This is a genomic window from Streptomyces sp. NPDC006314 (assembly GCF_040613075.1).
Taxonomy (GTDB): Bacteria; Actinomycetota; Actinomycetes; order Streptomycetales; family Streptomycetaceae; genus Streptomyces.
The window spans coordinates 1-114,525 of record NZ_JBEXRL010000015.1 but is presented as its reverse complement, the minus strand read 5'-3'; the positions used below and the strand labels follow the sequence as shown (position 1 = coordinate 114,525).

The window sequence follows — 114,525 nt, the reverse complement described above, 5'->3', positions numbered from 1 at the left end:
GCCCCCTCCGGGCTCTTCGCGGGGCAGGAGGCCCACTCCGAGGCGGACCTCATCCGCCTTCTGCGGGTCGACGAACGGCACCACGGACTGCTGCGGCGCTGGCTGCATGCCCTGGAACGGGCCGGATTCGTCCACGCCGAGCCCGGCACGGACACCTGGCGGGGACGGTCCGCGCCCCACCGCGACGAGATCGACCGCGCCTGGGCCGACCTCGCCGCCCACGCCCCCGCCGACATCTGCCCGCCCCCGCTGCTCGCGTACTTCCGCGCCCACGCCGACGCCCTGCCGGCCCTGCTGCGCGGCGAGGAGGAGGCCGTACGGCTGTTCTTCCCCGGCGGCAGCCAGGAGGTCGCGCGTGCCTGGTACGCCGACAACCTGGCCGCGCGTCGCCTGCTCGCGACGCTCGGAGCCGCCGTCGGCGGCGCGGCGAGCGGGGTGGAGGACCGTCCGCTGCGGGTCCTCGAGGTCGGAGGCGGCATCGGAGCGGCCACCGGGCCCGTCCTCGACGCACTGGGCGACCGGCCGGTGGACTATCTGTTCACCGATGTCTCGGAGTACTTCCTCGCCGACGCACGGCAGCGGTTCGGTGGGCGGCCCGGAATGCGCTTCGGCCTCTTCGACATGAACCGGGACCCGCGGTCGCAGGGGCTGCTGCCCAACTCCTTCGACGTCGTGCTCAGCGCGGGAGCGCTCAACAACGCCCGCGACACCGCGCAGGTCCTCGACCGGCTGCGGACGCTGCTCGCCCCCCGGGGATGGCTCTGCCTGCTCGAGATGACCAGGGAGCACCCGGAGATCACGGCCACCCAGGCGTTCATGATGGAGGAGCCCGAGGATCTGCGGCGCGAGAGGCGGAACCTGTTCGTCCATGAGGAGCAGTGGCGCCGGCTGCTCACCGAGGCGGGCGCCGAGGACGTGCTGAGCCTGCCGGGCCCGGACGACCCCTTCGCCGCGCTCGGGCAGGGAGTGTTCGCCGCGTCCTTCAAACAGGACCGCGCCGAGCTGCACGCCGACGACGTCGGCCGGTGGGTGGCCGCGCGGCTGCCCGCCCACATGGTCCCCGCGCACATCCAGGTGGTGGACGCGCTGCCGCTGACCTCCAACGGCAAGGTCGACCGCAAACGGCTGCTCGGCTGGGTGCCGCGGCGCGGTGAACGCGCCGCCGACCGGACGGCCGAGCCGCCGCGCCCCGGAGTGGAGCGGCGCGTGGCCGAGCTCTGGGCGGAGCTGCTCGGCGGCGAACTCCCCGACCGCGGACAGGGGTTCTTCGACGCGGGCGGCGACTCGTTGCTCGCGGCGCGACTGGTGGGGCGGGTGCGCGAGTGCGTGCCCGAGGCGGCGGCCGTCTCCTTCGACGTCCTGCTGCGCGCGCTGCTGCACACCCCCACGGTCGCCGGCCTGGCCGACCGGCTCACGGCTCCGGCGGACCCCGGCACCGGGACGGATGGCCGGCCGTCCGCGCTCGTCGACCGGCGGTCCGCGCTGGTCGACCTGGGCGGCGGCGGGACCGGTCCGCTGCGGCTGCTGGTGCACGAGGGACTGGGAACCCTGGCGCCGTACCGCCCGCTGATCAAGGAACTCACGGCCGACGGGCCCCTGGTGGGGCTCGCCGTGCCCGACAGCGACGGCTATCTGGAACTCGCCCCGCACCGGCTCGTCGAGGATCTGGCCGCCCGGTACGCACGCGAGGTGCTCGCCGCGGGGCATCGCGAGGTCGAGGTGGTGGGCTACTGCTCCGGAGGGCTGATCGCCGCCGAACTGGCCCGTGCGCTCAGCGAGGGCGGGGCCGCGGTGCGCGGGCTGACCGTGGTGTCCAGCTATCGCATTCCGTACCGGCTGGACGACGAACTCATGGTCGACTACGCCTTCGCCCGTGTCATGGGCGGGGACCTGGAGGCACTCGGCTGGCCCGCCGACGAGGGCGACATGGGGCGGGCGCTCGCCGCGGCGCTGGCCCGCTCCCCCAAGGCGCTCGAACCGGGGGTCTTCGCGCAGCTCGGCGGGGACGAACGGCTGGAGTCCGTCGCCGAACGCTTCCGGCTGCTGGGCCAACGCTCCCGTGACGAGCGACGGGAGGCCCTGCACCGGGCGCTGGCCCGCACCGAGGCCGGCCTGGGCGACGTCGGCCAGGTGGCCGCGCTGCACCGGGTCTTCGAACACACCGTCGAGGCTGTCACGCACTACGACCCGCTGCCCTACGCGGGTGACATCACCTTCCTGCGCCCGCTCGCGCCCACGCACTTCATCCCCGGCTTCCAGGACGACATGACGCGTTTCTGGCGGGATCTCTGCCTGGGCGAACTCACGGTCGTCGACGTGCCGGGCGACCACTTCACCTGCGTCCAGCCACCGCACGTGGCGCGGACCGCCGCGGCGCTCACCCTGCGGTCCGGAGCCGGGCGATGAGCGGCCGGGAGCGCGCTCCGCTGCGCGTCGTGGTGTGCGGCACCCGCTTCGGGCAGGTGTACCTGTCGGCGCTGCGGCGGTGCCCGCAGCGCTACCGCCTGGCCGGCATCGTCGCGCGCGGCGGCGCCCGGTCCGTGGCCCTCGCCGAGGAGTACGGCGTCCCGCTGTACTCCTCCGTCGACCAGCTGCCCGGAGACGTGGACGCCGCCTGCGTGGTGGTCTCCAGTTCGGTCGGTGGCGGCCAGGGAGCCGTACTGGCCCGGCGGTTGATGGAGCGCGGGGTGCACGTCCTGCAGGAACACCCGGTGCACCCGGCCGAGCTGGCGGACTGTCTGCGCACGGCGCGCGGCACCGGGACGCAGTACCTGCTGAACACGTTCTACCCGCACGTCGAGCCCGTACGGCGCTTCGTCGCCGCGGCACGGCGGCTCGTGGAACTGCGGACGCCGGTGTTCGTGGACGCGATGTGCGCCGTCCAGGTCTCCTTCGACCTGCTGGACATCCTCGGCCAGATCTTCGGCGGGGTGCGCCCCTGGTCGCTGACCCCGCCCGCCGCGGCCGACGGCCGCCCGCTCACCTCCCTGGACGCCACCGTCGCCGGGGTCCCGCTGACCCTCCGGGTGGAGAACCGGATGGAGCCCGGTGACGACAGCACCAGCCTCTTCCTGCATCGCGTCACCGTGGGCACGGACGCCGGAAACCTGACGCTGGTCAACACTCACGGCCCGGTGATCTGGAGCCCCGTACCGCGCACCGCGCCGGACGCGGTGGGCAGGTTCCTGCCCGGCCCGGGCACCACTGCCGAGGTGCTCGGGCCCGCCGGGCCGCCCTCCTGGAAGGCGGTGCTGGAGGAGGTGTGGCCGGACGGTGTGCTGCACGCCCTGGACGAGCTGGCGGCGCGGATCGCCGAAGGCGGTGATCCGCTGCGCGGCGCCCAACGGCATCTGACGGTCGCCCACGCGTGGCAGGACCTCACCGGGGCCCTCGGATATCCGCAGGAATCCGCCCCCCGGCCAGGCCCCCCGGTGGCGGCGGCTGATCTGCTCCCCAGCTCGGGGTGACAGGGATTTGCGCCCTCGATACAGTTATCGTACGCGTACAAATAATGCGTACGAGAATCATGGAGGAGCAGTGAACGAGAAAGGTCTGAGACGGGGGCGAGTGCTCCTCGCGGTGGCCTTGGCGCAGTTCACGGTCACGATGGTGATGTCGATCGTGAACGTGGCGCTCCCCGCCATCCGCAGCGGCCTGGGATTCGCCCCGGATCAGCTCTCGTGGGTCATCAACGCGTACTCGCTGGTGTTCGGCGGCCTTCTGCTGCTGGGCGGCCGGGCGGCCGACGTGTACGGACAGCGCCGGCTGCTGGTTCTCGGTGCCGTGGTGTTCGCCGCGGCGTCGCTCGGCGGGACGCTGGCCCAGAACCCCGCCGAGATGATCGTCGCGCGGGTGGTGCAGGGTCTGGGGGCGGCCGCCATGGCGCCCGCCGCCCTCGCGGTGCTCACCACCACCCAGCGGGAAGGCAGGGAACGCACCAGGGCGCTGGGCGTGTACGCCGCGGTGTCGGCCGTCGGCGGGGCGGTGGGCGTGCTCGCCGGCGGGCTGCTCACCGAGTACGGCGGCTGGCGCTGGGTCATGTTCGTCAACGTGCCGCTGGCCCTGTCCGTCGCCTGGCTGGCGATGCGGCACGTGCCCGCGGGGGCCGCCGCGGGGACGCGCCGGCTCGACGCCCTCGGTGCCGTCCTCGGCACCGGAGGAATCGGACTGCTCGTCCTCGGTGTCGTCCGGACCAACGAGAACGCCTGGACCTCGGGCACCACCCTCGGCACCCTCGCGGGGTCGGCGGTGCTGCTCCTCGCCTTCGTCCTGGTGGAGACGCGATCGTCGACGACCGACCCGCTGGTCCGCTTCGGACTCCTGGCCCGACGCGGCATCGGAGGCGCCAATCTCTTCCTGCTGCTGGTGTGCGCGGGGCAGTTCGCGGGCTTCTACTTCGTCTCGCTCTACCTCCAGCAGGTGCTCGAACTGAAGCCGGTCGCCACCGGTGCGGCGTTCCTGCCCTTCTGCGCCGGCATGATCGCCGGAAGCGCGGTCTCGACCCGGCTGCTCGGCACCCTCGGAGCCAAGGCCCTGCTCGTGCCGGGCGGTCTGGTGGCGGCCGCCGGCTTCGGCTGGTTCGGTCTGATCAGCCCGTCGGGCAGCTTCCTGGCCGACATCCTCGGCCCGTCCCTGGTCGCCGGCTTCGGCATCGGCGTGTGCTTCGTGCCGCCGACCAGCACGGCCACCGACGGGCTGCCGCCGCACGAGGCGGGGATGGCCTCCGCGCTGCTCAACAGTGCCCGGCAGATCGGCGGCGCGCTCGGACTGGCCGTGCTCGTGACCGTCCAGGTCCAGCACACCGACGGCGCCCTCCAGGCCGGCGACCCCCCCAAGGAAGCCATGACCGGCGGGTTCGGGGTGGGGCTCGGCCTGGCCGGAGCGATCCTGGCCGTGGCCGCGGTCGTGGCGGCCGTCGTCCTGCCCGCGCGCGCCCGCGAGGCCGCGCCGGCACAGGCGGCCGGCGGCGTCGGCGCCCCCGCGACGGAGGTGCGGCAGTGACCACCGCAGCAGACTCCACCGGGCAGGCGCTCACCAGGCTGCTGCGGCCGCACCGGCTCGGCCTGGCCGCCGTCCTGGTGCTGCAGATCGTCAGCGCCCTCGGGGGCCTCGCCCCGCTGATCGCCGTCGTGGAACTGGGACGTGCGCTGCTGCTGCCCGGCCCGGTGGACGAGGGCCACGTGTGGGCCGTCGTCGCCGTCGGCGCCATCGGACTGCTCGTCCGCGTCCTGTTCGGGGCCCTGTCCTCGGGGATCGGGCACCTCATCGATGGCGAGCTCCAGCTGTCCCTGAGGCGAGTGCTCGCCGAGCACCTCGGCCGGGTGCCCCTCGGCTGGTACGCGCGGCGCAGCTCCGGCGAGGTCGGCCAGGTCGTGCAGAACGACGTGGGCGATCTGCACCCGCTGACCGCCCACACCCCTGGAGAGATCACCTCGGCGGTCGTCGTGCCGCTGGCCTCCCTGGTCTACCTGTTCCTCATCGACTGGCGGCTCACCCTGGTGGCGCTGGTCCCGGTGCTGCTCGGCCTGCTGCTGAACCTCATGCTCATGTCCGACAGCCGGCGCCGTGACCAACTCGCCCTGGACGCGGCCATGGGCCGGATCGCCGGCTCCGCCGTCGAGTTCGTCGAGGGGATCTCCGTGGTGAAGGCCTTCGGCGGCAAGGGCCGCGCGCACCGCGCCTTCATCAAGGCGGCGGACGACTTCGCCGACTACTTCCTGGGCTGGGTGCGTGGGGTGGCGGCCCTCGGTGCCCTGGCCGCCCTGGTGCTGTCCCCGCCGTTCGTCCTGGTCGTCCTCCTCACCGGCGGCACGGCACTGATCACCACCGACACCATGCCCCCCGCCGACCTGCTCCCCTTCCTGCTGCTGGGGCTGGGCCTGACCGCCCCGGTCGCCGCGCTCGGACACGGACTGGACGACGTGCAGGCGGCCCAGCGGGCGGCCGGCCGGATCCAGGCCCTGCTGCGCGTGGCGCCCCTGCCCGAACCGAGCACGCCGGTGGCACCGCGCGGCCACCGGGTGGAGCTGCGCGACGTGGGCTTCTCCTACGAGCCCGGACACGAGGTCCTGCGCGGCATCGACCTCGTCCTCGAACCGGGCACCGTCACCGCCCTGGTGGGTCCCTCCGGCAGCGGCAAGTCCACCCTGGCCCAGCTGCTGCCGCGGTTCTTCGACCCGACGCGCGGAACCGTCCTGCTCGGCGGCGCCGACCTGCGGGACATCGCGCCACAGGACCTGTACCGCCTGGTCTCCTTCGTCCTCCAGGACGTCCGGCTGCTGCGCGCCAGCGTGGCCGACAACATCGCCCTCGCGGTCCCGCACGCCGACCGTGACGACGTCGTGCGCGCGGCCCGGCTCGCCCGCATCCATGACCGGATCCTCCAACTGCCCCGCGGCTACGACTCCGTGATCGGCGAGGACGCGGGGCTCTCCGGGGGAGAGGCCCAGCGGATCTCCATCGCCCGTGCCCTGCTCACCGACGCCCCGGTGCTGGTGCTCGACGAGGCCACCGCGTTCGCCGACCCCCGTACCGAGTACGACGTGCGGCGCGCCCTGGACACGCTCAGGGAGAACCGCACCCAACTGGTCATCGCCCACCGCCTGGAGACCATCGCCGAGGCCGACACCGTCGTCGTACTGGAGGACGGAGCCGTGTCGGAGTGCGGATCGCCCGCCGAACTCCTCGGCCGGGACGGCAAGTTCGCGGCGATGTGGGAGGCCCAGCAGGCCTGGCCCGACAGTGCGCCGCAGGATCGCGGAGCAGCCACGAAAGGAGGCGAGTACCGGTGATCCGTCTGTTGCTGCGCGTCCTCGGTGACGAGCACGCCCGCCCACTGCGTCGCACCCTCTCCCTGATGATCGCCACCGCGGTGGCCGAGGGTCTCTCGTACGCGCTGCTGGTGCCGATGCTCAGGGCCCTCTTCGGCAGCGAGCCGCAGGAGGCCTGGCCCTGGCTGGGCTCCTTCGCGGCGGCCGCGGCCGTCTGCGCCGTACTGCGCTACCGCTCGGACGTGTCCGGCTTCCGCGCCGGAGCCACGCTCTCCCGTGGCCTGCACCACCGGCTCGGTGACCATCTGGCCCGGCTGCCCCTGGGCTGGTTCACCCCGCGCCGCGTGGGCGACGTGACCGTCCTCGCCAGTCGCAGCGTGCTGCAGGTGATGGCGGTCCCGGCCCACCGCCTGCAGCCGCTCATCGGGGCCTGCGTGACACCGCTCACCGTGGTCGCCGTGATGCTCTGCTACGACTGGCGGCTGGGCCTGGCCGCCCTCGTGGCCGTACCGGTCGTCGCCGCCACGCAGATCTGGACCGGCCGGGCCACGGCGGCCCAGGACGCGGAGCGCGCGCGACGAGGCGACGAGGCCGCCGGACGCGTCATCGAGTACATCCGCGCGCAGCCGGTGCTGCGCGTGGGCGGCCGTACCACCGAGAGGTTCCGGCTGCTGGACGACGCGCTCGACGGACAGCGACGTGCGGTACGACGCTCCGCGCTGTCGGCGCTGCCCGGCGTACTGGGACTGTCCTTCACCGTGCAGGCCGTGTTCACCGGGCTGCTGGTGCTGGGCACCTGGCTCGCCCTGGGCGGGCGGATCCAGCCGGCCGAGGTGCTGGCGCTGCTGGTGCTGGCCGCCCGCTGCGTGGACCCACTGCTGTCACTCTCCGACCTGAACGGGCAGATGCGGGCGTCGCGCGGCGAGTTGGAGCGGCTGGACGCCGTACTCAAGGAGCAACCGCTGCCGGAAGCCGAGAAACCCGTCGAGCCGCGCCACAGCGACCTCGCCTTCGACTCGGTCGTCTTCCGCCGAGGAGGCCGCACGGTGCTCGACGGAGTCTCCCTGACCGTGCCCCAGGGGAAGCGCCTCGCGGTCGTCGGCCCCTCGGGCGCGGGCAAGAGCACGTTGCTGCAGCTCATCGCGCGGTTCCACGATGTGGACGCGGGCGCCGTGCGGTTCGGCGGCGTGGACGTACGCGACATCGGCACCGACCACCTGATGAGCCGCGTCTCCGTCGTCTTCCAGGACGTCTACCTGTTCGACGCCACCATCGAGGAGAACGTACGTCTCGGCCGCCCCGGCGCCGGCGACGCCGAGGTCCGTGCCGCCGCGGCGGCCGCCCGCCTCGACGAGGTCGTGGCCCGGCTCCCCGACGGCTGGTCGACCAGGGTGGGCGAGGGCGGCGCGGTGCTCTCCGGCGGCGAGCGCCAACGCGTCTCCATCGCACGGGCGTTGCTGAAGGACGCCCCTGTCGTCCTGCTGGACGAGGCGACCTCCGGACTGGACCCGGAGAACGAGCGCGCCGTCCAGGCCGGCATCGACCGCCTGCTGGCGGGGCGGACGGTGGTCGTGGTCGCCCACCGGATGCGCACCGTCCGGCAGGCGGACAGCATCGCCTTCCTGGACGGCGGACGGATCGTCGAACAGGGAACCCACGACGAGCTGTTGCGCCGGGAAGGCCGCTACGCCCAGTTCTGGCAGGTCTCCCTGGCCCCCGTACCGAGTGAGTGAGGCAGACATGTTCACCGAACCCCCGAGACCGGCCCGGGGCGGGACCGCGCTCCGCCGTCCGGTGCCCCGCATGTGCGCGAGAGCCCGGGTGCTGTGCTTCCCGCACGCCGGCGGCGCCGCGAGCCACTACCGCGCGTGGGCCGCGGACGCCCCCTGGGACGTCGAGTTCGCGGTGATCCAGTACCCGGGCCGCGAGGACCGGTACGAGGAGCCGGCCCCCACCGACATGGCGGCGCTGGCCGGCGCGATCACCGGCGAACTCCTGGCCGACCAGCAGGAGGGGGCACGCCTGCCCGCGGTGCTGTTCGGGCACAGCATGGGTGCCGCCGTGGCGTACGAGGTCGCCCGGGGACTGACCGCCGCGGACCGGGCGCCTGCCGCCCTGGTGGTGTCCGGCCGCCCTGCCCCGAGGCTGTCGCGGCCGGGCACCGTGCATCTCGGCAGCGACGACGACCTGGTCGCCGACCTGCGCCGCCTCGGCGGCACCGGCAACGGCATCCTGGACAACGAGTCCCTGATGTCGGCCGTCCTGCCCACCATCCGCCGCGACTACCAGCTCATCGAGACGTATCGGCCGCTGCCCGGCGTCCCGCTGCGTGCCCCGGTCACCGTCCTGCACGGCGACCGGGACCCCGAGGTCGACGAGTGGGAGGCCACGGCGTGGTGCGAGGCCACCGAGGGCCCCTGCGAACTGCACGTCCTCCCGGGCGACCATTTCTACCTCGAGGCGCACCGCCGGCAGGTGCTCGACCACATCGTGGCGCAGGCCCGGAACGCGGCGGCCGGCACGCCCGCGGGGTGGCCCAGCATGCCGTGACCCGGTTCTTACGGCCGCGGCGCGAGGCGACGAAACCGGCCCCCGGCCGTGGCCCGGCCCAACCGATCCCAGCGAACCCTTGGGGGGACCCCGATGAGCGAAGACCTTGTGAGCCCGCCCGCCGCCGTGACCCGGCGGTATCAGGAGCTCGGATACTGGACGGGCGAGACGCTCGGCGAGTGGCCGTCCGGGATGCCCGACCGCGGTGCCCGGACCGCCCTCATCACTCCGGACCGGCACCTGACCTTCGACGAAGTCGACCGGGCCGCCGACCGGATGGCGGCCGGGCTGCGCGCGCGCGGTGTGCGGGCCGGCGAGCGCGTGGTCGTACAACTGCCCAACACACCCGAGTTCGTGGTGCTCTCGCTGGCGCTGTTCCGCCTGGGCGCCCTGCCGGTGTTCGCGCTCCCGGCGCACCGGGAGGCGGAGATCACCCACCTGGTGGACACCGCGGAGGCGACGGTCTACGTCTGCCCCTCCGAGTCCCTGGGCAGCGAGTACGGACGGCTCGCCAAGGAGGTCGCGGCCCGCTGCGCCACCTTGCGGGAGGTGCTGGTCGCGGGCGGGTCCGGCTCCTTCGGAGCGCTCGAGGAGGTGGACGCGGAGCCGGTCGGACTGCCCGCACCCGATCCGCTCGACGTGGCGCTGTTCCTGCTGTCCGGCGGTACCACGGGCCGGCCGAAACTGATACCGCGCACCCACGCCGACTACACGTACCAGCTGCGGGAGACCGCGCGGCTGTGCGGCTTCGGCCCGGACAGCCGGTATCTGGCGGCGCTTCCCGCGGCGCACAACTTCGCGCTGGCCTGCCCCGGAGTGCTGGGAGTGCTCCGGCTCGGCGGAACGGCCGTACTGGCGCCGGCACCGACACCGGAGGTGTGCTTCCCGCTCGTCGAACAGGCCCGCGCGACGGCCACGTCTCTCGTCCCGCCACTGCTCGCGCTGTGGCTGGAAGCCACGGAGTGGAACGAGTGCGACCTCTCCTCGCTGCGGCTGCTCCAAGTGGGCGGCGCCAAGCTCGACGCCGACACGGCGCAGCAGGTGCCCGCCGCCCTCGGCTGCACGCTGCAGCAGGTCTACGGAATGGCCGAAGGCCTGCTCAACTTCACCCGCCTGGACGACCCCTGGGACGTCGTGTGCCGCACGCAGGGGCGCCCGCTGTCGCCGGCCGACGAGATCCTCGTGCTGCGGCCGGACGGCGGGCCCGCCGCCCCGGGGGAGCCCGGCGAGCTGCTCACCCGCGGCCCCTACACCCTGCGTGGTTACTACCGGGCGCCCGAGCACAACCGGGTCCGTTTCACCGAGGACGGCTACTACCGGACCGGCGACCTGGTGACACGCACGACCGGCGGGAACCTCGAAGTGGTGGGCCGCGTCAACGACGTGATCAACCGGGGCGGTGAAAAGGTACCGGCGCAGGAGCTGGAGGAGCACCTGGTCGCCGACCACCGCATCGCGGCCGCCGCCGTCATCGCGCTGCCCGACGAGCTGATGGGGGAGTGCACGTGCGCGTGCATCGTGCCCGGGGACGTCGGTGACCCGCCCACGCTCCGCGAGGTGCAGGCGGCCCTGAGGGCGCGCGGCATCGCCGCCTACAAGCTGCCCGACCGTCTGGTGGTGCGGGCCGGGCTGCCGCTGACGGCGGTGGGCAAGGTCGACAAGAAGGCACTGCGGGAGCAGGTGCTCGAAGAGGACCCGGCCTGCTGAGAGGCCTGTGCGCACGGCCCGTCGGGAGCCCTCCCCCCTGACGGGCCACACGGCACGGGGATCGGCTCAGACGCGGGCGATCAGCCCGTCGATCACCGCTTCGAGGCCCTGGCGGTGGGTGTCGCGGGCGGTGAGCTCGGCCCACCGGCCGGCGAGGGACGCGAGCCGGGGGTAGGCCTCCGTCGACAGGGCGGCGAACGCCCGGTCCCGGTGCGAGGGCTGGTCGATCTCGGCCTGTCGGCGCGCGCGGGTCACACGGATCATCAACTCGCCCACGGTGTAGTACCAGACGGTGCGGTAGGCGTCGACGGCCTGCTCGGGGGTGAGGCCGCAGCCGACGGCGGCGTCCACCATCGCCTCGACGATCCACAGCGCGGAGGTGGCCATGAGGTCGTCCGAGGCGAGCACCTCGACGATCCAGGGGCAGTCGGCGAGCACGTCGTGCAGCAATTGGCCCGCGGCGATCATTCGCTCGCGCGGATTCTCGGGCAGCTCGGGGCGGTGAATGCTCTGCGCGTGCGCCTCGAGCAGGAGCAGCAGCAGCTCGTCCTTGTCGCGCACATGGTGGTACAGCGCCATCGGGGTGCTGTTGAGCTCTTTCGCCAGGCGTCTCATCGACAGGCTGTCGGCGCCTTCCGCCGCCAACAGGCGCTGTGCGGCCGAGATGATCGCCTCTTGCGACAGCCGGGGCGGACGGCCGGTTCTGCCAGTGCGCTTGGTTGGGGGCTGCATCCGTCCACTTCCTTCACGGCTTGGTGAGCGATCCCGCGGCCGTCCCGAAAGGGGCGCGGCGGGCCCCGGTGATCCGGTCGGGAGAGGCCCGGGCCGCGCAGGTGGTTCGGTGGTCCCACCGGTGATGGGAAGCGGGGCCGGGCCACCGGGAAACAGATCGGTCACCGGATGAGCAGGACCCGCTCCCGGCCGCTCTGGCGTCCGCAACCCGGCGAGTGCTCGAACCCGCCGGGGAGTAGGGAGATTCTCCTCCTCGGGACGCTTGCGCGACACCCTAGCACCAGGCCACTTCGGTGCACTCGAGGGTCCGTCCCTCGAAACGGTGACGGCCGGCGGACGCGCGGCCCCCGGTGCCACCGTCCGTCCGGTGGCACCGGGGCCGGCTTTTCGTTCGCGGCCCGCGGCGCGGACCGACGGGTGCTCAGAGCGCCGAGATCTCGCTCAGCAGGTCGTCCAGGCCCAGCGAGCCCTGCGACAGCGCCGCCATGTGCCAGGCCTTGAGGTCGAATTCCGCGCCGTGCCGGGCGCGGGCCGCCTCCCGGCCCTCGAGCCAGACCCGCTCGCCGAGCTTGTAGCCGATGGCCTGGCCGGCCATGCCCTGATAGCGGATGATCTCGCTCTCGACGTAGTCGGCCGGGCGGCTGCTGTGGCCGGCGAGGAACTCCTGGGCCAGCCCGGGCGTCCAGCGCTCACCCGGGTGGAAGGGGGAGTCCGCCGGAATCTCCAGCCCCAGATGCATCCCGAGGTCGATGATGACGCGGATGGCACGGTGCATCTGTGCGTCCAGATAGCCCAGCCGCCGTTCGGCGGTGGTCAGGAAGCCCAGCTCGTCCATGAGGCGCTCGGCGTACAGCGCCCAGCCCTCGGCGTTGGCGCTGACGATGCCCACGGTGGTCTGGTACCGGGAGAGGCTGTCGGCGACATGTGCCCACTGGGCCAGCTGGAGGTGATGCCCGGGTACTCCCTCGTGGTACCAGGTGGTGACCAGGTCGTAGGCCGGGAAGCGGGTCTCGCCCATCGTCGGCAGCCAGGTCCGGCCGGGCCGGGAGAAGTCCAGCGACGGCTCGGTGTAGTACGGGGCGGCGGCGCTGCCCGGCGGAGCGATGCGCGACTCCACCCGGCGCACCCGCTCGGCCAGCTCGAAGTGGGTGCCGTCCAGGGCGTCGATGGCCTCGTCCATCAGCGACTGGAGCCACTGCCGGGTCTCCTCGGCACCCTCGATGGCCTCGCCGTGCTGGTCGCACCAGGCCAGTGCCTCCCAGGGCGTCCTGGCGCCCGGCAGCACCTTCCGGGCCTCGGTCCGCATCTCGGCGAGCAGACGGTGGAACTCGGCCCACCCGTACGCGTAGGCCTCGTCCAGGTCGAGGTCGGTGCCGTTGTAGTAGCGCGCGAGGCGGCCGTACCGTTCCCGGCCGACGACGTCCGGTGCGCCCTCGACGGCCGGGGCGTAGGTGTCCCGCAACCAGTCCCGCAGCTCCACCAGGGCGCCGGTGGCCACCGAGGCGGCCGCGGTGAGCTCGGCGCGCAGCCGCTCGGGCCCCGGATCGGTGAACTGCGCGAACCAGCTGCGGTCCGTCCCGATCCATTCGGCCAGCTGGCCGATGACGGTGGCGACCTGACGCGGTCCTGCGGGAAGCCTCCGCTGGAGGCCGGCGTCCAGGGAGGCCCGGTAGCCCTCCAGCGCGGCCGGCACGGCGCGCAGCCGCCGGGCGATCGCCGCCCAGTCCTCGTCGGTGTCGGCGGGGGTGATCGTGAAGACATCGCGGACCTGGTGCAGCGGTGAGCCGAGGTTGCTGACCGTACGCAGTCCCTCGCCCGCCTCGTGCACCGCGAGTTCGGCGGTGAGCCGCTCGCGCAGCAGTCGGGCGCAGCGCCGCTCGGCGGCGCTGTCCGCGCCGGGTCCGGCCTCGGCCGCGGTGAGCCGCTTCAGGGTTGTACGGGCGAGCTGGGCCACCGCTTCCTGGCCCGCCGGCGAGAAGTCGGTGAGCCGGCCGGAACTCTCGGCGACGCCGAGATAGGTGCCGGTGATCGGGTCGAGGTCGACGAGGGCGTCGACATGGGCGTCGGCGACCTGGCGGGGCAGCTGACTGCCCACGGGTGTGGTGGAGTTGGGCATGCGGCCATCCTCGTACGAGTGGGTCTGCCATGTCACCGTCAAAAACGTGGGTGCGCCTGTCGCTTTGCGGGTGACAACCGACCCTCCTCCGGCTAGTATTATCGTACGTGTACAACATACGGGTACGGAAACTCAGGGGAGTGGGTGTCTCGGGCAAGGCTGAACCGGGCAAGCACTGCTGAACCTGCCCGCGATGCCGGCCGGCGCTCGAGCGAGAATCCACCATGAGCCGCGACGGCCGGGGTTGTCATCCCCCGTCGGCCCCTGCCGTCGCTTTCCCATTCCGTGGTCACTGCATTCGTATTCTCGAATTGCCGGTGTCGGCGGTCGGTCTGTCCGAATTAGGAGATTGATGAATCCTCCCCGTGGTGGCCGCTGGTAATCGTGAAGATTCCTTGTGGAGTGCGTTGAGCAAGTGTGGATGGCTGGGTATACTCGCTAACTGGTTCGGTCGGTGCGGTAACCGTATCGACGTGGCGATCACTGACTGACTCGGGGGAAGCGATGTCTGGTCGACGTGCAGTGATGATGGATTGCCCGTCTCCTGCGGTTCGGGCGATCGCCCAATTCCGCGGCACGTGCGGCCCGAACGGCACGGTGGCCGCTGTACGTGGGTAAAGCCCACCGTCCTCCGGCGTGAGTCGAATGGGATCGCATTTTTCTGCACAAGTAAAACGCGATCCGCTCTCTGCCGAAAACCGCGTTTTGGTGTGCGCGGCTGGCGGCCCATTTCTTCGGTCCGGAAGTGCGCCCTTCTCGCTGCCATAATTCGTGTTTCCCGTACGGCCTGCCCGATCTGTCATGGATTTTCCCGCCAAGGGCGAGGACTGCGGCTGCCGGCGAGCTGAGTCCTGCTCCGCCGGACGCGGTGTCGCCCTCCACTCGGAGGAAGTGAGATGAAGGCTCATTACCGCACTGCCGTGTTGGAGACCACGCGTGAACCGCTGGACATCGCCGTCGGCCTCGCCGCCTCGGGCCTCTTCGACACGTCCATGGTCCACGAGGCTTCGGACGGATGGTCCGTAGCCGGCGGTGTGGCAGCCGAGGTCGTCGTCGACGCCGAGAGCGTTCGATGTACGAGACTCGGTGTCACCCGCGAGGAACCGTGGTTCGGGGAACCCCTGACCGTGGTGCAGAAATTCCTGGCCGACCTGCCCATCAGCGACTGGACCGCGTACGGCTGGTGCGCTTTCGAACTCTCCCACGCCATCGCCGGAATGCCGGTGCAGGAGGGAACGCTGCTCCACCTCGTGGTCCCGGAGACGGAACTCCGCCTGGCCGGGTCCCGTATCTTCCTGCGCAGCCTCGAAAGCGCCGCGCTCACCGCGGCGGAGGACACGGTGGCCCGCATCGCGGCGGAACCGGCACCGGCCGAGCCACTGCCCGTCCAGGTGGACCTGGAGAGCGGCGCCGACGACTATCGCCGGAGGGTGGCGTCGCTCGTCGAGGAGATACGCGCGGGCAAATTGCAAAAGGCCATCCTTTCCCGTGAGATACCCGTCGAGACCGATATCGACTTCCCGGCCAGTTATCGCAGGGGCCGCCTGAGGAACTCCCCCGCCCGGTCCTTCCTCCTGGACATGGGCGGGCTGCGCTGCTTCGGGTTCAGCCCCGAGACCGTCGTCGAGGTCTCCGCCGACCGCCGGGTGTCCAGTCAGCCGCTTGCCGGCACGCGAGCTCTGACCGGGGATCCCCACCTGGATCACAAGCTCCGTGAGGACCTTCTGTCGGACCCCAAGGAACTGCACGAGCACGCCATCTCGGTGAAGGTCGCGGTCGACGAACTGGTCGGCCCGTGCAAGCCGGATTCGGTCGCCGTCGTGGAATACATGTCGGTCAAGGAGCGTGGCTCGGTCCAGCACCTGGCTTCGAGGGTGGTGGGGCAGATGCCCGAGGGGGCGAGTCCCTGGGAGGCCTTCGCCGCCGTCTTCCCGGCCGTGACGGCGTCCGGCGTACCCAAGCACGCCGCCTATGAGGCCATTCACCGGCATGAGGGGAATCGTCGCGGGCCGTACGCGGGTGCCGTGCTGAAGGTCGCCGAGGACGGCGCCATGGACGCTGCTCTGGTGCTGCGCAGCGTTTACGCGCAGGACGGCCGGACCTGGCTGCGGGCCGGTGCCGGCATCGTCGGGCAGTCCCACGCGGACCGTGAACTCGAGGAGACCCGCGAGAAGCTGCGGTGCGTGGCCACGTCGTTGCTGGCGCGCACCGAGGACGCCGGGACCACGGCATCCGGTGCGGTGACCGTCCGTACCGGCTCGCGCCACTGATTCAGAGCACAGCGTTGTTGGCGATCAACCGTCCATTCCTGGAGGCAGGGGCACCATGCTGACAGCGGGGCAACGTCTGTCTGTTCAACTGCTGGGTCCCGTACGGGCCTGGACGGACGGCAAGGAGGTCGTCCTGGGCCCGCCGAAGCAGCGTGCTGTCCTCGCGCTGCTGGCCAGCCGGGCCGGTGATGTCCTGGGCATCGAGCACATCATCGACGCCGTCTGGGGAAGCGACGTCCCGCAGACCGCCGCCAATGGCGTTCACACCTATGTGGCCGGGCTGCGCCGCGTGCTGGAGCCCGGCCGCAGCAGGCGGGGCACCTGCTCCGTTCTCGCCTCCGCGGCAGGCGGCTACTGCCTGCGCATCAGCCCCGAGGCGGTGGACGTCACACGCTTCGCGGAGTGCCACGCACAGGCCCGCAGGGCCCACGCGGGCAGCGACGCCAAAGCGGCCCTGGAGCTGTACAGGGACGCCCTGGCGCTGTGGCACGGCGAGGCCTTCGCGGGCATCCCCGGACCGTTCGCGGCCATGGAACGGACTCGGCTCCAGGACCTGAGGATGACGGCCATAGAGGAATGGGCGTCGGACATGCTGAGGGCGGGGCGGCACGGCGAGGTGATCGCCGACCTGTCCACCGCGGTGGCCGAGGAGCCCCTGCGGGAGAAGCTGCGCTGGCTGCTGATGCTCGCCCTGTACCGCTGCGGCAGGCAGGCCGACGCGCTCGCCGTGTACACCGAGACCCAGCGCCTGCTCAACCGGGAACTGGGCATCAAACCGGGCGCGGAGCTGGCCAGTCTGCACCAGGACATCTTGGCCGGGCGTGTGGTCACCGTCTGCCGGGACCGGTCCCCGGTGCCGGCGACGACCGGTGACCTCGCGGACAGTGCCTCGCCGGACATTCCGCGCCCCGCCCAGCTGCCTCCGCTGGCCCGGGGATTCGTCGGACGTACGGCGGAACTGGCCGAGCTGGAAAGGGTGCTGGCCGAGGACGGGTTGCGGTCCAGCGCCAGCACGCCCGTGGCCGTGGTGGACGGCCTGGCGGGCGTGGGCAAGACGGCGGTCGCCCTGGAGCTGGCGCACCGGCTCACCGACCGCTTCCCGGACGGCCAGCTGTTCGTCGACCTCGGCGGCACGGGACTGGGGGGCAAACCGCTCACGGCGGCCGAAGCGCTCGCGCAACTGCTGCGCAGCCTCGGTGTCGACGACGTGCGGATGCCGGGCGACCTGGCCGGGCGGGTCAGCCTCTACCGCAGTCTGCTGCACGGGCGGCGGATGCTGGTGGTGCTCGATGACGCGATCAGCGCTGAGCAGGTTCGCCCGCTGATCCCGCGAGGCGCGTCGTCCGTGCTTGCCACCAGCCGGCAGCGGCTCACCGGACTCGCGATCCGTGACGGAGCCCATCTGATCAGGGTCGGGCCGCTGTCCGAGGACGAGTCGGCGGAGCTGCTCACCTACCTGGGCGGGGAACGGCTCCGGGAGGAGAAGGCGGTCGTGATGCGCCTGGTGCGCCTCTGCGAAGGGCTGCCGCTGGCACTGCGCAGCGCGGTCGAAGGGCTGATCGAGGCACACGTCCCGCCGACCACACCGGAGGAGCGCTACGCCGACAAGCGCGGGCTGCTGGACCGTCTCACCGTGGAGGGCGACGCGGCCGCGAACCTGCGCACGGTGTTCGAGGCCTCGTATCAGGCGTTGCCGGCGGAGGCGGCCCGGATGTTCCGCTACCTGGGACTGCACCCCGCCGGCCCGGTCACCGTGCAGCAGGCCGCGACCCTGGTGGGCACGAGTCATGCGACGGCCCGGCGCCTGCTCGATCTGCTCGTCGACGGTCACCTGATGGAAAGAGTCTCCAGGCACTACTACCGATTCCACGGCCTGGTCGGGATCTACGCGGCCGAGTGCGCCGAGCGTGAACCGAAGGCCCGCCGTGACCTGGCGCTGATGCGGCTGCTCGGGCAGGAGTGGGGCTTCGTGCCGCGCCGCACGCCGGCACTGGAGCAGGAACAGGACGCCGCACGTCAGCTCGAGGCGCTCGGCCGACGTCCGAAGGGCGGGGTCGGCGGTTCCCCGCCCCCGGTGTTCAGAAGTCTTCCGCTCATCGATCAGCGGCCTTGCCCGGTCGAACAGGGGTCCCGTTCGGGTGATCCCCGGGTGGTCGGTGCATGACGGCAGTGCCGCTCGCCGGCTCCGGGGTCGGGATCCCGGCCGAACAGCTCGGTGACGCGGTGGCCCTGCCGGCGCGCATCCGGTCGGGCGGTGCGGCCCTGGCCCGACGGTGACGACGGGGCAGGGCCCGGCCCACGGGACCGTCAGCCGTGCGACCGTTCCCGGTGGTCGTAGAAGCCGGGGTACGGCGCCGGGTCGGTCACCCAGCCCGACACCAGCACCAGCCGGGACTCGCGGTCGACGGCGAGGAAGCCGAAGGGGCGGTCGAAGGTGACGCGGACGACCGTGGTCTCGTAGCGGTACCGCGGCGGCCCGCTGCCCACCACCGGCATCACCGCCGTCACCGCCGCGGCGCGGAAGCCGAGCGGACCGAACTGGGCCAGCGCCGACTGGCGGCCCGCCCCGACGGCGAGCGGAAGGGCGCTGATACCCGGGAAGTGGCCGTGCCGCGCATCCGCGGCCGCCGTCAGTCCGAACAGATCCGCCAGGGCGATCAGGTCGTGGTCGGCCCGCACCTCGTACGCCACCGTCCGCACGTCCAGCGTCGTCGGCGCCGGTTCGACGGCCGGCTGCAGCTCCACATGCAGGCCCGGACCGACGTGCCCGTGCGGCAGCAGGCCGCCCCCGGTGAGCGGCAGCGCGCGCTCCACGATCCCCACTCCGGCGGTCAGCACCTGACCCGGTGTCATGCGCTCCTCACCGAGGAACAGATGAACGTCGACGCCGTTGTCGCCGGGCACCGTCAGCGCGGTGACGAAGCCGTCCGGGGTGCCCGTCACGCCCACCCGGTCCGGGCGTACGCTCCGCCGGTGCAGCCCGCGCAGCGTACGGCCCTGCCACGGGCCGCCGTCCGGCCGCAGCGGCAGCTCCCTGAAGGGCTGCCGCCAGGTCGTGCCCAACGCGAGGGCGCCGGCCAGCACCATCCGCGCCTCCCGGTCCAGCGTCACCGGCATGCGCTCGACCAGCCCACCGGTCCGCTCGGCCGCCCAGGCGTCCAGCCGTTCCTGCGCGGTGACGAGGTCGTCCCCGAACACCCCGTGGGTGCCGGCCGGCAGCCCGGCCCGCCACTCCTCGCGCAGGGTCAGCCCGTCGTGCGTCCACAGCCCGAGCGCAGTGTCCAGACCGGACACCGACCGCAGGGCCGTCAGCAACTCCCGTGCGGTCGCGGCCGCCTGCCCGGCGGGCACACCCAGCGCCCGCGCCAGCTCCGCCCGCGCCGGGTCCGCCGCGCCGTCGGCCAGAAAGGCGAGCAGGGGCCAGACGCCGGCCGCCGAGAAGACCGTGCCGCCCTGCGTGCTCGCCGCCCACCGTGCGGTCAGCCCGTTCACCGCCTGGACGACCTCGCCGCCCGCCCGGCTCCCCGTCGCGTACCCCACCCTCATTCCGCCCCCGTTCGCGCCCCGCTTACCATGCGGCCAGTCGTACGTCAGTCCAGTCGGCGGGCCGGCCGCCGGTGCTGCGCTGCCGCCGCCCGACCCAGGAGCACGGTACCGGTGTCCATACCCCCGCCCCCCGGCCCCCGTCCGTCACAAGTGCCGTATCAGCCACCTCAGCCGCATGCGCAGGGGCCGTACGCGCCGCCGCCGTACCCGCAACGGCCGGACGGGGCGTACGGGTTGCCGTACCGGCCGTGGGCGCAGGGCTACAACCCCTACAACCACCCGGCGCCCGTCAACGGCCTCGCCATCGCCTCCCTCGTGCTCGGCGTGCTGTGCTTCCTGCCCGGTGTGGGACTGGTGCTCGGGCTGGCCGCGCTGCGGCAGATCCGCCGGCGCGGTGAGCGCGGCACGGGGCTGGCCGTCGGCGGTGCGGTGCTCTCCGGAATCGGACTGGTGCTGTGGGCGCTGCTGTTCGCCACGGGCGGCGCCTCCGAGTTCTGGCGGGGGTTCAGGGACGGCGCGCGCGACGGCGCGAGTATCTCGCTGGCCGAGGGCGAGTGCTTCGACGCGCCCGGCGGCGCGCTGAGCGGCGAGACCTACGACATCGACAAGGTCCCCTGCGCCGGCGGGCACGACGGCGAGGTGTTCGCGTCCTTCGAGCTGACCGGCGGCGGCTACCCGGGGGACGACACGGTCACCGACACCGCCGACGAGCGCTGCTGGGGCCTCCGGGACGGTTACGCGATGGACGGCTGGGCGGTCCCGGGCGACGTCGACGTGTACTACCTCACGCCGACCGAGGACAGCTGGGCGGCGGGGGACCGCGAGGTCACCTGCGTGTTCGGCAGCACCACCGAGGGCGCCGACCTCACCGGTTCGCTGCGCAACGACGAGACCGTCCTCGACGCCGACCAGGTCGCCTATCTGAAGGCCGCTCACGTCCTCAACACGGCCCTGGACACCGTGCCCGAGGCGGACTACGTGGAGGACGACCTGCCCGGGCACAAGGCGTGGGCGGGTCGCGTGTCGGCCGCGCTGGGCGAGCAGGCCCGGATGCTGCGGGCGCACGACTGGCCCGCCGGGGCCCGGAGGCCGGTCACGGCCCTGGCCGCCCGTCTGGACACGGCGCGCGCGGAGTGGGGGAAGGCCGGGAAGGCCGGGGACGCGGACGCCTTCTACGAGCACTACGACACCGGCCTCGACCTCATCCGGCCGCGCCAGGCGGTCACCGCGCGGAAGGCCCTGGAGCTGGCCACCACCCCGCTCATGGGTGACGACGGTGCCGACAGCAGCATCCAGGTGTGAGCACGCCCTGAGATGAGCAACCCCTATAGGGGGAGAAAGTGCCTGGGTAAAGCCCTTCCGGCCCGCATGTCATCACATCGAGTGATTCCCTGGCCTTTGCTTGCACGGCACAACCCACGGTTGCCACGCTGTTGCTGTCTGTACAATCTGATGGGAGCGGCCAGTGACTTTCGGTGAGCAGCCGGCGTACCTGCGTGTCGCGGGTGATCTCCGCAAGAAGATCGTCGACGGTTCACTGCCGCCCCACACCCGGCTCCCCTCCCAGGCCCGCATCCGCGAGGAGTACGGCGTCTCGGACACGGTCGCCCTGGAGGCCCGCAAGGTGCTGATGGCCGAGGGTCTGGTCGAGGGCCGCTCCGGCTCGGGGACATACGTGCGGGAACGGCCCGTACCCCGGCGGGTGTCCCGCTCCGGGTACCGGCCGGCCGGTGGCGCGACGCCCTTCCGGCAGGAGCAGGCCGACGCGTCGGTGCGTGGCAGCTGGGAGTCGGGCAGCGAGCAGACCGAGGCCGGGGCCGCCATCGCCGAGCGGCTCGCGATCCCCGCCGGTGACCGGGTCATGCGCACCAGGTACCTGTTCCGGGAGGCCGGCGAGCCCATGATGCTCTCCACCTCCTGGGAGCCGCTCGCCGTCACCGGCCGCACCCCGGTGATGCTCCCGGAGGAGGGTCCGCTCGGCGGGATGGGCGTGGTCGAGCGCATGCGCGCCATCGACGTCATCGTGGACAACGTCACCGAGGAGGTCGGTGCCCGCCCCGGCCTCGCCGAGGAACTGCATGTGCTCGGCGGTGTCCCGGGTCATGTCGTCCTGGTCATCCAGCGCACCTATTTCGCCTCCGGCCGCCCGGTGGAGACCGCCGACGTGGTGATCCCGGCGGACCGCTACCGGGCCGCGTACCACCTGCCCGTGAAGTGACGTTCCTGGAGGCTCACGGCGCCGGTGCAGGCGCCGGCCGGGATTCCGTGCGCTCTCCCGAGTGAGGTAGCGCACACCCTCGGCGCCTCGAGCGGGCGGATGCCCCGGCCGTCTGACCACGGCCCGGTCCGGTGGCACGCTGCGATCCGGCCGTCTTCCCAGGTGGTCCCGTCTTCCGCCGACAGACCCCGACTCTGGGCGGCGCTCCGCGCCACGGCGCATTCGGTCCCGTGCGCCCCCGGCGTTCTGGCTGGTTGCGTACCTCTTTGTGAAAAGTCGTATTCGCTGCGTGAAGGTTGGGCGTACGCTCGGGCATATGCGGATTGCGGTTTCCTTAGGCGGGGCACGGCCGGGGCCCGGGACCGGAAGCGGGTGGGGCGGTGCGAGAAGGAGTGACGGGGGCGGTGGGGGCCATGAGTGAGGGCACGGTCTCGCTGCCCTGGATCGTGATACGGCAGGACGACAGCGGCAATCGCTACCGCGTCGGCCGGTACGCCACCCGGGCCGAGGCCCAGAAGATCGCCGACAGTCTCGACGACCGGGGACACAAGCAGCTCTACTGGGTCGAGCGCATCGGCCAGAACGGGGACGGCGGCCACAACTGACCGGCCGCGCCCTCCCGTAGGCTCCGCCCCATGACGCCCGAGACGGATCGGATCGTGGTGGTGGGGGCCGCCCTGCTCGACGGCGGCCGGCTGCTCGCCGCGCGCCGCAGCGCGCCCGCCGAACTCGCCGGACGCTGGGAGTTGCCGGGAGGCAAGGTGGAGGCGGGCGAACGGCCCGAGGACGCCCTGGTGCGCGAGCTGCGTGAGGAGCTCGGCATCGCCGCCGAGCCGGTCGAGCGCGTGCCGGGGGAGTGGCCGCTGCGGGCGCCGTACGTGTTGCAGGTGTGGACCGTCCGTATGCTGCCCGGCTCCCGGGCCCCCGAACCCCTTCAGGATCATGACGAGCTGCGCTGGCTGGCTCCGGCCGAGGTCTGGGACGTGCCGTGGCTGGACCAGGACGTGGCGGCGGTGCGGGAGATCGAAGCCCTGCCCTCTTTCTGACCCGCGCGCCAGGAGTGCGGAGCGCCTCGTACGCCGTTCGTGCCACAGTGCGCCCTCTTGCGCGGTACTGACCGCCCCATATCGGGTATGTGCCCATTAACCCCACGAAACTGGACATGGGTGGGCTTGCTGGCCTGGGAAGTGATCGGCGTGATCGACACCGATGGCGACTGCGCCGAGTGGTCCTTTCCCGCGGAACCGGGCGCCGTACGCACCGCCCGGGCCGCGGTGCGGGGCCAGTTGCACGGTTGGGGCCTCGACTGTCTCGCCGACCTGGCCGCGTTGCTGGTGAGCGAGCTGGTCACCAACTCGATGCGGTACGCCACCGGCCCCATCGGCGTACGGCTCGTGCGCCCCGCCGGGCTCGACGGCACGCTGCTGGTGGAAGTCTCCGACCCGCTCCCGGACCTGCCGCGCGAGCGCGTCGCCCAGCCGGGGGACGAGAGCGGGCGCGGCCTGCAACTGGTCGCCGGCTCCTCGCGCCGCTGGGGCACCCGGCCCGGCGCGAGCGGAAAGACCGTCTGGTTCGAACTGGCGGTGCCCGGGTGAGGCGGAAGATCCCGCGGGGTTGAACAGGGGGCGTACATCCGCCGGTGCGCCGCCGGCCGTGCGCTCCCACCGCGACCGGTCCCGGAGTACGTGATTCGCGGGTGTGTTCCCTGGTTAGAAGAGTGGAAGTGTTGTCACGGACCGGTCCGAAAAACGTCTGGACCGAGCTGTGATCGTGAACACCGTGTCGTGCGGCGCCGTAGTGCTGGATACTGCGGGCAGCCGCCCCCGGTGACCGGTGCCGGACGCGGTGAGCTGGAGGGGACGGTTCGCGTGAGCGGGATACCAGCGAAGGCCACGGAGTCCGAGGACCCGTCGGACGGCGCGAGGAAGGAGGCCGCGGATGCCGCCGCGGCACCCGGCGACGCCATGTGGCAGAGCAGTCCGCCCGGTTCGATCTACGACTACATCAAGGTCGCGTCCTTCTCCATCAGTGCCGGCGGGCTGGTCGAACAGTGGAGCCTGCGCGCCGAGCAGATCTTCGGCATCCCCGCCGAACGCGTCATCGGTATGGACCCCATAGAGGCCTTCATCGACCCCGACCTGCGCGAACGCGGCCAGCGCAAGATGGCCGAGATCCTCGACGGACGCGAATGGACCGGGGTGGTCCCCTTCCGGGTGCCGGACAGGCCGGACGGCGCGCGCGGCGAGGAGGGCCTGGCCGAGGTCTACGTCATGCCCACCCGGACCGCCGAGGGGGAAAGGGCGGCCGTGTGCATCGTCGTGGACGTCCGCACCCTGCGCAGCATCGAGACCGACCTCGCCGCCTCGCAGGCCATATTCGGCCAATCACCGTTCGGATTCCTTCTGATCGACATCGACCTGAGGGTCCGTCGGGCCAACGAGCGGTTCGCCTCCATCTTCGGCGGAACCCCGGACGACCACCGGGGCAAGGGGGTTCACGACTATCTGCCGCGCGGCGAGGCCGAGCGGGTTTCGGCCACCCTCCGGCGGGTGCTGGAGACCGGCGATTCCATCACCGACATGCACGTCACCGGTTTCGTCCCGGGCTCCGAGGAACGCCGGCACTGGTCCGTCAACCTCTACCGCGTGCAGAGCGGCAGCGGCCGGCCCATCGGGATCGCCTGGCTCGGCACCGACATCACCGCCCGCCGCGCCGCCGCCCGCGAGGCCGCCGCCGCCCGCCGCAACCTCGCCCTGCTCAACGAGGCCGGCGCCCGCATAGGAAACTCCCTCGACCTGGAGACCACGGCCCGCGAACTCCTCGACGTGGTCGTCCCCGGCTTCTGCGACCTCGCCACCGTCGACCTCTACCAGGGCCTGCTGGCCGGCGACGAGGCTCCGCCCGGGCTCGCCGACGGCAGCGCGGAGCTGCGCCGCGTCGCCTTCGCCAGCGCCGTCTCCGACGCCCCCTTCACCGGCTCCGCCGAGCCCGTCGCCCTCGGCGCGATCCACCACTTTCCCTTCAACTCGCCCAGCGCCGACGCCCTGCGCACCGGCCGCCCGCAGGCCGTGCCCGGGGAGGAGGGCGGCCTCGTGCAGTCCACGCTGGCCGTGCCGATGGTCGCCCACGACACGGTCGTGGGCCTCGCCCAGTTCGCGCGGACCAAGGGCAGCGAGCCGTTCGGCGACCGCGACCGGGATCTGGCGGTGGAGCTGGCCGCGCGCGCCGCGGTCTGCATCGACAACGCGCGCCTGTACCGCCGCGAGCACGAGCGCGCGTTGATCCTGCAACGGTCCCTGCTTCCGCCCGGCGACCCGGAGGCCTCCGGGCTGGACATCGCCTGCCGCTATCTGCCCGGCAACGCGGCGACGGAGGTCGGGGGCGACTGGTTCGACGTCATCGAACTGCCCGGTCACCGCACGGCGCTGGTGGTCGGCGATGTGATGGGCCGGGGGCTGCGGGCGGCCGTGGCCATGGGTGAACTCCGTACAGCCGTCCGCACCTTGGCCCTGCTGGACCTCGAACCCGCCGAAGTCCTCTCGGCGTTGGACGAGATCGCGCGGGGACTCGGTACCCCGGGCGGCGTCCAGCAGGCCACCCGCACGGCCCGGCAGCCCCGCGACGCCGACCTCTCCGAGGTGTACCTCGCGACCTGCGTGTACGCCGTCTACGACTCCGTGACCAGGCGCTGTACCTTCGCCAACGCCGGCCATCTGCCCCCGGTCCTGGTGGAGCCCGGCGAGGCGGCCCTGATGCTGGACGTGCCGCCCGGCATGCCGCTCGGCGTGGGCGGCGAGCCCTTCGAGGAGGTGGAGCTCGAACTTCCCGAGGGCGCGCTCCTCGCGCTCTACACGGATGGACTGGTCGAGTCCCGCGACCACCCCCTGGACGAGGGCCTCCAGGCCTTCGTGGGCGCGCTCACGGATCCCTCCCGCCCGTTGGAGGACGTCTGCGACCACGTCCTCAACACCCTCGACACCCACCACGGCGAGGACGACATCGCTCTGCTGATGGCCCGGGTGCAGGGACTGCCCGCCGAGTCCGTCGGCGACTGGACGCTGCCGCGCGAGCCGCGCAGTGTGGGCCGGGCCCGGGAGTACGCCCGCGCGCAGCTGCTCAGCTGGGATCTTGAGCCGCTGGTCGACACCACGGAGCTCCTGGTGAGCGAACTGGTGACGAACGCGCTGCGGTACGGCGAGGGGGAGATCCGGCTCCGGCTGCTGCTGGACCGGACGCTGGTGTGCGAGGTGTGGGACGCCGGGCTGGTACAGCCTCGGCGGCGGCGGGCCCGCGACACGGACGAGGGGGGCCGGGGGCTGCAGCTGGTCGGGTTGCTGAGCGCGGCGTGGGGATCGCGGCGGACGCCTCGGGGCAAGACGGTGTGGTTCGAGCTTCCGCTGCCCGGCGGGGAAAACGGGCTCACCGACCCGGCAGAGGCGCTGCTCAGCCTCTTCTGACCAGCCCCACCGCCCCCACCCAGAGGCTTCCCGGGTGGCTATGGAGCCGCCGCGAAGCGATGTCTGCCCCGGCTCTGCGGTCCGCCGAAGCTTGCCGGGGGGCCGCCCGCCGGGTCCTCGGCCAGGAGGATCCCGCCGAGGACGGCACCGATCAGGCCCGTCGAGTCGCCGTCGGGGCCGGCGTACGGGTTGCCGTGCGCCCGCACGTCCCGTTCGGCCAGTTCGCGGGCCCGGCGGCCCTCGGTGTCGGCCCCCTCGGCATCCTCCGCGGCGAGCGACCGCACCGCCTCCGCCAGCCGGGCCCGCGCCTCCGCGCCCACCGCGCCCCGGTGCACCGCCACGAACTCCTCCGCCCCGGTGACGGAACCCCGTGCCACGAGCAGCGCGGCGGTGTCCAGCACCCCCGACCGCCCCACCCCCAGCCGCGCAACGGCCCGCGTGATCCGGCGCAACGCGTCCAGCGGGTCATACGGCCCCCCGGTCAACTCCGCGCGGACGGCGGCCAACACGCCGTCCGCATGAGCGAGCCGGGCACGCGACTCGCCGATGGCCGGGAAGGGCCCCGCCTCGCTCTCCCGCGTCACTTTGCGCGCCGCCCCGTTCTCCGGCGCCGCCTTGCCACCCCGCGCTGCCTCCCCTCCCCCCGCCATCTCACCCTCCCGTTCCCGCGCCGTCTCTCCCTCCGGTGCCATCTCGTCCTCCCGAGCCATCTCCTCCTCCCGAGTCACCCCGCCCTTCCACGCCACCTCGTCCTTCCACGTCGCCCCGTCCTCCCGCGCCGCCTCTTCCCTCCGCGGCGTCTCCTCCCTCAGCGCCACCTCCCCCTTCCGCACCACCGTGAGCTTCGCCTCGCCGTCGGTGAGCGTGGGTGGGACGAGGTCGGTTGCCTGCCGTAGCAGGGCCGCCAGCCGTTCCACTGCGCCCACGAGGGCACCGGCCTGGGCGATGGCGCCCTCGGCGGCGCGCAGGTGTCCCGCCGCACGCGCTGCGTCGGCGGAATCGTCGGCTTGGCGGGCCCGGTTGAGGTGGGCCGTGGCGAACAGCAGCCGGTCCTTAGCCTGTTCGATGTACCCGGTGACGGACGCGGCGGCCAGGGGTGGATACCGCTCGTGCAGTGCCGTGAGCGTGCCCTGGGCCTTTGCCGTCCGTGCCGTCAGCTCCCGGAACCGCTCCTCGGCGACCTCCAGCGCACCGCCCACCCCCGTTTCCAGCCCCCGCAGCCGGTCCAGGGCCGGCGCCTCGGTGTCCAGCCGGCGCCCGGCCTCCGCGCACCGCCCGACCACCCCCACCAGCGCCTGCCGTCGCGCATCCGCTTCCGCCGGCATCCCCTCCTCGTACCGCCGCCAGATCGCGAACGCGGCCGAAAGCTCGGTCTCGGCGGCCCGCAGGGCGTGCGTGAACCGTTCGGCCTCCGCCTCGCCGAACCGCTCCCGTACGAAGGACAGTTCCTCCCGGCTGGTGCGCACGCAGTCGTCGGCCAGCACCAGCGCCGCGCGGGCCTGACGTTCGGAGTCGGCCGGTGCGGGCGTGGGCGGGTGTGCGGAGACGATCCCCGGCGTTGTCCGGGAGCGCGCACGCCGGGTGCGGCGCAGGTAGCCGTATCCGGCCAGTACGACGGCCGCGCCGCCGGCCATCAGCGGCAGTACGAGATCCGCGGTGGACGTCTCGTCCTGCTGCGGCGCGGCGGCGCCGGCGACCGGCCCGGAGGCCATGGGAACCGGATCGCGGCCGGTGACCGTCATCACCGGCAACACCAGCCCGGCCCCCACCACGGCACTCAGCACGGCATGCGCCACCCGCATCCGTATCTGCGCCTTGGCGCGCCGGGGGCGGCCCCGGATCAGGGAGGACGTCACATTTTGGAGCGTATGGGCAGGTAGGCGGCTTCGCGAGCGGGATGGATGCGGGTGGGGGACGAGACGTACAGGGGGACGGGATGGACAACGGAGAGACGACCCGGCCGGAGGCGGGGGAACCCGAGGTAACGGCCAGGCCGGGGGTGGGGGAGCCCGATGGCACGGCCAGGCCGGGCGTGGGGGAGCCCGATGGCACGACCGGGCCGGATGCACAGAACGCCGACGACTCGACGCGGTCCAGGGCGCAGTCGGCCGACGCCCCGACCCGGCCCGAGGCACATCCGGCCGCCGCTGCCGCCCAGGCAAGCCCGCAGCCGGCCGCTCGTAGGCGGCGGCGTGTTCTGCGCTATGCCCTCACCGCACTCGCCCTGCTTCTCCTCCCCCTCCTCACCGCCGAGACCGCCCTGCGCCTCAACTACACCGGTGATCCGGCCCCCGGCACCCGCACGCGCCACCGGGACGCCCTCTGGCTGGGCCATGCCTGGGTGGACGGGCGTAAGAGCGGCAAGGACGTCGAGGCGCTCGCCGGGCGGCTGCGCGGCAGCGGGATCCGTGATCTGTACGTCCACTCCGGGCCGCTGGAGCACGACGGCACCCTGCCCGACTCGGCGTATCCGAGGGCCCGTTGGCTCGTCGCGGCCGTCCACCGGGAGCTGCCCGGCGTCCGTGTCCAGGCCTGGCTCGGCGACAGACTGGCCAGTGAGGGCCCCCGAGGTCTGCGCCTGGACCGCCCCGCGACCCGCGCGGCCGTCCTCGCCTCCACCCGCCGCGTCCTCGCCGCCGGCTTCGAGGGCGCCCACTTCGACCTGGAACCCCTCCACTCCGGCGACCGCGACTACCTGACGCTCCTGGACGGCCTGCGGGATCTCACCCGTGCCCGGCACGCCCTGCTCTCCGTGGCCGCCCATCAGATCGACCCGCTGCCCGCGCTCCACTCCCTCGCCGGCGCGGTCACCGGGCACCCGAAGTGGTGGTCGCAGGCGTACTTCGGGCAGGTGGCCCGCCGGGTCGACCAGATCGCCGTGATGTCGTACGACACCGCGCAGCCGTTGCCCAGCCTGTACGGCGGTTATGTGGCCCAGCAGACGAGCCTCGCCCTGGAGGTCATCCCGGAGACGACCGACCTCCTGATGGGGCTGCCCTTCTACCACACGGACAAGCCGGGCCACTGGGCGCACGCCGAGACCGTCCCGGCCGCCGTCCGCGGCGTCCGCCTGGGCCTGTCCCGCACCGATGCCGACCGCGCCCGTTTCGGCGTCGCCCTGTATGTCGATTTCGCGGCGACGGAGGCGGACTGGCGGGCGTACCGGGAAGACTGGGTCGCATGACCGCGGCCCGGCACCCCGGCCGCGGTGCTACGAAGACCGCCTCCTGATCTTCGAGCCCAGCCACACCAGCGGGTCGTACTTGCGGTCGACGGCCCGTTCCTTCAGGGGGATCAGGGCGTTGTCCGTGATCTTGATGCCCTCGGGGCAGACCTCCGTGCAGCACTTGGTGATGTTGCAGTAGCCGAGACCGTGTTCGTCCTGGGCCGCGCGTCCCCGGTCCAGGCCCGTCTCGGCGGCCGCGTCCAGCGGGTGCATGTCCAGTTCCGCGACGCGCATCAAAAAGCGCGGGCCGGCGAACACCGTCTTGTTCTCCTCGTGGTCGCGGACCACATGGCAGGTGGCCTGGCACAGGAAGCACTCGATGCACTTGCGGAACTCCTGCGAGCGGTTCACGTCCTCCTGCATCATCCGGTACTCGCCGGGGCCGAGTCCGGCCGGCGGCACGAACGCGGGGACCTCCCTGGCCTTCCGGTAGTTGAAGCCGACGTCGGTCACCAGGTCCCGGATCACCGGGAACGCGCGCAGGGGTGTGACGGTGACGGTCTCCTCGCGGTCGAACACCGACATACGGGTCATGCACATCAGCCGGGGACGGCCGTTGATCTCCGCGGAGCACGAACCGCACTTGCCCGCCTTGCAGTTCCAGCGCACGGCGAGGTCGGGCGCCTGGGTGGCCTGGAGGCGGTGGATGATGTCGAGCACCACCTCGCCGTCGTTGACCTCGACCTTGAAATCCTCCAGGCCGCCGCCCTGCACATCGCCCCGCCACACCTTGAAGCGGGCCTCGTAGCTGCTCATTCGTACAGCTCCTCTTCGGCGAGGTACTTGACCAGCTCCTCCTTCTCGAAGAGGGCGAGCAGGTCGGGGCGGATGGGGTCGGTGGTCTCGCGGGTCAGGCGGATCTGGCCGCGGGCGGGGTCGGTCGCCGCGAGGCCGCCGGTGGCGTCGGCGAGGGTGCACATGAGGTTCACGTTGCGCCAGGCGCGGTCCATCGCCGGGTGGTCCTCGCGGGTGTGCCCGCCGCGCGACTCGGTGCGCTCCAGCGCGGCCCGCGCCACGCACTCGCTGACCAGCAGCATGTTCCTGAGGTCCAGAGCCAGGTGCCAGCCGGGGTTGAACTGGCGGTGGCCCTCCACCCCGGCCCGGCGCGCCCGTACCCGCAGCTCGGCCAGCTTGCGCAGGGCCTGCTCCATCTCGCCCTCGCGGCGGATGATCCCGACCAGGTCGTTCATGGTCTGCTGGAGTTCCTGGTGGAGGGTGTACGGGTTCTCCGGCGGGACGGCCTCGCCCTCCGTCTCCGCGGAGAAGGGCCGGAGGGCTTCCGCAGCGGCCGTGTCGACCTGCGCGTCGTCCACCGGCGGGCGCTGGTAGGCCAGCCCCTGCGCGTACTCGGCCGCGTACCGGCCCGCCCGGCGCCCGAACACCAGCAGATCGGACAGCGAGTTGCCGCCGAGCCGGTTGGAACCGTGCATGCCGCCGGCCACCTCACCGGCCGCGAACAGCCCCGGCACGCCGCGCGCGGCCGCCGTGTCGGACTCGACGGCGATGCCGCCCATCACGTAATGGCAGGTCGGGCCGACCTCCATCGCCTCCGCCGTGATGTCGACGTCGGCCAGCTCCTTGAACTGGTGGTACATGGAGGGCAGCCGGCGCCGGATGACCTCCGCCGGCATACGCGTCGAGACGTCCAGGAAGACCCCGCCGTGTGGGGAGCCGCGGCCCGCCTTCACCTCGGCGTTGATCGCGCGGGCCACCTCGTCGCGGGGGAGCAGCTCCGGGGGGCGGCGGTTGTTGTCGGGGTCCTCGTACCACCGGTCGGCCTCCTCCTCCGACTCGGCGTACTTCTCCTTGAACACGTCCGGGATGTAGTCGAACATGAACCGCTTGCCCTCGGAGTTCCGGAGGACCCCGCCGTCCCCGCGCACCGACTCGGTGACGAGGATGCCCTTCACCGACGGCGGCCAGACCATGCCCGTCGGGTGGAACTGCACGAACTCCATGTTCAGCAGCGGCGCCCCGGCCAGCAGCGCGAGGGCGTGGCCGTCGCCGGTGTACTCCCACGAGTTCGAGGTGACCTTGAAGGACTTGCCGATACCGCCGGTCGCGACGACCACGGCCGGGGCCTCCAAGACGAAGAAACGGCCGGTCTCGCGCTCGTACGCGAAGACTCCCGAGACCCTGCCCGCGGCGGAGCCGCTGTCGGACGCCGTGTCCTTGAGGATCCGGGTGACCGTGCACTCCTGGAAGACCTTCAGCCGCGACTCGTAGTCCCCGGTCTCCTTGAAGTCCTCCTGTTGCAGCGCGACGATCTTCTGCTGGAGGGTGCGGATCAGCTCCAGGCCCGTACGGTCGCCGACGTGCGCGAGGCGCGGGTACTCGTGGCCGCCGAAGTTGCGCTGGGAGATCCTGCCGTCCTTCGTACGGTCGAACAGCGCGCCCCACGTCTCCAGCTCCCACACCCGGTCGGGGGCCTCCTGGGCGTGCAGCTCGGCCATCCGCCACTGGTTGAGGAACTTGCCGCCGCGCATGGTGTCGCGGAAGTGGACCTGCCAGGTGTCGTGTTCGTTGGCGTTGGCCATGGCCGCCGCGATACCGCCCTCGGCCATCACCGTGTGCGCCTTGCCGAACAAGGACTTGCAGATCACCGCCGTACGGGCGCCCCGTTCGCGCGCCTCGATCGCGGCCCGCAGCCCGGCGCCGCCCGCGCCGACCACGACGACGTCCCACTCCTGCCGGTCCACCACGGGCATCAGTCAGTCCCTCACTGGAATCTCTAGAAGAAGCGCGGATCGTCGAGGACCCCGGACGCGACCAGATAGACGTAGAAGTCGGCGAGCGCCACGCTCACCAGCGACGTCCAGGCCAGCAGCATGTGCCGGGCGTTGAGCTTCCCGATGAACTGCCACGTCCGGTAGCGCACGGGGTGCTGGGAGAAGTGCTTGAGCTTCCCGCCGACGATGTGCCGGCAGGAGTGGCAGGAGAGTGTGTACGCCCAGATCAGCACGATGTTGGCCAGGAAGACCAGGGTGCCGAGGCCCATGTGGCCCCAGCGGTAGTGCGTGTCCCGGAAGGCCAGCACGGTGTCGTAGGTCAGCACGCCCGCGACCAGCAGGGCGGCGTAGAAGAAGTACCGGTGGACGTTCTGCAGGATCAGCGGGAAGCGGGTCTCGCCGGTGTACTTCTTGTGCGGCTCGGCCACCGCGCAGGCGGGTGGGGACGCCCAGAAGCTGCGGTAGTACGCCTTGCGGTAGTAGTAGCAGGTCAGCCGGAAGCCGAGCGGGAAGATCAGGATGATGATCGCCGGTGAGACGCCCCACCAGCTCCCGAAGAGGTCGGCGTTCGGCCCGGCGTGCATGGTCCGGCAGTTCTCGGCCAGGCAGGGTGAGTAGAACGGCGAGACGTATGGCGCCGCGTAGTAGTCCGCGTTCGCGAAGGCCCGCCAGGTCGAGTAGACGACGAAGGCGAACAGACCGGCCGCGGTGACGGCGGGCGCCAGCCACCAGCGGTCGGTCCGCAGATGCGGCGCGGCGATCGCGGCGCGCGTACCGGTGCGTACGCCGCCGCTGCTCTGTTGGGGTTCCGTACCAGTAGCCAAGGGAGCACTCCGGTCGGTTTCGGGGATGTCAGGGGGCGCGGCGGTCGCGGGCGCCCAGGCCCTCGTCGTCCGAGTCCGTCCACAGGCTGAGGTCGTAGGGCGTGTCGGAGATGGTGACGAGGTCGGGTCGGCGGGACGCGTCGGGGGTGGCCGCCGCCTCCCGCAGCAGGGCCACGCTCTCGCGCAGATGGTCGGCGTCCAACCGGACCCGCCGCATCTCCAGGCCGCCGCTGCCGAGCTGGTGCTCCAGGCGTCCCAACGACCGGTACAGATCGTCGAGGGAGCGCTGGACCGAGGTGATGTCGTCGTGCACGGTCATGACTTGCCCCTCACTTCCATGGGTCCGGCGGGACCTGGGCGGCAACGTTCATGCGCCTTGGAGTGTTGCGCGCCACACACGCCGATGTGAAGGCATGTGCAGCGATTGGCGGAGGCGCATCGGTGCATCTCCGGGTGTGTTGCGCCGCACGAGTGGGGTTACCGCCCGTCGTCGCCGTGTCGCCCGCTGTGGCCGGATCCTTTCCTCTTCAGTGGCCGCATAGATCTGATCAGCTCCATATACCGCCAAAAGTGATCAGCTCCATATCCCGACAAAAGTGAGCATAAGGCCCGCGGCTTCCCGGAGGTAGCAGAGATGTCCTACGACGGCGTCGGCCCGCGCGCGGTCAAGCGTTCGGTCGCCTTCCTCACCGCGGGAGCGCTCGCGGTGCCCCTCCTCACCGGGTGCGGCTCCGACGAGAAGACCGCCGGCCCGCTCGCGCCGCAGGACATCGCCCTCGCCGCCCGCGACCAGATCGCCGACGGCGGCACCCTGAAATGGGCCGTGGACGCCGTGCCGGAGACGCTCAACACCTTCCAGGCCGACGCCGACACCGGCACCACCCGGGTCGCCCAGGCCGTGCTGCCGTCGATGTTCCGGCTCGACGCGAACGGCCGCCCGGTGGCGAATCCCGCCTATCTGGAGTCGGCCGAGGTCATCGAGACCGAACCGCGCCAGGTCGTGCTGTACAAGCTGAACCAGCAGGCCGTCTGGAGCAACGGCCGGGAGATCGGCGCCGCCGACTTCGCCGCCCAGTGGCGTGCCCTGTCCGGCAAGGACAGCGCCTACTGGACCGCCCGCAACGCCGGCTACGAACGCATCGCCAAGATCGAGCGCGGTGCCAGCGACCTCCAGGTCCGGGTCACCTTCTCCCGCCCCTACGCCGACTGGAGGTCGCTGTTCTCGCCGCTGTACCCGAAGGAGGTCATGGGCACCCCGGACGCCTTCAACGACGGCGCCCGCCGCAAGCTGCAGGTCACCGCCGGCCCCTTCAAGCTGGAGAAGGTCGACACCGCCGCGAAGGACGTGGTCCTCACCCGCAACGCGCGCTGGTGGGGCAAGCCCGCGAAACTCAGTGAGATCGTGCTGCACGCCGTATCCCGTGACAAGCGTGCCGCCGCGCTCGCCGACGGCAGTGTGGACCTCGCCGACATCGACACCGCCGACGCCCAGCGGATCGCCCTCGCCACCCGCCAGAAGGGCACCGGGACCCCGCTGCAGGGCGGCGGGAAGACCTCCGTGAAGAAGCTGCGCTCCTGGGCGCTCGCGCACGGCTTCTCCTCCGACGAGGTGAAGGCCGGCAGGAAGAAGCTGCGCAAGGCCGTCTCCGAGTACCTGGAGCAGCAGGAGGCCCTGCGCGCCTTCGACGTCCGCAGGTCCCTGGAGCCCGCCTACACCCAGCTCGCACTCAACGGATCCGGCGGCCCGCTCGCCGATGAACGGGTCCGGCGGGCCGTCGCCCGGGCGCTGGACCGCGAGGAACTGGCCAAGCTGGTCCTCACCCCCCTGGGCCTGCCCGCCGTCCCGGTCGGCAGCCATCTCGCCCTGTCCGGGCAGGCCGCCTACGCCGACAACAGCGGCGCCATCGGCGGCCAGGACACCAAGGAGGCGCAGGCGCTGCTCGCCGACGCCGGCTGGGTGCCCGGCGGCCCTGTCAAGGAGAAGAAGGGGGAGAAGGCGGCCGGCCCCGGGAGCAAGAAGAACGAGAAGGGGGAGAAGTCCGACGGCGGCGGGGACGGCGAGTACGTCGTCGGCGAGGACGACAAGAGCCGGGAGGACAGGGGGAAGCGCCACGAGTCCGCCGAGGGCCGGCGCGAGCACGGCGAGGAGGGCGGCCAGCACCTCGCGCAGGAGGGCAAGCACGGCAGCGCGCCCGGTGCGTACGCGCCCAAGGGAACGGCCGCTCCGGCCGCCGGGGCGGCCGGAGCGCTCGCCAAGGACGGCAAGCCGCTCGCCCTCCGCTTCGTGCTGCCCTCCGGGCCCGGCTCCGAGACCCTGAACACGGTCGCCAAGAGGATCACGGCGATGCTGGAGCGGGTCGGCATCCGGACGACGATCACCAAGGTCTCGGACCAGAGCTACTTCAAGGACCACATCGCCTCCGGCGACTACGACCTCGCCCTGTACTCCTGGCCGTCCTCCGCCTTCCCCGCGACCGACGCACGGCCCATCTACGCCAAGCCGGTGCCGGCGGCCGACGGGTCGGTGAACGTCGAGCAGAACTACACGCGGGTCGGCACCGACCAGGTCGACCAGCTCTTCGACCAGGCGGAGGCGACGCTGGACGAGGACGAGGCGCGTTCGCTGATCCGCAAGGCCGACGCCCGGATCTGGGCGTCGGCGGGCTCCATTCCGCTCTACCAGCGGCCACAGCTGGTGGGCGCGCGGAAGGATCTGGTCAACGCGGGGGCGTTCGGATTCCAGACGCCGATCTACGAGGACATGGGCTTTCTGAAGAAGGGAGCGAAGGTTTCGGCCAGCCCGAAGAAGGGTTGAGCGGCCTGGCCCGATGCGGGTCGCGGGGTGCTCGGCGAGCGGTTCCCCGCGCCCCTTGGGTCGGCCCGGCGAGCCCCAGCCACAGAGGACCCGTACCATGGGGTGAGGCCGTGGCGTGTTCAAGCCCGGCAGGCCCGCGTCACACGGACGTACACAGAGGGCCTTCTCACCACTCTGGGAGTTCGCCGCATTATGGCCACGCGCCACGACATCCGCAACGTCGCCATCGTCGCCCACGTCGACCACGGCAAGACCACCATCGTCGACGGCATGCTGAAGCAGGCCGGCGCGTTCGCCGCCCACCAGCTCGAAGGCGTCGACGACCGCATGATGGACTCGAACGACCTGGAGCGTGAGAAGGGCATCACGATCCTCGCCAAGAACACGGCGGTCAAGTACCACCCGAAGGACGGCGGGGACCCGATCACGATCAACATCATCGACACCCCCGGCCACGCCGACTTCGGTGGCGAGGTCGAGCGCGGTCTGTCGATGGTCGACGGCGTCGTGCTGCTGGTGGACGCCTCCGAGGGTCCGCTGCCGCAGACCCGGTTCGTGCTGCGCAAGGCGCTGCAGGCCCGGCTCCCCGTCATCCTGTGCATCAACAAGACGGACCGCCCGGACGCCCGGATCGACGAGGTCGTCAACGAGACCTACGACCTCTTCCTCGACCTGGACGCGGACGAGGAGCAGATCGAGTTCCCGATCGTCTACGCCTGTGGCCGTGACGGCATCGCCTCGCTGACCAAGCCGGACAACGGCACGGTCCCGGCCGACAGCGACAGCCTGGAGCCGTTCTTCTCCACGATCCTGGAGCACATCCCGGCCCCGACGTACGACGAGGACGCCCCGCTCCAGGCCCACGTCACCAACCTCGACGCCGACAACTTCCTCGGCCGTATCGCGCTGCTCCGCGTCGAGCAGGGCGAGCTGCGCAAGGGCCAGACGGTCGCCTGGATCAAGCGTGACGGCTCGATCAGCAACGTCCGCATCTCCGAGCTGATGATGACCGAGGCGCTCACCCGCAAGCCCGCCGAGAAGGCCGGCCCGGGTGACATCTGCGCCGTCGCCGGTATCCCGGACATCATGATCGGCGAGACCCTCGCCGACACCGAGAACCCGGTCCCGCTGCCGCTGATCACGGTCGACGAGCCCGCGATCTCGATGACGATCGGTACGAACACCTCGCCGCTGGTCGGCCGCGGCGGCACCGGCAAGGGCGCCGACGCCAAGGCTGCCGTGAAGGACCGCAAGGTCACCGCCCGCCAGGTCAAGGACCGGTTGGACCGCGAGCTGATCGGTAACGTCTCCCTGCGGGTCCTCGACACCGAGCGCCCGGACGCCTGGGAGGTCCAGGGCCGTGGCGAGCTGGCGCTGGCCATCCTGGTCGAGCAGATGCGCCGCGAGGGCTACGAGCTGACCGTCGGCAAGCCGCAGGTCGTCACCAAGGACGTCGACGGCAAGGTCTACGAGCCGGTCGAGCGCATGACGATCGACGTGCCCGAGGAGCACATGGGCGCCGTCACCCAGCTCATGGGCGTCCGCAAGGGCCGCATGGACAACATGTCGAACCACGGCTCCGGCTGGGTCCGCATGGAGTTCGTCGTGCCCTCGCGCGGCCTCATCGGCTTCCGTACCGAGTTCCTGACCCAGACCCGGGGCACGGGTATCGGCCACTCCATCCACGAGGGCTTCGAGCCCTGGTTCGGCAACCTCACGACCCGCAACAACGGCTCCCTGGTAGCCGACCGCTCCGGCGCCGTCACCGCCTTCGCGATGACGAACCTGCAGGAGCGCGGCGTGCTGTTCGTGGAGCCGGGCACCGAGGTGTACGAGGGCATGATCGTCGGCGAGAACTCCCGCTCCGACGACATGGACGTCAACATCACCAAGGAGAAGAAGCTCACGAACATGCGGTCGTCGTCGGCCGACTCGTTCGAGGCGATCGTGCCGCCGCGCAAGTTGTCGCTGGAGCAGTCGCTGGAGTTCTGCCGCGACGACGAGTGCGTCGAGGTGACCCCGGAGGCCGTTCGCATCCGCAAGGTCGTGCTCGACCAGCGTGAGCGGGCCCGCGCCGCGAGCCGCGCCAAGCACAGCTGATCCAAGGACACTTGAGCCCGGGTCCCCCCAGGATGGGGGGACCCGGGCTTTTTGCAACCCGTTTTCCGGCGGCCGGTGATCGAAGACCCGGGGCCCGACGTCCGGAATGCGGAGATCCCCGACCGATAGCCATGTAACACGTCCGTTTCGCGGCCTTCTCCCGCCGAACAGTTTGTCCAGTTTTTGGAAGTTCTCCGCGGCAGCTGTGACTGAATTGAGATTTAAAGACGGTGGTCGCCACCTGGCTCATGGCAGATAGTTAGCCGCGTAGCGCTCGGGTCAATGGGTCTCGCGCTGTGGGGACAGCGCCGACTCACGAGCACCAGGGGGTGTCTGACCCTCCGTCAGGGGTGTCGGAGGGAAGACGGTAACCCTCTCCTGTTGGTGAACACGTGAAGTCATGAGGAGGAACCCCCATGCGCGGTGTCACAAACACCAAGTGGGTCAGTTCGTCGCTTCCAGCGGTGTGATTCGGCTGTAGAACTACGCGCGTCCGACTGCGGGTTTCGCGCGTTCTCGGAGTACCCGGACACCTCTCACACTCATATCTGTGAAACGGACGAACCGTGACAAGTCCTATCGACATTGAGGGCGGCGGGACTTCGGTCGTCGTCGACGGCGAACCAGGGCCGGAGGCGAAGAACGAAGCCGTCAAGCTCGAAGGCCGGTCTCCCGGCCAGCTGATGTGGATGCGCTTCAAGCGCGACCGCACCGGCGTGATCTCGGCCTACGTCGTGGGCTTCTTCTTCCTGCTCGGCCTGCTCGCCCCGGTGATCTCCAAGCTGTACGGCAAGGACCCGTACACGGTGTACGCGGACGAGCGCCCGGAACTCTTCGACAGTGCCGGCGTGCCCGTGCAGCCCAACGGCGGCATCAGCGGCGAGTTCTGGTTCGGTCTCGAACCCGGCAACGGCTACGACGTCTTCACCAAGCTGGTCTACGGCATCCGCACCTCGCTGATGATCTCGGTCGCCGTCACTCTCGCGGTCGTCGTGACCGGCATCCTGCTCGGCGTCACCGCCGGCTACATCGGCGGCAAGACCGACTACTTCATCGGCCGGGTCATCGACTTCCTGCTCGCCTTCCCGGCGCAGCTGTTCTTCATCGCGAGCATGCCGGTCGTGGTCTCCCTGTTCGTCAGCCCGCGCGACGAGACGCCCACCTACGTCCGGGTGGTGGCGCTGATCCTCGTGCAGTGGTTCCTGGGCTGGATGGGACTCGGCCGCATCCTGCGCGGCACCGCGCTCGCCCTGCGCGAGCGGGAGTTCATCGAGGCGGCCAAGGTCAGCGGGGCCTCGCCGTGGCGGATCATCCGCAAGGAGCTCCTGCCGAACATCGTCACCCCGCTGCTGGTGCAGTCGACGTACCTGCTGCCCGGCTTCGTGACGGCCGAGGCCGGTCTGTCCTACCTGGGCGTGGGCATCGTCGAACCGACGCCTGACTGGGGGCAGATGTTCTCCAAGGCGTCCACCGAACTGGTGATGCAGAACGACATCACCTACATGTTCTTCCCCGGCATCTCGATGATCATTTTCGTCGTCGCGTTCAACCTGCTCGGGGACTCGGTCAGAGACGCATTCGATCCCAAGACCGCGCGCTGACCTCAGCACCTCAACCACACGGAACGTCAGTTCCGCGGTACCTCACTGCACTTCCAGCAGTTCTTTTCGCACTGGTGACACACAGAACGCACTGGTGACACACAGATGGGTGGGAATCTTCGTGATGAGTAGGGGCGGACGCCACGCCTACGGCGCACTCTCCGTGCTCGCGGCCGGAGCTCTTGTGCTCACCGGTTGCAGCAAGGGCGGCAGCGACAGTGACGAAGGCAGCAAGAAGCAGCAGGACAACGCCAAGCGCCAGCAGGCGTCCATTAAGTTCGGGGACGCGGACGCCTCCACGGGTCCGGCCGCGGCCGTGCCCGGCGCCAAGCCCGGCGGCACGATGGAGGTGCTGCAGCGCGACACCTACGCCCACCTCGACCCGGGTCAGATCTACGTCTCCGACGAGGGCTCCCTCGCGTCGCTGCTCCACCGCGGCCTGACGGGTTACAAGGCCACGAGCAACGACGGCAGCAAGCACGAGGTGGTCGGCGACCTCGCCACCGATTCCGGCACCACCACCGACGGCGGCAAGACCTGGAAGTTCACGCTCAAGGACGGCATCAAGTTCCAGGACGGTTCCCCGATCACGTCCAAGGACGTCCGGCACAGCGTCGAGCGGCTCTTCGCGCCGTTCATCAACCAGGGCCCCACCTACCTCCAGCAGTGGCTGGCCGACAAGCCGGGCACCGAGTACCGCAAACTCCTCAAGGACGGTCCGTACAAGGGCAAGCACCTGCCCGGCTCCGTGCTGGAGACGCCGGACGAGAAGACCGTCGTCTTCCACTTCAAGACCCCGCACCCCGACCTGCCCTACGCGCTGGCGATGGCGGGCTACGCGGTGGTCTCGCAGAAGGGCGACACCAAGGAGAGGTACGACAAGGCGCCGGTGGTGACCGGTCCGTACAAGATCCAGTCGTTCAAGTCCGGCAAGTCGATGGTGCTGGTCAAGAACACCAACTGGGACCCGAAGACGGACCCGATCCGCCACCAGTACGTGGACCGGTTCAACATCACGTTCAACCAGCAGTACGAGACCTCCACCAAGGCCCTGCTCGCCGACACCGGCGCGGACCAGACCGGCGTCAGCTTCAACAACCAGGTCGACGCGGGCAACCTGTCCCAGGTGCTGCGCGACCCGAAGATGAAGACGCGCACGGTCTCCGGCTACCAGCCGTACGTGGGCCAGATGAACATCAACATGAGCCACCCGGCGATGAAGGACAAGACGGTCCGCGAGGCCATCGCCTACGCTCTGCCGATCACCCCGTTCGTGCGGGCCTACGGCGGCAACGACGCCATGGAGGTCGCGGGCGGCCTGATCTCCCCCACCGTCTCCGGCTACGACGCCGCGTTCGACCCGTGGGGCAAGAAGAAGAAGCCCGCCGGTGACCCGGCCAAGGCCAAGGAGCTGCTGAAGAAGGCCGGCAAGCTCAACATGAAGCTGACCTTCGGCTACATCAACACCCCCGAGGGCCAGCAGTACTCCACCGCCATGGCGGCGGGTCTGAAGAAGGCCGGCTTCAACGTCCAGCGCCAGGAGATCCCGGCCGAGACCTACTACGACCAGGTCTCCAAGCTGGACAACAACTACGACATCTTCCACACCGCGTGGGGTGCCGACTGGCCGTCCGCCTCGACCGTGATCCCGCCGCTGTACGACGGCCGTGTGATCGCCGACGGCGCGCAGAACTACTCGCAGGTCAACGACCCGAAGATCAACAGCGAGATCGACCGGATCAACAAGATCACCGACCCGGTCAAGTCGGCGGCCGAGTGGGAGAAGCTGGACCAGTACATCGTGAAGGACAGCCTCAACGTCGTCCCGACCGCGTACTACAAGCAGACCCAGATCGCCGGCTCCAAGGTCGGCGGCCTCGTCTACGACGACGTGCTCGGCGGCATCGACCCGCGTCGCCTCTACCTCAAGTAACCGTTCCCTCCGGTACCCGGCGCGCCCGTACCAAGGGTGCGCCGGGTACCGCCCGGACCGCCGACGTCTGAGAGCTGCCCTGTCATGCTGCGCTTCCTCGTCCGCCGGATCATCGGTGCCGCCGTCATTCTGTTCCTGCTGAGCATCGTCGCGTTCTTGCTGTTCTTCGGGGTCCCCCGGGACCCGGCGCTGCTGATGTGCGGCAAGACCTGCAACCCGGACAGCATCGCGAACATCCACCATGTGCTCGGCCTGGACAAATCGATCCCCGAGCAGTACTGGATCTTCCTGCACAACCTCGTCCTGGGCAGCGACCAGTTCGCCCAGGGCCCGTGCCCGGCCCCCTGCTTCGGCTACTCGTACCACACCAACGAGCAGGTCTGGGGCACGCTGCTGGACCGCCTGCCCACCACCGTCTCGCTCACGCTGGGCGCGGCCGTGGTCTTCCTGCTCGTCGGCCTCGGTACCGGCCTGCTCGCCGCCTGGCGGCGCGGCACGATGATCGACAAAACGGCCACCGCGGGGGCCATGGTCCTCAGTTCCCTGCAGATCTACTTCCTCGGTCCGCTGGCCCTGGCCGTCCTCGTCTACCAGACGCACTGGTTCGACAAGCCCTCCTACACCGAGTTCACCCAGGACCCCGTCACCTGGTTCTCGGGACTGATCATCCCCTGGGTGGTCCTCTCCACGATCTTCGCGGCGCAGTACACCCGTATGTCACGGTCCTCGATGATCGAACAGCTGCAGGAGGAACACGTCCGCACCGCTCGCGCCAAGGGCATGTCCCGGCGCTACGTCTTCTTCCGCTACGCCTGGCGCGGTTCGCTGATCCCGATCGTCACCATCTTCGGTATCGACCTCGGATCCCTGCTCGGCGGCGCCATCATCACCGAGACCACCTTCGGCTTGCCGGGGATCGGCCAACTGGCCGTCCAGTCCGTCTTCTTCAGCGACCTGCCGCTGCTGCTCGGCGTGATGCTGTTCGCCGCCACCATGATCCTGCTCTTCAACATCGTCGTCGACGCCGCGTACGCCTTCATCGACCCGCGCGTGCGGCTGTCCTAGGAGCACTGTCGTGACCACTCTGACCAAGGAAGCCGGCGCTCCGGTCCCGCCCGGCACCGGGCCCCTGCTCTCGGTGCGGGACCTGCACGTGAGCTTCAAGACCGAGGACGGCGTCGTACGGGCCGTGGACGGGCTCTCCTTCGACCTGGAGCGCGGCAGGACGCTCGGCATCGTGGGGGAGTCCGGCTCGGGCAAGTCGGTGACGAACCTGACCATCCTCGGCCTGCACAACCCGATGTTCACCACGGTCGAGGGCGAGATCCTGCTGGACGGGCAGGAGCTGACGACGGCCCGCGAGTCGGAGCTGGAGAAGCTGCGCGGCAACAAGGTCGCCATGATCTTCCAGGATCCGCTCACCGCGCTCTCCCCGTACTACACCGTGGGCCGGCAGATCGCCGAGCCGTACATGAAGCACACCGGCGCCTCCAAGAAGGAGGCCTGGGAGCGCGCCGTGGCGATGCTCGGCAAGGTCGGTATCCCGAACCCCAGGGAGCGGGCGAAGGACTACCCGCACCAGTTCTCCGGCGGTATGCGCCAGCGCGCGATGATCGCCATGGCGCTGGTCTGCGACCCCGACCTGCTGATCGCCGACGAGCCGACGACGGCTCTGGACGTGACGGTCCAGGCGCAGATCCTGGACCTGCTCAAGGACCTGCAGCAGGAGTTCGGTTCGGGCATCGTCTTCATCACCCACGACCTGGGGGTGATCGCCGACATGGCCGACGACATCATGGTGATGTACGCGGGCGGCGCGGTGGAGCGGGGCACCACCGACGAGGTGCTGCGCTCGCCCCAGCACCCCTATACCTGGGGCCTGCTGAACTCGATGCCGCGTCTCGACTCCGATCTCGGCGCCCAGCTGTCCCCGATCCCCGGCACCCCGCCCTCGCTTCTGAACCCCCCGTCCGGTTGCCGCTTCCACCCCCGCTGCACCTTCCAGGACCGGGTGCAGGGCACGGGCCGCTGTGTCGCCGAGCGCCCGCTGCTGGGCCCGGACCGGGCGTCGGCCTGCCACCTCACCGCCGACCAGAAGCGGACCATCTTCATCGAGGAGATCAAGCCCCGACTGGGCTAGGTCGTCATAGGAGGACACCGTCATGAAAGAGGACCTGGTCCTCCCGGCCCCGAGCGAGAAGAGCGCCGGCGCGGACGGGGGGCCGCTGCTGGAGGTCTCGGGGCTGACCAAGCACTTCCCGGTGAAGGGCGGCTTCCCGATCCGCCGTACGATCGGCGCGGTGCAGGCAGTGGACGGCATCGACCTGACCGTGCACGCCGGCGAGAGCTTCGGTCTGGTCGGTGAGTCGGGCTGCGGCAAGTCGACCACGGGCCGGCTGATCACGCGGCTGATGGAGCCGACCAGCGGCAAGATCACCTACCGGGGCCGGGACATCAGCCATGCCTCGCGCAGGGAGCTGGCGCCGATCCGCTCCGAGATCCAGATGATCTTCCAGGACCCGTACTCGTCGCTGAACCCGCGGCAGACGGTCGGCAAGATCATCTCCGGTCCGATGGAGATCAACGGCATCAACCCGCAGGGCGGCCGGGAAGGGCGCGTCCGCGAACTCCTCGAGATCGTCGGCCTCAACCCCGAGCACTACAACCGCTTCCCGCACGAGTTCTCCGGCGGCCAGCGCCAGCGCATCGGCGTCGCCCGCGCGCTCGCCCTGGAGCCGAAGCTGATCGTGGCCGACGAGCCGGTCTCGGCCCTGGACGTCTCCATCCAGGCCCAGGTCGTGAACCTGCTCCAGAAGGTGCAGAACGAGCTCGGCATCGCCTTCCTCTTCATCGCCCACGACCTGGCGGTGGTGCGGCACTTCTCGCAGCGCGTCGCCGTCATGTACCTCGGCAAGATCATCGAGGTGGGTGACCGCGACTCCATCTACGCTCGCCCACGCCACCCCTACACCCACGCCCTGCTGTCCGCGGTCCCCGAGGTCAGCCTGGAGACGGGTGGCGCGCCCGCCCGCGAGCGCATCCGCCTGGCCGGCGACGTGCCCTCCCCCATCAACCCACCGTCCGGCTGCCGCTTCCGCACCCGCTGCTGGAAGGCGCAGGACAAGTGTGCGACGGAGGCGCCGCCGCTGATCCAGCTCTCCGGGAACCGGGACGGCCATCTGACGGCCTGCCACTTCCCGGAGGAGCCGACCATCGAGGCCCGGGGCGAGGACATCGTGCTGGACCCGGCGCTGGCGGCGCTGGAGGAGGACGCGACGGAGTAGGGGGTCTTCAGGCCCGCCGGGCCACGGTGATGATCTCCGGGCCGGCGGGGGTGAGCGGCCCCCGCCCCCAGTCCCCGTACTGCTCGACGACGGCCAGGCCGGCCTCCGTGAGGAAACCTTCCAGCGTCTCGGCGTCGAGGAAGCGCAGGACGCTGTGACTGACCCGTGGGGCCGTCCAGCCGTCGCCCTCGAAGTTCTCCGTGAAGCGGACGAGACCCCGGTCCAGGCCGTCGCCCCGCACCTCGTGCCACACCCGCACCGCGGTGCCGTCGGGGCCGGTGACCTCGTACACCCGCTCCGGCGTCCACCGCTCCCATGCACGGGCGCCCGGGTTCCGGGTCTCGAACACGAACCGCCCCGCGTCCCCGAGGGCCGCGCGGACCGCCCGCAGACAGACGCGGATCTCCTCGTCGCGGACGAGCGCCTGGAAGGCGTGCCCGGTCATCACGACGAGGTCGAACTCGCGGTCCCAGTGCCGCACCCGCGCGTCCCCGAGCACCCACTCGACGTCCGGACGGTCCCGCCGCGCCTGTACGAGCATGGCGGCGGCCGGGTCGAGCCCCATCAGCCGGCCCCGGTGCCCCTCGGCCCGGGCCCGTCGCAGCAGCCGCCCGGTGCCGCAGCCGACGTCCAGCACCGAGCGGGCCCCTCTCACCAGACCGAGGTAGAAGTCGTCACCCGGTCCCCAGGGGTTGAGGGTCTCGTACAACGAGGCGAGCGTGAGATCGGCGAACGAGTGATCTACCACCGCGGCAGTCTGTCACACGTTGCTGAACGGTACGTCAGTTTCCGGCTGGTTCATGAGGGATTCTCAACTCTCAACTCCCGCCTGGTTCCGGTGCCCTTGCGCAGAGCGAGCGGAGTGCCCGGACACGGCGAAGGCCCGCGTCCGGGGAGACGCGGGCCTTCTGTCCCCTGGACCGGACGTTCATGGGCTCGGGTCAATGGGCCGAGAAGTCCGTTCCGCAAGGGGGCGGCTGACGGAAAGGGGTGTGTCAGACCGCCGCCTCGGGGTCCTTGGAGAGACGGGGGGCCGGAACGGTGTCCGCCGTCTCAGGGTAGTGGCACGCCGTCAGGTGGCCGGGCTTGTTGCCCTCCACCTGGACCAGCGGCGGCGCCTCCGTCGCGCACTTCTCCGTCGCCTTCCAGCAGCGGGTGCGGAAGCGGCAGCCGGAGGGCGGGTTGATGGGGGAGGGCACATCGCCGGTCAGGCGGATGCGCTCACGCGGCTCCTCGTCCACCGTGGCCTCGGGCACGGCGGACAGCAGGGCCCGCGTGTACGGGTGGCGCGGGTTGCCGTACAGATCCTCGCGGTCGGCGATCTCGACGATCTTACCGAGGTACATGACCGCCACGCGCTGTGAGAAGTGCCGCACGATCGCGAGGTCGTGGGCGATGAACACGAACGCGATGCCGAGTTCCCGCTGCACCTTCTGGAGCAGGTTCACGACCTGGGCCTGGATGGAGACGTCCAGGGCCGAGACCGGCTCGTCGGCCACGATCAGCTTCGGCTCCAGGGCGAGCGCGCGGGCGACGCCGATGCGCTGACGCTGGCCGCCGGAGAACTCGTGCGGGAAGCGGTTGTAGTGCTCGGGGTTGAGGCCGACGATCTCGAGGAGTTCGCGGACGCGGTTCTCGCGGCCCCCGGCCGGGTGGATGCCGTTGATCTCCATCGGACCGGAGATGATCTTGCCGACCGTCTGCCGCGGGTTCAGCGAGGCGTACGGGTCCTGGAAGATCATCTGGATCTCGGAGCGGATCGGCGCCAGCTGCCTGCGGCCCGCGTGCGTGATGTCCTGACCGCGGTAGAGGATCTTGCCGCTGGTCGGCTCCATCAGGCGCGTGATCAGCCGGCCCGTGGTCGACTTGCCGCAGCCCGACTCGCCGACCAGGCCCAGGCTCTCGCCCTCGGACACCTGGAAGTCGAGGCCGTCGACGGCCTGCACCGCGCCGACGGTACGGCGGATCGGGAAACCGCCCTTGATCGGGAAGTGCTTGGTCAGCCCGGAGACGTCCAGGAGGGGGTTCGTGTTGCTCATGATCGTGAAGTCCCGTCTCGTGTCCGTCAGTTGTGCCGGGTTCCGGCGAAGTCGGCGAAGAGTTCCCGCTTCTGCTCCGAGGTCAGGTGGCAGGCGGAGCCGCGGCCGTCGATCACGTCCAGCAGCGGGCGCTCGCTGGAGCACAGCCCGCCCGCGACCTTCTCGGTGAAGAAACACCGCGGGTGGAAGCGGCAGCCGGTCGGCGGGTTGAGCAGCGAGGGCGGCGAACCGGGGATCGGCGTCAGCGGCACGTCCACCGGCCCGGTCAGGCTCGGCATCGAGTTGAGCAGGCCCACGGTGTAGGGGTGCTGCGGGTCGCGCAGCACCTCCTCCTTCGTGCCGCGCTCCACGCACCGGCCGCCGTACATCACCAGCACGTCGTCCGCGATGTCGGCGATGACGCCGAGGTCGTGGGTGATGAAGATGATGGCGGTGCCGAACTCCTGCTGGAGGTCCTTGAGCAGGTCCATGATCTGCGCCTGGACGGTCACGTCGAGGGCCGTCGTCGGCTCGTCCGCGACCAGCAGCTCGGGGTCACAGACCAGCGCCATCGCGATCATCGCGCGCTGGCGCATACCGCCGGAGAACTGGTGCGGGTAGTCGTCGACCCGCATGTCCGGCTGCGGGATGCCGACCCGGCGCAGCATCTCGACGGCGCGCTTGCGTGCCTCGGACCTGGAGCAGCCCGTGTGCTTGCGGTAGGTCTCGCCGATCTGCGTGCCGATGGTGTGGTACGGCGACAGCGAGGCCAGCGCGTCCTGGAAGATCATGGACATCTTGTTGCCCCGCAGCCGCTCCAGCTCCCTTTCGGAAGCCGTGAGCAGCTCCTGGCCGTCGAGGAGGATCTCGCCCTCGATAGCGGTGCGGTCGCGGTCGTGCAGGCCCAGGATCGTCAGGTTCGTGACCGACTTGCCGGAACCCGACTCGCCCACGATGCCGAGCGTCTGGCCCTTGGCCAGATCGAAGCTGAGCCCGTCGACGGCCTTGACGATGCCGTCCTCGGTGGAGAAGTGGACCTTGAGGTCCTTGATGGAGAGGAACGGCTGCTGATCGGTGCTCGTCACGGGGACGCTCCTGGGGGTGATGCGAGAGGTCGGGGGTGGGGCGGAGGTCAGGCGAGCCGGATCCGCGGGTCGATGAGGGCGTAGACGGCGTCGACGACGATGTTGAAGAACACGATGGCGCCGGCGGACAGCATGGTCACGCCGAGCAGCATGGGCAGGTCGCTCTTGTCCACGGAGTCCACCGCGAGCCGGCCCACACCCTGAAGGCTGAAGGTGTACTCGGTGATCATCGCGCCGCCGATGAGGGTGGCGAGGTCGATGCCGAAGATGGTGACGATCGGACCCATCGCGCCGCGCCAGGCGAACCGGAAGAAGACGTTGCGGCCGGACAGGCCCTTGGCCCGGGCCGTGCGGACGTAGTCCTCGCTGAGCGTCTCGACCAGCTGGGAGCGGGTCATACGGGTGTAGTTGGCGGTCCAGATCAGGGCCAGCACCAGCCAGGGCAGGAGCAGACCGGAGGCCCAGGCGCCCGGATTCTCGGTGAGCGGCGTGTACGACGGGTTGTCGAGGACGTCGAGCTTCGCGACGAGGAAGTACATCGCGATGTAACCGATGAAGTAGATCTGCAGCGAGGAGGCGACCAGCGAGGTCGAGCTGGCCACCTTGTCCTGCCACTTGCCCTGCTTGACAGCGGCGATCATGCCGGCGCCGACACCGAAGATCAGGAAGACGACGGCCGAACCGAGGGCCAGCGAGAGCGTGAGCGGCAGCCGGTCCAGGATGGTGCCGAGCACGGGCTCGCGGTTGGCGAAGGAGTAGCCGAGGCACGGCGCGTTGCAGTGCCCGAAACTCCCGTAGTCCCGCCCGACGAAGATGCCCTTGAGCCAGTACCAGTACTGGACGGGGATCGGGTGGTCGATGCCCAGGTTGTGCCGCACCTGCTCCAGCATGGGCTTGGTGCAGTTCTTGCCGCAGGACATCATGGCGGGGTCACGCGGCACGGCGTAGAAGAGCCAGAAGGTGACGGCGCTGATGATCAACAGGATGACCAGCGCGCCGATGACTCGGCGGACAAGGAAGCGGAACATGGGGCGTGACTTTCCGGACGGGGCGCCGTCGCCGGGGTGAGGGGGGCGGAGGGGGCGGTCAGGTCGTGACCGCCCCCGAGGGGTCGAGCGTGCTTACTTCTTCGCGTACAGCTTGCAGAGCGCGATGCAGGTGTTGGCGCTGTCGTAGACCACGTGGCCGACCTTGGAGCCGTACATCCAGTTGCGGATGGGGTGGTAGTCCGGGACACAGGCCGCCAGCTCCATGATCTGGCGGTCGATGTCGCCCCAGGCCTTGTTGGCCTTGTCCGGGTCCCCGATCTTGGAGGCCGCGGCGATCGCCTTGTCGACGCTGGTGTTCTTCAGCTGCGCCCAGTTGGTGCCGCCGTCCACGACCTGGCTGCCCTCCCAGCACGGGAAGAACACCGAGTAACCGGCCGGCCAGTCCGGGCTCCAGCCCGCGGCGAACATGTCGTAGCCGTTGTCGAGCTTGCTGATCTGGCTGTAGAAGGTCGACTTGTCGACCTGCTTGTTGACAACTTCGAAGCCGGCGGCCTCCAGCGCGTTCTTGATCGCGACGGCCTGCTTCACGGAGTTGTCCGACTGCTGGTAGGCGATGACCAGCTTCTGGCCGACCTTGCCGGCCTCCTTCAGCAGGGCCTTGGCCTTGACGGGGTCGCCGCCGCCCTTCTGGAGCTTCCCGTACAGGTCGAACTTGTGGTAACCGGGGGTCACCGGGCTGAAGATCGTGGTGGCGATCTCGCTGGTGGCCGCGCCGCCGCGGATGGTCTGCAGCTGCTGCACCGGCCAGGCGTAGTTGATGGCCTGGCGGACCTTCGGGTCGGTGATCCGCCGGGTGTTGATCGGCCAGTAGTAGGTGGCCGTGTCGACCTCGGTGAGGATGCGCTGCTTGTACTTCGCGTTGGTGAGGACCTGGGCGACGCGCTCGGGAGCGACCTCGTTGAAGATCGACACCGTGTACCGGTCGTTGTCCCTGTCCGCGATGTAGCGGTCGGTGGACGCCAGGCTCTGGAAGCCGAACTGGAAGACGAACTTGTCCGGGTAGGCGTTGCGGATCGAGTCCGTCTTCGGGTCCCAGTGCTCGTTGCGCACGTAGGTCAGCGACTTGCCCGGCTGACGGCTGTCGATCTTGTACGGACCGCTGGAGAACGGACGCTTGTCGTACTTCTCCTTGGTGTCGTGCTTCTTGGACACCAGGGCGTAGCCGCGCATGGCGAGGGTGAAGTTGAAGTCACCGCGCGGCTCGTTGAGGTGGAAGGTGACGGTCTTGCCCGAGATCTCGATGGAGTCGAGGTGCTTGCCGCCGTAGGGGCCCTTGTAGCCCTTGCCGCCCTCCAGCCAGTTCTGGATGTAGCGCGGGCCCTCGGTGATGAAGGAGGCGAAGAGACGCTCGTAGGTGTGGCGGACGTCGTCCATGGTGATCTCGGACCCGTCCTCCCACTTGAGGCCGTCCTTCAGGGTGAAGGACCAGGTCTTGCCGCCGTCCTTCATGGTGCCGGCGTCCGTGGCGAGGTCGCCGACGAGGATGGCGCCGCCCTTGTCGTCGATCTTGTAGCCGGTCAGACCGCGCAGGATCGGGACGGTGATGGCCGCCTCGGTCGAGTTGTAGATCTGCGCCGGGTCCAGGTGGTCCATGTCGAACGAGTCGAGCGACCAGATCGTCCCGCCCTTGACGGCACCGGTGACCTCGGGTGCCGGCCCGGTCGAGTCGGCCTTGGTGCCGACGTCGATCTTGACGGTCTTGCTGCCGCTGACCGTGGGGACCTTGCCCGACGAGCCCTTGCCGTCGCCGTTGCTGCAGGCACTCAGCACAGAGGTCGAGGCCGCCGCCACACCGGTGGCGATCAGGAAGTTTCTACGGGAAAAAGACATGCTGAGCCTGCCTCTTGAATCGATCGGAACAGACGGGACCAGCCGGTCGTCGTCGAACCGGGCCGGGGTGGGACGTGGATTACCGCTTTGACTTCGGGTCGAGCGCGTCGCGCACCGAGTCACCGAGGAGGTTGAAGGCGAGGACGAAGATCACCATGGCCAGGCCCGGGAAGAGCATGAAGGTGATGTCCTCGGTGTAGAACTGCGCGCCGCGCTGGATCATGACGCCCCAGTCCGGGGTCGGGTCGAGCATGCCGACACCGAGGAAGGCCAGACCCGCCTCCGCGGTCACGTACGCGGGGAGCATCAGCGTGGACTGGATCAGGATCGGCGTCCACAGGTTGGGCAGCAGTTCCTTGAACACGATGCGCATGGGTGACGCGCCCGTGACCTTGGCCGCCTCGACGAACTCCCGCTCACGCAGACCGAGTACCTGGCCGCGCAGCAGACGCGCGATGGGCGCCCAGCCGAAGAACGCCAGCACGATGATCAGGGAGACGGCGCGCAGGCCTGTCGGGATGTTCTCGTCGGCGGCGACGAAGAGACCGAAGACGACCGGCAGGAAGGCGATGATGAAGAGGGTGGACGGGAACGACAGCATGGTGTCGATGACCCGGCCGACGAAGTAGTCGACCCTGCCGCCCAGGTAGCCCGCCGTCACACCGACCAGGACGCCGAGGATCATCGTGAGCAGGGTGGCGGCGAAGGCGAGGCCCAGCGAGTTGCGGATGGCGTACAGCAGGAACGTGAAGACGTCCCGGCCCAGCTGCGGCTCGATACCGAACCAGAACTCCGAGCTCATGCCGCCGTTGGGGCCCGCGGGGTAGGAGAACGCGTTGAGCAGGCCCGGGTCCTGGCTCGCGTAGGTGGTGTACGGGTCCTTGCCGTACAGCTTCGCTATCAGTGGTGCCGCGATCGCGATCACGAAGAAGAAGATCACGACATAGGCGGATATGACGCCCGTCTTGTCGCGCTTGAAGCGCTTCCAGGCGAGCCGTCCCGGAGAGCGGCCTTCACTGCCCTTCGGGCCGTCCGAAGCGGTCGACTTCTCGACGGTCTCGTCGGTCACCTCAAGCGGGGCAGCCGCAGATGGAGTTGGGGGGGTCATGGTGCTCCTGGCCCAAGGGAGGGTCTGATGACTCCGCAGGGCGCTCCCCTACGGGCTACGCCGGACTTTTTCAACGTAATTCGTTCAAGGTCAATAAATTCTCGATCGGCTTGGGTTTCTCTTTACGTTCTTTGCCGCGACTTGACCAATCCGTAGCTACGCGGGTAGCGCGCTGTAATCAATCCGTGCTTCACATCGGACTAACTGGACCAATCGGGCAAGGAGTTCGATATGCGGACGGTCGTGTGTCGAAATGCGTACATCGGAACGCCTCATTCCAACGTTTCGGTATCGCTGCGCGGCGATCTGTTGCACTCGCTGCACAAGATCATCGAGGCGTCGGGCGGACGGTGACTGCATTCGGATGACGTGTCCCTCTAAAGGCCCCTCAATCGGGCAGCGGGTATGCGCTATGCGCGGTATGGGTCGATATTGATCGGTAGTGATCAATGCTCATGGAGGAGGCACGCCATGCGTGGAGTCACGCACGCCCGATGGGCCGCCGGTGCGGTGGCGGTGGCGCTCGCGGCCACGGGCTGCGGAGGCGGCGGCTCGAGCAGCGGCGGCGGCAACGGCGGCGCGGTGCTCAGCTCCTCCTGGGGTGACCCGCAGAACCCGCTGGAGCCGGCCAACACCAACGAGGTGCAGGGCGGCAAGGTCCTGGACATGATCTTCCGGGGGCTGAAGAAGTACGACCCGAAGAGCGGCAAGGCCCAGAACTGGCTCGCCCGGTCCATCGACACCGAGGACTCGCGGACCTTCACCATCAAGCTCAAGGACGGCTGGACCTTCTCCAACGGCGAGAAGGTGACCGCCCGGTCCTTCGTGGACGCCTGGAACTACGGGGCGAGCCTGAGGAACAACCAGAAGAACGCCCTCTTCTTCGGCTACATCGACGGGTACGACAAGGTCCACCCCGCCGACGGCAGGCAGAGCGCCGACACACTGTCCGGGCTGAAGGTCGTGGACGACCTCACCTTCACCGTCAGGCTCAACCAGAAGTTCTCCAGCTTCCCCGACACCCTCGGCTACGCGGCCTTCGCGCCGCTGCCCCGCGCGTTCTTCACCGACCACGCGGCCTGGCTGAAGAAGCCGGTCGGCAACGGCCCCTACACCATCGAGTCCTATACGAAGGGCTCGCAGATGTCCCTGAGGAAGTGGGACGGCTACCCTGGCGAGGACAAGGCGCGGAACGGCGGCGTGACCCTGAAGGTCTACACCGACAACAACACCGCCTACACCGACCTGATGGCCGGCAACCTCGACCTCGTCGACGACGTCCCCGCCGCACAGCTGAAGAACGTCAGGAACGACCTCGGCGACCGCTACCTCAACACCCCCGCCGGCATCACCCAGACCCTCGCCTTCCCCTACTACGACAAGGCGTGGAGCAAGCCGGGCGCGGAGAAGGTCCGCACCGGCCTGTCCATGGCGATCAACCGCAAGCAGATCACCGACACGCTCTTCGACAAGACCCGCACCCCGGCCACCGACTGGACCTCGCCCGTGCTCGGCACGGCCGGCGGCTTCAAGGACGGCCTGTGCGGCAAGGCCTGCGACTACGACCCGAGCCAGGCCAAGAAGCTGGTCAAGGAAGGCGGCGGGATCCCCGGCGGCCAGGTCAGGATCACGTACAACGCGGACACGGGCTCGCACAGGGAGTGGGTGGACGCCGTGTGCCACTCCATCAACAACGCCCTCGGCAACGGCAAGGCCTGCGTCGGCAACCCGGTCGGCACCTTCGCGGACTTCCGCAACCAGATCGGACAGCACAAGATGAGCGGCCCGTTCCGGGCGGGCTGGCAGATGGACTACCCGCTCATCCAGAACTTCCTCCAGCCGCTCTACTACACCGACGCCTCCTCCAATGACGGCAAGTGGTCGAACAAGGACTTCGACAAGCTCGTCGACCAGGCCAACGCGGAGACCGACACGGCCAAGGTGGTCTCCACCTTCCAGAAGGCCGAGGAGGTGGTCCGCGACAACATGACGGCCATCCCGCTCTGGTACCAGAACGGCAGCGCGGGATACTCCGAGCGGCTGTCCGACGTGGCGCTCAACCCCTTCAGCGTCCCCGTCTACAACGAGATCAAGGTCAGCTGAGCCGCCATGGGACGCTATGTCGTCCGGCGACTGCTCCAGATGATCCCGGTGTTCGCCGGGGCGACCCTGCTGATCTTCCTCATGGTGAACGTGATGGGCGACCCCGTCGCGGGCCTGTGCGGCGAGCGCGCGTGCGACCCGGCGACGGCCGCTCAGCTGAAGAAGGACTTCGGCCTCGACAAGCCGCTGTGGCAGCAATACCTGACCTATATGGGGAACGTCTTCACCGGCGACTTCGGTACGGCGTTCAACGGCCAGCCGGTCACCGAGCTGATGTCGACGGCGTTCCCCGTCACCATCCGGCTGACCATCGTGGCCGTCCTCTTCGAGATCGTCATCGGCATCATGCTCGGAGTCGTCACGGGCCTGCGCCGCGGCCGGCCCGTCGACACCGCCGTCCTGTTGCTGACGCTGGTCGTGATCTCCCTCCCCACCTTCGTCACCGGTCTGCTGCTCCAGCTGCTGCTCGGCGTCGCGTGGGCCTGGGTCAGGCCCTCCGTCTCCCCGGACGCGGCCTTCGGCGAGCTGATCGTGCCCGGCCTGGTCCTCGCCTCCGTCTCGCTCGCCTACGTCACCCGGCTGACCCGTACCTCCATCGCGGAGAACAAGCGGTCCGACTACGTCCGCACGGCGATCGCCAAGGGCCTGCCCCGGCGCCGGGTCATCACCCGGCACCTGCTGCGCAACTCCCTGATCCCCGTGGTCACCTTCATCGGCACCGACATCGGCGCGCTGATGGGCGGCGCGATCGTCACCGAGCGGATCTTCAACATCCACGGCGTCGGCTACCAGCTCTACCAGGGCATCCTTCGGCAGAACACCCAGACGGTCGTGGGCTTCGTGACCGTGCTCGTGCTGGTCTTCCTGGTCGCCAACCTGCTCGTGGACCTGCTCTACGCCGTACTCGACCCGAGGATCCGCTATGCCTGAACAGCCGTACGAGCCCGAGCGCGCGATCGCCGGCACGGGCATGGGCGGCGCGATGGACCTGGGCGCGAGCGAGGCCGTCACCCTGGAGAAGACCCCTGGCGGTCCGCAGGGCACGGGTCCCGCCGGCAAGCCCCGCTCCCTGTGGTCCGACGCCTGGCGGGACCTGCGCCGCAATCCGGTCTTCCTCGTCTCCGCCCTGGTCATCCTCTTCCTGGTCTTCGTCTCCCTGTGGCCCTCGGCGCTCGCCTCCGGCAGTCCCCTGGAGTGCGACCTGTCCAAGGCCCAGGACGGCCCGGGACCGGGCGCTCCCTTCGGCTACGACGGCCAGGGCTGCAACGTCTACACGCGCACCGTCTACGGCGCCCGTACCTCCGTCATGGTCGGCGTGCTGGCCACGCTCGGCGTCGCGGTCTTCGGGTCGGTCCTCGGCGGACTCGCGGGCTACTTCGGCGGGACAGGGGACTCGGTCCTCTCCCGCGTCACCGACATCTTCTTCGCCATCCCTGTCGTCCTCGGCGGTCTCGTCCTGCTCTCCGTGGTGACCAGCAACACGGTCTGGCCGGTCATCGGGTTCATGGTGCTGCTCGGCTGGCCGCAGATCTCCCGCATCGCACGCGGCTCGGTCATCACCGCCAAGCACAACGACTACGTCCAGGCGGCCCGCGCCCTCGGCGCCTCCGACTCCCGCATCCTGCTCAGGCACATCGCCCCGAACGCCGTGGCGCCCGTGATCGTCGTCGCGACCATCGCACTCGGCACCTACATCGCCCTGGAGGCGACCCTGTCCTACCTCGGCGTCGGCCTCAAACCGCCCAGCGTCTCCTGGGGTATCGACATCTCCGCCGCATCCCCCTACATCCGCAACGCCCCGCACGCCCTGCTGTGGCCCTCGGGGGCGCTGGCGATCACGGTGCTGGCCTTCATCATGCTCGGCGACGCGGTGCGCGACGCCCTCGACCCGAAGCTGAGGTGACGGTGCCGTGCTGCTCGAAGTGCGTGATCTGCACGTGGAGTTCCACACCCGGGACGGGGTCGCCCGAGCCGTCAACGGGGTGAGCTACGCGGTCGACGCGGGGGAGACGCTGGCGGTGCTCGGCGAGTCCGGATCGGGAAAGTCGGTGACCGCCCAGACGGTGATGGGGATTCTGGACATGCCGCCCGGGCGGATCACCGGGGGGCAGATCCTCTTCCAGGGGCAGGACCTGCTCACGCTGAAGGAGGAGGGGCGGCGGAAGATCCGGGGCGCCGGGATGGCGATGATCTTCCAGGACGCGCTGTCGGCCCTCAACCCCGTGCTCTGCGTGGGGGATCAGCTCGGCGAGATGTTCGTCGTGCACCGGGGCATGTCGAGGAAGGACGCGCGGGCCAGGGCGGTGGAGCTGATGGACCGGGTGCGCATCCCGGCGGCCGCGCAGCGGGTGCGGGACTATCCGCACCAGTTCTCCGGCGGTATGCGCCAGCGCATCATGATCGCCATGGCGCTGGCGCTGGAGCCGGCGCTCATCATCGCCGACGAGCCCACCACCGCCCTGGACGTCACCGTGCAGGCCCAGGTCATGGACCTGCTCGCGGAGTTGCAGCGCGAGTACCGCATGGGGCTGATCCTGATCACCCATGACCTGGGTGTCGTCGCGGACGTCGCCGACCGGATCGCGGTGATGTACGGGGGGAGGATCGTCGAGTCCGCGCCCGTGCACGACATCTACAAGGCGCCGGCCCACCCCTACACCCGCGGTCTGCTGGACTCCATCCCGCGTCTGGACCAGAAGGGGCAGGAGCTGTACGCCATCAAGGGCCTCCCGCCGAACCTGACGCACCTCCCGCCGGGCTGCTCCTTCCACCCGCGCTGCCCGATGGCCCGGGACGTCTGCCGCACCGACGAACCTCCGCTGTACGAGGTGCCCGGGGAGCGGGGCAGCGCCTGCCACTTCTGGAGGGAGTGCCTGCATGGCCACGACCACTGAGCCGATCCTGGAGGTCAGCGGCCTCGTCAAGCACTACCCGCTGACGCGGGGCATCCTGTTCAAGAGACAGGTCGGCGCGGTGAAGGCGGTCGACGGTGTCGACTTCACGCTCGGCAAGGGCGAAACCCTGGGGATCGTCGGCGAGTCGGGCTGCGGCAAGTCGACGGTCGCCAAGTTGCTCTGCAACCTGGAGCGGCCGACCGCGGGGTCCATCAGGTTCAAGGGCGAGGACATCACCAAGCTGTCCGGCAGGGCCCTGAAGGCCGTCCGCCGGAACATCCAGATGGTCTTCCAGGACCCGTACACCTCTCTCAACCCGCGCATGACCGTGGGTGACATCGTGGGGGAGCCGTACGACATCCACCCCGACGTCGCGCCCAAGGGCGACCGGCGCCGCAGGGTGCGGGAGCTGCTGGACGTGGTCGGCCTCGACCCGGACTACATCAACCGCTATCCGCACCAGTTCTCCGGCGGCCAGCGCCAGCGCATCGGCATCGCACGCGGGTTGGCGCTGCGCCCGGAGATCATCGTCGCCGACGAGCCGGTGTCCGCCCTGGACGTCTCGGTCCAGGCCCAGGTGATCAATCTCCTGGACCGGCTCCAGGCGGAGTTCGACCTCTCCTACGTCTTCATCGCGCACGACCTGTCGATCGTCCGGCACATCTCGGACCGGGTGGGGGTGATGTACCTGGGCCGGATCGTGGAGATCGGGCGGGACGCCGAGATCTACGACCACCCCACGCACCCCTACACCCAGGCGCTGCTGTCGGCCGTCCCGGTCCCCGACCCGGCGGCCCGCGAACACCGCGAGCGGATCATCCTCACCGGCGACGTGCCGTCCCCGGCGGACATCCCCTCCGGCTGCCGCTTCCGCACCCGCTGCTGGAAGGCCCGGGAGCGCTGCGCCCTGGAGGTCCCGGCCCTGGCGGTCCCCGCCGGCTTCCGCCTCACGTCCGGGCCGGCGGCCCACGACTCGGCGTGCCACTTCGCGGAGGAGACCATGCCGGCCGGGCGCTCCGCGCCGGGGGCGGTGCCACCCAAGGAGCCGGAGGAGTCCCGAGGGAACGGCAACGGGCCGGGGTGACATGGCGCACCCCGGCCCGTTCACGGCACCCGCACGGCCGTACGCTGTTCAGCCTCCCGCGTCCGTATATCGGTACCGCTTCCGTGAAGTTGCCTGCGTGTTAACGCAGTTCACTCGGATTTGCCCCGTTGTGCCAGCGAACGCTTGAGGAAGTCCACCTGGAGCAGCAGCAGGTTCTCGGCGACCGTCTCCTGCGGGGTCATGTGGGTCACCCCGGACAGCGGCAGGACCTCGTGCGGGCGGCCCGCGGCCAGCAGGGCGGAGGACAACCGCAGGGAGTGGGCGACGACCACGTTGTCGTCCGCCAGGCCATGGATGATCATCATCGGGCGGTGCGGCTCGGCCGGATCGACCAGACCCTCGTCGTCGATCAGCGAGTTGCGGCGGTAGACCTCCGGCTGCTCGTCCGGATGGCCCAGGTAGCGCTCCTCATAGTGGGTGTCGTACAGCCGCAGGTCGGTGACGGGCGCACCGACCACCGCCGCGTGGAAGACGTCCGGGCGGCGCAGCGCCGCCAGCGCCGCCAGATAACCGCCGAAGGACCAGCCCCGGATGGCCACCCGGTCCAGATCCAGCGGGAACCGGTCGGCAAGGGCGTGCAGCGCGTCGACCTGGTCCTGGAGGCTGATGGCCGCCACGTCGTCCCGGATCGCCTTCTCCCAGGCCGGCGAGCGGCCCGGAGTGCCCCGGCCGTCGGCGACGATCACCGCGAACCCCTGGTCCGCGAACCACTGCGAGGTCAGATGGGCGTTGTGCGCGGCGACGACCCGCTGGCCGTGCGGACCGCCGTAGGGGTCCATGAGAACCGGCAGGGGAGTGTCACCGTGGTAGTCCCGTGGCATAAGCACGGCGCACGGGATTCGGCGTGCGCCCCCCTCGACGAGGGTCACCCGAGGGGACATACCGGGATCTTCGGCGAACGACCGGACAGTGGTCGTCGGTTTTCCGTCACGCAGCACCTGGACACGGGAGCCCGGCCTGTCCAGGGCCGCGGACACGAGCACGGTCACGCCCCCGGCCCGTACCGCCGAGTGCACGCCGGGCTCCCGCGACACCCGCTCCACGCCCAGCTCGTTCACGCGGTACACATGGACTTCGCCGATCTCCGGCGTCTCCGCCTCCGCGCCCGCCGAGGCGGAAACCAGTACGTCGTCCGCACCCACGTCCAGGACCGCACGGATGTGCAATTGAGCCCTGGTCAAGGGTCGCTCCCCGACCGCCAGGACTCGCGCCCCGCCCTCGTCCGCGATCCGGACAAGCTGACCGGAAGGGCTCCAGCATGGCACCCCAGGGAAAAGTTCAAGCCATGTTGGATCTTCATCGGCGTGCACCATCCGCGTCGCCCCCGTATCCGGGTCCACCGCCAGGAACAGCTGGCTGCGCTGGTCCCGCGCCTGCACCAGCAGCAGCGGTGCACCCGCCTCTGACCAGTGCGCATGGGCCAGATACGGATAGCGGGCCCGGTCCCACGCGACCTCCGTGCGCTCCCCGCCGAGGCCGAGCACGAACAGCCGTACGTCCGCGTTCGGCGTGCCCGCCGCGGGGTACGCGACGTTGTTCGGCTCACTCCCGGGGTTGGCCGGATCCGCGATCCACCACCGCCGCACCGGCGTGTCGTCCACGCGCGCCACGAGCAGCCGGCCGGAGTCCGGAGCCCACCAGAACCCCCGCGAACGCCCCATCTCCTCGGCCGCGATGAACTCCGCCAGACCGTAGGTCACGTTCTCGGACTCCGGTTCCGCGAGCGCCCGGTCGTCCCCACCCTCGGCGCCCACCACCCGCAGCCCGCCCCGCGCGACATACGCGACGTGCCGGCCGTCGGGGGCGGGGCGCGGGTCGAGCACCGGTCCCGGGACGCGGAGTTCGCGCGCCGTACCGGCCCGCAGCTCGGCCGTGAAAAGCCGCCCCGACAAGGCGAAAGACGCCAACTCCACGGAGGCGTCGGTGGCGTAGCCGACGATGCCGGCACCGCCCTCCCGGCTGCGCTCCCGGCGCGCCCGCTCCTGCGCCGAGAGCTGCTCGGTGGCGCCTTCGAGGAGGGCGCCCGGGTCGGCCGCCAGGCGCTCCCCACCGTCCGGTAGGTCCAGTACCCACAGGGAGTTGGCGCGGTCCGTGCCGGAGCCCGAGCGCAGGAACGCGACACGCGAACCGTCGGGTGCCACGGTGAACGCGCGCGGCGCGCCGAGCGTGAACCGCTGGGTCCGGGCGTGCCGACGGGGGAAGGAGTCAGCCTCAGTCGTCATACCCCGACCATATTGGCCATGCGCCCCCTTGTGCGGCCGTGCGCCGAGCGATGCGCGAGTACACATAGTTATGATCACTACCGCTGTGTGGGTAAGAACCTGCTGGCGTCTGCATGGAGTTGCTCTACACCGCCCCGCGTCCCTGGGATCTTTGGAGGTGAGCCGCCGTGGCACTCTCGATTTCGGCGGTGGTGCTGCTGGCGATCATCGTCTTCCTGCTGGTCAAGAAATCAGGACTGAAGGGCGGACATGCGGTCGTCTGCATCCTGCTCGGCTTCTATCTCGCCTCCTCGACCGTCGCGCCGACGATCAACGAGTTGACGACCAACGTCGCGAGCATGATCGGCAGCATCAAGTTCTGAGGGCGGCTGAGGCGACGGCGTCCGGACGGCCGGCGACTCGACTGGTCGCCGGCCGTCCTGTTCCGCCGCTTGCGGCTGCCTGACTCCGTAACCTGTGCCGTCCTGGACGAGCGAGGCTGGGGGGGCGGAGGGTGGACGAAGTGCCGCCCGAGGAGATCGTCCGCGACCTCCGGTCCGCCCTGAACGAGTTCACGGCCATCGTCCGCTCCCTGAAGCGGCGACGTGGACGTACCGGAGGTCGAGGTCGAGTAGGAGCCGCTGGGTCAGCCCCTGGCCGAGTACGGCACGAAGTCGGCCCACGCGGCAGGGGTGAAGGCCAGCCGGGGCCCTTCGACGTTCTTCGAGTCGCGGACGTGGATGGTGCCGGGCTCGGTGGCGACCTCGACGCAGGAATCGCCCTCGCTGCTGCTGCTGTAGCTGCTCTTGAACCACGCCAGGTCGGAGGAGTCCCAGGACGAGGTCTTGCGGCTCATGTCTCCCCCAGCAGTTGCTCGATGAATGAGGCCGACTCACGCGGTGTGAGGGCCTGCGCCCGGATGATGCCATACCGGAGTTCCAGGATACGGAGCTGCCTGGGCTCGGAAACCGGTCGACCGTTGGCGACCGCCGGAGAGCGCCCCACCATCGAACCGTCCTCGAACTTCAGCACCTCGATGCCGCCCGCCAGGCCGGCGTGCTCCTCGCGATCCATCGGCATCACTTGCAGCTCGACGTTGCGCAGCTGTCCGACTTCCAACAGGTGTTCCAGTTGTTGACGCAGCCTTGTCTTCCCGCCCAACGGACGCCGAAGTGTCCACTCCTCCAGGACGAAGCTGAGCTCGGGGGCAGGGTCCCGTTCAAAGACGGCCTTGCGGGCCACACGCGCGGAGATGAACCGCTCCACCTCATCCGCTGAGAAGGCGGGGCGCCTCATGAGGAGCAGTCCGCGTGCGTAATCAGGCGTCTGCAACAGCCCGTGGATGTTCAAGGGATCGTAGAGCTGAAGCTCCACCGCCCGAGCCTCCATCTGCGCCAGATCCCGCACCTTCTTCGGGTACCGGACCTTCTTCACGTCCTCCTTCATCGCCGCGATCAGACCCCCGGCGCCCAGCACCTCGTCCGCCGTGTCCAGGTACTCGGGCCGGGGGATGCGCTTCCCGCTCTCGATCTTGTAGACGAGGTCCTCGCCGTACCCGACCGCCACCGCGAACTCGCCGGCCCGCATCCCCGCCGCCTCCCGGCGGAGCCTCAACTGCCGTCCCACCGTGGCCACCACGGCGAGCGCCCAGTCGTCGTCCGGGTCCACCTCCCAGCCCGGCTCGTCCGTCTGCTCCGTCCCGGTCCCGACCCGCACCGCCTCACCGTTCACCGACATGCGTGCCCCTCCGTTGCGCTGCTCCGTACCGTCACGTCGTGCGTGCGGGAGTCGTGCCGACAGTCCGGACAGCACCGGACAAGCATTGGACGATCACCGTACGCAACCTCGTGATCACTCTTCACGGTACGTCCGGTCGGCCACGCTGAGTGACGTGAATCAGGAATTCGCCGAGACCAGGACCCAACCCCCCGGCACGGTCCGCAACTTCAGCATGCTGCTGTCGTCCACCCCGCGCGGTGCCCGCCTCGCCCGTCTGCTCGCGGTGAACGCGCTGCGGAACTGGGGACTCCCCGACGAGAAGGCGAGTCACGTCGTCGCCGAACTGGCGGCCAACGCCGCCACCCACGGCCGCGTCCCCGGACGCAGCTTCCGCCTGACGCTCTATGCGGTCGGCGGCACCCTCCGCATCGAGGTCACCGACACACGCGGTGACCGGCGGCCCGTGCTCCGGGAGCCCGGAGCCGGCGCCGAGTCGGGCCGGGGGCTGCTCCTCGTGGACGCGCTCGCGGACCGCTGGGGAACCAGCGAAGGGCGCTTCCCACGCAAGACCGTCTGGGCGGAGATCGGCCTCATGCCACCGGAACCCGATCCCGCGCGCTCCGGTGCGGTCGGCGACTGAAAGAGAAAGAACTCCGGGAGAAAGAACCCCCGCCAAGCCCCACCCCTCCCGCCCGTGGTCGCAGTCACTCGGGCGGGTGAATGTCCCCGGACCGGCTGGATTTCGCGGCCGCTGAGGCCCGACGCTCAGCGCAACGCACCACCACAACCGCAGACATGAGACGGCCCCCGCCGGGACGGCAATCCCAGTGCGAGGGCCTGACCACCGAGGAAGTAGAGGCCTTCCCGATGGGTACCCAAAACCCTAGCGTGCCCCCGCACGCCCAGGCCCGCGTTGCGGGCAACAAGCACCCGAACCAGCGGCCCGGCGAGGCCCACCGCACCGGCGGGCTCCTGCACGACAACACCCGCCACACCACCCGCTTCACGGTGGTCGGCAACCACCTGGCCCAGCACACGGAGCTGTCGCTCCTCGCCATCGGGCTCGGCGTGCACCTCCAGTCGCTGCCGAAGGGCGCCCCGGCCGACATCAAGACCCTCGCCGCCCGGTTCCCCGAGGGAGCCATCCGGATCGCAGCCGCCCTGCGCGAGCTGGAGGCCCACGGCTACCTGCGCCGCGAACGCCACCGCACGCCCACCGGCCGCATCGTCACCCGCACGATCTCCTGCAACCAGCCGGCCGCGGCCCTTCGCCACACCGAGGTCCCCGGCCGCCCGCGGACCCGGGCGGCGGAGGCGCCGCAGAGGCAGAAGACGTGTGAGGAGGGCACGCCGTGCAGGACGCGCGAGAAGCCGGCCCCCCGTAAACCGCTCCCCGCCGTGCCGAGCCCCGCGTGCGCCGCCCCAGCGCTACTGGAGGCCGCCGCCGGCCTGCTCGCAGACCTCCACCGCCACGACCCCCGGCTGCTCCTCTCCGCCCGCGACACGGCCTACCTGGCCCCTGGTGTCGCCGCCTGGCTGGAGCGGGACGTCGCCCCCGCCGCCGTACGCCGCGCCCTGACCGCCGACCTGCCGCCCGAGGGCGTTCGCCGCCCCGCGGCGCTCCTGGCGCACCGGCTGGCCGCCCAACTGCCGCCTCCGCCGCCGTTCCGGGCGTCGGCCGCCCCGCAGCCGCCCCGGTCCCCGATGCGGAACTGCGACGGCTGCGACCGCGCCATCCGCTCACCCGACCCCGCGGCCCGCTGCCGCGACTGCCGAACCGAACTAGAGGAGGCCGCCTAGCATGAACGTGACGATCCTTGCCCCTGGGCACAGACGACGAGGAGCGAGCGCCATGACCATCGCACCCGACGACGCGCAGCAGGGCGCCTCCCACGTCTACCGGGCCATGCGCGACTTCGTGCAGTCCATGGACGACGCACTGCCTGGCAAGTGCGAGATCACCAGTTCGAGGCCTTCATGGGAATTTGTCGTACGCCCGGCGCGTGGTCAGGGCGGGCGGAATACTCACGCCCTTGCGGTCTCCGCGAGGGGTGACCGACCGGGTTCGGCGAACCGCCCGGCCGCCTCATAGGCTGACCCCATGACGGAACTGCCAGCCCGGCGTCTGCTGCTGGTGCACGCGCACCCGGACGACGAGTCGATCAACAACGGCGCGACCATGGCCAGGTACGCCGCCGAGGGTGTCCATGTGACCCTGGTCACCTGCACCCTGGGGGAGCGGGGCGAGGTCATCCCGCCGGAGCTGCGGCATCTGACGGGCCCGGCGCTGGGCGCACACCGGCGCGGTGAGCTGGCCGCCGCCGTGCGCGTGCTGGGCGTGAGCGACGCCCGGCTGCTCGGCGGGGCGGGCCGGTACGGCGACTCCGGAATGATGGGCATCCCCGACAACGACGACCCCGGCTGCTTCTGGCAGGCCGACGTGGACGAGGCCGCCGGCCACCTCGCCGAGGTGATCCTGGAGGTCCGTCCCCAGGTCCTCGTCACCTACGACGACAACGGCGGCTACGGCCACCCGGACCACATCCAGGCCCATCGCGTCGCCATGCGCGCCGTCGACCTCGCGGCCGAGCGGGGCCACCGGATCGCCAAGGTCTACTGGAACCGCGTCCCGCGCTCCGCCGCCGAGGCCGCCTTCGCCCGTCTTCAGGACGAGCTGCCCGTACTGCCGTTCCAGAAGAGTGCGGCCGTGGACGACGTACCGGGCGTCGTGGACGACGAGCGGATCACCGCCACGATCGACGGCGGCGCGCACGCCGCCGCCAAGGCCGCCGCGATGCGCGCCCACGCCACCCAGATCGAGGTCGCCGAGCCGTACTTCGCGCTCTCCAACGAACTCGCCCAGCCGCTGTTCACCACCGAGTACTACGAGTTGGTGCGCGGGCCGGGACAGCCCGGGGAGACCGACCTGTTCGCCGGCCTCGGCGCCGGGGAGGCGTCATGAGCAACGGCGGACAGGGTCCGCTGCTCGCGCAGCCGCTGCAGCGCCCCTCGGCCGGACGGGTGGCCGCTTATGCGGGCCTCTTCCTGCTCGGCGCGGTCGCAGCACTCGCCGGGGCCCTCGTACAGGCCGCCTGGTTCCCCGGCGGGCTGCTGCTCGCCCTCGCGGGTGCGGCCGGGCTGTTCCTCGGCGGGGCGTACGCCACCGGCGGCCGGGGCGGGGCGGTGGCGCCGGCGGCCGGCTGGATCGTCGCCGTCATCCTGCTCACCACCTCACGTCCCGAAGGCGACTTCCTCTTCGGTGCCGGAGGGGGCTCCTATCTCTTCCTGCTCGGTGGCATGGCCCTCGCTGTGATCTGCGCCACCCTTGGCGCCGGGCGGCAACCCCGCGGCGGCTCCGCCCGACTTGGCAAGTGACGTACTACTTCGCCGTGTGGCGCACGTGCGAGTCCGGTGTGGGTTTCCTCAGCGGTCGCTGGGATAAGCGCCAGAAGTGGCCAGTATGGTGGTGCGCGCCGCCGAGCCTCCCCCAAGCGCTCGACTTCGCTCGTGCAGGGGGGAACCCCACTCGCAGTGAGGTCGTGACGGGCGGCGGAGCCAACTGGGAGAACCTGCCTTGAGTCGTGAAACTGACACTCCGTCCTCCGGGCCCAACGGGCGCGGCGGAGCCGCATACCCCTCCGGCACGCCGCCGTACGGGACCCCCATGGCTTCCGACGACGGTACCGGCGCGGGCCGTTCGGGCACGCAGCCGGAGGAGAAGAAGACCGAGACCACGCTGACGACCCGGATCCGGATCAACATCCCCGGATCGCGGCCCATCCCGCCGGTCGTCGTGCGCAAGCCCGTCGGGGACGCCGACGGCGCCGGGGACGAGGCGCCCCCCGCCGACCCGCGGCCCGCGCCCGACCGGGCGGCCACCGGTGCCGCCGAGACCCCCGCCGACGCCGCGGCCCAGGCCGACGAGAAGACCAGCGACTGGTTCGCGCCCCGCAAGTCCGGCGCCGGCAAGGGCGGTCCGGGCGGCGGCGGCACGAACGGGGCGGGAATCCCCGGCGCTTCCGCCTCCGGGGCGCCGGGCGCCCGCACAGGTGGACCGGGAGCGTCCCACGCGGCCGGTACCACCAGTGCACGCTCCGGCGCCGGCCGTCCCGGCGGTGTGGTCGGCTCCATGAGCGCGCCGGGCGCCTCCCGGGCCGGCGCCACGAACGGCAAGGGCCTGCCGGGCGCCACCGGCGGCCCTGTCGCCCCGGGCCACGGTGGCGGTACCGGCTCCTTCGACGTGACCGAGGCACTGGCCGCCGGCCCCCGCGGCGGCTCCCGCCCCGGCGCGAGCGGCGGCGGCGAGCCGCGACGCGACGATCTGCCGTACTTCGCCGAGAACGGCGGCGGCCAGGACGGCCTCGGCGGCGCGGGCGCCGGCGGTGCGAACGGGCGCGGTGGACCCGGCGGTCCCAGCGGTTTCAACGGGCCCGGCGGCCACGGCGGCCCCGGCGGCCCGCAGGGCCCGGCCGGCCCCACCAGCGGCCCGGTCACCGGCGACGGCACCCTCGTCCCGCCGGCCGGCGGGCTCGGTCCGGACGCCGGCGAACCCTTCGACGGCCCCGGCGGTCCGGCCGGCTCGCTCGGCACAAGCGGCTATGGCGTCCCCGGCGGCCGGAGCGCCCCGCCCGCCCGCAGCGCCCTCGCCGACCTCGACGGTCCCGCCGGCCCCGGGGGACCCCGGGGACCCGGCGCGCCGGGGGCCAACCCCGGTGGCGGTCCCGCAGGGCGCGGTCCCGGGGGCGGACTCAGCGACGACACCGCGATCCTCACCCCGCAGAAGCCGGCCCCCGAACCGGGCACGCCCGGCTACCGCTCCCCGGCCGCCGACAACGTCTCCGGACACACGGTCACCAGCGGCATCCCGGTCGTCCCCGGTGCCGGCACCCCCCCGTTCGGCTCCGCCACGCGCCCCGACGGCCCGGTCCCGCACACGGCACCCAAGCCCGAGCCGGCCGCCGCGCCCAAGGCGGCGGCCAAGCCGAAGAAGAAGGGCCGCAGCAAGCTGGTGCTGCTCGCCGTCGGCGTGGTCGTCGTCGCGGGCGGTGCCTACGGCGCCGGACTGCTGATGAACCGCACCGATGTGCCCAACGGCACCACGGTGCTCGGTGTCGACATCGGCGGCGGCACCCGCGACGACGCCGTCAAGAAGCTCGACGACGCGTTCGGCGGCCGGGTGAACAAGCCGCTGAGGCTGGCCGTGGGCGGCAAGACCGTCACCCTCACGCCGAAGAACGCGGGGCTGCAGTTCGACTTCCAGGCCACGGCGAGCCAGGCCGCGAAGAGCGACTACAACCCGGTCCACGTCGTCGGTTCCCTCTTCGGGCAGAAGCGCGTGGTCGAGCCGGTCATGCCGGTGGACGAGGAGAAGCTGCAGGCCGCCCTCCAGCAGGCCGGCGGCGGCTCCGGCTCGGTCACGGACGGCACCATCAGGTTCGAGGCGGGCAAGGCCGTGCCCGTCTACGGCAAGGCGGGCAAGGCCATCGACGCGGGCCGGTCGACCCAGGCGGTCGAACAGGCTTACCGCACACTGGTGGAGACGGACGCGGCGACGCCGGTCACCGTCCCGACGACCACCAAGCAGCCGACGGTCTCGAACGCCGAGGTCGACCGGGAGATGAAGGCCTTCGCCGAGCCGGCCATGTCGGACAAGGTGACGGTACAGACCGACCCGGCGCACTCCATCCCGATGAGCCCGCAGAAGTCGCTGTGGAAGTTCCTCAGGGTGAAGGCGACGGCCGACGGCAAACTGACCGACTCCCCGGACCTGAACGCCCTGGAGCAGCTCTACGGCCAGGCCTTCGACGGTGTGCTGATCACCCGCGCCAACGGCAAGAAGACGCCCGTCACGCCCCAGGACGTCTATGTCGCCCTGCGCCAGGCGTTGATGAGCAAGACCAACCGGGTCGCGGTCATCGACACGAACCCGTCCTAGCGGCGAGCGTCGCGAAAGGGGCGTCCGGCACCTGCCCGGGCGCCCCTTCCGGGCATGTCACCCGATCCGCATGACATCTGTCATCCGGCAGTCAGGACCGCCGACACTGCCGGGTCCGGGGCCCTTCCGGCCAGCATGGACGCCATGACAACGACAGCGGTGCCGGCCACCACCACCCCGGTGGCCGGGTTCGACCAGGTGACCAAGACATACGGCGGCACCCGGGCCGTCGACGGGCTCTCGCTCCGGCTGCACCCCGGCGAGACCGTCGCCCTCCTCGGCCCGAACGGGGCCGGCAAGTCCACCACCCTCGACCTGCTCCTCGGGCTCAAGCAGCCCGACAGCGGCACCGTGAGCGTGTTCGGCACCAGCCCGCGCGAGGCGATCGTCGCCGGCCGGGTCGGGGCCATGCTGCAGAGCGGCGGCCTGATGGACGAGGTCACCGTCGCCGAACTGGTGAAGCTGGCCTGCTCGCTGCACCCGAGGCCGTACCAGGCCACCGACGTGCTGGCCCGCGCGGGCATCACGCAGATCGCCGACCGCAAGGTCAACAAGCTCTCCGGCGGTCAGGCCCAGCGCGTCCGCTTCGCCCTCGCCACCGCCGGCGACAGCGACCTGATCATCCTGGACGAGCCCACCACCGGCATGGACGTCTCCGCCCGCCAGGCCTTCTGGGCCACCATGCGCGAGCAGGCCGACCAGGGCCGTACGGTCCTCTTCGCCACCCACTACCTCGAAGAGGCCGACGCCATCGCCGACCGGGTCCTGGTGCTCCACCGCGGGCGGCTGCTCGCCGACGGCACGGCCGCCGAGATCAAGGCCAGGGCGGGGGCGCGCAGGGTCTCCTTCGACCTGGAGGGCGTCATCGACGAGGCCGCCCTGCGCGCGCTGCCCCACCTCACGTCGATCGACGTGTCGGGCCAGACCGTCCGCATCCAGTCCGCCGACGCCGACGCGACCGTCCACGCCCTGTACGGCCTCGGCGTCCACCCACGCAACCTCGAAGTCGCCGGCCTCGGCCTGGAGCAGGCCTTCGTCGCACTCACGGAGGCCGAGGAGGCCAAGCAGTCATGAACTCACTGATCAGGCTCGAACTCGCGCGCGCCCTGCGCAACAAGAAGTTCCTGTTCTTCTCGGTGCTCTACCCCTCGATCATCTACCTGATCTTCGCCAGCAGCGCCGGCACGCACGAGAGGGTCGACGGCAGCGGCCAGACCGTCGCCACCTATCTGATGGTCTCCATGGCCTCCTTCGGCGCCCTGACCGCGGTGCTGATGGGCAACAGCGAGCGCATCGCCAAGGAGCGGGAGAGCGGTTGGGTACGGCAGCTGCGGCTGACCCCGCTGCCCGGGCGCGGCTACGTCCTCGCCAAGACCGCCGGCGCCGCCGTGGTGAGCCTGCCGTCCATCGTCGTCGTGTTCCTCGTCGCCGCCGCCGTGAAGCACGTACGCCTCGACGCCTGGCAGTGGCTCGCCCTCACCGGTGTCATCTGGGCCGGCAGCCTCGTCTTCGCCGCGCTCGGCGTCGCCATCGGGTACGTCGCCTCCGGGGACGCGGTCCGCCCGATCACGATGATCGTCTACTTCGGCCTGTCGATCCTCGGCGGTCTGTGGATGCCGTCCACGACCTTCCCGCAGATCCTGCAGGACATCGCCGAGTGGCTGCCCACCCACGCGTACGCTGCCCTGGGACGGGCGATCGAGCAGAACCAGGCCCCGCACGCGACGGACATCGCCGTCCTCGCCGTCTACTTCGTCGTCTTCGCGGGTGGCGCGGCCTGGCTGTACCGGAAGGACACGCTGAAGGCGTGAGCGCGATGACGGAAGACCGGCAAGCGGGAACCACGAAGCACGCCCCCGTGGGCTGGCCGCCCCGCAACCGGCGCGAGCTGCTGGTCAAGACGTTGTGGATCGGGGTGTGGCTGGTCTTCCTCAGCTCACCGGTCGACGATCTGCTCCACGGCGACCACACCACCGGCGCCACCGTGGCCGGCTCACTCGGCCTCACCGCGTTCGTGGGGGTCTACCTGACGCTGGTCTTCCGCAACATCGGCCGCCCGTTCTCGCCAGTCGTCGTGCTCACTCTGGGCGGGATCCTCGGCGTCCTCGCCCTCGTGCTGGCGGTCACCCTCGGCAGCGCCTGGCTGGGCCTCTTCGTCTACCTGTCGGTCGCCTGGGGGGCCACCCTGCCGCTGTGGGCGGCCTACTGGGCCATCCCGGCCTCCGCGGTGGTGATGTACCTGATCGGCCTGCGCTCCGACGAGGAGGAGGCGCAAGGCCTGTTCCTGCTGGTTCTGCTCATCGGGTTCGCGATGACCGGCGTCAGCCAACTCGTCCGTACCACCGTCGAGCTGCGCAAGGCCCGGGCCACCGTCGCCCAGCTCGCCGCCAACGAGGAACGCCTGCGCCTCGCCCGCGACCTGCACGACCTGCTCGGCCACTCCCTCTCCCTGATCACGCTGAAGAGCGAGCTGGCCGGCCGTATGCTGCCCGACCACCCCGACAAGGCGGCCCAGCAGGTCGCCGACATCGAACGGGTCAGCCGGCAGGCGCTGGTGGACGTCCGGGAGGCCGTCACCGGCTACCGGCGCCCCCGGCTCGCCGCCGAACTCGCCGGCAGCCAGGTCGCCCTGACCGCCGCCGGTGTCGTCGGCGAGGCGCCCGCCGAACCCGACCTCACCGGTGTCCCCGAGGAGGCCGAGTCCGCGCTCGCCTGGGCGCTGCGCGAGGCGGTCACCAACGTGGTCCGGCACAGCGGCGCCGACCGCTGCCTCGTCCAGCTCACGCACCGCCAGACCCTGGACGGGCCGGTCCTCGAACTCGCCGTCGAGGACAACGGCTCCGGCGGCTCCGGGAAGGGCCCCGGCAACGGCCTGACCGGCCTGACGGAGCGTCTGGAGAAGGCCGGCGGAACCCTGGAGGCGGGCCGGGTCAAGCACGGGTTCCGGCTGGTCGCCCGCGTGCCCACGGCCCCTCGGGGGACATAGGATCCGGGGCATGACGAGCACGATCAAGGTCCTGCTGGCCGAGGACCAGTCGATGGTCCGCGAGGCGCTGGCCGCGCTGCTGGGCCTGGAGGACGACATCGAGGTCGTCGCCCAGGTGGCGCGCGGGGACGAAGTGCTGGCGGCCGTCGGCGCGCACGGCGTGGACGTGGCACTGCTCGACATCGAGATGCCGGGGTGCACCGGCATCGAGGCGGCCGCCCAGGTGCACCGGGAGCACCCGCGGGTCAAGCTCGTCGTCCTCACCACCTTCGGCCGGCCCGGCTATCTGCGCAGCGCCATGGAGGCGGGCGCCGACGCCTTCCTCGTCAAGGACGCCCCGGCCGCCCAACTCGCCGCGGCCATCCGCAAGGTGCTGGCCGGCGAGCACGTCATCGACCCGACGCTCGCGGCCGCCGCGCTCGCCGAGGGCGCCAACCCGCTGACCGAGCGCGAACGCGAGGTGCTCCGCGCGGCGGCCGACGGCGCCACCAACGCCGAACTGGCCACAGCGCTCCACCTCTCCCAGGGCACGGTCCGCAACTACCTCTCCACGGCCATCCAGAAGCTGGCGGTACGCAACCGGGCGGAGGCGGTGCGGACGGCCAGGGAGAAGGGGTGGCTGTGAAGGCTCAGTTGAGCATCGACCGCGCGGTATGGGCCTGTTGACGTACCTTGCGGGCGGCCGGTTCGTCGACGACCTCGATCAGGTCGGCGTAGGCGTCCAGTTCCTCGGCGCCCGCGACGAACTCACCCCGTTGCACGAGGAGTTGCCCGTGCTCATACCGCAGCCGGGCCGGATGCGAGGGAACCAGCAGCGCCAACTCCACGGCACGTAGGGCGATATCGGACCTCTCGGGCCGGGCGGCGGCCCACGCGCGGATGTTGTTCAGGATGCGCTGTACGACCTCCAGCGGTGGCGCGGGTTCCAGCATCGAGGCATCCAGCGGGGCCCCCGTGGCGCCCACCACGAGCAACTCGGCGTCGGGGCCGGTCAGCACGCGTCCTCCGTCGAACGCATCGGCCAGCACCTGCTCCTCCGGCCCGCCGAACCCGACCACGAAGTGCCCCGGCAGCGCGACCCCGTACACCGGAGCCCCCGCCCTGCGCGCGACCTCCAGCCACACCACCGACAGCAGGATCGGCAGCCCGCGCCGCCGCCGCAGCACCTCGTGCAGCAGCGAGGACTCCAGCCGCTGGTAGTCGGCCGGGGTCCCGTGGAACTCGTACCGCGCGCCGAGCAGCCGCCGTACGGCGTCGGCCCAGGCCTGCGGCCCGCCGGGGCGGTACGGCAGCTCGCCCGCCAGCCGGTCCAGCTCGAGCTGGGCGGCGTCGATGCCGGCCTCGTCCAGCGAGCCGTCCGCCAGCGCGCCGATCAGCAGGCACAGCGCCGACAGGTCCGGCCGCTCGGAGCGGGCTTCCTCGGCGAACCGCTGCCGCAGCTCGGCGGACCGCTCCGGTGGGGGCGGGTACGGGGGCGGCAGATACGGGTGACCCATGACTGGCTCTTGCCCTTCCACAACGCTTCCTACGACCGTCCGGCGCCGGACCACCCCGGCACCCGCTGCCGCCCCCCGGCCGCCCCCCGGTCCGCACCGGCCACCCCCGCCGCCAGGCCCTGCCCACCGGCCTCGGCGACCGCCCCGCCCCGGCGGCCGGACGCCCGCCGCTTGGTCCCGGCTGCCTGAGGCACGCGCCGCCCCGCCCGGTCACCGGGTGCGCCGGCCGCCCCGGGACGGCCGTGGGACGCGTCCGCCGCGCGCTCCCGCTCACCGGATGCGTCCGCCGTCTGTTCCTGCTCGCCGGGTTCCGATGACGGCGGGCGGTCGGCCGGATCGTTCGGTGCCCGGTAATGGTGGTACGCGTGGTGCGGAGTGAAGCCCAGGGCGGCGTAGAGCGCCCGTGCGCCCTCGTTGTCCGTCTCGACCTGCAGCCAGGCCGCCGACGCGCCCTCGTCCAGCGCGCGCCGGGCCAGCGCGGCCATCACCTCGGTGGCGAGCCCCCGCCGCCGCCGGTCGGGGGCCACCTCGACCGCCGCGAAGCCGGCCCACCGCCCGTCCACGACACACCGCCCGATCGCCACCGGAGGCTCACCCTCTTCCCCCGGGCTCCCGGCTTCGCCCGAGCGGGGGGTACCACCGCCGGGCACGGACGCGAACCACACCGACGGACCGCCGCCGAGCACCCGCAGGGCCACCTCGCTCATCCCCTTGCGCTGGTACCGCGCGAGCCACGCCTCGTCCGCCTCCCGGGACAGGACCACATCCGCGCCCTCCGCCCGGTCCGCGACCGGCGCCAGGGCACCGATCCACACCTCGGCGCTCACCTCCCGCACCCAGCCGCGCCGCTCCAGCTCCGCGCACAACAGCTCCTGCGTGCCCTCGGCTCCGGTGGCGGTCTGCACGTAGGCGGGCAGGCCACGCTCGCCGTACCAGCGTCGTACGGCCTCCAGGGCCGCGTCGAGCGGAAGGCCGGGATCACCGAGCGGCAGCACGCTGTTGGCCCGCCGTGTGAAGCCCGCCCGCCGCCCGGCCACCCCGGCGGGACGCTCTCCCAGCGCCGAAGGGCCGGGGGGATCCCCGTCGCGCGGGCCCACCTCGACCGCCGCCCGCAGCTCCCACTCCCCGAGGCGCTCGCTCTCCACGGGCCGCCACGCGCGCGAGGCGATACGGGCGAGTTCCGGGTAGCTCGCAGCGGGGCCCCTCCGGCGGGCCGGAGCGGCTGGCACGACCTTCCCCGCGACCAGCGACGATTCGCGGAACCGGACACTGCGGCCGTCCCGTCGTGTGATCATGAGCACGCCATCATCCCATGATGTGAGAACACCCACCGTGTCGGTGAACTTCTCCTGCGTCTCTCCGGGGTCGCTCAAGCACCGTACCGACACTCGTTTTCCCACGTCAGCAGGGGTGATACGGACTTCCAGAAGTCCTGCAGCCGAGATTTCCACTGGTCAGTTCGCCCCTCCTGTTCGGATCACGCTCCGGAACGGAGATACTAGGGGCGGGCATCGACGACGCCGCGCTCCCGCGCGCCAGGCGGCGGAGCCTGAGGAGGCCCGCCAGCGCCCTATCGAGGAGGAACGACAGCGTGACCTACGTCATCGCGCAGCCTTGTGTCGACGTCAAGGACAAGGCGTGCATCGAGGAGTGCCCGGTCGACTGCATCTACGAGGGCCAGCGGTCCTTGTACATCCACCCGGACGAATGCGTCGACTGTGGTGCCTGTGAGCCGGTCTGCCCGGTCGAGGCGATCTTCTACGAGGACGACGTCCCGGAGGAGTGGAAGGACTACTACAAGGCGAACGTCGAGTTCTTCGACGAGCTGGGCTCTCCCGGCGGTGCCAGCAAGCTGGGGCTGATCGAGCGCGACCACCCCTTCGTCGCCGCGCTGCCGCCGCAGGGCGAGTGACCGTTTAAGCGCCAAGCGGCCCGCACACCGCGCCGCCTCGGTCCCGTACGGCCCGATCGCCCAGATCACCGCCGTACGGGACCGAGGCGTTTGCCGTACCAGACGAAAGTGAGCCACTGATCGTGTCCGCAGTCTCCGACCGCCTGCCCACCTTTCCCTGGGACAAGCTGGACCCGTACAAGAAGACGGCCGCGGCCCACCCCGACGGCATCGTCGACCTCTCCGTCGGCACCCCGGTCGACCCGGTTCCCGAGCTGATCCAGAAGGCCCTGACGGAGGCGGCCGACTCTCCAGGCTACCCGACCGTGTGGGGCACGCCGGCCCTGCGCGACGCGATCACCGGCTGGCTGGAGCGCCGTCTGGGCGCCCGCCACCTCACCCACCGCCATGTCCTGCCGGTCGTCGGCTCCAAGGAGCTGGTGGCCTGGCTGCCGACCCAGCTGGGCCTCGGCCCCGGCGACAAGGTGGCCTACCCGCGCCTCGCCTACCCGACCTACGAGGTCGGCGCCCGCCTCGCCCGCGCCGCCTACGAGGTCTACGACGACCCGCGCGACCTGGACCCGGCCGGTCTGCGGCTCCTCTGGCTGAACTCCCCGTCCAACCCCACCGGCAAGGTCCTGCCGAAGGAGGACCTGACCGCCATCGTCGCCTGGGCCCGCGAGCACGGCGTCCTGCTGGTCTCCGACGAGTGCTACCTCGAGCTGGGCTGGGAGGCCGACCCGGTCTCGGTCCTGCACCCGGACGTCAACAACGGCTCCTACGACGGCATCGTCGCCGTCCACTCCCTCTCCAAGCGCTCGAACCTGGCGGGCTACCGCGCGGCCTTCATCGCCGGTGACCCGGCCGTCCTGGGCCCCCTCCTGGAGATCCGCAAGCACGGCGGCATGATGACCTCCGCGCCGACCCAGGCGGCCGTCGTGGCGGCCCTCGGAGACGACGAACACGTCCGCGTCCAGCGCGAACGCTACGCGGCCCGCCGCGAGGTCCTGCGGGCGGCTCTGCTCGGCCACGGCTTCCGCATCGAACACAGCGAGGCCAGCCTCTACCTCTGGGCCACCCGGGACGAGTCCTGCTGGGACACGGTCGCCCACCTGGCCGACCGGGGCGTTCTGGTGGCCCCCGGAGACTTCTACGGCGAGGCGGGAAAGAACTTCGTCCGAGTGGCCCTCACGGCCACGGACGAGCGGATCCGCGCGGCGGTGTCCCGGCTGGCGGCGTGAACCGTTCCCGCCGGCAGGCCCGAAGGTGAACGGGGCCCGGGGAACTCCCCGGGCCCCGTTCACCGTGCGGTCGACGGCAGCCGATCTCAGCCGCCCAGCGGCAGACCCTGCGTCGGCAGGGAGGAGGTGGGCAGCCCACCCTTCTTGGCGGTGGACGCGGTGTCCCCCAGCACACCCCCCGCGGCCCCGGTCGCGTCCCCCGCGACCTTGTGCGCCGCGGGCGCCGTCTTCTTCAGGGCACCGCGGCCGGTCTTGCCCGCGGCCGGCACCGTCTGCCTGACCGCCTTGCCGCCCGCGTCACCCGCGACGGAGGTGGCGTCGCGCGCGGCATCCTCGACGGTGTCGCCGACGTGTCCTCCGTCCAGGGCGGTCAGACCGCCCAGGTTGGGGGTGGCCGGCAGATTCGTGGCCGCACCGGCGGAGCCGGCCGCACCGACCCCGGCAGCCGCTCCCGCTGCGACGAGCAGCGCGGCACGGGCGATCCGGCGGGTCAGAGGGAGGGACATGATGCTCCATTCGACGGGAGAGAACGGTGTGTGTCCGGGCTCGTGTCCGGGCTCGGACGCCGTGACTACCGCGCGAAGACCCCAAAGGTTGCGGACGCCCCAGGTAAAGAATGGATAACGCATCGCATTATCGGGTGTGGATAAAAATGGGCAAAGGACGTCTGTCCGTAATCCCGCAGAATCCTTACGCCCTTGGTTTTCCAAGGATTTCCGGATCCGGTGCGAGACTCGCTCGGACGCCGGGCGAGCCCCGCCGCACAACCCGCCGGAGTGAGGCCCCGTACTACTGTCCGGTCACGATCCGGACGGCCCCCACCGAGTTCTCCGGACCGCCGGCCCCGTCCGAACCCGCCGCCGTCCGCCACCGGCCGCCGCTGCTCCCCGCGGTCCACTCCCGCCCCGCGTACGCCACCCGCTCGATGTGCAGCGCCGAGGAGTTGGCGACCGCCCACTGCGCCAGCTGCCAGCCCCGCTCCCGCTCCGTGCGCCCGGACGCGCCCGGCTGTCCGCCCTCGGACACCGGCACGGTCACGGTCCGCCCGTGCGCGGTCGCGGTCACACTCGGCGAGGGAGACGGCGACGGCACGGGAGTGCCGCCCACCACCGCACCGGTCTCCTGCAGCGCGTCCCGCCCGAAGTCCCGTACCAGCGCCGTCCGTACCGCGTCCGGACCGGTCGCCGAGGCCGTGCGCTCGGGGCGCCCGTCGCAGGTCAGCGTGGCCGCCGCGTGCCCGGTCAGCGCCGCGGCCAGCAGCGCGGCGTCCGGTTCGTGCTTGGCGTACGCCTCCGGGTAGCCACTGCGCTGCACCCGTTGCGCGGCCACCGTGAGCGGCAGCTCGGTGTAGCCGGAAACCTTGGCCAGGTGTGCGTAGAAGATGCCCGCCGCGTACGCCGGGTCCATGACCTGACGCTCGGTGCCCCAGCCCTGCGAGGGCCGCTGCTGGAACAGGCCCAGCGAGTCCCGGTCGCCGTGCTCGATGTTGCGCAGCCCCGACTCCTGCAGGGCGGTGGCGAGCGCGATCGTCACCGCCCGCCGGGGCATCCCGCGCCCGGTGCCGACAGCGGCGATCGTCGCCGCGTTCACCGCCTGCTCCGGCGTGAACTCGTACGACGCCCCGTCGCCCGAGGCCGAGACCACCGTGCAGCCGCGCGCTCCGCCGCCTCCGGTGACGTACTGCACCACGAGGTACGCGGCGACGCCGCACAGGACCAGCAGGGCCGCGGCGAAACGGAAGAGACGGCCGCGACGCTTGGGACGGGTGGGGGACGGCTCTGACACGCGTACAAGGTACTGGAGCCCTTCGGCACCTTCATGGGGGGTTCGGACAGCGTCGCGACCCGCCCGGGCGGGGCGCGCCAGGGGGTGCCTCGGGCCGGCGGGAGGCGACGGTGCGCTGCGGGGTGGGTGCAGCGGCAACGACGGGGCCCCTCCCGCTCGAGCGAAGCCGAGAGCTTGGGGGAGGGCGACGACAGGGCGGCGGACGCGCGTGCCGGGTCCCGCGTCGCTGGCCCGATCCGGAAGCCACCCCCTAGGGTCGTGGCCATGGCCCACACCTCGCTTGACCTCACACTCGACGCCGCCGCGCTCACCGCTCAGCTCGTGGACCTCCCCTCCGAGAGCGGCACCGAGAAGCCGCTCGCGGACGCGATCGAGACCGCCCTGCGTGCCCTGCCGCACCTGAGGGTCGACCGCTACGGCAACAACGTGGTCGCCCGGACCGACCTGGGCCGCGCCGAGCGCGTGATCCTGGCCGGCCACATCGACACCGTCCCGATCGCGGACAACGTGCCCTCGCGTCTCGACGAGGACGGTGTGCTGTGGGGCTGCGGCACCTGCGACATGAAGGCCGGCGTGGCGGTACAGCTGCGCATCGCGGCCACGGTGCCGGCGCCCAACCGCGACCTGACCTTCGTCTTCTACGACAACGAGGAGGTCGCCGCCGACCTCAACGGCCTCAAGCACGTGTCCGAAGCCCACCCGGAGTGGCTGGCGGGCGACTTCGCGGTCCTGCTGGAGCCCTCGAACGGTGAGGTCGAGGGCGGCTGCCAGGGCACCCTGCGCGTGCTGCTGAAGACCACGGGGGAGCGGGCCCACTCGGCGCGCGGCTGGATGGGCTCCAACGCCATCCACGCGGCGGCCCCCATCCTCGCCCGGCTGGCGTCCTACGAACCCCGCTACCCGGTGATCGACGGCCTGGAGTACCGCGAGGGCCTCAACGCGGTGGGCATCAGCGGCGGAGTCGCGGGCAACGTCATCCCCGACGAGTGCGTGGTCACGGTCAACTTCCGCTACGCCCCCGACCGCACGGAGGAGGAGGCGATCGCACACGTCCGCGAGGTGTTCGCGGACTGCGGTGTCGAGGAGTTCGTGGTCGACGACCACAGCGGCGGCGCGCTGCCCGGCCTCTCCCACCCGGCCGCGGCGGCCTTCATCGAGGCGGTGGGCGGCACCCCGCAGCCCAAGTACGGCTGGACGGACGTGTCCCGCTTCTCCGCGCTCGGCATTCCCGCGGTCAACTACGGCCCCGGCAACCCGCACTTGGCGCACAAGCGGGACGAGCGCGTGCAGACCGCGAAGATCCTGGCGGGCGAGGAGCGCCTGCGGAACTGGCTCACCGCGTAGGCCGTGCCGGGCTCCGCTGCACGCCCGACATGCTCAGGTCCCCCCTCCGTGACCCGTGTGGATCTAGTCTGAGACCGAACTACCGGCAAGCGGAGGGAGCGCACATGGCTACCGGAAACCCCGAGGGGAAGAAGCAGCCGCCGGACGAGCAGCGGCTCGGGCCGGTCCTCCGACGGCGGGGACAGGTGACGGCCAGCACGACCGACCAGCGGCTGCTGGACGAGCGCGCCCCCTCGGACTGGGTCCACACCGACCCCTGGCGGGTGCTGCGGATCCAGTCGGAGTTCATCGAGGGCTTCGGCACGCTCGCCGAACTCCCGCCCGCCATCAGCGTCTTCGGCTCGGCGCGGACACTGGTGGACTCGCCGGAGTACGACGCGGGCGTGCGGCTCGGCCGGGGACTGGTGGAGGCCGGCTTCGCGGTGATCACGGGCGGCGGCCCGGGCGCGATGGAGGCGGCCAACAAGGGCGCTTGCGAGGCGGGCGGCATCTCGGTGGGGCTCGGCATCGAACTCCCCTTCGAGCAGGGGCTCAACCCCTACGTCGACATCGGGCTGAACTTCCGATACTTCTTCGTCCGCAAGATGATGTTCGTGAAGTACGCGCAGGGGTTCGTGGTCCTGCCCGGCGGCCTCGGCACCCTGGACGAACTCTTCGAGGCCCTCACCCTGGTCCAGACCCAGAAGGTCACCCGCTTCCCGATCGTCCTCTTCGGCACCGAGTACTGGGACGGTCTGCTGTCCTGGCTGAGGAACACGCTGGTCGCCCAGGGCAAGGCCGCGGAGAAGGACCTCCTGCTGTTCCACGTGACGGACGACGTGGAGGAAGCGGTGGCCCTGGTCTCGAAGGAGGCCGGCCGCTAGCGGGCCGCTGGCGGGCCGCCGGCACGGGGCCTCGGCCGGCAACGACCGGCCTCGGACACCGCAGCCCGGCCCAGGCCCGGGGGCCGTCCAGCGGTCCCCGGCACCACGGCCCAGCCCCCGGGGGCTCCGCCCCCGGGCCCCTGGCCTGTGCCCCACCCACCACCCGTGTCAGGCGAGACCCCGGCGAGCCACCGCGGGAACGCGGTGCCCGGCGATGGACGCCACCATGTCCAGCACCTGTCGGGTCTCGGCGACCTCGTGGACCCGGTACACCTGCGCCCCGAGCCACGCCGACACCGCAGTCGTCGCCAACGTACCGATCAACCGCTCCTTCACCGGCCGGTCCAAGGACTCGCCGACGAAGTCCTTGTTGGACAAGGACACCAGCACCGGCCACCCCGTGGCGACCATCTCGTCCAGCCGCCGCGTCGCCTCCAGGCTGTGCCGCGTGTTCTTCCCGAAGTCGTGCCCGGGGTCGATGAGCACCGACTCCCTCGGCACCCCCAGCGCCACCGCCCGCTCGGCGAGCCCCACGGTCACCTTCAGGATGTCGGCCATGACGTCGTCGTAGGTCACCCGGTGGGGCCGTGTCCGCGGCCGCACACCTCCCGCGTGCGTGCACACCAGGCCCACCCCGTACCGCGCCGCGACCTCCGCCAGCCCCGGGTCGACCCCGCCCCACGCGTCGTTCAGCAGATCCGCACCCGCCTCGCACACCGCCTCGCCGACCTCGGCCCGCCAGGTGTCCACGCTGATGATCACATCGGGGAACCGGCGCCGTACCTCCGCGACGAAGCCGACCGTCCGCCGCGCCTCCTCCTGCGCCGTGACTTCTTCGCCGGGCCCGGCCTTCACCCCGCCGATGTCGATGATCGCGGCGCCCTCGGCCACCGCCCGCTCCACGCGCGCGAGGGCCGGCTCGTCGCGGAAGGTGGCCCCCTGGTCGTAGAAGGAGTCCGGGGTCCGGTTCACGATCGCCATGATCACCGGCTCGTGGGACCCGAATTCCCGCCTGCCCAGCCTGAGCATCCGCTGTGACCTCTCCTAGTACGTCCCGCAGTACGGCCGCCTGTGACCCTAACCGTCAGGCTCGCATGGCACGATCGGACCCTGACAGTTTCAGCGTCCGGCACAGCGTCCGGAACAGAGCGTGGGGACCCCTGGCGATGGTGATGTTCTTGTTCCTGGTCGTCGCGCTGGCCGTCGTGGTCGCCGCGGTGACACTCGCCGTGGTGGGCGGCGGCGAGAGCGGCCCGCTGCCCGAGGCGGCACCGGAGCGGCTGCGGGATCCGCTGCCCGTGGACCGCCCGGTGGACCGCGCGGACGTGGAGAGCCTGCGCTTCCCGGTCGCCCCGCGGGGCTACCGCATGGCCGACGTCGACGACGCGCTCGGCCGTCTCGCCGCCGAGCTCGCCGAGCGGGACGCCCGGATCGCCGACCTGGAGTCCGCGCTGGCCGGAGCCCGGGCCGCGGCGCACGCCCGCCTGGACAAGCCCGAGCAGGAGGAGCAGCGATGACCGCCGGAACCGCCCTCGCCGGGCCCGACGGCGGTCTGCGCTGCCCCTGGGCCCTGTCCACCGACGACTACGTGTCGTACCACGACGAGGAATGGGGCCGCCCGGTCCACGGCGACGACGCCCTCTTCGAACGGATCAGCCTGGAGGCCTTCCAGTCGGGCCTGTCCTGGATCACGATCCTGCGCCGCCGCCCGGGTTTCCGCGCGGCCTTCGCCGGCTTCCGCATAGAGAAGGTCGCCGTCTTCACCGACGAGGACCGCGAGCGCCTGCTGGCCGACGCCGGCATCATCCGCAACCGCGCCAAGATCGACGCGACGCTTGCCAACGCGCGCGTGCTCGCCGACTGGCCGGAGGGCGAGCTGGACGAACTGATCTGGTCCCACGCCCCCGACCCGAGCGGCCGCCCCGCCCCGAAGACCCTCGCCGACGTCCCCCCGGTCACACCGGAGTCGACGGCCCTGTCGAAGGCCCTGAAGAAGCGCGGCCTGAGATTCGTCGGCCCGACGACGGCGTACGCGCTCATGCAGGCGTGCGGATTGGTGAACGATCACCTGGAAGCCTGCGTGGCCCGTAAGCCCGGCCCGCCCGGCGTCTGAGGAGGAGACCGTCGCGCCGATGGGGGTCTGGCGCGCGGCCCTCAGGGACGCGCGCCCTCACCGGCCCGCGGACGAACGGCTCACCGGCCCAGGTACTTCGGCTTCTCCTTGTTCACAAACGCCTGGACGGCGATGGCATGGTCCTCGGACCGCCCCGCCCGCGTCTGCAGCTCGTCCTCCTTCTCCAGGGTCTCGGCGAGGGAGTGCGTGAGGCCGAAGGCCACCGCCTCCTTGAGTGCCGCGTACGCCACCGTCGGCCCCTCGGCCAGCGCCCGCGCCACCTTCTCGGCCTCGCCGCGCAGCGCACCCGCGGGTACGACCCGGTTGGCGATGCCCAGCTCCAGCGCGTCCTGGGCGCTGATGCTGCGCGGGAAGAACAGCAGGTCGGCGGCGCGGCCGGGGCCGACCACGCGGGGGAGCGTCCAGGAGATGCCGGAGTCGGCGGTCAGCGCCACCCCGGCGAAGGAGGTGTTGAAGCCCGCCGTGTCGGCCACGATCCGGTAGTCCGCGGCGAGAGCGAAGCCGAAGCCGGCCCCGGCCGCGACACCGTTCACCGCGGCGACCACCGGCTTGGGCGCCTCGGCGAGGGCCCGCACGATCGGGTTGTAGTGCTCCCTGACCGTGCTCATCGTGTGCCCGGACCCGGTCTCCCGGTCGCTGGCCAGCAGCCCGATGTGTTCTTTGAGGTCCTGGCCCACGCAGAACGCCCGCTCCCCGGCGGCGGTCAGCAGGATCGCCCGTACGGCCGTGTCCCCGGCCGCGGATTCCGCCGCCTCCCGGAGGGCGACCTTGGTCGCGATGTCCAGCGCGTTCATCGCCTCGGGGCGGTTCAGCGTGATCGTCACGAGTCCGTCGCTCACCTCGTAGAGCACGGTGTCGGCCATGGGGTTCCCCTCCGCTGTCGCCACTGGTGACGTACCGCTCAGTACGTCCCTGTCAGGGGACAGCATGGCGGAGATCGGCGTCCAGGGGCCCGAGCCGACGTGTGACCTGCGTCAAAGAAAACCGGAGCGGAGCAGGTCGGCGGATGTCCGCGCGGCGGCGAAGTATCGCAGCCACATCGCCGAATTGGGTGGTTTTGCTCGCGCGCGTTGCCCAAGCGATGCCGACCGATGTTGGTCATCGGGTCCTGCGATGCGGGATAATGGCCTGGAAGCAATGTGTTCGATGCCGGTGACGCGCGTCCGTTTCGATGGCGTGGGCCCTCCCTGGGCCGTCGGCAGACGATGAGCTGGTTTCAGGAAGGGGAACGAGCATGGCGGCCATGAAGCCGCGGACGGGCGATGGCCCGCTCGAGGTGACCAAGGAGGGGCGGGGCATCGTCATGCGCGTTCCGCTCGAAGGCGGCGGTCGACTCGTCGTCGAGCTGACCCCTGACGAGGCCGAGGCGCTTGGCGACGCCCTCAAGAAGGTCGTCGTCTGACGTCCCAGCGATCCTGTCCTTGCGGCTGCCCCGGCATCGTACGCGGTGTCGGGGCAGCCGCGTTCGAGGGGCGTGCCGCAGCCGCGGTCACCGCTTGACGGCGCACAGCAGCCCGTCACCCACCGGCAGCAGCGACGGCACAAGCTCCTGGCTCTCGCGCACCGTGCGCAGCAGCTCCCGCAGCCGCAGCACCTCCGTGGGCTGCGGACCCGAGTCGACGGTACGGCCGTTGGCGAAGACCCCCTCGAAGACCACCAGGCCGCCCGGACGCAGCAGGCGCAACGATTCAGCGAGATAGTCCAGGTACTCCAGCCGGTCCCCGTCGCAGAAGACCAGGTCATAGCCCGCGTCCGCGAGCCGGGGCAGCACCTCCAGGGCGCTGCCCGGGATGAAGCGGGCCCGGTTGCTGGCGAAACCGCAGGCGCGGAAGGCCTGCCGGGCGGACTGCTGGTGCTCCGGCTCCGAATCGACGGTGGTGAGCACCCCGTCCGGACGCATGCCGTGCAGCAGATGGATCCCGGACACTCCGCAGCCGGTGCCGATCTCCGCGACCGCCTTCGCGTCCACGGAGGCGGCGAGCAGTCGCAGCGCGGCGCCCGTGCCGGGCGACACCGAGCGCAGCCCTGCCTCGCGGGCCCGGTCGCGGGCCCAGCGCAGCGCTTCGTCCTCGGCGACAAAGGCGTCGGCGAACGCCCAGCTCGTCTGCCGGTTGCCGGTAATGACCCTCTCCCGTCCCCATGGTTGCCTGGGCGTGACTGTATCCGTTGGCGTCGGGAACCCGCAGATGAGGCCGGGCGTTTAAAGGGGGTGAGCCGGTGGCCCGGGACGCGACGGGGGGTAAGAGGTGGATCAGGACGCCGAGCAACTGCTGACGCAGCCGTATGAGCCGTATCAGCGCGTATCAAATTCTCGTAAAACCGCTTATCCGGAGCTAACGGGCGAGGTGGCTATGGTAGGGGCTCCACTGGACACCACCAGAGCCGACAGGGGAGGTGCGGCTGCGCCCGGGGACCGGGGCGGAGTGCTGCGGCGCTTCCTCGGGTCGACGGGCAGGCCGAAATCCGTGACCGACACCGCTGCTGACCGCCACGCCGCCGGTTTCGCCGCAGGCGACGCCCAGACCGCGACCTTCTCGACCGACGCGGACGGGCAGGCGTGGACTCCGCCCACGTGGGACGAGATCGTCAGCACGCACAGTGCCCGGGTCTACCGCCTGGCCTACCGCCTGACGGGCAACCAGCACGACGCCGAGGACCTCACCCAGGAGGTCTTCGTCCGCGTCTTCCGCTCCCTGTCGACGTACTCGCCGGGCACCTTCGAGGGCTGGCTCCACCGCATCACCACGAACCTCTTTCTGGACATGGTCCGGCGCAAGCAGCGCATCCGCTTCGACGCCCTCGGCGAGGACGCGGCCGAGCGCCTGCCCAGCCGTGAACCCACCCCGCAGCAGCTTTTCAACGACGCCCACTTCGACGCGGACGTCCAGCAGGCCCTCGACACGCTCGCGCCGGAGTTCCGCGCGGCCGTCGTCCTGTGCGACATCGAGGGGCTGTCGTACGAGGAGATCGCCGCGACGCTCGGCGTGAAGCTCGGCACGGTCCGCTCCCGCATCCACCGCGGCCGCTCCCAGCTCCGCAAGGCCCTCGCGCACCGTTCCCCGGAGGCCCGCGCGGCCGAGCGGCGCTCCTTCATGGCCCGTGTCCCCGCTCTGGGAGGAGGGGGCGCGACCGCGTGAGTGGATCACGAGCGAAACCTGTCGAGGAGGCACACCTCGCAGAGCAGCACCTGGGAGACCGGCTCTCCGCCCTGGTGGACGGAGAACTCGGTCATGAGACGCGTGAGCGCGTCCTCGCGCACCTGGCCACCTGCGCCCGGTGCAAGGCGGAGGCGGACGCTCAGCGCGCGCTGAAGAACGTCTTCGCCGAGGCGGCCCCGCCCCCGCCCTCGGAGAGCTTCCTGGCCCGCCTCCAGGGCCTTCCCGGGGGAGGTGACCCGGACGGTGGCGGAGCGCCGCCGCCCGGGGGCGGACTCCTCGGACGGCACCCCGACGTCCGGACCACCGGCGTCTTCGGCGTGAGGCGCGGCGAGCGCTTCGCGTTCGGGTACGTCCCCGCTCACCCGCACCACACCGCCCCCGTCCCCGGGGAGCGCGGCTTCCGCATTCATCCCGTCGGCCGCCCGGACGACGGGCGCTCCGCCTCACGCGGGCTGCGGTTCGCGTTCGCCGCCGCCGGCGCGGTCTCGCTGGCGGCGGTCGCCCTGGGCGGCGTGACCACCGCCGTCCCCGGCGACCTGACCGGGGAGGCCCGCGGCTCCGGCACCGGCAGCAATGTGATCCCGGCGCGCTCGGCGGGCACGGGTGGTGGTGACGTCGCGGCCATGCCCGACACCCAGCGCCGCCGCGCGGTGGGGCCCTTGCTCGCCCCGGCCCCGGGCGGCGCGCTGCTCGGCCAGATGCCGGTGGTGCCGACCTCCCTGTCCGCACCGCTGCCGCCCGGAGCGCCGTCCCCCGCCGCCGGGCAGACCCGGAACGACGGCCCCGTGCGGGGTCTGACCGCGCCGGTGATGGCCGGTGCGGCCGCCGTGTCCCCGCTCATACGTCCGCTGGACGAGAAGGTGGCCCTCCCGCTCACCGACTGGTCCACGCCTTCTGGAGCCGCCGGTACCGGTCTGCTGTCGGCTCCCGTCCCCGACACCACCCCCGCTCCCTCGGTGTCCTCCGCCACCCCCCACCAGGTCCCCTGACCGGCCACTTCGCCACGGCCCGCGAACCTGGTTGAATCCGGTGAGGGCCGTGCCCGCGGCGATGACCGGGGGTGTGGTCGACGTTCTGCGGCCGCCGCCCGAGCGCGCGGCCGCGGCCAGCCGTGGGGAGAGCATGAACGAGGGGAACCGTGTCCCGCCGGAGGTAGGTCCGGAGGGAGCGGCGAGGGTGGCACGGGCCGGCGCGTCTGAGGGTGCCGCCGTGCCGGAAGGCGTCCAGGCCGAGGAGGCCCCAGCCGACTTCCGGTCGGCCCGTCCGGTGACCGCACCGGCGCCCGTGGAACACGGCGACAGCGGCGAGGCCCAGGCCGCCGGGGACTTCGAGCTGGCCAAGCCGGTGCCGCTCCCAGCGGGCGGCACCACACTCACCACTGAGGCCGCCACGATGACAGAGACAGGGGCGGAGGCTGTGGCGGGAGCAGGAGCAGGAGCAGGAGCAGGAGCGGGCACAGGCCCAGGGGCCGAGGCGGTGGCCGGAGCCGGGGAAACCGCGTGGGCGGCTACCGCGGAGCGGCCGAAGCCGTTGCACGACCCCGATCCCTACAGCACCCCGCCGTACGGCGAGCCCGGCCCGTGGGCGCCGGCACCGCCCGTACAGCACCCGGCGGCCACACCGGCGCAGGGCACGGCCGTACCCCTCCTCGGGGCTCCCGCCGCCGTGCCCGGCGTTCCTGAACCGGTGCACGGCACGGCGGTGCCCCCGCCCGGCGCGACCGCTCCCGCACCCCTGCCCGGGGCTACCGGGCCGGTGCCTGGGCCTTCCCCTGACGCTCCCACGCCCGCACCCGGTTCACCCACATCCGCTCACGGGTCTCCCGCTTCCGCTCCCGGGGTTCCCGCCCCCGCACCCCTGCCCGGGGCCTCCGCACCCCTGCACGGGGCTCCCGTACCCCTGCACGGGGCCCCCACGCCGGTGCCTGGGCCTTCCGCGCCCGCTCCCCGGTCTTCCGCGCCCGCCCCCGGTGTTCCCGCGCCCGCCTCCGACCCCGGGGCTGCCGTGCCGGTGCCGGTGCAGTCGGCTGGGGAACAGGCCGGTGTCGAGCCCTGGCGGCGCTATGACCCCTGGGGCGCCGGTTCGCCCAAGGAGCAGGCGCTCGGTCGGGAGCCGCTGCAGCAGACCGGCGCCGCCGTGCTGACGGACGGGCAGCGCGGCAGGCGGGCGAAGCGGCTGGCCTTGGTGTGGACCCTGCTGGTCGCCGTCGTCTCCGCGGGCATCGGCGGAGCGGTGGGCGCGTATGTGGAGCGTGGGGGCCTGGGCGGCGACGTGCACCTGCCGCAGGCCGGGAGCGTGCCGGCCGGCCGCGCGCCGGACAGCGTGGCCGGGATAGCCGCCCGCGCGCTCCCCAGTGTCGTCACGCTGCACGTCACCGGGGCCGACAAGGCGGGCACCGGCACCGGCTTCGTGCTCGACGGCCAGGGGCACATCCTCACCAACAACCACGTCGTCGAACCCGCCGGGTCAGACGGCCGGATATCGGTGACGTTCAGCAGCGGCGACACCGTCAAGGCGGAGGTCGTCGGCCGGGACAGCGGTTACGACCTCGCCGTCGTCCAGGTGCACGGGGTGCACGGGCTCACCCCGCTGCCGCTCGGCAACTCCGACGACGTCAAGGTCGGCGACCCCGTCGTGGCCATCGGAGCACCCTTCGATCTGGCCAACACCGTCACCTCCGGCATCATCAGCGCCAAGGAACGGCCCATCACGGCCGGCGGCGGGAAGGGCGACGGCAGCGACGTCAGCTATGTCGACGCGCTCCAGACCGACGCGCCCATCAACCCGGGCAACTCCGGCGGGCCTCTGCTCGACTCCCGGGCCGAGGTCATCGGCATCAACTCCGCGATCCGTTCCGCCGGCAACGGCTCCGCGTCGGAGGGCGGTCAGGCCGGCTCCATCGGCCTCGGCTTCGCCATCCCCGTCAACCAGGCCAAGCGCGTCGCCGAGGAACTGATCAACGACGGACATGCCACCCACCCCGTGATCGGCGTCACTCTCGACATGGGCTACACCGGCGACGGTGCCCGGATCGACGGCAAGAGCGCGGGCGGCGGCCCCGCCGTCATCAAGGGCGGCCCAGGAGAGCGGGCCGGCCTCAACGCCGGCGACGTCATCACCAAGGTCGACTCGGAGCCCGTCCACACCGGCGAGGAGCTGATCGTCAAGATCCGCGCCCACCGGCCCGGTGACCGGCTGCGCCTGACGGTCGAACGCGGCGGCGGCGAGCGGGAGGTATCGCTCGTGCTGGGCGCGTCGGAGCGGAACTGACGGAAGTCTCACCTCGGGACGGTACCGGTCGGACAGGAACGCCGGGTACCGTTGAGCGACCGAGGACATCGCAAGGAGCGTCAGGTGTTCAATGACATAGGACCACTGGAGCTGGTGACCATCATCGTGCTCGCCGTGCTCGTCTTCGGTCCGGACAAGCTCCCCAAGGTCATCCAGGACGTGACGCGCACGATCCGGAAGATCCGCGAGTTCTCGGAGAGTGCCAAGCAGGACATCCGCAGCGAACTGGGTCCCGAATTCAAGGACTTCGAGTTCGAGGACCTCAACCCCAAGTCGTTCATCCGCAAGCAGCTGGACAACGAGGACCTGGGGCTGAAGGAGATCCGCAACGGCTTCGACCTGAAGAAGGAGATGGCCGAGGTCACGGACGCCGTCCACGGCCGTGACAGCGAGGCGTCGGGCTCCTCGTCCTCCTCCGGCGGGCGTGTCGACATGACCAAGAAGCCCGAGGAGCCCGGCAAGGACGACCGGCCGGCCTTCGACGCGGACGCCACCTAGGGCCTGTCTTTCCACGCGACACGCGGGCGCGGGCGTACACCCGTGCCCGTGGCGCGTTTCCTAGCGTGTACCTGGCGTACACGGCTCGAACAGGCCGTTCGCATGACCGCGTACCCAGCGCCTGCCCTGCCGCTCTCACCGGTGTGGATATGCTGCCGAGTTGTTGTGCGGACCGGACGAGTACGCCCGAAGGGGGGCGGGCCGCCCCGGTCCGACGAGAGCGAGGAGGCGTCCGGGCAGATGGAGACGACGAGTCGGGTGGGCGCGCAGGCGCCGGCAGCGGAGGGCGGGCAGCAGCTCCCCTCCGCCCGGCGTACGGTCGACGGTTACCTGCAGGCGCCCTTCCCGTGGTACGGCCTCGACGAGGCGTTCACCGGGCCGCGCTGGCTGATGCAGGTCGGCACGGCGGCCGACGGTGCCGTCGAGCACGGTTCGATCGGGCACGGGGACGAGCCCTCCGTACGCAACGAGGCCGGCTCCGCCGGTGAGGCGCGGGAGAAGTTCGCGGTCGTGGTCACCGTCGCCGCGCAGCCGTCCCGCAGGAGCGCGGACGGTACGGGGCTGCTGGAGGCGACGTCGGTCTCCTCGGCGGCGTGGCTGGCCGGTGTGGGGCTGCTGTCCTTCACCTGGCCCGGGCAGATGGACCACAGCCTGCGGGACGACTGGCTGGATCAGCAGACGGAGACGGCCTGGGCTCTGGCCGACGACCTCGAGGGGCCGGAGTGGTCCAGGCTCTCCCTTCCGGTGGACGGGGTGGCGGCCTCCTTCCATTACCGGGAGTCCGAGTTCGGCTGGGTGCTGGCCGGTACGACCGAGGCGGGGGTCCATCTGGGGGCGTACGGGCGGGGGATGAGCGCGTACGGGCTGGGGTTCGCGGTGATCAAGGACATCGCCGCCTACGCCTGACGTGTCAGGCCCGGGTGCGATGCCTCCCGGGCCCTGCCGGCCGTCCGCTCAATGAGTCAGGCTGGCATAGATCGTCACGACGGCCCCGACCTGGGCCAGGAGCCAGGTGATCTGACCGGACAAGCCGCGCAGCTGGTAGACGGACAGCAGCAGGGCGACACGGCTGGGCCAGTACTGCCGTTCCTCCCGGAACGTCGCCATGTCCATCCAGATGCTGGTGAGCGTCAGGACGACGAGAAGGAGTGCGGCGTACAGGAGGAGCTGGCGAGGATCTGTGTCCATGATGTGGATGAGCGCAGCGGCCAGCACCGCGGGAAAGCCGTAGGCGGCGGTGAGGAGCCAGGCCCGCGCCTGGCTCCGGCGTCCGGGCAGCAGACGCCACAGCGTCCCGAGCGTGAAGCCGGCGACCGCCCATGTCATCTGATAGAGAATCAGGTCCGCGACGAACTCCGGAAGGCCGATGGCGGAGCCCAGGATTTGCTCTCGCCCGTAGGGATCGTGTGCCTGGTAGTAGAGAAGTAGCGCGGTGGCCGGCGTTCCGAACCAGAACGCCAGCCGCGCCGCGCGGACCGCATTTGACCACCAACGTCCTTCCGGTCCCCAGGCCAGGGCGATGTCCAGCACCGAAATGTGCTCCGGCGGATCGGTTCCTTCGCATGCGGTGACCAGCCACTGGCGCAGCTGGCGCAGCTTTTCTTCCAACTGCTCACAGGTCACCCCGTCGGCATGGCCCTTGTCCAACAAGTGCATCTGGTGGTTCGCGTTGCGGTATTCGTGGGCTTTCTTCAGCAATGCGCTTTGGTGTCGCTCGGTGCCGAGCCTCACAGCGCAGAAGCGCTCTCCCAGCCGACTCAACACGGACCACCGGCGCCCCAGGGCAAGAACGACGTACATGGCGAGGATGTCGAGCCCCAGCCAGACGCCGTACAGGGCGCTGGCACCCGCGAATTTCGCTCCCCGGATTCCGACGAAGAAGGCGAACAAGGAGACGGTCAGCAGGATATCCGGCTTGCTCGGCCCCAGAGAGAAGCGCTCGTATCTGCGGCGGCCATGTGCGCGGGGTGGCCTGTTGCGAAAGCGCAGCAGGGCCAGCAGAGCGACTCCCGTCAGTACCCAACTGTAGGCGAAAAGCCATCTCAGGTCGGTGTAGAAGAAGTACTCCAGAAGACTGCTCAGGGATACGTTGTAAGCGGAAGGGTCATGTTGCTCAACGAGCCAGTTGACGCGCACCCACCGTCGTTTGTTCACCCACCAGGCACATGCGAGCAATGCCGCGGCGACGGCTGCCAACAGGCATCCGACGATTGCCACGCACTGAGCCGGGACCCTGTTCCACTGCCTGGTCCAGCGCTCGCGGAGCAATCCTCCTTCGCGCGCGAAGCGCCAGGCCCAGGCGACCATTGCGGCCAACCACAACCACACGGTCACCAGGCCCAGCAGGGCAAGCCCGGTGCGGCCGAAGGCGGTCGTCGTCTTCGGCCCCAGGTGCTCCGGGAGTCCGAAGACATCGTGGGCCAGGATCACCAGCAGGCCGATGCCCGCGACCGCACACGTGTTGGTCACGACGGCGAGTGCCTGACGGCGTTGGATGCCTTGGGACCGGACCGGCTCGTCCGGGACGGCGCCCGGTGCGGCCGGTGACGCGCCGAGGACCCAGGGGCGAGCGGCGAGGACCAGACCCAGGCCCGCAGGGATGCAGAGAAGGGCGTACGACCGGGGGGAAACACGGCCCTCCGGGACGAACAGGAGCAGTGCCAGGGCAACCCCCACGCTGAGCCCGGCCCACTCCAGCGCCGTGCGCGTGAGGCTCACATCACGCCTGGCGTCGGTGTCCGGGACATCCACCGTCGATCGCTGGGCCGCCTCCCCATCCGGTGGTTGCCTTGCCGCCTCGCGCGCAGCAGCTGCGTCGGCGCGCCTGGTGCGGAGTGCTGCCACAGCGATCAGGATCGAGGCGCACACCCACCATGAGGCAATGCCTGCGGTGGTCCAGATCGACCGATTCAGCTTCACCGGCAGCCAGCGCTGCCAGGGCGGATCGACCTCGATCTGCACCTCTTCGGGCAACTTGTTCGTCCACACCAGGTGGTTCTCGTTGGAAGATGACGCCCGCTCCGCCAGGTCGTTGAAATTGAGGCCGCCCAGATCGGCCTCGATCTGCTTCCACCGGATGGTCTGAAGCGTCGGCGGCCACAGATAGATCATCCATGTCCTCCCGGTGGGAATGATCTCCCAAGGGCCCACGAGGATGGGGTTCTCCGTGGTGATCCAACCCCATGCGACGTAGTGCACCTCGACTGAGGAGTCGGTGGCGGTGACCACGGGGTCATGGGGACGCCACTCGTTCCGTGTGGCGGGAGCCTCGTCCCCGAGCAGTAGGCATCGCATCGCCCGCCTGTACTGCGGAGACTCCTCACTGAATGTCAGGTGCTTGGCGAGTGGCCACTTCCTCGGCACCTGCACCGTCATATCGGACGTGATCCAGGGAACAGAGCGCTTGTGCTGCTGCAACCGCAATGTGGCATTGACGGTGCTGCCCTTGAGGCTGTCCGAGGAACACTCAGTACTGGTATCCCGCTGCCGCGCCTGCGCCTTGTCGCACCCCCCGACGCACGCCACCAGCACCAGGAGTGACAGCAGCCACCGCCACCCGGTCATCGCCATAGGGCCGCCACCTCTCCATGTCCCTGGCGAATCTAGGCAAAGCGTTGTACATGTCATGCGCAGACACACGGCGGATCGCTGAGACACACCTGCTTGGGCGTGCCACCGGCATTTGCAGGGTCGGGTTCGGTGGCCGACAATGGAAGTCGGTGACCGTCAGTCGATTGACGGAGGACCCATGACCGACACCAAGGTGGGTGTCCCGAGAAATCCGCTTCCCCCATTCGAGGAGGCCGAGGAACTGGGGCCCCGGGACGCCGAGTTCGTCAAGGATCTGGTGGCGGTGCTGGCCAAGCACGGTAATCTGAACCGTTTTGGCCTCTGCCTGCTGCATAACCACTTCCCGCTCCGCGCCGGCGAAGTGCTGGTGGAGACGAATGACCCCGAGGCTCGCACGCTGCACGCGCACGTCGAGAAGGCGGACAGGACGCAGCACGCCAAGGCATCGCAATGGCGGTTCGTGCCGCATTCCGGCGGCGAGCCGGGTGCGGAGCCGACAGCCGGCTCCTGCCAGGAGATCATGCTGTGCACCACGCTCGACCTGTGTCCGGGGCGCGAGCACGAACGGCACGACCGTTGATCCGACCACGCGGAGCAGGCCCCACGGAGCAGACCACACGCGGTAGGGCGTACGACGAAGGGGCGCAGTCCGCGATGGGCGGCGCCCCTTCGTCGGAGCAGCAGCAGTCCTGACGTTCGGACTGGCAGCAGTCCTGAGACTCGGACCCGCAGCAGTCCTAGAACTTGTTCCGCGGGGTGATTCCCAGCGAGAGGCCTGAGAGCCCCCGCTGACGGCCCCCCAGTTTTCCGGCGATCGCCCGCAGCGCGGAGCCCGCCGGGGAGTCAGGGTCGGTCAGGACCACCGGCTTGCCCTCGTCGCCGCCCTCGCGGAGGCGCACGTCGATCGGGATCGAGCCGAGGACGGGGACCGACGTGCCCGTCGTACGCGTCAGGCCGTCGGCGACCAGCTGGCCGCCGCCCGTGCCGAAGACGTCGACCATCTCGCCGCAGTGCGGGCAGGGCAGGCCGGACATGTTCTCGACCACGCCGACGATCTTCTGGTGGGTCTGGACCGCGATGGAGCCCGCGCGCTCGGCCACCTCCGCCGCCGCCTGCTGCGGGGTGGTCACGACCAGGATCTCGGCGTTCGGGATCAGCTGGGCCACCGAGATCGCGATGTCACCGGTGCCGGGCGGGAGGTCCAGGAGCAGGACGTCCAGGTCGCCCCAGTACACGTCCGCGAGGAACTGCTGGAGCGCACGGTGCAGCATCGGGCCGCGCCAGACGACCGGGGCGTTGCCCGGGGTGAACATGCCGATGGAGATGACCTTCACACCGTTCGCGGACGGCGGCATGATCATGTTCTCTACCTGGGTGGGGCGGCCGTCGGCGCCCAGCATGCGCGGCACCGAGTGGCCGTAGATGTCGGCGTCCACGACACCGACCTTCAGGCCGTCGGCGGCCATCGCCGCCGCGAGGTTCACGGTCACCGAGGACTTGCCGACGCCGCCCTTGCCGGAGGCGACCGCGTAGACCCGGGTGAGGTTGCCCGGCTTGGCGAAGGGGACCTCGCGCTCGGCCTGGCCGCCGCGCAGGGCGTTCGCCAGCTCCTTGCGCTGCTCGTCGCTCATCACGTCGAGGGTGACGTCGACGCGGGTGACGCCCTCGACCCGGGAGACCGCCTCCGTGACGCGCTGGGTGATGGTGTCGCGCATGGGGCAGCCGGAGACCGTCAGGTACACGGTGACCGCGACCGCGCCGTCATCCCCGATCTCCACCGATTTGACCATCCCGAGTTCGGTGATGGGTCGGTTGATCTCGGGGTCGTTCACCGTCGCCAGTGCCTCGCGCACCGCGTCTTCCGTAGCCATAAGGACGATGGTACGGCGCGCCGAGGGGCCTCCGGGTAGCCCCTCAGCGGTCGTCTGCGTCACGTCCCGGCGACCGTTCTGCCCGCTCTGCCGGGAATACGACATGCCCGTCGTGGCGCCTTCGCTCCTCCAGCTCCTTGACCAGGTCCTGCAGCTCCGAGCGGATCCAGTCGCGGGTGGCCACCTCGCCCAGGCCCATGCGCAGCGCGGCGACCTCGCGGGTCAGGTACTCGGTGTCGGCGATGGACCGCTCGTTCTGCTTGCGGTCCTGCTCCAGGTTGACCCGGTCGCGGTCGTCCTGCCTGTTCTGCGCGAGCAGGATCAGCGGGGCGGCGTAGGAGGCCTGCAGGGACAGCATCAGGGTGAGGAAGATGAAGGGGTACTGGTCGAAGCGCAGATCACGGGGCGCGGAGACGTTCCACACCACCCAGGCGATGATGACGATCGTCATCCAGACGATGAAGCGTCCCGTGCCCAGGAACCGGGCGATCTTCTCCGACAGCCGGCCGAAGGCCTCCGGGTCCCACTCGGGCACGATCCGGCGCCGGGGCGGGCGCGGCTGGTCCAGGCGTGCGCGGGGCCGGGTGGCGGCCGTGGCGCCCACCAGGGTGCGCTCGCGCGTGCTCTCGCGCTCAGGAGCCATGAGCGGCAGCCTCCTCTCCCTCGTCCTCGTCCTCGTCCAGGTGGAACTCCGTCTCCCGCCAGTCGTCGGGCAGCATGTGGTCCAGTACGTCGTCCACGGTGACCGCGCCGAGCAGTGACCCGGACTCGTCCACCACGGGCGCGGCGACCATGTCGTACGCGGCGAAGAACCCGGCGATGACGTGCAGGCCGGCGTCCGGGGCCAGGGTCTGCAGATCGTCGTCCACCAGCGAGCTGACCAGGGTGTACGGGGGGTCGCGCAGCAGGCGCTGGAAGTGGACCGTGCCCAGGTACTTGCCGGTAGGGGTCTCGTCCGGCGGGCGGCACACGTAGACCTGGGCGGCGAGGGCGGGGGAGAGGTCCGGGTTGCGGACCCGGGCGAGCGCGTCGGCGACCGTGGCGTCCGGGCGCAGCACGATCGGTTCGGTGGTCATCAGACCGCCGGCCGTGTGCTCCTCGTACGACATCAGGCGGCGCATCTCGGCCGCGTCGGCGGGCTGCATCAGGCTCAGCAGCCGCTCCTTGTCCTCCTCGGGCAGCTCCGAGAGCAGGTCGGCCGCGTCGTCCGGGTCCATGGCCTCCAGGACGTCCGCCGCGCGTTCCTCCTTCAGCTTGCCGAGGATCTCGATCTGGTCGTCCTCCGGCAGCTCCTCCAGGACATCGGCGAGCCGGTCGTCGTCCAGGGCGGCGGCGACCTCGGCGCGCCGTTTGGCGGAGAGGTGGTGCAGGACGTTGGCGAGGTCGGCGGGGCGCAGCTGCTCGAAGGTGGCGAGCAGGTTCTCGGCGCCCTGCCCGTGCTCCTCCAGGGAGAACCCGGTGACGGCCGACCATTCGACGGTCAGCGTCTCGCCCTTGGCCCGCCGGAAGGCGCCGCCCTTCCGTCCCTTGCGGACGAAGACGCGGTCGATCTCCCAGTCCCGGCGGGCGGGAAGCTGCTGCACGGACAGGTCGAGGACGGTGACCTCCTCGCCCGTTTCCCCCAGTTTGACCCGGCGGTCCAGCAGTTCTCCGAAGACCAGTCGCTCGGTGGGGCGCTGCTCGAAGCGGCGCACATTGAGCACGCCGGTGGTGATGACCTGGCCGGACTCGATGCCGGTCACCCGGGTCATGGGGAGGAAGATTCGGCGCCGGGTGGACAGTTCGACGACCAGCCCGAGGACGCGCGGGGGCCGTCGCCCGACGCGCAGCATGACGACCAGGTCGCGTACGCGGCCCACCTGGTCGCCGGCCGGATCGAAGACGGGGACCCCGGCGAGGTGCGAGACGAAGATCCGGGGGGCGCCGGCTGCCATGGCTGTGCTTCCTTTGCCTGGGAATCGCTGGGGGACTGCTCTTTCGTGCGTGGGATTTGCTCGGAATTGCCCGCTCGGGTGCGCTTCAGGCTAGCCCGTACCGGTCGGATACGCCCTGGTGGGGGGTCCGGACGGACTGGCTCCGTCGGGTGGGCGGGGCACCGGTACGCTGCGGTACGCCGCTCCGGAACCGTCAGAAAGGCAGCTCCACCTGTGACCGCGATTCCCCAGGGCCGTACTCGCCGGACCGCGCTGGTGACCGCGACCTGCGCACTGGCCGTGACGGGCGCGATGGTGCTGTCGGGGTGCGGCGGGGACGATCCCGACGCGGGGACGAACGGGGTGGGCAAGCTGCCCGCCGACAGGATCCAGGCGAAGACCCGGGCGGCGGCGGACGCGGCACCGGCGGTACGGCTGTCCGGGAGCGTGGTCACCAGCGGCCGTACATACCGGCTGGACATGCGACTGAAGACGGACGGCGGAACCGGGTCGGTGACCTCGCAGGGGGCCAGCTTCAAGCTGCTGCGGGTCGGGAAGCAGCTGTATCTCATGGCCGACGCGGACTTCTGGAACCACGCCGAAGGCGGCGACGGCGCCACGGGCAAGCTGGACGGCAAGTACGTGAAGGTGCCGCAGGGGGACCCCGCGTACAAGAAGTTCAGCGGCTTCACGGACAAGGCCGTTCTCCTCGAGGGTCTGCTGACGTTGCACGGCACGCTGGCGACGGACGGCCACCACGAGCAGTCGGGTACCCGCACGATCCGCATTACCGGCGACAAGGGCTCAGGCGGCACCTTGGACGTCTCCCTTCAGGGCGAGCCCTATCCGCTCCGCCTGGTGCGCGCCGGCGGAGCGGGGACGCTCCGCTTCTCGGACTGGGGGAAGGACTTCTCCGTCACGGAGCCCGCGAAGTCGGAGACGGTGGACTACGGAAAGCAGCTGCCGGCGTCCTAGCCGTGCGGGCGGGATCTCCCCGCCGTAACGGCGCCGAGCCCCGGCCACGGCGCGAACCGGCGGTGGGCGCTTCAGCCCGCCGGGGTCACTTCCTGCGCCGCTTGGCCAGCAGTCTCGGCAAGGCCGCCGGGATTGGCTGACGGGTCGTCGCCGGTGACGGCACCGGACGTTCCGCCAAGCTGCCGGAGGGCAACGGCTCGACGGTACCCGTCGGCACCAGACGGAGCACCCGGCACTCGCGGGCCCAGCGGCCCGGCATCTCCTCGCCGTCGGGGGCGTTCAGGCGCTTGCCCTTCAGCTCGGCGACGGCCGCCTCCCACTCGTCCGAGCCGGGAGCCAGCTCGCACACGGTCGCCGGGAACGTCACCAGCCGGCCGCCCTTGTCCTTGCTGCGGACGGTCACCTCGGCCGACCCGCCGTCCACGAGTGTCGGCAGTGGCTGCTCACCGGGCCCGTCGCCGATCAGGCACACAGCGCCCTCGTGCCACACGTGCCACAGCGCGCGCGCCACGGGGGCGCCGGCGCCCCTGACCCAGATGAGGCCGGACTTCTTGGAGGCCTCCTCGATGAGGGCCCGGTCGAGCAGCTCGCTTGTCATGCGCCCAGCCTATCCAGGCCCGCTCACAGCCAGCCGTTGCGCTTCAGTGTGCGGTGGATGCCCAGACACAGGACGACCGTGACGCCCATGATCACCGGGTAGCCGTACCGCCAGTGCAGCTCGGGCATGTACGTGAAGTTCATGCCGTACACCCCGCACACCATCGTCGGTACGGCGATGATCGCGGCCCAGGCGGTGATCTTGCGCATGTCCTCGTTCTGCGCGACGGACGCCTGCGCGAGGTTGGCCTGGAGGATGGAGTTCAGCAGTTCGTCGAAGCCCAGCACCTGCTCCTGGACCCGGGCCAGGTGGTCGGCGACGTCCCGGAAGTACTTCTGGATGTCCGGGTCGATCAGCCGCATCGGCCGCTCGCTCAGCAACTGCATGGGCCGCAGCAGCGGCGCCACCGCCCGCTTGAACTCCAGTACCTCACGCTTGAGTTGGTAGATCCGGGCCGAGTCCACACCACGCGAGACACCGCCCTTGCGGCCCGGCGAGAAGACCTCGGTCTCCACCTCGTCGATGTCGTCCTGTACGGCGTCGGCGACCGCGATGTAGCCGTCCACCACATGGTCGGCGATGGCGTGCAGCACGGCCGAGGGGCCTTTGGCGAGCAGCTCGGGGTCGTCCTGGAGGCGGTGCCGCAGCGCCCTGAGCGAGCCCTGGCCGCCGTGCCGGACGGTGATGAAGAAGTCCCGGCCGGTGAAGCACATGACCTCGCCGGTCTCGACGACCTCGCTGTTGGCGGTGAGCCGGTCGTGCTCGACGTAGTGGATCGTCTTGAAGACGGTGAACAGCGAGTCGTCGTACCGCTCCAGCTTCGGCCGCTGGTGGGCCTGGACCGCGTCCTCGACGGCCAGTGGGTGCAGCCCGAACTCACTGGCGATACCGGCGAACTCCGACTCGGTCGGCTCGTGCAGGCCGATCCACACGAACCCGCCGTCGCGGCGCACCAGCCGCATCGCCTCCTGCGGGCTCAGTGGCTTGGCGCTCTGCACGCGGGCGCCGTCGCGGTAGACGGCGCAGTCGACGACGGCCGAGGGCGTCGCGGGGTCGCGCGTGGTGTCGTACGACGCGTTCGTGTCCTTGCGCAGCGAGACGCGGGACGACGGACGGACCGCGGCACGCAGGTCGCGGATCATCGACATGGGCAGGCTCCTTCGCGGGCGGGCAGCGAAAGCGCACGGCGGCGGGTGGAACTACCCGGAATGGGGACGTCCTGCGGGGGCCTCGCCCTCCAGGAAGGGAAGGATGTTTGGCACGTCCACAAAGCGGGGAGCACCGCATCGTCGCGGTGGCGACTTCGCTACTGATGCAGAACTGATTCAGATCAGGCAGATCAGGCAAAGCGAGACGAAGTGCTCTTCCGAACGACGAAGCGAACGTGAGGGCGGCAGCCGGCCAGGAACTACATCAGCAGCCGGAAGAGCGAGTGGTACTACCAGGTCGACTTCGATCCATGACAGCCCCACCTCCTCCGGCCGGTCCCTCGTAAGGGAGTCTCGTCGGCGTCGGGACTCGATAGCGACGCTTCTGCGTGCTGCCCCGACCACCGGCTCAGAGTACCAGCCGCCCGTACTGTCAAGGCGCCGCTTTGCCCGCTACTGACGAGTTCTATGCTCACCGCATGGTTGATGTTCTTCCTCTGGTCGAGGCGCGGTTGAACACCGCGCTGGGCGAACCGGACGCGCGCGCCGCGGTCACCTTCCTCGGCACGGACCGCATCGAGGTGCTCCGTTTCCAGGAGGGGGACGTCGTCCGGTACGCCACCCTCGGCATGTCCCAGCACCCCATGGCGGACCCCACCGCGATGCTCGCGGACCCGGTCAAGGGCCCCCGCGCCGAACTGGTCCTGTCCGTCCGCGCGGGCGTCGCCGACACCGACAAGGTGTTCCGCCCGCTCGCCGTCCTCGCCGCGTCGCCGCAGGTGGAGGGAGTCGTGGTGACTCCCGGCGCCTCCCTCGAGGTGGGCGAGCCGCTGTGGCCCGGCGCGCCCTTCACCTCCGTCCTGGTGGGCGAGCCCGGCGGACTGGTCGGGGACCTGGAGCTGGACGCTCCGCTGGACCCCGTACGGTTCCTGCCGTTGTTGCCGATGACATCGAACGAGGCCGCCTGGAAGCGGGTACACGGCGCCCAGGCCCTCCAGGAGCGCTGGCTGGCGAACGGGACGGACCTGAGGGATCCTGCCCGCAGGTCCGTCCCGCTGGACATCGCGCCGGAGTGAGCAAGCTCACCAAACTCCTTTCGGCAAAGGCCAGTTGGCGTAGACGGTGACACTGTCCTCGGTGACGGGCTCCGCCTCCGGCTCCTCCCCGTCGTCGGCGAGGGCCCGGCGTCGGCGAGGGCCCGGCGTCGTACGGCGACCACGACCGCGCCCAGCACCGCGGTGATCGCCGGGGCCACGAACGGGATGGGGCGTCGCTCCCCTCCTCGATCCTCGGGGCGAAGCAGGGGGCGGCCGCGGCCGCGAACCAGCGGACGAAGTGGTGGCGCGCGCTCGCCACCGGGCGCGGCGCGTCCGACACGCCGAGAACCGGCTCGGTGTAGACGGTGTCGTTCACGCCGGTGAAGGCACCGGAAAGGATCGTGCAGGCGATGGCCGCGGCGGGGCCGCCGTGGCCGAGCGCGAGGACGTCCACCGCGAGCGGCACCCAGCGAGCCGCCGAGCACCTTCGGCGAGCCGAAACGGGCCTGCATAAGCGGGGCCACGATCACCGAGACGACCGCGAGCGGCACGCCCCGGGCGAAGAACACCGGGCCCGAGCGGTACGGGGTCATGCGCCGCACGAACGGCGTGAGGCCCGGCACGGTGAAGAACATGTAGTGGTGGAAGAACGCCGAGACCGCCGCCGAGGCCGGGCCGCCGCGGCCGAGAGCTTTGACCGGGTCCAGGGCCGAGGTCTCGCGGGCCGGCTTCGGCTGCCCCTTCGGGAACGCCGCGGTGCACAGGAGTCCGATCGCCATCAGCGTGGCCGTGCCACCACCGCCAGTGGAGGTGGTTGATGGGAGCTGCATCTGGTTTCGCCCGGTCGGGTGTCCCCCCGGACGGGTGATCGTCCTTGACGTGGCGCGGCAGGGGTAGGACCGTGGAGCCCTATGAGGGGCGAACCCAGTTGCCCGAGGTGCGGTGGCCGGGTCAGGGCTCCCGGTCTCTTCGCCGATTCGTGGCAGTGTGATGTGCACGGGACGGTGTATCCGCTGCAGCCTGTGATCCCGCCCAGCGTGGAGGCCCTCAATGTCGTGGTCCATCGCACGCAGGTGCCGGTGTGGATGCCGTGGCCGCTGCCGGTCGGCTGGCTGTTCACGGGCGTGGCCTACGCGGGGGACGACCGCAGTGGTGGCCGCGCGACCGCCGTCGCCTGCTCGGGACCCGGCCCGCTGGGCGGCCCCGGCGAGCTGATCCTGGTCGCCGAGGAGCTGGGGGTCGGACTCGGCGCGCGGTACGCGGGCATCGACGGCCCGGACCCGGGGTCGTACATGAACGTCGAGAAGCCGCCCCAGGCCAAGGTCCTGGCCGCCGGCCGCCCGACCCCGCTCTGGCATGTCTACCGCACCCCCGACGACCGTGCCGTCTTCGCCGGTGAGGCCCTCGGGATGTGGCTGTGGGCGGTGATGTGGCCCGAGCAGGCCGGGCTGCTCATGTACGACGAGCTGGTGCTGACGGATCTGCGGGACGCGGGGGCGGAGTTGGACCTGGTCCCCTGCGGGGCGTTGTCGCCGCGCTTGCTTCGGCCGTAGCGCCCACCGGGTGGGGGTCCGGCTGTCGGCGGCCGCGAGTGCGTTGTGGTCGCGCGCGCCCGCGCCGCGGAGCCGCACACCCGCAGCCCCGCGCCCCTCATGGCGTAGGGGGCGCTTCCCGGGTTCGGGTGTGACAGGAGGATCTGGGAATCCGGCTATCCTTAGCTGTCCCGTTCCGTTTCCTGGCCGTCTGGAGTTCGTGTGCGCATCGATCTGCACTGTCACTCCACGGCCTCCGACGGTACGGACACCCCGGCCGAACTGGTGCGCAATGCCGCCGCGGCCGGACTGGACGTCGTGGCGCTGACCGACCACGACACCACCCGTGGATACGCCGAGGCGATCGCCGCGCTGCCCGAGGGGCTCACCCTGGTCACCGGCGCCGAGCTGTCCTGCCGTGTCGACGGCATCTCCATGCATATGCTGGCCTACCTGTTCGACCCCGGGGAGCCCGCCCTGCTCGCCGAGCGTGAGCTGGCCCGGGACGACCGGGTGCCGCGGGCCCAGGGCATGGTCGCCAAGCTGAACGCGCTGGGCGTGCCGGTCACCTGGGAGCAGGTCGAGCGGATCGCCGCCGGCGGCTCCGTGGGCCGCCCGCATGTCGCCTCGGCGCTGGTCGAGCTGGGCGTCGTACCGACGGTGAGCGACGCGTTCACCGAGGAGTGGCTGGCCGACGGCGGGCGGGCCTTCGTGGAGAAGCACGAGACCGATCCCTTCGAGGCGATCCGGCTGATCAAGGGTGCGGGCGGCGTGTCCGTCTTCGCGCATCCGGCCGCCGCCAAGCGCGGCCGTACGGTCCCCGAGTCCGCGATCGCCGAGATGGCCGCGGCCGGCCTCGACGGCATCGAGGTGGACCACATGGACCACGACCCGGACGCCCGGGCCCGGTTGCGGGGCCTCGCCAACGAACTGGGCCTGCTGGTCACGGGCTCCTCGGACTACCACGGCAGCCGCAAGACCGTGTCGCTGGGCGCGTACACGACCGACCCCGAGGTGTACGGGGAGATCACGCGACGGGCGACCGGCGCCTTCCCCGTTCCGGGTACCGGCGGGATCTGACGGCCGGCGTCCGCCGGCTCGGCGACTCAGCCTCGCCCTTCCCTCCACCCATCCTTTCGCACGTCCGCCGTGCGCCCGCGTCCGCTCCGCCGGACGGGTGCCGCCGGCGGTGGCTCCCTCCTGCAAGGCTCACCATGTTCGACATCGCCGTCTTCGGCTCTCTGTTCCTGACCCTTTTCGTCATCATGGATCCCCCGGGGATCACCCCGATCTTCCTCGCCCTGACCGCCGGACGGCCGGCCAAGGTGCAGAAGCGGATGGCCTTCCAGGCCGTCTGCGTGGCAGGCGGGGTCATCGCCGTCTTCGGGGTCCTGGGCCATCAGATCCTGAACTATCTGCACGTCTCCGTCCCGGCGCTGATGATCGCGGGCGGTCTGCTGCTCCTGCTGATCGCGCTTGACCTGCTCACCGGCAAGACCGACGAGCCGAAGCAGACCAAAGACGTGAACGTGGCCCTCGTACCGCTCGGCATGCCGCTGCTGGCGGGGCCCGGTGCCATCGTGTCCGTGATCCTGGCCGTGCAGAAGGCCGGCAGTGTCGCCACCCAGGTCTCGGTGTGGTCCGCGATCCTCGCGATCCACGTCGTGCTGTGGCTGGTGATGCGCTACTCGCTGCTGATCATCCGGGTCATCAAGGACGGCGGTGTCGTCCTGGTGACACGGCTCGCGGGCATGATGCTCTCCGCGATCGCGGTGCAGCAGATCATCAACGGGGTCACTCAGGTGATCCGGGGGAGCTGAGCCGTCGTCGGCTCGGCTCCCCCGGAAAGCTTGAGTGGCGGTGCCCGCTTACGAGGCCGAGGTGTCGGCCGGGCGGATCCACAGGCGCTGTCCGATGGCGGCGGCCTGCTGAACGATCCGGTTGACGGAGGCGGCGTCCACGACGGTGCTGTCCACGGTGGTGCCGTCGACCTCGTCGAGTCGCATGATTTCGAAGCGCATGGGCTTCTCCCTTCGTCTGGTCATCCTCCTGCGGAGAACTACTTGAGGAGCGCCGGACGGGTATCCGGTGTCGTACGTAGTCAACGTGCTGCTTGTTACAAACATTCCCTACGCTAAATAAATTTTTCGAACGGCTAAATACCGACCGGTAAGCGGCTCCTGGGGGACCGACCGGGACCGGTTGTGTTCGCAGCGTGACCAACGGGACAATGGAGCCGATGAACGACGACCTGGCTGCCGTGGGCGCCCGCATCGACCGCACGAACGAGCTGCTGGAGCGCATGCTCGCCGAGGTGGCGAAGACACCCTCCACCCATGCGATCTTCGTCGACGCGGGCTATCTGTACGCAGCCGCGGGCCGGCTGGTCGCCGGCACCGAGGACCGCCGGGCCTTCGATCTCGACGCCGAAGGCCTGATCGACGCGCTGATCGACCGGGCTCGCACGATCTTCGCGGACAGCCGTCTGCTGCGCGTCTACTGGTACGACGGCGCGCGCCGCCGCATCCACACCGCCGAGCAGCAGACCATCGCGGAACTCCCCGACGTCAAGGTCCGCCTCGGCAACCTCAACGCCAACAACCAGCAGAAAGGCGTCGACTCCCTCATCCGCTCCGATCTGGAGTCCCTCGCCCGTCACCGTGCGATCAGCGACGCGGCCCTGCTCGGCGGCGACGAGGACCTGGTCTCGGCGGTCGAGGCGGCCCAGGGCTACGGCGCCCGCGTCCACCTCTGGGGCATCGAGGCCCCCGAGGGCCGCAACCAGGCCGAGCCGCTGCTCTGGGAGGTCGACAGTCAGCGCACCCTCGACCTGGAGTTCTTCAAGCCGTACGTCACCCGGCGCACGGCCGCCGCCTACGACGCCACCGCCGGCGCCCGCCCCACCCGCGAGGACGTCCGCTTCGTCGGCGCCCAGATCGCCGCGAAGTGGCTGGCCTCCCGGGGACGTGAGGCACTGGTCGAACTGCTCCCCGGTCACCCCTATCTGCCCGGCTCCGTCGACCAGGACCTCCTGGTCGAGGCCGAGGGCCTGCTGCAGTACTCCCTGCGGGGCCAGGCGGACCTGCGCCGCGCCCTCAGGGACGGCTTCTGGGATCACCTGCAGGCGCAGTTCTAGGCGTGCCGAGGGCGGCTCGCGGGGGGACTGCCGGGCGTGACGCGGGTCCGCTCGGCTACGCCCCGGCCGTGCTGTCGTCCCAGAAGCCGGCGATCGCGCGGGCCGTGGCGAGCGGGCGGTCGGTGTTGGGGGAGTGCTCGGCGCCGTCGATGACCGTCCGCCGCGCCTTCAGCCGTAGCGCCATGTCATCGAGCAGGGGCAGCGGCCAGGTGTCGTCCTGGGAGCCCGACAGGACGTGGAAGGGCAGCGGTACGGAGGCCAGTTCGGCGATCCGGTCCGGCTCCGTGCACAACTGGCGTCCCGTGGCGAGGAGCTGGGCGGGCTTGGTGCCCAGCCAGCGGCGCCGCAGATCGTCCCGTTCGTCCAGCCCGCCGTCGAGCGAGGGCGTCTCGGTCTCCTCGGGCGTCTCCATCGCCTGGATCGTGGCCCACACCTGGGCCATGCTCATCACCGCGAGCGCGTCCCGGAGCAGTTTCACCCGCTCCTGCTGGGACGCCGAGATCTGCGCCGGGCCGGAGGCCATCAGGGTGAGCGACAGGAAGGGCGTGTGGTCGATCAGCACCGCCGCGCGCGAGATCTGCCCGCCGAGGGAGTGCCCCAGCAGATGCACCGGGTGCCCGAGCGCCTCCGCCTGCGCCAGCACGTCCCGTGCCAACTCCTCCTGCGCATAAGCGGATTCGTCCCTCTCGGGACCGTCCGACTCGTACTGCCCACGCCCGTCCACGGCCACGGTCCGGTACCCGCGCTCCGCGAGCGGCACGTGCAGCGGATTGAAGTCCTCCTTGCTCCCGGTGAACCCGGGCAGCAGCAGCGCGACTCCCCTCGGCTCGACCCCGACGGCCACGGGAGCGTCGACGACGGCGAACTCACCGCGTGCCGTCCGCAAGGAGTACGCACGGGCGCCGGGGGGCGGGACGAAGGTGGCGGGCCTGCTCATGGGGAGAGGCTATCGGGCGTGGAAGCGAGGCCGAGCAGGGTGAGGGTGCGTACCGGAACGCCGATGGCCCGGCTCCCCTTCCGGGGACCGGGCCAACGGCGGCTGACGGTGCTACCGCTCACGCGGCGCCGGATCAGGCCTCGGAGGCCTCCACGGCCGCCGTCGCCTTACGGGTGCGGCGGCGCGGTGTGACCTCCGGCTCCTCGGTGGCCTGCGCCGGAATCTCCGGAGCGGCCGCGACGGCCTTACGGGTCCGCCGCGCCTTCGGAGCGGCCGGCTCGCCCCCGTCGACCGCGTCCGCCGTGACGGCAGCGGTCTTCCGGGTGCGGCGGGGCTTGGTCTCCGTGCCTTCGACGGTGTCCGCCGCGGCCTCGGCGGCTGCCGTGGTCTTGCGGGTCCGGCGGGGCTTGGCCTCGGCCTCGGGCACGTCGGAGGTGGCCGCGGCAGCGGTCTTCCGGGTGCGGCGGGGCTTGGCTTCCGTGCCTTCGACGGTGTCCGCCGCGGCTTCGGCGGCAGCCGCGGTCTTGCGGGCGCGGCGCGGCTTGGCCTCGGGCTCCGTCTCGGCGGCCACCGCGTTGGCAGCGGCCTTGCGGGTGCGGCGGGGCTTGGTCTCCGTGCCTTCGCCCCCGTCGACCGCGTCCGCCGTGGCGGCAGCGGTCTTCCGGGTGCGGCGGGGCTTGGTCTCCGTGCCTTCGGCCGTGTCCACGGCGGCCTCGGCCGTCGCAGCGGTCTTCCGGGTGCGGCGGGGCTTGGTCTCCGTGCCTTCGACGGTGTCCGCCGCGGCTTCGGCGGCGGCGGCCGTCTTGCGGGTCCGGCGGGGCTTGGCCTCGGCCTCGGGCACCTCGGAGGTGGCCGCGGCAGCGGTCTTCCGGGTGCGGCGGGGCTTGGTCTCCGTACCTTCGGCCGTGTCCACCGTGGCTTCGGCGGCAGCCGCGGTCTTGCGGGCGCGGCGCGGCTTGGTCGCCGGAGCGGCTTCCTCCGTGGCCGTGGCCGTGGCCTCCGCGGCCGGGGTGGGCGCGGCCTCCGTGACCGGTTCCGCTGCCTTACGAGTCCGGCGGCGGGGCTTGGCCTCGCTCGCCTCGGTCGCCTCGGCTGTGTCCAGCGCAGCCTCCGCCGCGGCGGCCGGCTCGGCCGTCTTGCGAGTGCGGCGGCGCGGCGCGGGCTCCGCGGCCGGAGCAGCCGCGGGCGCCGGTTCGGTCGCCGCTTCGGTCACGGGCTCGGTGGCCGGGCTGTCCGTCACCGCGGGCTCCACGACCGTGGCCGTCGCCTGGCGCTCCGCGGACTTGCGGGTGCGGCGGCGGCGCGGCTTCTCCGGAGCGTCGGGCGCGGCAGCGCCCTCCGCCGTGTCCACCGACTCGACGGCGGCCTCGGGAGTCACGGGTGCCGGGGCGGCCGTCACGGCCTCCGCCGGCGCGCCGCCGCGGGTACGGCGACGGCGGCGCGGCGTACGGGTCGCCTGTGCCTCCTCGGTGCCGGACTCGGCGACCGGTGCCGGCGTCGTCGTAGCGGCGGAGGCGTCCAGCGGGGCGCCGCCGCGCGTACGGCGGCGGCTGCGCGGCGTACGGGCCGGACGTTCACGCTCGGCCGTGACGGACTCGGTACGGTCACCGCGGCCGCCCCGGTCACCGCGTCCGCGAGCGCCACGCCCACCGGTCTCGCCCAGGTCCTCCAGTTCCTCCGCGTCCAGACCGGCACGGGTCCGCTCCGCGCGCGGCAGGGTGCCCTTGGTGCCCTCCGGGATGCCGAGGTCCGAGAACAGGTGCGGGGAGCTCGAATACGTCTCCGCCGGGTCGTTGAAGTCCAGCTCCAGCGCCTTGTTGATCAGCTGCCAGCGCGGGATGTCGTCCCAGTCGACGAACGTGATCGCCGTACCCTTGGCGCCCGCGCGGCCCGTACGGCCGACGCGGTGCAGGTACGTCTTCTCGTCCTCGGGGGACTGGTAGTTGATGACGTGGGTCACGCCCTCGACGTCGATGCCGCGCGCGGCGACGTCGGTGCAGACGAGGACGTCGACCTTGCCGTTGCGGAAGGCCCGCAGGGCCTGCTCACGGGCGCCCTGGCCGAGGTCGCCGTGGACCGCGCCGGACGCGAAGCCGCGGTGCTGCAGCTGCTCGGCGATGTCGGCGGCCGTGCGCTTGGTGCGGCAGAAGATCATCGCCAGTCCGCGGCCGTCGGCCTGCAGGATGCGGGCGATCATCTCCGGCTTGTCCATGGAGTGCGCGCGGTAGACGAACTGCTTGATGTTCGCGACCGTCACGCCCTCGTCGTCCGGCGCGGTGGCGCGGATGTGCGTGGGCTGCGACATGTAGCGGCGCGCGAGGCCGATGACCGCGCCGGGCATGGTCGCGGAGAACAGCATGGTCTGGCGCTTGGCCGGAAGAAGCTTGATGATCTTCTCGACGTCGGGCAGGAAGCCCAGGTCGAGCATCTCGTCGGCCTCGTCGAGGACCAGGCTCTTGATGTGGCTCAGGTCCAGCTTCTTCTGGCCCGCGAGGTCGAGCAGCCGGCCCGGGGTGCCGACGATCACGTCGACGCCCTTCTTCAGGGCCTCGACCTGGGGCTCGTAGGCCCGGCCGCCGTAGATCGCCAGCACACGCACGTTGCGCACCTTGCCGGCCGTCAGCAGGTCGTTGGTGACCTGCGTGCACAGCTCGCGCGTGGGGACGACGACGAGCGCCTGCGGGGCGTCGGTGAGGGCTTCGGGAGCGGCGCGTCCGGCCTCGACGTCGGCGGGGACGGTCACGCGCTCGAGGAGGGGAAGACCGAAGCCCAGTGTCTTGCCGGTGCCGGTCTTGGCCTGGCCGATGACGTCCGTGCCGGAAAGGGCGACGGGGAGTGTCATCTCCTGGATGGGGAAGGGGTTGATGATGCCGACGGCTTCCAGGGCCTCGGCTGTCTCGGGAAGGATCCCGAGGTCTCGAAACGTCGTAGTCAGGGCTATGCCTCTTCTGTGTGGCGCGGTGCGAGGCGAGCGCGGGGGTCTTTGACGGACCGTGCCGGGGACGTCGGCTGCCATACGGGCGAACCACTCGGGTCAGCCGTAAAGCACGGGACCTCTGCCGACGCTCTAGCGCTCGTACCGCTGAGGGTGTCCCTCCGGTCGTCGTACGCACTGAGTCGTACGGCCAGGGAGGGCTGTCGGGTCGGAGCCGATCGGGCCACCGACCGGGCATCCTCATGCATGCGCCCTGTCGGACACGTCGAGCATCGTCGACGCACTCAGCAGGCGCATTACCACCATACCCCGGATTCGCGCACATGTGATGGCCGAATCGGTCACGTTGTCGTCGTCACAGTGGTTGACCAGGGGCTTCCGAGGAACGCCGGGCGGGCTATTGTGCGCCTCATGACTAGCTCTGACAAGCCTGAGAACGCGTCCGCCGCCTCCGCCGAACCGACCGGTGTCGCCGCCCAGGGCTGGGCGCAGGCCTCCGCCGACCCGCAGTACCGTGCCGCGGTCGTGGACCTGCTCGGAGCGCTCGCGTACGGGGAGCTGGCGGCGTTCGAGCGGCTGGCGGAGGACGCCAAGCTGGCGCCGACCCTCGCGGACAAGGCGGAGCTGGCGAAGATGGCCTCGGCCGAGTTCCACCACTTCGAGCGGCTGCGGGACCGGCTGACCGAGATCGGCGAGGAGCCGACGGCCGCCATGGACCCGTTCGTCGCCGCGCTGGACGGCTTCCACAAGCAGACGGCGCCTTCGGACTGGCTGGAGGGCCTGGTCAAGGCGTACGTCGGCGACTCGATCGCCAGCGACTTCTACCGGGAGGTCGCGGCACGCCTGGACTCCGACACGCGTGAGCTGGTGCTCGCCGTGCTCGACGACACCGGGCACGCCGGGTTCGCGGTGGAGAAGGTACGGGCCGCGATCGACGCCGACCCGCGTGTGGGCGGCCGGCTGGCACTGTGGGCGCGACGGCTGATGGGTGAGGCGCTGTCGCAGTCGCAGCGGGTCGTCGCCGACCGGGACGCGCTGTCCACGATGCTCGTGGGCGGGGTGGCCGACGGCTTCGATCTCGCGGAGGTCGGGAAGATGTTCTCGCGGATCACGGAGGCGCACACCAAGCGGATGGCTGCGCTGGGCTTGGCCGCGTAGCGCTCTGGGGGGTGGTGGGCGGGGGCCGTTGCGCGGCGGCGGGCGCGTCGGGTTTGCCCGCCCGGTCCCCCGGGCTCCCACGGGGGGCGCTCTTTTCGCGCTTGCCGAGAAGGCGCCGTGCTACGCCGGTGCCGATCGTCGGCGCAGGCGGCGGCCCGTGGGGCGCAGGAGCAGGGAGAGGGACGCCACCGAGACGATCGCGGCGCCGAGGAGGCTCGGCAGGGTGCTGCCGGGGCCCAGCGCGCTGTGGGTGACGAAGTCGCCGAACAGGGCCCCGGCGATGCCCGTGGAGTACACCAGCGGGACGGCCGGCAGCCGGTGCGGCAGACGGTGCGCCGCCGCCCACGCGAGCACTAGACCGAGCACAGCGGAGCCGAGTGCTTCCAGGATCATCGAGAGGTCCCTCCCACGGCCGGTCTGCCTTGACGGTCCTAGCCCGTCCTACCCGTGACCTGCGGATTGCAATCCTCCGCTGTGGAGGAGCTGTGCTCCGTCTGTGTGCACACCGAACGCGGAAGGGCCCGGCGGCACCTGCACATGGCCGCCGGGCCCTTCTCACGACTTCGGCCTACAGCGCGCCGAAACCCACCTTGCGCACGGTCGGCTCGCCGATCTCCACGTACGCCAGACGATCCGTCGGCACCAGGACCTTGCGGCCCTTCTCGTCCTCGAGGCTCAGCAGCTGCGACTTCCCGGCCAGCGCCTCGGCCACCACGCGCTCGACCTCCTCGACGCTCTGACCGCTCTCCAGAACGATCTCGCGGGGCGCGTGCTGCACGCCGATCTTGACCTCCACGGCTATGTCCCTCCGACGGTCAGTGATGTGCGCGATCTCCCGCGCCGTACGCAGCACACATTAGCCCGGTGAGGGGACGTACACGCTCCGGGCCGGAACGCCGTCAGCGAACAGCCTTCGGGAACAAACGGCCGTCAGTGGTGTTCGGTGCCGTGCAACGGGAAACCGGCGATGCCCCGCCAGGCCAGTGAGGTCAGCAGCTGCACCGCCTGGTCGCGCGGGACACTGCGGTCGCTGTGCAGCCAGGAGCGGGCCACCACCTGGGCGAGACCGCCGAGACCGGAGGCGAGCAGCATCGACTCCGCGCGCGAGAGACCCGTGTCCTCCGCGATGACGTCACAGATCGCCTCGGCGCACTCGTTCGTGACCTTGTCGACGCGCTCGCGCACCGCCGGCTCGTTCGTCAGGTCCGACTCGAAGACCAGCCGGAAGGCACCGCCGTCGTCCTCGACGTACGCGAAATAGGCGTCCATGGTCGCGCGCACACGCTGCTTGTTGTCGGTCGTCGAGGCGAGCGCGCCGCGCACGGACTGGATCAGCGACTCGCAGTGCTGGTCCAGCAGGGCGAGGTAGAGATCGAGCTTGCCGGGGAAGTGCTGATAGAGCACCGGCTTGCTCACGCCCGCCCGCTCGGCGATGTCGTCCATCGCGGCCGCGTGATAGCCCTGCGCGACGAAGACCTCCTGGGCGGCGCCCAGGAGCTGGTTCCGTCGGGCACGGCGCGGCAGACGGGTGCCACGCGGGCGGGCCGCCTCAGTTTGCTCGATGGCTGTCACGCCGCCTCCCAAAGTCGTCCACATGCGGTGTCGGCCGCGCGGCCATCGTACTTTTCGGTAATCGTGGTGTGCGCGGCGCGAGCGCAGAATTTCACGGACCGGACGGCCGCGAAAGCCGCAGAGCGGTCCTCGTGCGGCCTGCTGCGGTCGGAGGACTCCTGCGAGGTCAGCGGTAGTCGTCCTCGTCCAGTGAGACGACGCGGGTCTGTTCGACCAGATCGGCCACGTTCGCGCGGTCCGGGTCCACTCCCGTCAGGGGGTCGTCACGGTCCGGCGCGATGTCCGCGTGCTGCTCGGCAGCGTCCACCTCGGGGGCCTCGACATCGATCTCCGGGACCGCGTCGGCCTCCAGGTCCTCGATCGCGTCGGGCTCGGTGGGGTCATAGGCCATCGTGGGCTCCCTTCCTACGAACGTCCCTGGGGCGGCAGGGGCAACAGCGGGTGCCCTGGGTACGAGCCTAGGAGACGGCTGATCCGGACGCCATGCCATTGCACCCGTTCGCTGTCCGGTTCACCAGATGCCCTTGGTTCACACGCTTTCCGGCTCACTTGTCGCGCTCGGTCCCTGCGTTGTCCGGTGCAGCAGCGGTCCACGGCCGCACGCTGTGACGGCGAACACACGAAACCTGACGTGATCACCTCGTAACATTGCCGCATGTCTTCGACCGAGTCGCCGTCCGTGTCGGCCGCCAGTGTGCTTCCCAGAGTGGCGCCCGTCCGGGTCGGCGAAGGCGAGCGGCTGCGGTCCGTGGGCCTGCCCGGAGTCACCCTGTCGATCCGTTCCCGGCGCCCCGCGCGCGAGGGCCTGCCGCCCGCGCTGTACGTCCACGGGCTCGGCGGTTCCTCGCAGAACTGGTCCGCGTTGATGGCCGAGCTGGACGGCGTCGTCGACAGTGAGGCCGTCGACCTGCCGGGCTTCGGCGACTCCCCGCCACCGGACGACGGCGACTACTCCGTCACCGGGCACGCCCGCGCGGTGATCCGCCATCTCGACGCGGCCGGCCGCGGCCCGGTCCACCTCTTCGGCAACTCGCTCGGCGGCGCGGTCACCACGCGCGTGGCGGCCGTACGCCCCGACCTCGTCCGCACGCTCACGCTCGTCTCGCCCGCGCTGCCCGAGCTGCGCATCCAGCGCACCGCGGTGCCGACGGGGCTGCTCGGCGTGCCCGGTGTCGCCGCCCTGTTCACCCGGTTCACCCAGGGGTGGACGGCCGAGCAGCGGGTGCGCGGGGTCACGGCGCTCTGCTACGGCGAGCCCGGGCGGGTGTCGCCGGAGGCGATCCAGCAGGCGGTGGAGGAGCTGGAGCGGCGGCTGCAACTGCCGTACTTCTGGGACGCGATGGCGCGCTCCGCGCGCGGGATCGTGAACGCCTACACGCTCGGCGGCCAGCACGGGCTGTGGCGCCAGGCCGAGCGCGTCCTCGCGCCCACCCTGCTGATCTACGGCGGCCGAGACCAGCTGGTCGGCTTCCGGATGGCCCACAAAGCCGCCCGCGCCTTCCGTGACTCCCGTCTGCTGTCCCTGCCGGACGCCGGGCACGTGGCGATGATGGAGTACCCGGACGTGGTGGCCGGGGCGTTCCGGGAACTCCTGGCCGAGGTGGGCGACTTGGGCGAGCGCGAAGCGGGCGGACGCGGCGCGGGCGGACGCGGCGTGGGCGGACGCGGCGCGGGCGGTCCCGCGGACACCGGTCCGCGCGGCGCCGCCGAGGACGCCACCACCACGGGCGCGGGGAGCTGAGGCCGGGGTGGGACGCCACAGCCGCCGCGGACCGGCTCCGAAGGACGACTCCGCGGACACAGCCGCAGGGCGGGAGGAACAGCGGGGCACAGGCACGGGCGACCGCCGGGACACGCCGGGCCAGGGGGGTCGGCCGGGGGCCGTGCCGCCGTACGCGGAGGGCGCCGTCTCGGGCGCTCCGAGGGGGGCGCGTGGTCCGACGGGTTCTGGCGGTCCGCTTGCCCCGGCCGCTCCGGGGACCTCGCAAGCGGCGTATCCCGGTGCGCGGAGGCCTGCCGACGGCACCCCCGCTCATGGCGTGCCGCGTCCCGCCGCCGGTACCCCCGCGCGCGGGGTGCCCCGTTTCCCTGACGGTGACTCCGCCCGCGGTGGGCATCCCGAACAGCGGGAGGCGGGCGGTGGCTGGGGAGCGTTCGGCGGATCGCCCGGTGGCGGTGCGGGGCCCGGTGTCGTGCTGCCCCGGCAGCGGCAGGCGGGGTCGAGCGGTGGTCCCGGGCGGCGGCCCGGACCCCGGCAGGAGTATCTGGACGCCTTCGAGGGCGCGAGCGACGGCATCGGGGACGTGGACGTCTTCGCGCCCCGCTCGGGCCGGGGACCTCGTGACGAGGAGGCGCCGGCCGCCGAGGAGCAGCGGGTCGACGCCCGAGCGGCGGACGGCGTCCGTCAGCCCGTGCAGCGGGGTGGCGGCAAGGGGCGGGCCTTCGCCGGCATCGCGGCGGCGGCCGTCACCACCGTGCTCGCGGTGGTCGTCGCCGGACAGGTGGCCGAGGGGCGGGACGTCGACGCCGTACAGTCGCAGCCCGACACCGACACCGGTCAGGCCCGTGACGTGCGCGCTCCCGGCGGGGAGTCCGCCGCGCCGAACGCGGTGACGTCGACGTACGAGCAGAAGATGGGCAGGAAGTTCCCGCTCGGCGTCACGCTGAAGGGCTCGGGGAAGTTCGACGCCGTGCCCGGCTTCGACAAGGCCCCCGGTACGGGGCAGAAGTACCGGTACCGGGTGGACGTCGAGCGGGGGCTGGGGCTGGACGGCGCGCTGTTCGCTGAGGCCGTGCAGAAGACCCTGAACGACGACCGCAGTTGGAGTCACGGCGGCGCCCGTACCTTCGAGCGCATCTCCTCAGGCAAGCCCGACTTCGTGATCACGCTGGCCAGCCCGGGCACCACCGCCGAGTGGTGCGCCAAGTCCGGCCTGGACACCACGGAGGACAACGTCTCCTGCGACTCGGCCGCCACCGAGCGCGTGATGATCAACGCATACCGATGGGCTCAGGGCAGCAAGACCTACGGGGACAGGATCCACCTATACCGGCAGATGCTCATCAACCACGAGGTCGGTCACCGGCTCGGGAACGGGCATGTGACGTGCCAGAAGAATGGTGAGCTCGCTCCCGTCATGCAGCAGCAGACCAAGTTCCTCGACCACGACGGGATCCACTGTCTGCCCAACCCGTGGGCCTACCCCGGGAGTTGACAGGGGCCATTCATGTCACGCGATGTGGTTCGTGTGGCCGAAGCGGCCGGTGCCCACCCGCGCGGCCGGCTCCTTGGACACCGGGCAGCCTCCGGCCGCGGTATTCGCGCTCGGCCCGGAGCCGACTGGCCCAGCGGCGCGTGGCCCGGCGCGAACCCGCCGTGGCGTGACGTTTCATGAAGAGATGATCACTGTGTGAGCCCTTAGCGCGGCGGAACGCGTCCCGCACGCGAAAGTTACGGCCGTTCACCCCTTCTGGTGGGGGGGGGGGGGGCACACCCCGGCGCGCCCCCCCCGGCGCGGGAGGATGTGGGAC

General features: G+C 71.1%; 96 protein-coding genes and 3 pseudogenes (1 of these 99 only partly in view). 61 read left to right on the top strand and 38 right to left on the bottom strand.

Features of this window, described 5'->3' with window-relative positions:
* From ABZ079_RS25835 to ABZ079_RS25805, 7 genes are all read left to right on the top strand, one after another.
* Nucleotides 1–2,406, top strand: the 3' end of a protein-coding gene (locus ABZ079_RS25835) for an amino acid adenylation domain-containing protein (protein ID WP_356941821.1). 3,123 nt of this gene lie to the left of the window's left edge; the window shows 2,406 of its 5,529 coding nt (coding positions 3,124–5,529); its start codon lies beyond the left edge, outside the window; its stop codon occupies nt 2,404–2,406.
* Nucleotides 2,403–3,467, top strand: a complete 1,065-nt coding sequence (locus ABZ079_RS25830) for a Gfo/Idh/MocA family oxidoreductase (protein ID WP_356941820.1) — start codon at nt 2,403–2,405, stop codon at nt 3,465–3,467. Before ABZ079_RS25835 ends, ABZ079_RS25830 begins: the two co-directional genes overlap by 4 nt.
* Nucleotides 3,468–3,537: 70 nt before the next feature.
* Nucleotides 3,538–5,001 (top strand): MFS transporter, encoded by a 1,464-nt coding sequence (locus tag ABZ079_RS25825; RefSeq protein WP_356941819.1) that lies wholly within the window; start codon nt 3,538–3,540, stop codon nt 4,999–5,001.
* A complete protein-coding gene (locus tag ABZ079_RS25820) occupies nt 4,998–6,791 on the top strand; it encodes an ABC transporter ATP-binding protein (protein ID WP_356941818.1) in 1,794 nt (597 codons plus the stop codon). Before ABZ079_RS25825 ends, ABZ079_RS25820 begins: the two co-directional genes overlap by 4 nt.
* Nucleotides 6,788–8,503 (top strand): ABC transporter ATP-binding protein, encoded by a 1,716-nt coding sequence (locus tag ABZ079_RS25815; protein ID WP_356941817.1) that lies wholly within the window; start codon nt 6,788–6,790, stop codon nt 8,501–8,503. The genes ABZ079_RS25820 and ABZ079_RS25815 overlap by 4 nt, the downstream gene beginning before the upstream one ends.
* Before the next feature lie 70 nt (nt 8,504–8,573).
* Nucleotides 8,574–9,320 (top strand): alpha/beta fold hydrolase, encoded by a 747-nt coding sequence (locus ABZ079_RS25810; protein ID WP_356941816.1) that lies wholly within the window; start codon nt 8,574–8,576, stop codon nt 9,318–9,320.
* Nucleotides 9,321–9,413: 93 nt separating this feature from the next.
* Nucleotides 9,414–11,027, top strand: coding sequence for an AMP-binding protein (locus tag ABZ079_RS25805; protein ID WP_356941815.1), 1,614 nt, complete (start codon nt 9,414–9,416; stop codon nt 11,025–11,027).
* Nucleotides 11,028–11,093: 66 nt separating this feature from the next.
* Here the strand turns inward: ABZ079_RS25805 and ABZ079_RS25800 are convergent, their stop codons facing one another.
* Nucleotides 11,094–11,759, bottom strand: coding sequence for a TetR/AcrR family transcriptional regulator (locus ABZ079_RS25800; protein ID WP_356941814.1), 666 nt, complete (start codon nt 11,757–11,759; stop codon nt 11,094–11,096).
* A gap of 421 nt (nt 11,760–12,180) precedes the next feature.
* Nucleotides 12,181–13,875, bottom strand: a complete 1,695-nt coding sequence (locus ABZ079_RS25795) for a DUF885 domain-containing protein (RefSeq protein WP_356941813.1) — start codon at nt 13,873–13,875, stop codon at nt 12,181–12,183.
* A 920-nt stretch (nt 13,876–14,795) separates the two neighbouring features.
* On the opposite strand from ABZ079_RS25795, the gene ABZ079_RS25790 reads away from it, so the two are divergent.
* Both ABZ079_RS25790 and ABZ079_RS25785 read left to right on the top strand, forming a co-directional pair.
* Entirely contained in the window at nt 14,796–16,145 is a 1,350-nt protein-coding gene (locus ABZ079_RS25790; protein WP_356941812.1) for a salicylate synthase, read from the top strand.
* A 55-nt stretch (nt 16,146–16,200) separates the two neighbouring features.
* Nucleotides 16,201–18,309: a BTAD domain-containing putative transcriptional regulator gene (locus ABZ079_RS25785; protein WP_356941811.1), complete on the top strand. Its 2,109-nt coding sequence runs from the start codon at nt 16,201–16,203 to the stop codon at nt 18,307–18,309.
* 143 nt (nt 18,310–18,452) lie between these two features.
* Here ABZ079_RS25785 and ABZ079_RS25780 read toward each other — a convergent pair whose 3' ends face one another.
* A complete protein-coding gene (locus ABZ079_RS25780; RefSeq protein ID WP_356941810.1) occupies nt 18,453–19,691 on the bottom strand; it encodes a serpin family protein in 1,239 nt (412 codons plus the stop codon).
* Between the two features lie 234 nt (nt 19,692–19,925).
* Here ABZ079_RS25780 and ABZ079_RS25775 point away from each other — a divergent pair, with 234 nt between their 5' ends.
* The 6 genes from ABZ079_RS25775 to ABZ079_RS25750 all read left to right on the top strand — a co-directional run bounded on the left by ABZ079_RS25775 (nt 19,926) and on the right by ABZ079_RS25750 (nt 26,366).
* Nucleotides 19,926–20,993, top strand: a complete 1,068-nt coding sequence (locus ABZ079_RS25775; RefSeq protein ID WP_356941809.1) for a DUF4190 domain-containing protein — start codon at nt 19,926–19,928, stop codon at nt 20,991–20,993.
* A 163-nt stretch (nt 20,994–21,156) separates the two neighbouring features.
* Nucleotides 21,157–21,909 (top strand): GntR family transcriptional regulator, encoded by a 753-nt coding sequence (locus tag ABZ079_RS25770; RefSeq protein WP_356941808.1) that lies wholly within the window; start codon nt 21,157–21,159, stop codon nt 21,907–21,909.
* A 413-nt stretch (nt 21,910–22,322) separates the two neighbouring features.
* Nucleotides 22,323–22,514, top strand: a complete 192-nt coding sequence (locus ABZ079_RS25765; RefSeq protein ID WP_356941807.1) for an SPOR domain-containing protein — start codon at nt 22,323–22,325, stop codon at nt 22,512–22,514.
* A 30-nt stretch (nt 22,515–22,544) separates the two neighbouring features.
* Entirely contained in the window at nt 22,545–22,955 is a 411-nt protein-coding gene (locus tag ABZ079_RS25760) for a (deoxy)nucleoside triphosphate pyrophosphohydrolase (protein ID WP_356941806.1), read from the top strand.
* Between the two features lie 120 nt (nt 22,956–23,075).
* Nucleotides 23,076–23,504 carry an ATP-binding protein gene (locus ABZ079_RS25755; RefSeq protein ID WP_356941805.1) on the top strand — a complete coding sequence of 143 codons (429 nt, stop codon included), beginning with the start codon at nt 23,076–23,078 and terminating at the stop codon, nt 23,502–23,504.
* Nucleotides 23,505–23,777: 273 nt separating this feature from the next.
* Entirely contained in the window at nt 23,778–26,366 is a 2,589-nt protein-coding gene (locus ABZ079_RS25750; protein WP_356941804.1) for a SpoIIE family protein phosphatase, read from the top strand.
* A 38-nt stretch (nt 26,367–26,404) separates the two neighbouring features.
* Here ABZ079_RS25750 and ABZ079_RS25745 read toward each other — a convergent pair whose 3' ends face one another.
* Nucleotides 26,405–28,222 (bottom strand): hypothetical protein, encoded by a 1,818-nt coding sequence (locus ABZ079_RS25745; protein WP_356941803.1) that lies wholly within the window; start codon nt 28,220–28,222, stop codon nt 26,405–26,407.
* Between the two features lie 80 nt (nt 28,223–28,302).
* Here ABZ079_RS25745 and ABZ079_RS25740 point away from each other — a divergent pair, with 80 nt between their 5' ends.
* Nucleotides 28,303–29,550: a hypothetical protein gene (locus ABZ079_RS25740; RefSeq protein WP_356941802.1), complete on the top strand. Its 1,248-nt coding sequence runs from the start codon at nt 28,303–28,305 to the stop codon at nt 29,548–29,550.
* A 27-nt stretch (nt 29,551–29,577) separates the two neighbouring features.
* Here the strand turns inward: ABZ079_RS25740 and ABZ079_RS25735 are convergent, their stop codons facing one another.
* Genes ABZ079_RS25735 through ABZ079_RS25720 form a run of 4 tightly spaced genes read right to left on the bottom strand, consistent with a single transcriptional unit; the run spans nt 29,578 to nt 33,464 of the window.
* On the bottom strand, nt 29,578–30,348 hold the full coding sequence (locus ABZ079_RS25735; RefSeq protein ID WP_356941801.1) for a succinate dehydrogenase/fumarate reductase iron-sulfur subunit: 771 nt from the start codon (nt 30,346–30,348) through the stop codon (nt 29,578–29,580).
* On the bottom strand, nt 30,345–32,300 hold the full coding sequence (locus ABZ079_RS25730) for a fumarate reductase/succinate dehydrogenase flavoprotein subunit (protein WP_356941800.1): 1,956 nt from the start codon (nt 32,298–32,300) through the stop codon (nt 30,345–30,347). Before ABZ079_RS25730 ends, ABZ079_RS25735 begins: the two co-directional genes overlap by 4 nt.
* Nucleotides 32,301–32,323: 23 nt before the next feature.
* On the bottom strand, nt 32,324–33,145 hold the full coding sequence (locus tag ABZ079_RS25725) for a hypothetical protein (RefSeq protein ID WP_356941799.1): 822 nt from the start codon (nt 33,143–33,145) through the stop codon (nt 32,324–32,326).
* 28 nt (nt 33,146–33,173) lie between these two features.
* Complete coding sequence (locus ABZ079_RS25720) at nt 33,174–33,464, bottom strand: hypothetical protein (RefSeq protein WP_356941798.1); 291 nt, start codon at nt 33,462–33,464, stop codon at nt 33,174–33,176.
* Nucleotides 33,465–33,779: 315 nt separating this feature from the next.
* On the opposite strand from ABZ079_RS25720, the gene ABZ079_RS25715 reads away from it, so the two are divergent.
* The 7 genes from ABZ079_RS25715 to ABZ079_RS25685 all read left to right on the top strand — a co-directional run bounded on the left by ABZ079_RS25715 (nt 33,780) and on the right by ABZ079_RS25685 (nt 44,878).
* Nucleotides 33,780–35,960, top strand: a complete 2,181-nt coding sequence (locus tag ABZ079_RS25715; RefSeq protein WP_356941797.1) for an ABC transporter family substrate-binding protein — start codon at nt 33,780–33,782, stop codon at nt 35,958–35,960.
* A 192-nt stretch (nt 35,961–36,152) separates the two neighbouring features.
* Nucleotides 36,153–38,060: a translational GTPase TypA gene (gene typA, locus ABZ079_RS25710; RefSeq protein ID WP_356941796.1), complete on the top strand. Its 1,908-nt coding sequence runs from the start codon at nt 36,153–36,155 to the stop codon at nt 38,058–38,060.
* Between the two features lie 566 nt (nt 38,061–38,626).
* Nucleotides 38,627–39,661, top strand: a complete 1,035-nt coding sequence (locus ABZ079_RS25705) for an ABC transporter permease (protein ID WP_356941795.1) — start codon at nt 38,627–38,629, stop codon at nt 39,659–39,661.
* 124 nt (nt 39,662–39,785) lie between these two features.
* Nucleotides 39,786–41,594: an ABC transporter substrate-binding protein gene (locus ABZ079_RS25700; protein WP_356941794.1), complete on the top strand. Its 1,809-nt coding sequence runs from the start codon at nt 39,786–39,788 to the stop codon at nt 41,592–41,594.
* A gap of 84 nt (nt 41,595–41,678) precedes the next feature.
* Nucleotides 41,679–42,659, top strand: a complete 981-nt coding sequence (locus tag ABZ079_RS25695; RefSeq protein ID WP_356941793.1) for an ABC transporter permease — start codon at nt 41,679–41,681, stop codon at nt 42,657–42,659.
* Nucleotides 42,660–42,669: 10 nt separating this feature from the next.
* Nucleotides 42,670–43,734, top strand: coding sequence for an ABC transporter ATP-binding protein (locus ABZ079_RS25690; protein ID WP_356941792.1), 1,065 nt, complete (start codon nt 42,670–42,672; stop codon nt 43,732–43,734).
* A 22-nt stretch (nt 43,735–43,756) separates the two neighbouring features.
* Nucleotides 43,757–44,878 carry a dipeptide ABC transporter ATP-binding protein gene (locus tag ABZ079_RS25685; RefSeq protein ID WP_356941791.1) on the top strand — a complete coding sequence of 374 codons (1,122 nt, stop codon included), beginning with the start codon at nt 43,757–43,759 and terminating at the stop codon, nt 44,876–44,878.
* A 7-nt stretch (nt 44,879–44,885) separates the two neighbouring features.
* Here the strand turns inward: ABZ079_RS25685 and ABZ079_RS25680 are convergent, their stop codons facing one another.
* The 6 genes from ABZ079_RS25680 to ABZ079_RS25655 all read right to left on the bottom strand — a co-directional run bounded on the left by ABZ079_RS25680 (nt 44,886) and on the right by ABZ079_RS25655 (nt 51,929).
* Nucleotides 44,886–45,626, bottom strand: coding sequence for a methyltransferase domain-containing protein (locus ABZ079_RS25680; RefSeq protein WP_356941790.1), 741 nt, complete (start codon nt 45,624–45,626; stop codon nt 44,886–44,888).
* A 247-nt stretch (nt 45,627–45,873) separates the two neighbouring features.
* Complete coding sequence (locus tag ABZ079_RS25675) at nt 45,874–46,917, bottom strand: dipeptide ABC transporter ATP-binding protein (protein WP_356941789.1); 1,044 nt, start codon at nt 46,915–46,917, stop codon at nt 45,874–45,876.
* A 26-nt stretch (nt 46,918–46,943) separates the two neighbouring features.
* Nucleotides 46,944–47,981, bottom strand: a complete 1,038-nt coding sequence (locus ABZ079_RS25670) for an ABC transporter ATP-binding protein (protein ID WP_356941788.1) — start codon at nt 47,979–47,981, stop codon at nt 46,944–46,946.
* Between the two features lie 47 nt (nt 47,982–48,028).
* Complete coding sequence (locus tag ABZ079_RS25665; RefSeq protein WP_356941787.1) at nt 48,029–49,009, bottom strand: ABC transporter permease; 981 nt, start codon at nt 49,007–49,009, stop codon at nt 48,029–48,031.
* Between the two features lie 93 nt (nt 49,010–49,102).
* Nucleotides 49,103–50,860, bottom strand: coding sequence for an ABC transporter substrate-binding protein (locus tag ABZ079_RS25660; RefSeq protein WP_356941786.1), 1,758 nt, complete (start codon nt 50,858–50,860; stop codon nt 49,103–49,105).
* A gap of 79 nt (nt 50,861–50,939) precedes the next feature.
* Nucleotides 50,940–51,929 carry an ABC transporter permease gene (locus ABZ079_RS25655; RefSeq protein WP_356941785.1) on the bottom strand — a complete coding sequence of 330 codons (990 nt, stop codon included), beginning with the start codon at nt 51,927–51,929 and terminating at the stop codon, nt 50,940–50,942.
* 510 nt (nt 51,930–52,439) lie between these two features.
* Here ABZ079_RS25655 and ABZ079_RS25650 point away from each other — a divergent pair.
* Genes ABZ079_RS25650 through ABZ079_RS25630 form a run of 5 tightly spaced genes read left to right on the top strand, consistent with a single transcriptional unit; the run spans nt 52,440 to nt 58,049 of the window.
* Nucleotides 52,440–54,071: an ABC transporter substrate-binding protein gene (locus ABZ079_RS25650; RefSeq protein ID WP_356941784.1), complete on the top strand. Its 1,632-nt coding sequence runs from the start codon at nt 52,440–52,442 to the stop codon at nt 54,069–54,071.
* A 6-nt stretch (nt 54,072–54,077) separates the two neighbouring features.
* The gene (locus ABZ079_RS25645; protein ID WP_356941783.1) at nt 54,078–55,001 is read left to right on the top strand and encodes an ABC transporter permease; all 924 of its coding nucleotides are present in this window, start codon (nt 54,078–54,080) and stop codon (nt 54,999–55,001) included.
* Entirely contained in the window at nt 54,994–55,974 is a 981-nt protein-coding gene (locus ABZ079_RS25640; protein ID WP_356941782.1) for an ABC transporter permease, read from the top strand. The genes ABZ079_RS25645 and ABZ079_RS25640 overlap by 8 nt, the downstream gene beginning before the upstream one ends.
* A 7-nt stretch (nt 55,975–55,981) precedes the next feature.
* On the top strand, nt 55,982–56,965 hold the full coding sequence (locus tag ABZ079_RS25635) for an ABC transporter ATP-binding protein (protein ID WP_356941781.1): 984 nt from the start codon (nt 55,982–55,984) through the stop codon (nt 56,963–56,965).
* Nucleotides 56,949–58,049, top strand: coding sequence for a dipeptide ABC transporter ATP-binding protein (locus tag ABZ079_RS25630; protein WP_356941780.1), 1,101 nt, complete (start codon nt 56,949–56,951; stop codon nt 58,047–58,049). The genes ABZ079_RS25635 and ABZ079_RS25630 overlap by 17 nt, the downstream gene beginning before the upstream one ends.
* Before the next feature lie 110 nt (nt 58,050–58,159).
* Here ABZ079_RS25630 and ABZ079_RS25625 read toward each other — a convergent pair whose 3' ends face one another.
* Nucleotides 58,160–60,292 carry an alpha/beta fold hydrolase gene (locus tag ABZ079_RS25625; protein ID WP_356941779.1) on the bottom strand — a complete coding sequence of 711 codons (2,133 nt, stop codon included), beginning with the start codon at nt 60,290–60,292 and terminating at the stop codon, nt 58,160–58,162.
* A gap of 167 nt (nt 60,293–60,459) precedes the next feature.
* On the opposite strand from ABZ079_RS25625, the gene ABZ079_RS25620 reads away from it, so the two are divergent.
* The gene (locus ABZ079_RS25620) at nt 60,460–60,654 is read left to right on the top strand and encodes a hypothetical protein (RefSeq protein ID WP_190013027.1); all 195 of its coding nucleotides are present in this window, start codon (nt 60,460–60,462) and stop codon (nt 60,652–60,654) included.
* 263 nt (nt 60,655–60,917) lie between these two features.
* Here the strand turns inward: ABZ079_RS25620 and ABZ079_RS25615 are convergent, their stop codons facing one another.
* Together ABZ079_RS25615 and ABZ079_RS25610 are read right to left on the bottom strand one after the other, a co-directional pair.
* Nucleotides 60,918–61,127 (bottom strand): DUF397 domain-containing protein, encoded by a 210-nt coding sequence (locus tag ABZ079_RS25615; RefSeq protein WP_356941778.1) that lies wholly within the window; start codon nt 61,125–61,127, stop codon nt 60,918–60,920.
* Nucleotides 61,124–62,008: a helix-turn-helix transcriptional regulator gene (locus ABZ079_RS25610; RefSeq protein WP_356941777.1), complete on the bottom strand. Its 885-nt coding sequence runs from the start codon at nt 62,006–62,008 to the stop codon at nt 61,124–61,126. The genes ABZ079_RS25615 and ABZ079_RS25610 overlap by 4 nt, the downstream gene beginning before the upstream one ends.
* Nucleotides 62,009–62,222: 214 nt before the next feature.
* On the opposite strand from ABZ079_RS25610, the gene ABZ079_RS25605 reads away from it, so the two are divergent.
* The 10 genes and pseudogenes from ABZ079_RS25605 to ABZ079_RS25560 all read left to right on the top strand — a co-directional run bounded on the left by ABZ079_RS25605 (nt 62,223) and on the right by ABZ079_RS25560 (nt 71,536).
* Nucleotides 62,223–62,630 carry an ATP-binding protein gene (locus tag ABZ079_RS25605; RefSeq protein ID WP_356941877.1) on the top strand — a complete coding sequence of 136 codons (408 nt, stop codon included), beginning with the start codon at nt 62,223–62,225 and terminating at the stop codon, nt 62,628–62,630.
* A gap of 227 nt (nt 62,631–62,857) precedes the next feature.
* Nucleotides 62,858–63,790: a helix-turn-helix domain-containing protein gene (locus tag ABZ079_RS25600; RefSeq protein ID WP_356941776.1), complete on the top strand. Its 933-nt coding sequence runs from the start codon at nt 62,858–62,860 to the stop codon at nt 63,788–63,790.
* Between the two features lie 52 nt (nt 63,791–63,842).
* A pseudogene (locus ABZ079_RS25595) lies at nt 63,843–63,953 on the top strand (Uma2 family endonuclease); the annotation flags it as partial.
* A 138-nt stretch (nt 63,954–64,091) separates the two neighbouring features.
* Nucleotides 64,092–64,952 (top strand): N-acetyl-1-D-myo-inositol-2-amino-2-deoxy-alpha-D-glucopyranoside deacetylase, encoded by an 861-nt coding sequence (mshB, locus tag ABZ079_RS25590; protein ID WP_356941775.1) that lies wholly within the window; start codon nt 64,092–64,094, stop codon nt 64,950–64,952.
* A complete protein-coding gene (locus tag ABZ079_RS25585) occupies nt 64,949–65,365 on the top strand; it encodes a DUF6113 family protein (protein WP_356941774.1) in 417 nt (138 codons plus the stop codon). Before mshB ends, ABZ079_RS25585 begins: the two co-directional genes overlap by 4 nt.
* Nucleotides 65,366–65,564: 199 nt before the next feature.
* Nucleotides 65,565–67,925, top strand: coding sequence for a hypothetical protein (locus tag ABZ079_RS25580; RefSeq protein ID WP_356941773.1), 2,361 nt, complete (start codon nt 65,565–65,567; stop codon nt 67,923–67,925).
* A gap of 144 nt (nt 67,926–68,069) precedes the next feature.
* Nucleotides 68,070–68,999 carry an ABC transporter ATP-binding protein gene (locus ABZ079_RS25575; protein ID WP_356941772.1) on the top strand — a complete coding sequence of 310 codons (930 nt, stop codon included), beginning with the start codon at nt 68,070–68,072 and terminating at the stop codon, nt 68,997–68,999.
* On the top strand, nt 68,996–69,736 hold the full coding sequence (locus tag ABZ079_RS25570) for an ABC transporter permease (protein WP_356941771.1): 741 nt from the start codon (nt 68,996–68,998) through the stop codon (nt 69,734–69,736). Before ABZ079_RS25575 ends, ABZ079_RS25570 begins: the two co-directional genes overlap by 4 nt.
* A 5-nt stretch (nt 69,737–69,741) precedes the next feature.
* Nucleotides 69,742–70,911: a histidine kinase gene (locus tag ABZ079_RS25565; RefSeq protein ID WP_356941876.1), complete on the top strand. Its 1,170-nt coding sequence runs from the start codon at nt 69,742–69,744 to the stop codon at nt 70,909–70,911.
* A gap of 10 nt (nt 70,912–70,921) precedes the next feature.
* Nucleotides 70,922–71,536, top strand: coding sequence for a response regulator transcription factor (locus tag ABZ079_RS25560; RefSeq protein WP_356941770.1), 615 nt, complete (start codon nt 70,922–70,924; stop codon nt 71,534–71,536).
* Nucleotides 71,537–71,540: 4 nt separating this feature from the next.
* Here the strand turns inward: ABZ079_RS25560 and ABZ079_RS25555 are convergent, their stop codons facing one another.
* Both ABZ079_RS25555 and ABZ079_RS25550 read right to left on the bottom strand, forming a co-directional pair.
* Nucleotides 71,541–72,407, bottom strand: a complete 867-nt coding sequence (locus tag ABZ079_RS25555) for a transglutaminase-like domain-containing protein (RefSeq protein WP_356941769.1) — start codon at nt 72,405–72,407, stop codon at nt 71,541–71,543.
* A 341-nt stretch (nt 72,408–72,748) separates the two neighbouring features.
* Nucleotides 72,749–73,858 (bottom strand): annotated as a pseudogene (locus ABZ079_RS25550) (GNAT family N-acetyltransferase); the annotation flags it as partial.
* A gap of 140 nt (nt 73,859–73,998) precedes the next feature.
* Between ABZ079_RS25550 and fdxA the strand changes: the two are divergent.
* Both fdxA and ABZ079_RS25540 read left to right on the top strand, forming a co-directional pair.
* Nucleotides 73,999–74,319, top strand: coding sequence for a ferredoxin (gene fdxA, locus ABZ079_RS25545; protein WP_014674796.1), 321 nt, complete (start codon nt 73,999–74,001; stop codon nt 74,317–74,319).
* 122 nt (nt 74,320–74,441) lie between these two features.
* A complete protein-coding gene (locus tag ABZ079_RS25540; RefSeq protein WP_356941768.1) occupies nt 74,442–75,539 on the top strand; it encodes a bifunctional succinyldiaminopimelate transaminase/glutamate-prephenate aminotransferase in 1,098 nt (365 codons plus the stop codon).
* An 86-nt stretch (nt 75,540–75,625) separates the two neighbouring features.
* Here ABZ079_RS25540 and ABZ079_RS25535 read toward each other — a convergent pair whose 3' ends face one another.
* Together ABZ079_RS25535 and ABZ079_RS25530 are read right to left on the bottom strand one after the other, a co-directional pair.
* A complete protein-coding gene (locus ABZ079_RS25535; protein WP_356941767.1) occupies nt 75,626–76,045 on the bottom strand; it encodes an ATP-binding protein in 420 nt (139 codons plus the stop codon).
* A 283-nt stretch (nt 76,046–76,328) separates the two neighbouring features.
* Nucleotides 76,329–77,324: a heavy metal transporter gene (locus ABZ079_RS25530; protein ID WP_356941766.1), complete on the bottom strand. Its 996-nt coding sequence runs from the start codon at nt 77,322–77,324 to the stop codon at nt 76,329–76,331.
* Nucleotides 77,325–77,588: 264 nt separating this feature from the next.
* On the opposite strand from ABZ079_RS25530, the gene dapE reads away from it, so the two are divergent.
* Nucleotides 77,589–78,668: a succinyl-diaminopimelate desuccinylase gene (dapE, locus tag ABZ079_RS25525; RefSeq protein WP_356941765.1), complete on the top strand. Its 1,080-nt coding sequence runs from the start codon at nt 77,589–77,591 to the stop codon at nt 78,666–78,668.
* Nucleotides 78,669–78,772: 104 nt separating this feature from the next.
* The gene (locus tag ABZ079_RS25520) at nt 78,773–79,531 is read left to right on the top strand and encodes a TIGR00730 family Rossman fold protein (RefSeq protein WP_356941764.1); all 759 of its coding nucleotides are present in this window, start codon (nt 78,773–78,775) and stop codon (nt 79,529–79,531) included.
* A gap of 168 nt (nt 79,532–79,699) precedes the next feature.
* On the opposite strand, the gene folP is transcribed toward ABZ079_RS25520, so the two are convergent.
* Nucleotides 79,700–80,560, bottom strand: coding sequence for a dihydropteroate synthase (folP, locus tag ABZ079_RS25515; protein WP_356941763.1), 861 nt, complete (start codon nt 80,558–80,560; stop codon nt 79,700–79,702).
* Nucleotides 80,561–80,697: 137 nt separating this feature from the next.
* On the opposite strand from folP, the gene ABZ079_RS25510 reads away from it, so the two are divergent.
* Together ABZ079_RS25510 and ABZ079_RS25505 are read left to right on the top strand one after the other, a co-directional pair.
* Entirely contained in the window at nt 80,698–81,048 is a 351-nt protein-coding gene (locus tag ABZ079_RS25510; protein WP_356941762.1) for a DivIVA domain-containing protein, read from the top strand.
* On the top strand, nt 81,045–81,644 hold the full coding sequence (locus tag ABZ079_RS25505; RefSeq protein ID WP_356941761.1) for a DNA-3-methyladenine glycosylase I: 600 nt from the start codon (nt 81,045–81,047) through the stop codon (nt 81,642–81,644). Before ABZ079_RS25510 ends, ABZ079_RS25505 begins: the two co-directional genes overlap by 4 nt.
* A gap of 80 nt (nt 81,645–81,724) precedes the next feature.
* On the opposite strand, the gene ABZ079_RS25500 is transcribed toward ABZ079_RS25505, so the two are convergent.
* Nucleotides 81,725–82,528 (bottom strand): enoyl-CoA hydratase-related protein, encoded by an 804-nt coding sequence (locus tag ABZ079_RS25500; protein WP_356941760.1) that lies wholly within the window; start codon nt 82,526–82,528, stop codon nt 81,725–81,727.
* Between the two features lie 371 nt (nt 82,529–82,899).
* On the opposite strand from ABZ079_RS25500, the gene ABZ079_RS25495 reads away from it, so the two are divergent.
* Nucleotides 82,900–83,067 carry a DUF3117 domain-containing protein gene (locus ABZ079_RS25495; RefSeq protein ID WP_018544333.1) on the top strand — a complete coding sequence of 56 codons (168 nt, stop codon included), beginning with the start codon at nt 82,900–82,902 and terminating at the stop codon, nt 83,065–83,067.
* Between the two features lie 87 nt (nt 83,068–83,154).
* On the opposite strand, the gene ABZ079_RS25490 is transcribed toward ABZ079_RS25495, so the two are convergent.
* Nucleotides 83,155–83,853, bottom strand: a complete 699-nt coding sequence (locus tag ABZ079_RS25490) for an O-methyltransferase (protein WP_356941875.1) — start codon at nt 83,851–83,853, stop codon at nt 83,155–83,157.
* 235 nt (nt 83,854–84,088) lie between these two features.
* Here ABZ079_RS25490 and sigE point away from each other — a divergent pair, with 235 nt between their 5' ends.
* From sigE to ABZ079_RS25465, 5 genes are all read left to right on the top strand, one after another.
* Nucleotides 84,089–84,802, top strand: coding sequence for an RNA polymerase sigma factor SigE (gene sigE / locus ABZ079_RS25485; protein WP_356941759.1), 714 nt, complete (start codon nt 84,089–84,091; stop codon nt 84,800–84,802).
* Nucleotides 84,799–85,812, top strand: coding sequence for a zf-HC2 domain-containing protein (locus ABZ079_RS25480; RefSeq protein ID WP_356941758.1), 1,014 nt, complete (start codon nt 84,799–84,801; stop codon nt 85,810–85,812). The genes sigE and ABZ079_RS25480 overlap by 4 nt, the downstream gene beginning before the upstream one ends.
* Before the next feature lie 403 nt (nt 85,813–86,215).
* Nucleotides 86,216–88,093, top strand: a complete 1,878-nt coding sequence (locus tag ABZ079_RS25475; RefSeq protein ID WP_356941874.1) for a trypsin-like peptidase domain-containing protein — start codon at nt 86,216–86,218, stop codon at nt 88,091–88,093.
* 84 nt (nt 88,094–88,177) lie between these two features.
* Complete coding sequence (locus ABZ079_RS25470; protein ID WP_356941757.1) at nt 88,178–88,612, top strand: sec-independent translocase; 435 nt, start codon at nt 88,178–88,180, stop codon at nt 88,610–88,612.
* A 240-nt stretch (nt 88,613–88,852) separates the two neighbouring features.
* On the top strand, nt 88,853–89,518 hold the full coding sequence (locus tag ABZ079_RS25465; RefSeq protein ID WP_356941756.1) for a hypothetical protein: 666 nt from the start codon (nt 88,853–88,855) through the stop codon (nt 89,516–89,518).
* Nucleotides 89,519–89,566: 48 nt separating this feature from the next.
* On the opposite strand, the gene ABZ079_RS25460 is transcribed toward ABZ079_RS25465, so the two are convergent.
* The gene (locus tag ABZ079_RS25460) at nt 89,567–92,182 is read right to left on the bottom strand and encodes a DUF6185 family protein (protein ID WP_356941755.1); all 2,616 of its coding nucleotides are present in this window, start codon (nt 92,180–92,182) and stop codon (nt 89,567–89,569) included.
* Nucleotides 92,183–92,360: 178 nt separating this feature from the next.
* Here ABZ079_RS25460 and ABZ079_RS25455 point away from each other — a divergent pair, with 178 nt between their 5' ends.
* A complete protein-coding gene (locus ABZ079_RS25455) occupies nt 92,361–92,762 on the top strand; it encodes a hypothetical protein (protein WP_356941754.1) in 402 nt (133 codons plus the stop codon).
* A gap of 157 nt (nt 92,763–92,919) precedes the next feature.
* Here ABZ079_RS25455 and ABZ079_RS25450 read toward each other — a convergent pair whose 3' ends face one another.
* Genes ABZ079_RS25450 through ABZ079_RS25440 form a run of 3 tightly spaced genes read right to left on the bottom strand, consistent with a single transcriptional unit; the run spans nt 92,920 to nt 95,987 of the window.
* Nucleotides 92,920–94,053 carry an Mrp/NBP35 family ATP-binding protein gene (locus ABZ079_RS25450; protein ID WP_356941753.1) on the bottom strand — a complete coding sequence of 378 codons (1,134 nt, stop codon included), beginning with the start codon at nt 94,051–94,053 and terminating at the stop codon, nt 92,920–92,922.
* Nucleotides 94,054–94,096: 43 nt separating this feature from the next.
* Nucleotides 94,097–94,696, bottom strand: coding sequence for a DUF1003 domain-containing protein (locus ABZ079_RS25445; RefSeq protein WP_356941752.1), 600 nt, complete (start codon nt 94,694–94,696; stop codon nt 94,097–94,099).
* Nucleotides 94,686–95,987, bottom strand: coding sequence for a CBS domain-containing protein (locus ABZ079_RS25440; RefSeq protein ID WP_356941751.1), 1,302 nt, complete (start codon nt 95,985–95,987; stop codon nt 94,686–94,688). The genes ABZ079_RS25445 and ABZ079_RS25440 overlap by 11 nt, the downstream gene beginning before the upstream one ends.
* A gap of 213 nt (nt 95,988–96,200) precedes the next feature.
* Here ABZ079_RS25440 and ABZ079_RS25435 point away from each other — a divergent pair, with 213 nt between their 5' ends.
* Complete coding sequence (locus ABZ079_RS25435; RefSeq protein ID WP_356941750.1) at nt 96,201–96,941, top strand: hypothetical protein; 741 nt, start codon at nt 96,201–96,203, stop codon at nt 96,939–96,941.
* Nucleotides 96,942–97,026: 85 nt separating this feature from the next.
* On the opposite strand, the gene ABZ079_RS25430 is transcribed toward ABZ079_RS25435, so the two are convergent.
* Together ABZ079_RS25430 and ABZ079_RS25425 are read right to left on the bottom strand one after the other, a co-directional pair.
* Nucleotides 97,027–97,539: a hypothetical protein gene (locus ABZ079_RS25430; RefSeq protein WP_356941749.1), complete on the bottom strand. Its 513-nt coding sequence runs from the start codon at nt 97,537–97,539 to the stop codon at nt 97,027–97,029.
* A 23-nt stretch (nt 97,540–97,562) separates the two neighbouring features.
* The gene (locus ABZ079_RS25425) at nt 97,563–98,687 is read right to left on the bottom strand and encodes a magnesium and cobalt transport protein CorA (protein WP_356941748.1); all 1,125 of its coding nucleotides are present in this window, start codon (nt 98,685–98,687) and stop codon (nt 97,563–97,565) included.
* 479 nt (nt 98,688–99,166) lie between these two features.
* Between ABZ079_RS25425 and ABZ079_RS25420 the strand changes: the two genes are divergently transcribed.
* On the top strand, nt 99,167–99,763 hold the full coding sequence (locus ABZ079_RS25420; RefSeq protein ID WP_356941747.1) for a suppressor of fused domain protein: 597 nt from the start codon (nt 99,167–99,169) through the stop codon (nt 99,761–99,763).
* A 6-nt stretch (nt 99,764–99,769) separates the two neighbouring features.
* Here the strand turns inward: ABZ079_RS25420 and ABZ079_RS25415 are convergent.
* Nucleotides 99,770–100,518, bottom strand: a pseudogene (locus ABZ079_RS25415) (MFS transporter); the annotation flags it as partial.
* Between the two features lie 117 nt (nt 100,519–100,635).
* Here ABZ079_RS25415 and ABZ079_RS25410 point away from each other — a divergent pair.
* From ABZ079_RS25410 to ABZ079_RS25400, 3 genes are all read left to right on the top strand, one after another.
* Nucleotides 100,636–101,277: a DUF6758 family protein gene (locus ABZ079_RS25410; RefSeq protein WP_356941746.1), complete on the top strand. Its 642-nt coding sequence runs from the start codon at nt 100,636–100,638 to the stop codon at nt 101,275–101,277.
* A gap of 201 nt (nt 101,278–101,478) precedes the next feature.
* Nucleotides 101,479–102,336, top strand: coding sequence for a PHP domain-containing protein (locus ABZ079_RS25405; RefSeq protein ID WP_356941745.1), 858 nt, complete (start codon nt 101,479–101,481; stop codon nt 102,334–102,336).
* A gap of 134 nt (nt 102,337–102,470) precedes the next feature.
* Nucleotides 102,471–103,076 (top strand): MarC family protein, encoded by a 606-nt coding sequence (locus ABZ079_RS25400; protein ID WP_356825843.1) that lies wholly within the window; start codon nt 102,471–102,473, stop codon nt 103,074–103,076.
* A 48-nt stretch (nt 103,077–103,124) separates the two neighbouring features.
* Here the strand turns inward: ABZ079_RS25400 and ABZ079_RS25395 are convergent, their stop codons facing one another.
* Nucleotides 103,125–103,277 carry a hypothetical protein gene (locus tag ABZ079_RS25395; RefSeq protein ID WP_356941744.1) on the bottom strand — a complete coding sequence of 51 codons (153 nt, stop codon included), beginning with the start codon at nt 103,275–103,277 and terminating at the stop codon, nt 103,125–103,127.
* Between the two features lie 209 nt (nt 103,278–103,486).
* Here ABZ079_RS25395 and ABZ079_RS25390 point away from each other — a divergent pair, with 209 nt between their 5' ends.
* Nucleotides 103,487–104,392 carry an NYN domain-containing protein gene (locus tag ABZ079_RS25390; RefSeq protein ID WP_356941873.1) on the top strand — a complete coding sequence of 302 codons (906 nt, stop codon included), beginning with the start codon at nt 103,487–103,489 and terminating at the stop codon, nt 104,390–104,392.
* Between the two features lie 55 nt (nt 104,393–104,447).
* Here ABZ079_RS25390 and ABZ079_RS25385 read toward each other — a convergent pair whose 3' ends face one another.
* Together ABZ079_RS25385 and ABZ079_RS25380 are read right to left on the bottom strand one after the other, a co-directional pair.
* Nucleotides 104,448–105,329, bottom strand: coding sequence for an alpha/beta hydrolase (locus tag ABZ079_RS25385; protein ID WP_356941743.1), 882 nt, complete (start codon nt 105,327–105,329; stop codon nt 104,448–104,450).
* Between the two features lie 133 nt (nt 105,330–105,462).
* On the bottom strand, nt 105,463–108,171 hold the full coding sequence (locus ABZ079_RS25380) for a DEAD/DEAH box helicase (protein WP_356941742.1): 2,709 nt from the start codon (nt 108,169–108,171) through the stop codon (nt 105,463–105,465).
* Nucleotides 108,172–108,675: 504 nt separating this feature from the next.
* Here ABZ079_RS25380 and ABZ079_RS25375 point away from each other — a divergent pair.
* On the top strand, nt 108,676–109,422 hold the full coding sequence (locus ABZ079_RS25375; protein ID WP_356941741.1) for a ferritin-like fold-containing protein: 747 nt from the start codon (nt 108,676–108,678) through the stop codon (nt 109,420–109,422).
* Between the two features lie 120 nt (nt 109,423–109,542).
* Here ABZ079_RS25375 and ABZ079_RS25370 read toward each other — a convergent pair whose 3' ends face one another.
* From ABZ079_RS25370 to ABZ079_RS25355, 4 genes are all read right to left on the bottom strand, one after another.
* Entirely contained in the window at nt 109,543–109,815 is a 273-nt protein-coding gene (locus ABZ079_RS25370) for a hypothetical protein (protein ID WP_356941740.1), read from the bottom strand.
* Between the two features lie 175 nt (nt 109,816–109,990).
* A complete protein-coding gene (locus ABZ079_RS25365) occupies nt 109,991–110,218 on the bottom strand; it encodes a DUF3107 domain-containing protein (protein ID WP_356941739.1) in 228 nt (75 codons plus the stop codon).
* Between the two features lie 134 nt (nt 110,219–110,352).
* Nucleotides 110,353–110,994 (bottom strand): TetR/AcrR family transcriptional regulator, encoded by a 642-nt coding sequence (locus ABZ079_RS25360; RefSeq protein ID WP_356855333.1) that lies wholly within the window; start codon nt 110,992–110,994, stop codon nt 110,353–110,355.
* Between the two features lie 166 nt (nt 110,995–111,160).
* On the bottom strand, nt 111,161–111,385 hold the full coding sequence (locus ABZ079_RS25355) for a hypothetical protein (RefSeq protein ID WP_356941738.1): 225 nt from the start codon (nt 111,383–111,385) through the stop codon (nt 111,161–111,163).
* Nucleotides 111,386–111,649: 264 nt separating this feature from the next.
* Here ABZ079_RS25355 and ABZ079_RS25350 point away from each other — a divergent pair, with 264 nt between their 5' ends.
* Together ABZ079_RS25350 and ABZ079_RS25345 are read left to right on the top strand one after the other, a co-directional pair.
* Nucleotides 111,650–112,735: an alpha/beta hydrolase gene (locus tag ABZ079_RS25350; RefSeq protein WP_356941737.1), complete on the top strand. Its 1,086-nt coding sequence runs from the start codon at nt 111,650–111,652 to the stop codon at nt 112,733–112,735.
* 7 nt (nt 112,736–112,742) lie between these two features.
* Complete coding sequence (locus ABZ079_RS25345) at nt 112,743–114,209, top strand: DUF3152 domain-containing protein (RefSeq protein WP_356941736.1); 1,467 nt, start codon at nt 112,743–112,745, stop codon at nt 114,207–114,209.
* Nucleotides 114,210–114,525: the final 316 nt, after the last annotated feature.

Excerpts from the sequence above, each read along its gene's own strand:
- ABZ079_RS25830 (WP_356941820.1), top strand. The coding sequence starts at position 2,403 with ATGAGCGGCCGGGAGCGCGCTCCGCTGCGCGTCGTGGTGTGCGGCACC.
- ABZ079_RS25810 (WP_356941816.1), top strand. The coding sequence starts at position 8,574 with ATGTGCGCGAGAGCCCGGGTGCTGTGCTTCCCGCACGCCGGCGGCGCC.
- ABZ079_RS25805 (WP_356941815.1), top strand. The coding sequence starts at position 9,414 with ATGAGCGAAGACCTTGTGAGCCCGCCCGCCGCCGTGACCCGGCGGTAT.
- ABZ079_RS25800 (WP_356941814.1), bottom strand. The coding sequence starts at position 11,759 with ATGCAGCCCCCAACCAAGCGCACTGGCAGAACCGGCCGTCCGCCCCGG.
- ABZ079_RS25795 (WP_356941813.1), bottom strand. The coding sequence starts at position 13,875 with ATGCCCAACTCCACCACACCCGTGGGCAGTCAGCTGCCCCGCCAGGTC.
- ABZ079_RS25785 (WP_356941811.1), top strand. The coding sequence starts at position 16,201 with ATGCTGACAGCGGGGCAACGTCTGTCTGTTCAACTGCTGGGTCCCGTA.
- ABZ079_RS25780 (WP_356941810.1), bottom strand. The coding sequence starts at position 19,691 with ATGAGGGTGGGGTACGCGACGGGGAGCCGGGCGGGCGGCGAGGTCGTC.
- ABZ079_RS25765 (WP_356941807.1), top strand. The coding sequence starts at position 22,323 with ATGAGTGAGGGCACGGTCTCGCTGCCCTGGATCGTGATACGGCAGGAC.
- ABZ079_RS25760 (WP_356941806.1), top strand. The coding sequence starts at position 22,545 with ATGACGCCCGAGACGGATCGGATCGTGGTGGTGGGGGCCGCCCTGCTC.
- ABZ079_RS25740 (WP_356941802.1), top strand. The coding sequence starts at position 28,303 with ATGGACAACGGAGAGACGACCCGGCCGGAGGCGGGGGAACCCGAGGTA.
- ABZ079_RS25735 (WP_356941801.1), bottom strand. The coding sequence starts at position 30,348 with ATGAGCAGCTACGAGGCCCGCTTCAAGGTGTGGCGGGGCGATGTGCAG.
- ABZ079_RS25730 (WP_356941800.1), bottom strand. The coding sequence starts at position 32,300 with ATGCCCGTGGTGGACCGGCAGGAGTGGGACGTCGTCGTGGTCGGCGCG.
- ABZ079_RS25720 (WP_356941798.1), bottom strand. The coding sequence starts at position 33,464 with ATGACCGTGCACGACGACATCACCTCGGTCCAGCGCTCCCTCGACGAT.
- ABZ079_RS25715 (WP_356941797.1), top strand. The coding sequence starts at position 33,780 with ATGTCCTACGACGGCGTCGGCCCGCGCGCGGTCAAGCGTTCGGTCGCC.
- typA (WP_356941796.1), top strand. The coding sequence starts at position 36,153 with ATGGCCACGCGCCACGACATCCGCAACGTCGCCATCGTCGCCCACGTC.
- ABZ079_RS25700 (WP_356941794.1), top strand. The coding sequence starts at position 39,786 with ATGAGTAGGGGCGGACGCCACGCCTACGGCGCACTCTCCGTGCTCGCG.
- ABZ079_RS25695 (WP_356941793.1), top strand. The coding sequence starts at position 41,679 with ATGCTGCGCTTCCTCGTCCGCCGGATCATCGGTGCCGCCGTCATTCTG.
- ABZ079_RS25685 (WP_356941791.1), top strand. The coding sequence starts at position 43,757 with ATGAAAGAGGACCTGGTCCTCCCGGCCCCGAGCGAGAAGAGCGCCGGC.
- ABZ079_RS25675 (WP_356941789.1), bottom strand. The coding sequence starts at position 46,917 with ATGAGCAACACGAACCCCCTCCTGGACGTCTCCGGGCTGACCAAGCAC.
- ABZ079_RS25665 (WP_356941787.1), bottom strand. The coding sequence starts at position 49,009 with ATGTTCCGCTTCCTTGTCCGCCGAGTCATCGGCGCGCTGGTCATCCTG.
- ABZ079_RS25660 (WP_356941786.1), bottom strand. The coding sequence starts at position 50,860 with ATGTCTTTTTCCCGTAGAAACTTCCTGATCGCCACCGGTGTGGCGGCG.
- ABZ079_RS25650 (WP_356941784.1), top strand. The coding sequence starts at position 52,440 with ATGCGTGGAGTCACGCACGCCCGATGGGCCGCCGGTGCGGTGGCGGTG.
- ABZ079_RS25645 (WP_356941783.1), top strand. The coding sequence starts at position 54,078 with ATGGGACGCTATGTCGTCCGGCGACTGCTCCAGATGATCCCGGTGTTC.
- ABZ079_RS25640 (WP_356941782.1), top strand. The coding sequence starts at position 54,994 with ATGCCTGAACAGCCGTACGAGCCCGAGCGCGCGATCGCCGGCACGGGC.
- ABZ079_RS25630 (WP_356941780.1), top strand. The coding sequence starts at position 56,949 with ATGGCCACGACCACTGAGCCGATCCTGGAGGTCAGCGGCCTCGTCAAG.
- ABZ079_RS25625 (WP_356941779.1), bottom strand. The coding sequence starts at position 60,292 with ATGACGACTGAGGCTGACTCCTTCCCCCGTCGGCACGCCCGGACCCAG.
- ABZ079_RS25615 (WP_356941778.1), bottom strand. The coding sequence starts at position 61,127 with ATGAGCCGCAAGACCTCGTCCTGGGACTCCTCCGACCTGGCGTGGTTC.
- ABZ079_RS25610 (WP_356941777.1), bottom strand. The coding sequence starts at position 62,008 with ATGTCGGTGAACGGTGAGGCGGTGCGGGTCGGGACCGGGACGGAGCAG.
- ABZ079_RS25605 (WP_356941877.1), top strand. The coding sequence starts at position 62,223 with ATGCTGCTGTCGTCCACCCCGCGCGGTGCCCGCCTCGCCCGTCTGCTC.
- ABZ079_RS25600 (WP_356941776.1), top strand. The coding sequence starts at position 62,858 with ATGGGTACCCAAAACCCTAGCGTGCCCCCGCACGCCCAGGCCCGCGTT.
- mshB (WP_356941775.1), top strand. The coding sequence starts at position 64,092 with ATGACGGAACTGCCAGCCCGGCGTCTGCTGCTGGTGCACGCGCACCCG.
- ABZ079_RS25585 (WP_356941774.1), top strand. The coding sequence starts at position 64,949 with ATGAGCAACGGCGGACAGGGTCCGCTGCTCGCGCAGCCGCTGCAGCGC.
- ABZ079_RS25575 (WP_356941772.1), top strand. The coding sequence starts at position 68,070 with ATGACAACGACAGCGGTGCCGGCCACCACCACCCCGGTGGCCGGGTTC.
- ABZ079_RS25570 (WP_356941771.1), top strand. The coding sequence starts at position 68,996 with ATGAACTCACTGATCAGGCTCGAACTCGCGCGCGCCCTGCGCAACAAG.
- ABZ079_RS25565 (WP_356941876.1), top strand. The coding sequence starts at position 69,742 with ATGACGGAAGACCGGCAAGCGGGAACCACGAAGCACGCCCCCGTGGGC.
- ABZ079_RS25560 (WP_356941770.1), top strand. The coding sequence starts at position 70,922 with ATGACGAGCACGATCAAGGTCCTGCTGGCCGAGGACCAGTCGATGGTC.
- ABZ079_RS25555 (WP_356941769.1), bottom strand. The coding sequence starts at position 72,407 with ATGGGTCACCCGTATCTGCCGCCCCCGTACCCGCCCCCACCGGAGCGG.
- ABZ079_RS25535 (WP_356941767.1), bottom strand. The coding sequence starts at position 76,045 with ATGTCCCTCCCTCTGACCCGCCGGATCGCCCGTGCCGCGCTGCTCGTC.
- dapE (WP_356941765.1), top strand. The coding sequence starts at position 77,589 with ATGGCCCACACCTCGCTTGACCTCACACTCGACGCCGCCGCGCTCACC.
- ABZ079_RS25520 (WP_356941764.1), top strand. The coding sequence starts at position 78,773 with ATGGCTACCGGAAACCCCGAGGGGAAGAAGCAGCCGCCGGACGAGCAG.
- folP (WP_356941763.1), bottom strand. The coding sequence starts at position 80,560 with ATGCTCAGGCTGGGCAGGCGGGAATTCGGGTCCCACGAGCCGGTGATC.
- ABZ079_RS25510 (WP_356941762.1), top strand. The coding sequence starts at position 80,698 with ATGGTGATGTTCTTGTTCCTGGTCGTCGCGCTGGCCGTCGTGGTCGCC.
- ABZ079_RS25505 (WP_356941761.1), top strand. The coding sequence starts at position 81,045 with ATGACCGCCGGAACCGCCCTCGCCGGGCCCGACGGCGGTCTGCGCTGC.
- ABZ079_RS25500 (WP_356941760.1), bottom strand. The coding sequence starts at position 82,528 with ATGGCCGACACCGTGCTCTACGAGGTGAGCGACGGACTCGTGACGATC.
- ABZ079_RS25495 (WP_018544333.1), top strand. The coding sequence starts at position 82,900 with ATGGCGGCCATGAAGCCGCGGACGGGCGATGGCCCGCTCGAGGTGACC.
- ABZ079_RS25475 (WP_356941874.1), top strand. The coding sequence starts at position 86,216 with ATGACAGAGACAGGGGCGGAGGCTGTGGCGGGAGCAGGAGCAGGAGCA.
- ABZ079_RS25465 (WP_356941756.1), top strand. The coding sequence starts at position 88,853 with ATGGAGACGACGAGTCGGGTGGGCGCGCAGGCGCCGGCAGCGGAGGGC.
- ABZ079_RS25460 (WP_356941755.1), bottom strand. The coding sequence starts at position 92,182 with ATGGCGATGACCGGGTGGCGGTGGCTGCTGTCACTCCTGGTGCTGGTG.
- ABZ079_RS25455 (WP_356941754.1), top strand. The coding sequence starts at position 92,361 with ATGACCGACACCAAGGTGGGTGTCCCGAGAAATCCGCTTCCCCCATTC.
- ABZ079_RS25450 (WP_356941753.1), bottom strand. The coding sequence starts at position 94,053 with ATGGCTACGGAAGACGCGGTGCGCGAGGCACTGGCGACGGTGAACGAC.
- ABZ079_RS25445 (WP_356941752.1), bottom strand. The coding sequence starts at position 94,696 with ATGGCTCCTGAGCGCGAGAGCACGCGCGAGCGCACCCTGGTGGGCGCC.
- ABZ079_RS25440 (WP_356941751.1), bottom strand. The coding sequence starts at position 95,987 with ATGGCAGCCGGCGCCCCCCGGATCTTCGTCTCGCACCTCGCCGGGGTC.
- ABZ079_RS25430 (WP_356941749.1), bottom strand. The coding sequence starts at position 97,539 with ATGACAAGCGAGCTGCTCGACCGGGCCCTCATCGAGGAGGCCTCCAAG.
- ABZ079_RS25425 (WP_356941748.1), bottom strand. The coding sequence starts at position 98,687 with ATGTCGATGATCCGCGACCTGCGTGCCGCGGTCCGTCCGTCGTCCCGC.
- ABZ079_RS25420 (WP_356941747.1), top strand. The coding sequence starts at position 99,167 with ATGGTTGATGTTCTTCCTCTGGTCGAGGCGCGGTTGAACACCGCGCTG.
- ABZ079_RS25410 (WP_356941746.1), top strand. The coding sequence starts at position 100,636 with ATGAGGGGCGAACCCAGTTGCCCGAGGTGCGGTGGCCGGGTCAGGGCT.
- ABZ079_RS25400 (WP_356825843.1), top strand. The coding sequence starts at position 102,471 with ATGTTCGACATCGCCGTCTTCGGCTCTCTGTTCCTGACCCTTTTCGTC.
- ABZ079_RS25395 (WP_356941744.1), bottom strand. The coding sequence starts at position 103,277 with ATGCGCTTCGAAATCATGCGACTCGACGAGGTCGACGGCACCACCGTG.
- ABZ079_RS25390 (WP_356941873.1), top strand. The coding sequence starts at position 103,487 with ATGGAGCCGATGAACGACGACCTGGCTGCCGTGGGCGCCCGCATCGAC.
- ABZ079_RS25385 (WP_356941743.1), bottom strand. The coding sequence starts at position 105,329 with ATGAGCAGGCCCGCCACCTTCGTCCCGCCCCCCGGCGCCCGTGCGTAC.
- ABZ079_RS25380 (WP_356941742.1), bottom strand. The coding sequence starts at position 108,171 with ATGACACTCCCCGTCGCCCTTTCCGGCACGGACGTCATCGGCCAGGCC.
- ABZ079_RS25375 (WP_356941741.1), top strand. The coding sequence starts at position 108,676 with ATGACTAGCTCTGACAAGCCTGAGAACGCGTCCGCCGCCTCCGCCGAA.
- ABZ079_RS25370 (WP_356941740.1), bottom strand. The coding sequence starts at position 109,815 with ATGATCCTGGAAGCACTCGGCTCCGCTGTGCTCGGTCTAGTGCTCGCG.
- ABZ079_RS25355 (WP_356941738.1), bottom strand. The coding sequence starts at position 111,385 with ATGGCCTATGACCCCACCGAGCCCGACGCGATCGAGGACCTGGAGGCC.
- ABZ079_RS25350 (WP_356941737.1), top strand. The coding sequence starts at position 111,650 with ATGTCTTCGACCGAGTCGCCGTCCGTGTCGGCCGCCAGTGTGCTTCCC.